At 73.9% G+C, this 115,343-nt stretch carries 93 protein-coding genes and 1 tRNA gene (2 of these 94 cut by a window edge); 47 read left to right on the top strand and 47 right to left on the bottom strand.

All coding sequences use genetic code 11. The annotated features are described in order from the left end of the window. A protein-coding gene (gene mgtE / locus ABFX46_RS21400; protein ID WP_346044529.1) for a magnesium transporter crosses the window boundary here: on the bottom strand, nt 1–1,070 show its 5' portion. 286 nt of this gene lie to the left of the window's left edge; 1,070 of the gene's 1,356 nt are visible here — the first part of the coding sequence; its start codon is at nt 1,068–1,070; its stop codon lies off the left edge, out of view. Between the two features lie 1,200 nt (nt 1,071–2,270). Here mgtE and ABFX46_RS21395 point away from each other — a divergent pair. Together ABFX46_RS21395 and ABFX46_RS21390 are read left to right on the top strand one after the other, a co-directional pair. Further along, complete coding sequence (locus tag ABFX46_RS21395; protein WP_346044528.1) at nt 2,271–2,852, top strand: TIGR04222 domain-containing membrane protein; 582 nt, start codon at nt 2,271–2,273, stop codon at nt 2,850–2,852. 861 nt (nt 2,853–3,713) lie between these two features. Continuing rightward, nucleotides 3,714–3,992, top strand: coding sequence for a helix-turn-helix transcriptional regulator (locus tag ABFX46_RS21390; RefSeq protein ID WP_346044650.1), 279 nt, complete (start codon nt 3,714–3,716; stop codon nt 3,990–3,992). A gap of 467 nt (nt 3,993–4,459) precedes the next feature. On the opposite strand, the gene ABFX46_RS21385 is transcribed toward ABFX46_RS21390, so the two are convergent. Both ABFX46_RS21385 and ABFX46_RS21380 read right to left on the bottom strand, forming a co-directional pair. After that, a complete protein-coding gene (locus tag ABFX46_RS21385; RefSeq protein ID WP_346044526.1) occupies nt 4,460–5,095 on the bottom strand; it encodes an exonuclease in 636 nt (211 codons plus the stop codon). A 550-nt stretch (nt 5,096–5,645) separates the two neighbouring features. Beyond that, nucleotides 5,646–7,385, bottom strand: coding sequence for a carbohydrate ABC transporter permease (locus ABFX46_RS21380; protein ID WP_346044524.1), 1,740 nt, complete (start codon nt 7,383–7,385; stop codon nt 5,646–5,648). A 510-nt stretch (nt 7,386–7,895) separates the two neighbouring features. Between ABFX46_RS21380 and ABFX46_RS21375 the strand changes: the two genes are divergently transcribed. Both ABFX46_RS21375 and ABFX46_RS21370 read left to right on the top strand, forming a co-directional pair. Next, nucleotides 7,896–8,036 (top strand): hypothetical protein, encoded by a 141-nt coding sequence (locus tag ABFX46_RS21375; protein ID WP_346044523.1) that lies wholly within the window; start codon nt 7,896–7,898, stop codon nt 8,034–8,036. 10 nt (nt 8,037–8,046) lie between these two features. Further along, nucleotides 8,047–11,628 (top strand): WD40 repeat domain-containing serine/threonine protein kinase, encoded by a 3,582-nt coding sequence (locus ABFX46_RS21370; protein WP_346044522.1) that lies wholly within the window; start codon nt 8,047–8,049, stop codon nt 11,626–11,628. A 46-nt stretch (nt 11,629–11,674) separates the two neighbouring features. On the opposite strand, the gene ABFX46_RS21365 is transcribed toward ABFX46_RS21370, so the two are convergent. After that, on the bottom strand, nt 11,675–11,977 hold the full coding sequence (locus ABFX46_RS21365) for a discoidin domain-containing protein (RefSeq protein ID WP_346044520.1): 303 nt from the start codon (nt 11,975–11,977) through the stop codon (nt 11,675–11,677). A gap of 85 nt (nt 11,978–12,062) precedes the next feature. Between ABFX46_RS21365 and ABFX46_RS21360 the strand changes: the two genes are divergently transcribed. Further along, a complete protein-coding gene (locus ABFX46_RS21360; RefSeq protein WP_346044519.1) occupies nt 12,063–12,479 on the top strand; it encodes an SRPBCC family protein in 417 nt (138 codons plus the stop codon). Nucleotides 12,480–12,578: 99 nt separating this feature from the next. Here the strand turns inward: ABFX46_RS21360 and ABFX46_RS21355 are convergent, their stop codons facing one another. After that, the gene (locus tag ABFX46_RS21355; protein WP_346044518.1) at nt 12,579–13,835 is read right to left on the bottom strand and encodes a salicylate synthase; all 1,257 of its coding nucleotides are present in this window, start codon (nt 13,833–13,835) and stop codon (nt 12,579–12,581) included. Nucleotides 13,836–13,969: 134 nt separating this feature from the next. Between ABFX46_RS21355 and ABFX46_RS21350 the strand changes: the two genes are divergently transcribed. The 4 genes from ABFX46_RS21350 (at nt 13,970) to ABFX46_RS21335 (ending at nt 28,616) form a co-directional block, all read left to right on the top strand. Continuing rightward, nucleotides 13,970–26,008: an amino acid adenylation domain-containing protein gene (locus ABFX46_RS21350; RefSeq protein WP_346044517.1), complete on the top strand. Its 12,039-nt coding sequence runs from the start codon at nt 13,970–13,972 to the stop codon at nt 26,006–26,008. A gap of 99 nt (nt 26,009–26,107) precedes the next feature. Next, on the top strand, nt 26,108–27,127 hold the full coding sequence (locus tag ABFX46_RS21345; protein WP_346044516.1) for an iron-siderophore ABC transporter substrate-binding protein: 1,020 nt from the start codon (nt 26,108–26,110) through the stop codon (nt 27,125–27,127). Then, nucleotides 27,127–28,422, top strand: coding sequence for a lysine N(6)-hydroxylase/L-ornithine N(5)-oxygenase family protein (locus ABFX46_RS21340; protein WP_346044515.1), 1,296 nt, complete (start codon nt 27,127–27,129; stop codon nt 28,420–28,422). The genes ABFX46_RS21345 and ABFX46_RS21340 overlap by 1 nt, the downstream gene beginning before the upstream one ends. Then, complete coding sequence (locus ABFX46_RS21335; protein ID WP_346044513.1) at nt 28,419–28,616, top strand: MbtH family protein; 198 nt, start codon at nt 28,419–28,421, stop codon at nt 28,614–28,616. Before ABFX46_RS21340 ends, ABFX46_RS21335 begins: the two co-directional genes overlap by 4 nt. Before the next feature lie 61 nt (nt 28,617–28,677). On the opposite strand, the gene ABFX46_RS21330 is transcribed toward ABFX46_RS21335, so the two are convergent. The 4 genes from ABFX46_RS21330 to ABFX46_RS21315 form a co-directional block, all read right to left on the bottom strand. After that, entirely contained in the window at nt 28,678–29,541 is an 864-nt protein-coding gene (locus ABFX46_RS21330; protein ID WP_346044511.1) for a CE1 family esterase, read from the bottom strand. A 98-nt stretch (nt 29,542–29,639) separates the two neighbouring features. Next, nucleotides 29,640–30,917 (bottom strand): MFS transporter, encoded by a 1,278-nt coding sequence (locus tag ABFX46_RS21325; protein WP_346044509.1) that lies wholly within the window; start codon nt 30,915–30,917, stop codon nt 29,640–29,642. Further along, a complete protein-coding gene (locus tag ABFX46_RS21320) occupies nt 30,914–31,381 on the bottom strand; it encodes a MarR family winged helix-turn-helix transcriptional regulator (protein ID WP_346044507.1) in 468 nt (155 codons plus the stop codon). The genes ABFX46_RS21325 and ABFX46_RS21320 overlap by 4 nt, the downstream gene beginning before the upstream one ends. Before the next feature lie 137 nt (nt 31,382–31,518). Further along, a complete protein-coding gene (locus ABFX46_RS21315; RefSeq protein ID WP_346044505.1) occupies nt 31,519–33,201 on the bottom strand; it encodes an MFS transporter in 1,683 nt (560 codons plus the stop codon). A 289-nt stretch (nt 33,202–33,490) separates the two neighbouring features. Between ABFX46_RS21315 and ABFX46_RS21310 the strand changes: the two genes are divergently transcribed. From ABFX46_RS21310 to ABFX46_RS21300, 3 genes are all read left to right on the top strand, one after another. Beyond that, nucleotides 33,491–34,528: a phosphotransferase family protein gene (locus ABFX46_RS21310; protein ID WP_428831290.1), complete on the top strand. Its 1,038-nt coding sequence runs from the start codon at nt 33,491–33,493 to the stop codon at nt 34,526–34,528. Between the two features lie 354 nt (nt 34,529–34,882). Next, nucleotides 34,883–35,335 carry a MaoC family dehydratase gene (locus tag ABFX46_RS21305; RefSeq protein ID WP_346044503.1) on the top strand — a complete coding sequence of 151 codons (453 nt, stop codon included), beginning with the start codon at nt 34,883–34,885 and terminating at the stop codon, nt 35,333–35,335. Between the two features lie 110 nt (nt 35,336–35,445). Continuing rightward, nucleotides 35,446–37,092, top strand: a complete 1,647-nt coding sequence (locus tag ABFX46_RS21300; RefSeq protein WP_346044501.1) for a long-chain fatty acid--CoA ligase — start codon at nt 35,446–35,448, stop codon at nt 37,090–37,092. 181 nt (nt 37,093–37,273) lie between these two features. Here the strand turns inward: ABFX46_RS21300 and ABFX46_RS21295 are convergent, their stop codons facing one another. Next, the gene (locus tag ABFX46_RS21295) at nt 37,274–37,894 is read right to left on the bottom strand and encodes a TetR/AcrR family transcriptional regulator (RefSeq protein ID WP_163063645.1); all 621 of its coding nucleotides are present in this window, start codon (nt 37,892–37,894) and stop codon (nt 37,274–37,276) included. Between the two features lie 236 nt (nt 37,895–38,130). On the opposite strand from ABFX46_RS21295, the gene ABFX46_RS21290 reads away from it, so the two are divergent. The 5 genes from ABFX46_RS21290 to ABFX46_RS21270 are packed head-to-tail and all read left to right on the top strand — an operon-like array spanning nt 38,131 to nt 42,923. Next, nucleotides 38,131–38,910 (top strand): ABC transporter ATP-binding protein, encoded by a 780-nt coding sequence (locus ABFX46_RS21290; RefSeq protein WP_346044499.1) that lies wholly within the window; start codon nt 38,131–38,133, stop codon nt 38,908–38,910. After that, nucleotides 38,903–39,622 carry an ABC transporter ATP-binding protein gene (locus tag ABFX46_RS21285; RefSeq protein ID WP_346044497.1) on the top strand — a complete coding sequence of 240 codons (720 nt, stop codon included), beginning with the start codon at nt 38,903–38,905 and terminating at the stop codon, nt 39,620–39,622. The genes ABFX46_RS21290 and ABFX46_RS21285 overlap by 8 nt, the downstream gene beginning before the upstream one ends. After that, nucleotides 39,622–40,500 (top strand): branched-chain amino acid ABC transporter permease, encoded by an 879-nt coding sequence (locus tag ABFX46_RS21280; RefSeq protein ID WP_131941567.1) that lies wholly within the window; start codon nt 39,622–39,624, stop codon nt 40,498–40,500. The genes ABFX46_RS21285 and ABFX46_RS21280 overlap by 1 nt, the downstream gene beginning before the upstream one ends. 4 nt (nt 40,501–40,504) lie before the next feature. Then, a complete protein-coding gene (locus tag ABFX46_RS21275) occupies nt 40,505–41,689 on the top strand; it encodes a branched-chain amino acid ABC transporter permease (RefSeq protein ID WP_346044495.1) in 1,185 nt (394 codons plus the stop codon). Next, a complete protein-coding gene (locus ABFX46_RS21270; protein WP_346044494.1) occupies nt 41,610–42,923 on the top strand; it encodes an ABC transporter substrate-binding protein in 1,314 nt (437 codons plus the stop codon). Before ABFX46_RS21275 ends, ABFX46_RS21270 begins: the two co-directional genes overlap by 80 nt. Nucleotides 42,924–43,001: 78 nt before the next feature. Here the strand turns inward: ABFX46_RS21270 and ABFX46_RS21265 are convergent, their stop codons facing one another. Genes ABFX46_RS21265 through pfkB form a run of 8 tightly spaced genes read right to left on the bottom strand, consistent with a single transcriptional unit; the run spans nt 43,002 to nt 49,800 of the window. Next, nucleotides 43,002–43,763 (bottom strand): DeoR/GlpR family DNA-binding transcription regulator, encoded by a 762-nt coding sequence (locus ABFX46_RS21265; protein ID WP_346044492.1) that lies wholly within the window; start codon nt 43,761–43,763, stop codon nt 43,002–43,004. A 21-nt stretch (nt 43,764–43,784) separates the two neighbouring features. Beyond that, nucleotides 43,785–45,452, bottom strand: coding sequence for a phosphoenolpyruvate--protein phosphotransferase (gene ptsP, locus ABFX46_RS21260; RefSeq protein WP_346044490.1), 1,668 nt, complete (start codon nt 45,450–45,452; stop codon nt 43,785–43,787). Continuing rightward, nucleotides 45,445–45,729 (bottom strand): HPr family phosphocarrier protein, encoded by a 285-nt coding sequence (locus ABFX46_RS21255; protein WP_131941577.1) that lies wholly within the window; start codon nt 45,727–45,729, stop codon nt 45,445–45,447. Before ABFX46_RS21255 ends, ptsP begins: the two co-directional genes overlap by 8 nt. A gap of 27 nt (nt 45,730–45,756) precedes the next feature. After that, nucleotides 45,757–46,797 carry an alcohol dehydrogenase catalytic domain-containing protein gene (locus tag ABFX46_RS21250; protein ID WP_346044488.1) on the bottom strand — a complete coding sequence of 347 codons (1,041 nt, stop codon included), beginning with the start codon at nt 46,795–46,797 and terminating at the stop codon, nt 45,757–45,759. After that, nucleotides 46,794–47,303 (bottom strand): PTS mannitol transporter subunit IIA, encoded by a 510-nt coding sequence (locus ABFX46_RS21245; protein WP_346044486.1) that lies wholly within the window; start codon nt 47,301–47,303, stop codon nt 46,794–46,796. Before ABFX46_RS21245 ends, ABFX46_RS21250 begins: the two co-directional genes overlap by 4 nt. Then, nucleotides 47,296–47,613, bottom strand: coding sequence for a PTS sugar transporter subunit IIBC family protein (locus ABFX46_RS21240; RefSeq protein WP_346044484.1), 318 nt, complete (start codon nt 47,611–47,613; stop codon nt 47,296–47,298). The genes ABFX46_RS21245 and ABFX46_RS21240 overlap by 8 nt, the downstream gene beginning before the upstream one ends. 16 nt (nt 47,614–47,629) lie before the next feature. Beyond that, nucleotides 47,630–48,808, bottom strand: coding sequence for a mannitol-specific PTS transporter subunit IIC (mtlA, locus tag ABFX46_RS21235; RefSeq protein WP_346044482.1), 1,179 nt, complete (start codon nt 48,806–48,808; stop codon nt 47,630–47,632). 53 nt (nt 48,809–48,861) lie between these two features. Continuing rightward, a complete protein-coding gene (gene pfkB, locus ABFX46_RS21230; protein ID WP_346044480.1) occupies nt 48,862–49,800 on the bottom strand; it encodes a 1-phosphofructokinase in 939 nt (312 codons plus the stop codon). A gap of 282 nt (nt 49,801–50,082) precedes the next feature. Here pfkB and ABFX46_RS21225 point away from each other — a divergent pair, with 282 nt between their 5' ends. The 3 genes from ABFX46_RS21225 to ABFX46_RS21215 are packed head-to-tail and all read left to right on the top strand — an operon-like array spanning nt 50,083 to nt 53,665. Continuing rightward, nucleotides 50,083–52,176, top strand: a complete 2,094-nt coding sequence (locus tag ABFX46_RS21225; RefSeq protein ID WP_346044478.1) for a bifunctional phosphatase PAP2/O-acyltransferase family protein — start codon at nt 50,083–50,085, stop codon at nt 52,174–52,176. Further along, the gene (locus ABFX46_RS21220) at nt 52,176–53,078 is read left to right on the top strand and encodes a DMT family transporter (RefSeq protein WP_346044476.1); all 903 of its coding nucleotides are present in this window, start codon (nt 52,176–52,178) and stop codon (nt 53,076–53,078) included. The genes ABFX46_RS21225 and ABFX46_RS21220 overlap by 1 nt, the downstream gene beginning before the upstream one ends. Beyond that, nucleotides 53,075–53,665: a hypothetical protein gene (locus ABFX46_RS21215; protein ID WP_346044474.1), complete on the top strand. Its 591-nt coding sequence runs from the start codon at nt 53,075–53,077 to the stop codon at nt 53,663–53,665. Before ABFX46_RS21220 ends, ABFX46_RS21215 begins: the two co-directional genes overlap by 4 nt. Here the strand turns inward: ABFX46_RS21215 and ABFX46_RS21210 are convergent. The 10 genes from ABFX46_RS21210 to ABFX46_RS21165 all read right to left on the bottom strand — a co-directional run bounded on the left by ABFX46_RS21210 (nt 53,662) and on the right by ABFX46_RS21165 (nt 63,004). Next, a complete protein-coding gene (locus ABFX46_RS21210) occupies nt 53,662–54,840 on the bottom strand; it encodes a PucR family transcriptional regulator (protein ID WP_346044472.1) in 1,179 nt (392 codons plus the stop codon). The genes ABFX46_RS21215 and ABFX46_RS21210 overlap by 4 nt on opposite strands. A gap of 102 nt (nt 54,841–54,942) precedes the next feature. Continuing rightward, entirely contained in the window at nt 54,943–56,259 is a 1,317-nt protein-coding gene (locus ABFX46_RS21205; RefSeq protein WP_346044470.1) for an acyltransferase family protein, read from the bottom strand. Nucleotides 56,260–56,458: 199 nt separating this feature from the next. Then, complete coding sequence (locus tag ABFX46_RS21200) at nt 56,459–57,232, bottom strand: SAM-dependent methyltransferase (RefSeq protein ID WP_346044646.1); 774 nt, start codon at nt 57,230–57,232, stop codon at nt 56,459–56,461. A gap of 316 nt (nt 57,233–57,548) precedes the next feature. Then, nucleotides 57,549–58,184 (bottom strand): GNAT family N-acetyltransferase, encoded by a 636-nt coding sequence (locus ABFX46_RS21195; RefSeq protein WP_346044468.1) that lies wholly within the window; start codon nt 58,182–58,184, stop codon nt 57,549–57,551. A 33-nt stretch (nt 58,185–58,217) separates the two neighbouring features. Continuing rightward, on the bottom strand, nt 58,218–58,664 hold the full coding sequence (locus tag ABFX46_RS21190; RefSeq protein ID WP_346044466.1) for a hypothetical protein: 447 nt from the start codon (nt 58,662–58,664) through the stop codon (nt 58,218–58,220). 86 nt (nt 58,665–58,750) lie between these two features. Then, nucleotides 58,751–59,695 carry an anti-sigma factor RsbA family regulatory protein gene (locus ABFX46_RS21185; RefSeq protein WP_346044464.1) on the bottom strand — a complete coding sequence of 315 codons (945 nt, stop codon included), beginning with the start codon at nt 59,693–59,695 and terminating at the stop codon, nt 58,751–58,753. A gap of 233 nt (nt 59,696–59,928) precedes the next feature. Beyond that, nucleotides 59,929–61,053 (bottom strand): carboxylate-amine ligase, encoded by a 1,125-nt coding sequence (locus tag ABFX46_RS21180; protein ID WP_346044462.1) that lies wholly within the window; start codon nt 61,051–61,053, stop codon nt 59,929–59,931. Between the two features lie 251 nt (nt 61,054–61,304). Further along, nucleotides 61,305–61,499, bottom strand: coding sequence for a hypothetical protein (locus ABFX46_RS21175; protein ID WP_131942649.1), 195 nt, complete (start codon nt 61,497–61,499; stop codon nt 61,305–61,307). 2 nt (nt 61,500–61,501) lie between these two features. Next, entirely contained in the window at nt 61,502–61,711 is a 210-nt protein-coding gene (locus ABFX46_RS21170; RefSeq protein ID WP_131942648.1) for an HGxxPAAW family protein, read from the bottom strand. A gap of 114 nt (nt 61,712–61,825) precedes the next feature. After that, nucleotides 61,826–63,004: an acyl-CoA dehydrogenase family protein gene (locus tag ABFX46_RS21165; protein ID WP_346044460.1), complete on the bottom strand. Its 1,179-nt coding sequence runs from the start codon at nt 63,002–63,004 to the stop codon at nt 61,826–61,828. 115 nt (nt 63,005–63,119) lie between these two features. On the opposite strand from ABFX46_RS21165, the gene ABFX46_RS21160 reads away from it, so the two are divergent. The 8 genes from ABFX46_RS21160 (at nt 63,120) to ABFX46_RS21125 (ending at nt 73,064) form a co-directional block, all read left to right on the top strand. Then, entirely contained in the window at nt 63,120–64,943 is a 1,824-nt protein-coding gene (locus ABFX46_RS21160) for a methylmalonyl-CoA mutase family protein (RefSeq protein WP_346044458.1), read from the top strand. Beyond that, nucleotides 64,940–67,138 carry a methylmalonyl-CoA mutase gene (gene scpA, locus ABFX46_RS21155; RefSeq protein WP_346044456.1) on the top strand — a complete coding sequence of 733 codons (2,199 nt, stop codon included), beginning with the start codon at nt 64,940–64,942 and terminating at the stop codon, nt 67,136–67,138. The genes ABFX46_RS21160 and scpA overlap by 4 nt, the downstream gene beginning before the upstream one ends. Next, nucleotides 67,135–68,118 (top strand): methylmalonyl Co-A mutase-associated GTPase MeaB, encoded by a 984-nt coding sequence (meaB, locus tag ABFX46_RS21150; RefSeq protein ID WP_346044454.1) that lies wholly within the window; start codon nt 67,135–67,137, stop codon nt 68,116–68,118. Before scpA ends, meaB begins: the two co-directional genes overlap by 4 nt. Nucleotides 68,119–68,185: 67 nt before the next feature. Beyond that, complete coding sequence (locus ABFX46_RS21145; RefSeq protein WP_346044453.1) at nt 68,186–69,160, top strand: GNAT family N-acetyltransferase; 975 nt, start codon at nt 68,186–68,188, stop codon at nt 69,158–69,160. Between the two features lie 331 nt (nt 69,161–69,491). Next, nucleotides 69,492–70,394 (top strand): hypothetical protein, encoded by a 903-nt coding sequence (locus ABFX46_RS21140; protein ID WP_346044451.1) that lies wholly within the window; start codon nt 69,492–69,494, stop codon nt 70,392–70,394. 947 nt (nt 70,395–71,341) lie between these two features. Next, nucleotides 71,342–71,412: transfer RNA gene (locus tag ABFX46_RS21135), tRNA-Asn, on the top strand. 28 nt (nt 71,413–71,440) lie between these two features. After that, nucleotides 71,441–71,881: an HNH endonuclease gene (locus ABFX46_RS21130; RefSeq protein ID WP_163059173.1), complete on the top strand. Its 441-nt coding sequence runs from the start codon at nt 71,441–71,443 to the stop codon at nt 71,879–71,881. Nucleotides 71,882–72,044: 163 nt separating this feature from the next. Continuing rightward, complete coding sequence (locus ABFX46_RS21125; protein WP_346044449.1) at nt 72,045–73,064, top strand: coiled-coil domain-containing protein; 1,020 nt, start codon at nt 72,045–72,047, stop codon at nt 73,062–73,064. Between the two features lie 263 nt (nt 73,065–73,327). On the opposite strand, the gene ABFX46_RS21120 is transcribed toward ABFX46_RS21125, so the two are convergent. Then, nucleotides 73,328–74,383: a Gfo/Idh/MocA family oxidoreductase gene (locus tag ABFX46_RS21120; protein ID WP_346044447.1), complete on the bottom strand. Its 1,056-nt coding sequence runs from the start codon at nt 74,381–74,383 to the stop codon at nt 73,328–73,330. Nucleotides 74,384–74,498: 115 nt separating this feature from the next. Here ABFX46_RS21120 and ABFX46_RS21115 point away from each other — a divergent pair, with 115 nt between their 5' ends. Both ABFX46_RS21115 and ABFX46_RS21110 read left to right on the top strand, forming a co-directional pair. Next, nucleotides 74,499–76,145 carry an FAD-dependent oxidoreductase gene (locus tag ABFX46_RS21115; protein ID WP_346044445.1) on the top strand — a complete coding sequence of 549 codons (1,647 nt, stop codon included), beginning with the start codon at nt 74,499–74,501 and terminating at the stop codon, nt 76,143–76,145. Between the two features lie 8 nt (nt 76,146–76,153). After that, complete coding sequence (locus tag ABFX46_RS21110; protein WP_346044443.1) at nt 76,154–77,578, top strand: ATP-binding protein; 1,425 nt, start codon at nt 76,154–76,156, stop codon at nt 77,576–77,578. A 15-nt stretch (nt 77,579–77,593) separates the two neighbouring features. On the opposite strand, the gene ABFX46_RS21105 is transcribed toward ABFX46_RS21110, so the two are convergent. Then, a complete protein-coding gene (locus ABFX46_RS21105) occupies nt 77,594–78,388 on the bottom strand; it encodes a class II aldolase/adducin family protein (RefSeq protein WP_346044441.1) in 795 nt (264 codons plus the stop codon). 129 nt (nt 78,389–78,517) lie between these two features. Here ABFX46_RS21105 and ABFX46_RS21100 point away from each other — a divergent pair, with 129 nt between their 5' ends. The 3 genes from ABFX46_RS21100 to ABFX46_RS21090 are packed head-to-tail and all read left to right on the top strand — an operon-like array spanning nt 78,518 to nt 80,910. After that, the gene (locus tag ABFX46_RS21100) at nt 78,518–79,663 is read left to right on the top strand and encodes a helix-turn-helix domain-containing protein (RefSeq protein WP_346044440.1); all 1,146 of its coding nucleotides are present in this window, start codon (nt 78,518–78,520) and stop codon (nt 79,661–79,663) included. Nucleotides 79,664–79,690: 27 nt separating this feature from the next. Next, nucleotides 79,691–80,581, top strand: a complete 891-nt coding sequence (locus ABFX46_RS21095; protein WP_346044438.1) for an LLM class flavin-dependent oxidoreductase — start codon at nt 79,691–79,693, stop codon at nt 80,579–80,581. Beyond that, the gene (locus ABFX46_RS21090) at nt 80,581–80,910 is read left to right on the top strand and encodes a DMT family transporter (RefSeq protein ID WP_131943769.1); all 330 of its coding nucleotides are present in this window, start codon (nt 80,581–80,583) and stop codon (nt 80,908–80,910) included. The genes ABFX46_RS21095 and ABFX46_RS21090 overlap by 1 nt, the downstream gene beginning before the upstream one ends. Nucleotides 80,911–80,921: 11 nt before the next feature. Here ABFX46_RS21090 and ABFX46_RS21085 read toward each other — a convergent pair whose 3' ends face one another. The 3 genes from ABFX46_RS21085 to ABFX46_RS21075 form a co-directional block, all read right to left on the bottom strand. After that, nucleotides 80,922–81,773 carry a helix-turn-helix domain-containing protein gene (locus tag ABFX46_RS21085; protein WP_346044436.1) on the bottom strand — a complete coding sequence of 284 codons (852 nt, stop codon included), beginning with the start codon at nt 81,771–81,773 and terminating at the stop codon, nt 80,922–80,924. 50 nt (nt 81,774–81,823) lie between these two features. Then, nucleotides 81,824–82,573, bottom strand: coding sequence for a hypothetical protein (locus tag ABFX46_RS21080; RefSeq protein WP_346044435.1), 750 nt, complete (start codon nt 82,571–82,573; stop codon nt 81,824–81,826). 146 nt (nt 82,574–82,719) lie between these two features. Next, complete coding sequence (locus ABFX46_RS21075) at nt 82,720–84,129, bottom strand: aldehyde dehydrogenase family protein (RefSeq protein WP_346044434.1); 1,410 nt, start codon at nt 84,127–84,129, stop codon at nt 82,720–82,722. A gap of 208 nt (nt 84,130–84,337) precedes the next feature. Here ABFX46_RS21075 and ABFX46_RS21070 point away from each other — a divergent pair, with 208 nt between their 5' ends. After that, on the top strand, nt 84,338–85,756 hold the full coding sequence (locus ABFX46_RS21070) for an alpha/beta fold hydrolase (protein ID WP_346044433.1): 1,419 nt from the start codon (nt 84,338–84,340) through the stop codon (nt 85,754–85,756). Nucleotides 85,757–85,822: 66 nt separating this feature from the next. On the opposite strand, the gene ABFX46_RS21065 is transcribed toward ABFX46_RS21070, so the two are convergent. Together ABFX46_RS21065 and ABFX46_RS21060 are read right to left on the bottom strand one after the other, a co-directional pair. Further along, complete coding sequence (locus ABFX46_RS21065; protein ID WP_346044432.1) at nt 85,823–86,293, bottom strand: hypothetical protein; 471 nt, start codon at nt 86,291–86,293, stop codon at nt 85,823–85,825. A gap of 5 nt (nt 86,294–86,298) precedes the next feature. Next, entirely contained in the window at nt 86,299–86,970 is a 672-nt protein-coding gene (locus ABFX46_RS21060) for a hypothetical protein (protein ID WP_346044430.1), read from the bottom strand. 246 nt (nt 86,971–87,216) lie between these two features. On the opposite strand from ABFX46_RS21060, the gene ABFX46_RS21055 reads away from it, so the two are divergent. Beyond that, on the top strand, nt 87,217–87,714 hold the full coding sequence (locus ABFX46_RS21055) for a hypothetical protein (RefSeq protein WP_346044428.1): 498 nt from the start codon (nt 87,217–87,219) through the stop codon (nt 87,712–87,714). A gap of 64 nt (nt 87,715–87,778) precedes the next feature. Here ABFX46_RS21055 and ABFX46_RS21050 read toward each other — a convergent pair whose 3' ends face one another. From ABFX46_RS21050 to ABFX46_RS21040, 3 genes are read right to left on the bottom strand one after another with little or no spacing between them, the layout of a single operon-like run. Then, on the bottom strand, nt 87,779–88,825 hold the full coding sequence (locus tag ABFX46_RS21050; protein ID WP_346044426.1) for an ABC transporter substrate-binding protein: 1,047 nt from the start codon (nt 88,823–88,825) through the stop codon (nt 87,779–87,781). A gap of 22 nt (nt 88,826–88,847) precedes the next feature. After that, on the bottom strand, nt 88,848–89,738 hold the full coding sequence (locus ABFX46_RS21045) for an ABC transporter permease (protein WP_346044425.1): 891 nt from the start codon (nt 89,736–89,738) through the stop codon (nt 88,848–88,850). Then, nucleotides 89,728–90,588 (bottom strand): ABC transporter ATP-binding protein, encoded by an 861-nt coding sequence (locus tag ABFX46_RS21040; RefSeq protein ID WP_346044424.1) that lies wholly within the window; start codon nt 90,586–90,588, stop codon nt 89,728–89,730. The genes ABFX46_RS21045 and ABFX46_RS21040 overlap by 11 nt, the downstream gene beginning before the upstream one ends. A 159-nt stretch (nt 90,589–90,747) precedes the next feature. On the opposite strand from ABFX46_RS21040, the gene ABFX46_RS21035 reads away from it, so the two are divergent. Together ABFX46_RS21035 and ABFX46_RS21030 are read left to right on the top strand one after the other, a co-directional pair. Continuing rightward, a complete protein-coding gene (locus ABFX46_RS21035; RefSeq protein ID WP_346044422.1) occupies nt 90,748–92,385 on the top strand; it encodes a sensor histidine kinase in 1,638 nt (545 codons plus the stop codon). Continuing rightward, nucleotides 92,382–93,047 (top strand): response regulator, encoded by a 666-nt coding sequence (locus ABFX46_RS21030; protein ID WP_346044420.1) that lies wholly within the window; start codon nt 92,382–92,384, stop codon nt 93,045–93,047. The genes ABFX46_RS21035 and ABFX46_RS21030 overlap by 4 nt, the downstream gene beginning before the upstream one ends. Here the strand turns inward: ABFX46_RS21030 and ABFX46_RS21025 are convergent. The 5 genes from ABFX46_RS21025 to aceA all read right to left on the bottom strand — a co-directional run bounded on the left by ABFX46_RS21025 (nt 92,996) and on the right by aceA (nt 98,736). After that, nucleotides 92,996–93,988 (bottom strand): ABC transporter ATP-binding protein, encoded by a 993-nt coding sequence (locus ABFX46_RS21025; protein WP_346044419.1) that lies wholly within the window; start codon nt 93,986–93,988, stop codon nt 92,996–92,998. The two genes, ABFX46_RS21030 and ABFX46_RS21025, sit on opposite strands and share 52 nt — an antisense overlap. Beyond that, the gene (locus ABFX46_RS21020; protein ID WP_346044418.1) at nt 93,988–94,818 is read right to left on the bottom strand and encodes an ABC transporter permease; all 831 of its coding nucleotides are present in this window, start codon (nt 94,816–94,818) and stop codon (nt 93,988–93,990) included. The genes ABFX46_RS21025 and ABFX46_RS21020 overlap by 1 nt, the downstream gene beginning before the upstream one ends. Then, nucleotides 94,811–95,599 carry an ABC-2 family transporter protein gene (locus tag ABFX46_RS21015; RefSeq protein WP_163054172.1) on the bottom strand — a complete coding sequence of 263 codons (789 nt, stop codon included), beginning with the start codon at nt 95,597–95,599 and terminating at the stop codon, nt 94,811–94,813. Before ABFX46_RS21015 ends, ABFX46_RS21020 begins: the two co-directional genes overlap by 8 nt. Nucleotides 95,600–95,703: 104 nt before the next feature. Beyond that, nucleotides 95,704–97,224 carry a M1 family metallopeptidase gene (locus ABFX46_RS21010; protein ID WP_346044416.1) on the bottom strand — a complete coding sequence of 507 codons (1,521 nt, stop codon included), beginning with the start codon at nt 97,222–97,224 and terminating at the stop codon, nt 95,704–95,706. Between the two features lie 228 nt (nt 97,225–97,452). After that, entirely contained in the window at nt 97,453–98,736 is a 1,284-nt protein-coding gene (gene aceA, locus ABFX46_RS21005; protein ID WP_346044415.1) for an isocitrate lyase, read from the bottom strand. A gap of 149 nt (nt 98,737–98,885) precedes the next feature. On the opposite strand from aceA, the gene ABFX46_RS21000 reads away from it, so the two are divergent. The 5 genes from ABFX46_RS21000 (at nt 98,886) to ABFX46_RS20980 (ending at nt 106,651) form a co-directional block, all read left to right on the top strand. After that, the gene (locus ABFX46_RS21000; protein ID WP_346044414.1) at nt 98,886–100,322 is read left to right on the top strand and encodes a helix-turn-helix domain-containing protein; all 1,437 of its coding nucleotides are present in this window, start codon (nt 98,886–98,888) and stop codon (nt 100,320–100,322) included. 139 nt (nt 100,323–100,461) lie between these two features. Beyond that, a complete protein-coding gene (locus ABFX46_RS20995; protein WP_346044412.1) occupies nt 100,462–101,445 on the top strand; it encodes a glucosyl-3-phosphoglycerate synthase in 984 nt (327 codons plus the stop codon). A gap of 101 nt (nt 101,446–101,546) precedes the next feature. Then, a complete protein-coding gene (locus ABFX46_RS20990) occupies nt 101,547–102,776 on the top strand; it encodes an acyl-CoA dehydrogenase family protein (RefSeq protein WP_346044411.1) in 1,230 nt (409 codons plus the stop codon). A 259-nt stretch (nt 102,777–103,035) separates the two neighbouring features. Beyond that, a complete protein-coding gene (locus ABFX46_RS20985; protein WP_346044409.1) occupies nt 103,036–105,933 on the top strand; it encodes a M36 family metallopeptidase in 2,898 nt (965 codons plus the stop codon). Between the two features lie 61 nt (nt 105,934–105,994). Next, the gene (locus ABFX46_RS20980; protein ID WP_346044407.1) at nt 105,995–106,651 is read left to right on the top strand and encodes a TetR family transcriptional regulator; all 657 of its coding nucleotides are present in this window, start codon (nt 105,995–105,997) and stop codon (nt 106,649–106,651) included. Between the two features lie 110 nt (nt 106,652–106,761). Here ABFX46_RS20980 and mctP read toward each other — a convergent pair whose 3' ends face one another. The 3 genes from mctP to ABFX46_RS20965 form a co-directional block, all read right to left on the bottom strand. After that, nucleotides 106,762–108,372: a monocarboxylate uptake permease MctP gene (mctP, locus tag ABFX46_RS20975; protein WP_346044406.1), complete on the bottom strand. Its 1,611-nt coding sequence runs from the start codon at nt 108,370–108,372 to the stop codon at nt 106,762–106,764. Nucleotides 108,373–108,375: 3 nt separating this feature from the next. Then, nucleotides 108,376–108,621, bottom strand: coding sequence for a DUF3311 domain-containing protein (locus ABFX46_RS20970; protein ID WP_346044404.1), 246 nt, complete (start codon nt 108,619–108,621; stop codon nt 108,376–108,378). Between the two features lie 248 nt (nt 108,622–108,869). Further along, entirely contained in the window at nt 108,870–109,427 is a 558-nt protein-coding gene (locus ABFX46_RS20965) for a VOC family protein (protein WP_346044402.1), read from the bottom strand. 205 nt (nt 109,428–109,632) lie between these two features. Here ABFX46_RS20965 and ABFX46_RS20960 point away from each other — a divergent pair, with 205 nt between their 5' ends. The 4 genes from ABFX46_RS20960 (at nt 109,633) to ABFX46_RS20945 (ending at nt 113,698) form a co-directional block, all read left to right on the top strand. Further along, nucleotides 109,633–111,828, top strand: coding sequence for an anthranilate synthase component I (locus tag ABFX46_RS20960; protein ID WP_346044400.1), 2,196 nt, complete (start codon nt 109,633–109,635; stop codon nt 111,826–111,828). A gap of 233 nt (nt 111,829–112,061) precedes the next feature. Further along, nucleotides 112,062–112,208 carry a GPGG-motif small membrane protein gene (locus ABFX46_RS20955; protein WP_165959128.1) on the top strand — a complete coding sequence of 49 codons (147 nt, stop codon included), beginning with the start codon at nt 112,062–112,064 and terminating at the stop codon, nt 112,206–112,208. 96 nt (nt 112,209–112,304) lie between these two features. Then, complete coding sequence (locus tag ABFX46_RS20950) at nt 112,305–113,222, top strand: SDR family oxidoreductase (protein ID WP_346044398.1); 918 nt, start codon at nt 112,305–112,307, stop codon at nt 113,220–113,222. Nucleotides 113,223–113,293: 71 nt separating this feature from the next. After that, the gene (locus ABFX46_RS20945) at nt 113,294–113,698 is read left to right on the top strand and encodes a ChaB family protein (protein ID WP_346044397.1); all 405 of its coding nucleotides are present in this window, start codon (nt 113,294–113,296) and stop codon (nt 113,696–113,698) included. A gap of 13 nt (nt 113,699–113,711) precedes the next feature. On the opposite strand, the gene ABFX46_RS20940 is transcribed toward ABFX46_RS20945, so the two are convergent. Next, nucleotides 113,712–114,677: a helix-turn-helix transcriptional regulator gene (locus ABFX46_RS20940; RefSeq protein WP_346044396.1), complete on the bottom strand. Its 966-nt coding sequence runs from the start codon at nt 114,675–114,677 to the stop codon at nt 113,712–113,714. Nucleotides 114,678–114,772: 95 nt separating this feature from the next. Here ABFX46_RS20940 and add point away from each other — a divergent pair, with 95 nt between their 5' ends. Then, nucleotides 114,773–115,343, top strand: the 5' portion of a protein-coding gene (add, locus tag ABFX46_RS20935; protein ID WP_346044395.1) for an adenosine deaminase. 455 nt of this gene lie beyond the right edge of the window; the window shows 571 of its 1,026 coding nt (coding positions 1–571); its start codon is at nt 114,773–114,775; the stop codon falls past the right edge of the window.

Genomic DNA, 115,343 nt, shown 5'->3' with positions numbered 1-115,343 from the left:
ACCCTCAGCAGGTCCGAGCTGCGGACCTCCCCGACCGCCAGCGCCCGCACGCACGCGGTCGCCGCTTGCGCCCCCGCGTTGCCGCCCGCCCCGATGAGCATGGGGATGAACAGGGCCAGCGCCGCCACCTGCTCCAGCGTGGCCTCGAACGCACGGGTCACGCCGACCGTGAGCGTCGCCGCGATCAGCAGCAGGCTCAGCCAGAGCGCCCGGTAGCGGGCCAGCTGCCAGACCGAGGCGGCCATGTAGTGGCCCGCCCAGGGCGCCGTGGCGGCCTGCCGCGCGAAGTCCTCGGTGTCGGCGGCCTCGATCACCTCGGCCGCGTCGTCGATCGTCAGCAGCCCGACCAGCCGGCCCTCGCTGTCGACGACCGGCAGGTTCATGTCGTTGGTCTCGACCATCAGCCGGGCGGCGTCCTCGGCCGGGTCGGTGGCGTACGCGGTGGCCGGCTCGGTGACCACGAGGTCCGCGACCATCCTGTCCGGCGGGTTGAGCACCAGCTCGCGCAGCTCCACGACACCGGTCAGCCGGCGCCCGGCGTCCACCACCGGCAGCGTGTAGACCGTCTCGGCGTCCGGGCCCTTCTCCCGGACGGTCCGCAACGCCCGCTCGACGGTCAGCTCCTGCGGCAGCGCCACCACCTCGGGGGTCATGTAGCGGCCGACCGAGCCCTCCGGGTACCCGAGCAGCGCGGACGTCACCCACCGCTCGTGCGGGCTCAGCCCCGCCAGCACCCGCTTCGCGACCTTGGCCGGCGCCTCCCGCAGCATCCGGACGCGGTCGTCCGGGTCCATGCCCTCGACCAGCTCCAGGAACGAGCGGTCGCGCAGCCCCGCGAGGATCTGCTGCTGGTCGACCGGCTCCAGCTCCTCGAACACCGCCAGCGCCCGGTCCTTGTCCAGCAGCCGGAACGCCACCCCGGCCCCGACGTCCCCCATCCGTGCGAGCTCATCGGCGACCACATGCGGCGGCCGGCTCTCCAGCCACTCCTGCGCCTCGTCCAGCCGCCGCGCCGCCACGACGTCCCGCAGCGAGGCGGCGGGATCGTGACGCGGGCCCGACTGCGACATGGCAAAATCCTCAACAACGACGAAGGTCCGCGGGGCACCGGAACGCGCCGGGAGAGCCGGGCAGCCCCCGGAAGGACATGATCGGACCGTGTGGAGCCGACGTCCTGCTCCGGCCCACCGGCCACCGTGTTCCAGCAGCATAGAGGGGCCACAGTCCCACTTGTCCGGCGGCCCGCCCGAGGGCGCACGACCGCCCCGACGCGAACCAGGACCGGCCGAGCACCGCACCGCGCTCGGCCGGGAGGCGGATCCGGCAATGGCGGCCACGGCGGCGCCGCAACGCAAGCGGCCCCAGCAGGCCAAAGCGCCGCCGCCTCCCAGCACACCGACCAGCCGTTCCGAGCAGACGCGCAAGGCGGTCAGTTGGGTCACCAGTGCGACGGAGACCATCGGTGCGCAGCCGGGCGGTGTCACCACCACTTACGGTTACGACAGCCGGGGACGCCTCGTCCGTATCACCGGGCCCGGTGTGAAGAACGAGATCACCAACGTCACCCACTCTCCAGCCGGGACGGCCGGCCGGGCTGCCCCGGCCGGTCGGGCGGCGGCCCCGGCGGACGCTCCGGGGGCGGCGGCTTGTCGGCGTCCTCAACCCGGCGGTCGGTCCGGCTGGGCCGGTCGATACCCACGCTTCGGTCCTTTCCGCCGGGGGAGCGGCGCCGTCGTCCGCCCCCCTTGACGGCGGACCTGTCGCCCTCTTCGGTACAGGTCGGAAATGCGCTCGGCGGACGTGCGGGGGCGGCCTCCGGAAATGTCGCCGTCCATGAAAGCGTGAACGCCCCGGATTGGCCCGTTCAGCTCCCGAACGTGCACGCTGCGGGCATCCGAGTTGACGACTCGGGCAGGGGACGGGACGAGGCGGAACCACGCAGCATTCGACGTGTGACGACACCGCGATCCAAGGAATTCGCAAAGTCTCCAGTGGCGGGTCTCGCACAGAAGCTTCGCAGGACGCGTCCGCGCTGGCCATCGCGACATCCGCGTTCGCCGCGGCCGAGGCCCGCCGCGCCGAGCGGCTCTCCGGTGAGATCACCGAGACCGAGCTGTGGGATGTGTCCCTCAGCGCCGTCACCCAGCTGATCGCCGAGACCGCCGTGGCCCTGGCTCGGCGCCGAGGTTGACGCCGGAACGTCCGCGGAGCACAGTGCGTCTGACCGGAAGGCGTCCGAACTGTCACGACCGCAGTTGGAAGTGGAATCGATGCGCGATCACACCGAACTCGGCCCTTACGAGATCGCCTACCTGTGCGGCGGCCCCGAGCGTGTCGCGATGACCGTGCTGGTCAGGTTGGCCGGAGACGGTCAGATCAGGGTCTCGCCGGATCGGCACCGGGTGTACGCGGAACGCCGAGAACCCCGCGACTCCGTCGAGACCGCCGCGCTGGAGGTCGTGCCGAAGGTCGGCAGGGTGCTCGGCCTGACCGTGCTGATGATCGCGGCCTCCCCAGCGGTCGAGGAGGTCGGCCGGCGGCTTCGGGCGCAGCGGCTGCTGCCGGGCTCCCGCGTCCGTGCGCTGTGGCAGTGGGGCCGAGTCCGGCGGGCCCGGCGGCTGCGCGGTGCGCTGGACCGGGCACTGTCGCTGGACGCCCTGTCCCGCGTCGCGGCCACCGGCGCCGCGGGCATCGCCGACCGCGAACTCCGGACGATCTTCAAAACCCACAAGTGGGAGCCACCGGTATCAGTCAAGATCAGTATCCCGAAGCCTCGGGTCAACGAACCGCTTCCCGAAGTGCCCTACCGGTCCGGCCTGTACAGCGCGTACTCCGACTTCGGGGGCTTCTGACCCGGACCCGCGGGGGGTGGGGCAGTCCGGCGGCGGGTCCCGAACCGCCGCCCGCCGGTCCTGGCGGAGGATCATGCGCATTTCTCCAGGGCGGTCTCGCGAGGATCGGACAGGTGGATCTCGTGGTGCGTAACGCCCCGCACCTTCATCAACGCGACCATGCGCGACCTCCTGGACCACATCGGCGTCCAGCCGTAACGGGTGGCGACGCGGGACGCCGTCGAAGAGCCCAGCACCCGGACGCCGTGACGAGCCAAGTGCTATGGCGCGGACACGCCGGCCACCTCAAACATCGGGTGGCCAGCGAGACGTCCGGGCAGGTCATGAGGTTGCGCAAGGTGCCGGCTCGCTTGTTCGGTAGGGTGGCCAGTCGGCGGGTGGGGGCCAGTCCATGCCGTGATCTGGCCAACATTGGAAGGACACCATGCCGGGGACCGGGCCGGTGACCGCACGCACCGACTTCGACTCCGGTGTCGCCTTCGACCCGTACGAACACCCGTCCCACCTGCTGAGCTGAAGCGAGACCGCCACCGTCACCCACCGCACCGCCGACCGCGACTGGTTGGTGCCGCCCCCACGCGCTATGGATGCCGGCGGGCGTCCCGCACGCCTTGGCGGTGGTGGGCGGCGGGCGCGGCTACGGCGTCGTCCTGAGCGCGCAGCACTGCTCCGTCACCTGGACCGAGCCGACCGGAGTACTCGTCACGCCCCTGGTCCGGGAACTGATCGTGCACCTCGACCCGTACCCGCGACGGGCGCGCATGCAGGCCGAGACGCTCCTGGCCGAACTCCTGGAACCCGTCCCCAGCACGACTTTCCAGCTCACGATGCCGACCGACCCGCGCCTGCGGGACGTCAGCCCTGCTCGCCCATCCCGCCGACGACCGCGACCTCGCCGCGTGGGCCGACCACGCCGCCACCAGCGTCCGCACGCTGACACGGCTCTTCCAGGCCGAGACGGGAATGACGTTCGCGCAATGGCGCACACACGCCCGCATCCGCGCCGCACTCATCCTCCTCGCAGAAGGCGTCCCCATCAGAGCGACGACACGCGCGGTGGGCTACCGCAAACCCGGCGCCTTCGCCGAAGCGTTCCGCCGCATCACCGGCGACCTCCCAAGCGTCTACAACCCGCCGTAACCGCCACGACCAGTCGATCAAACCGAGCTTCCGACGTGGAGTACCGGATTAGGCCCGTCCCCGACACCAACTCCGAACGTGCGCGCTGCGCTCATCCGAGTCGGCGGATTGGGTGGGGAACGCGGTGGTCATTCGCCGGGACGAGGAGGAACTGCACAGTATTCGGCGTGTGGCGGCACCACGACTCAAGGAATCCGCAAGTGCCCGGCGGCGGATCTCGCACGGAAGCAGGGACGTGGACCGCCGGGCCACGTCCCCAAACGGGCCTGGCGCGTGGTGATGGGCTCGGGAGCGGCCGACCGCGCCAGGGAAAGTCGCTCGGTCAGCAAGGACGAGTACCGGGCCGGTCTGCATCGTCAAGACCGGGGAAGGTCAGCGACGCATCAGGTGGACTGAACGAGAGGGCGTGACCGCGAGAACCTTCGCTGCTTTGGTGAGTGCGCATTGGTGCGCAGTTGAGTCCGTACTCACTCTTGCGGCAGGGGGCCCTGAGCCGGTGAGGCGTCCGCACGGCCGCCGGCGCCGGTCCAGCGGACGAGGTTGTGGAAGAGGTCCGCCTGCTCGATCGCGTCGTCCAGTGCGTTGTGGGTGTGCGGCCGGTCGGACAGCAGTTCGGCGGGCATCTGCCGTTTGGTCGAGCGTGTGACCATCGCGCCGGCCTTGGCAGCGTACAGGCTCTTGAGATCTAGGTGCCGCGAGTGGCCGAACGGGGACCCGTCATCGGTGAACCGCGTCCAGTACCAGTACAGGAACATCCAGTCGAAGCCGAGCGGGTAGGCCACCAGGACCGGCGAGGCGCCCGCCGCCGTGCTCACCTCGGCAATCCAGGCGGCGGCCGCGTTCATCGCCTCGCCCGGATCACGGCCCTCGGCGGCGAGGCGGTCACGGTCCAGGCCGCTGACGGCGAGCGCCTCGGGGACGTAGGCGTCGCTGATCGGCCTCAGCTCCGCATAGAACGTGGACTCGGCCGGGTCGTCCGGCACGAACGCCCGACCGTCGAACGTGCCGCATGCCGCCATGCCGAAGCTCAGCATGGAATAGGGCCCCGGTATCGGCCCATCGGCCTCCACATCAACCGAGACATAGAGTTCACGCTTGGGCACGGCCGCCTCCCGCGACGATCCGCCGGGCGTTCGCGCCGGCCTCGGCGTCCTCAGCCGGTAGATCCCGCATCCTCGTCTCCTCGGACACGACCTCTCGGCGGCTGCCCGGACTGGACCTGTCTTCCACTCGATCAAGTGTCACGCATCCGGAAGAGACTCGCCCCGGGTTTTCTCAGCCGCGCGGCGTGCCGTGGAGCGCCACTCGCTGAAGATCACGTCGACCTCGGGTCCGGGTTCGGCCTGCTCCGGATCGACGGGTCCGTCGCGATCGCGGGCCTCCTCTTCGCTGCGCTCGATCCGCCGGTACTGGCCATGATCAGGTCGGGATCGAGGGGCGGCCAGGTGGACGGATTGCCCGTGTCCTAGTCGACGACAAGGTACGCTCCACCGACGGTCCCGGTGGACGAGTGGGATCCTCGCGTGGCGGGGGCCTCCAGACCAGCTCCCCGACGTCGAACTCCGCGAATGCTCTCGATCAACTCGGTCGTTGCCACCCAGAGGCGGCCCGGTCGCGAACGGTTCGTCTAGCGTTCCGCCGCATGTCCGGTCGTCAGTCCGGCGGGCGATCCGCTTGGGCTCGGGGCCCCGGGGCAGGCGGTGGTGCCGGAGCGGGCGGTGGCACGGGGCCGGTCCACGGTGCGGAGGGTGCTCCGGGATGGGGCGCGCCCGCGGTAGGGCCAGGGGCCGGGGCCCCGGCCGGCCGGTCGACGGTGATCGCGAGGCGGTCCAGGTAGGCGACCTGCAGCGCGGCCAACACGAGTAGCGCGAGGACGATCACGGCGAGCGGGGTCACGAACCCGAGCGAAGCGCCGGGGCCGGAGTACTGGCCCAGTTGGCCGACAAGTGCGACGGGTGCCGTCATGTTGTCGCGGCTCGTGCCGACCAGTAGTGGCCAGAGCAGTTCCTGGGCGTTGATCAGGACCGTCGCGCCGCCGAGGAGGACGGCCGGCGGAAGCGCCGGCACCGCGACGACGCGCAGGAAACCAGCGGCGGCAGGGGCGCCGGCCGACACCTGCGCCTGCCACACGGCCGCCCGGCCGCGGCAGAACAGCGTCAGCAGGACCAGCGCGGGGACGCTGATCAGCATGGGCGGGATCAGAGCGCCGAACGAGTTGATCAGGTCGAGGTCGGCGACGTTCTCGAAACCCGCGATGCTCAGCGGCCCGATGCCGACGAACAGCCACGGCGCGAACGGCAGCAGCAGCCATTCGCTCCTGCGGCCCAGCGGGCGCAACCCGCCGATGCCCAGTGCGCCGAGGAACGCGGTGCCGACCGAGACGAGCGCGCCCAGCAGCGGCGGCACCCACGTGTTGACATACGTCCTCGCGTCGGCGGGGGACGCGGCCCCGCGCGGGCCCTGCGAGGAGAACAGCGCCGACAGCCAGGGCCACGCACCGATCAGCACGACCGCCAGGACGGCGAGCAGCGCCGCTGCGGCGACCAGGGTGCGGCCCGGGCCGGCCGACCGCCCGGCGGGATCCGCCGGAACGACGTCGATGCGCAGCGCGGTGGTGATCGCGACGAGCGTGGCCGCGATGCCCAGGACGCCGAGGATCAGCCCCGTCACCGTGGCCACGACCGCGCCGTGGCCGAAGGCGAGAGAGGTGAACGACAGGCTGAACTGAAAGAGCGACAGCGTCTGCGTGGACCTGCCCGGTCCACCGCGGGTGATGATGTAGACGGAGGAGAACGTCTGCAGGCTCACCGCGAACGTGGCCAGGGCGGCGATCGTCCCGACCGCGAGCGCCGGCCGCACCCGCCGCGCGGGCCCGCGGTCGCGCAGCACCGCCAGATAGCCGAGCAGAGCGAGCCCGCACACCGCGCCGAACGTCGTCAGGCCGCTGATGGCCACCACGGCGACCCGCGCCGAGCCGGGCTCGGACAACTCCCCGAACGCCGTCTCCAGCCCCCCGTCCGGCATGCCCACCAGCCACGCGGCGGAGAAGGCGACGGGAGAGAACACCACCAGCGGCACCGACATCAGCACCCGGCCGACGCGACGCGGCCACGTCCCGGCACGGTCGAGGGCGGCCGCGAGGAGCGGGGCGACGACGACCGCCACCACCAGGGGAATGACGGCCAGCGAGACGGTGAACGCCAGCGCCTTCCAGAACTCGGCCTCGCCGAACAGGTCGGCATAGTTGTCGACGCCGACGAATCTGCCGCCGGGCAGCTGGTCCCCGCCGTTCACCTTCGGCAGCCCGCCCCGCTGAAAGCTGCGCAGGATCGTCTGGACGGTGGGGACGACCAAGGACGTGAGCGTGAAGAACGCGGCCGGGAGCAGGAGCACCAGCCCGAGGACGACCTGTGCCGTACCGCCCGCCTTCCGCGGCGGGCCGGGTAAAGGCGCAGGAGTCATGGGGCCGGAGGGCGGAGGGACCATCTCGACTCCCGGAAGGGGTTCGCGGTGCGGATCGGTCGAAGATCAGTGAGAGCCGAGTGTACGGCGAAATGCTCCCGACCGGCAGCCGCACGCCACGTGAACGTTCAGGTGGCGGGCATTCGGGTCCGGGGTCCGGGCAGCCGGTTCACGCTCGCGGGGAGAACGTGCGAATCAGCGGGCTGACGTGGGGTTTTCCGTGTGATCACCGATTCGTGGTGTGACACGGACACGCACGATGACGAACCGGCCGCAAACGCGGGAGCCTTTGACGCCTCGTCCGCGGCGGGCCGGAATTAACGTCTCCGAAGGCTGATCACGTGCAAATCTTCCGTCCTGTCGCGAATGACTGGACGTCGGTGAAACGGGGCGTGAGTAACCTTGAGCCGCAGGGTTCGTGACGGCGGGTGAGGGGGCCGAGTGTCGCTGCGCTACTACCTTCACAACAGCGATGCCGAGATCAACATGCGGTTTCGGCAGACCGATGCGGGTTTCGGGTGCGCGCGCACTTTCGGAATCGGGATGAATGGTGGCCCCCTGTCCGTTGCGCTGGGCGGCTGAGGTCGTGGTGGTGGCTCAGGAGTGGACGCCCGGTGACGTCGTGCTCGGCCTCTACGAGGTGCTCGACGTGGTGCACAGCGGTGGGATGGGCGTGGTGCACCGGGTGCGGCACTGCGGCTGGCAGGTCGACATGGCCGTGAAGACGCCGCGTCCGAAGTACGTCCGGAATCCGGAGGACCGGCGCCGGTTCGAGGACGAGGCCGGCACCTGGGTGAACCTCGGGCTGCACCCGCACACGGTCGGATGCGCCTATGTCCGCACGATCGATGACCTGCCCCGGGTGTTCGCCGAGTGGGTCGACGGGGGCAGCCTGGCCCAGGCGGTTGACGGCGGGCAGCTCTACGAGGGCGGGGACGAGGCGGCGCTGGCCCGCATCCTCGACATCGCCGTGCAGACGGCGTGGGGCCTCGCGCACGCGCACGAGGCCGGGCTCGTCCACCAGGACGTCAAGTCCGCGAACGTGATGCTCGAACCGGACGGCACCGCCAAGGTGACCGATTTCGGGCTGGCCAAGGCGCGAGCCGCGAGCGAGAGCGGCGAGAGCGGCGCGGCGCCGCCGCCCGGCCTTCCGGTGTCGGTCAGCTTCGGCGGGATGACGCGTGCCTACTGCTCCCCGGAGCAGGCCGCGGCGGCCGCGGGGGACCGGGGCGTCCGGATCACGGCGGCGACCGACGTGTGGTCGTGGGCGGTGACCGTGCTGGAGATGTTCGCCGGACGGCCGCCGACGCGCCGCGGCCAGGCCGCCGGGGAGGCGCTGGAGGCGATCCTGGGCGACGGCGGCGCGCGGGTGCCGGTTCCGCCGGCGGTGGCGGCCCTGCTGCGGCAGTGCTTCGCCCTGGACCCGGCGGCCCGGCCGGACGGTTTCGGCGGACTCGCCGCCACGCTCGCCGGGCTGTACCGCGAGATCCTCGGCGTCCCCTACGAGCGGCCCGTGCCCAAGGCGGCGCGGCTGCTGTCGGACGGCCTGTCGAACCACGCGCTGTCGCTCCTGGACCTCGGCCGGACCGAGGAGGCCGAGGCGCTGTGGCGGCGGGCGCTCGGCACCGACCCCTACCACCTGCCGTCGGTCTACAACTCCGGCCTGCACCGGTGGCGGACGGCGCAGGAGACCGGCGAGGAACTCGTCGCGCACATCGAGGCCGCGATCGCCGCGAGTGGCGGCCCGGCCGGATACGGTGCCTTCCTCCTCGGCGCCGTCCAGTTGGAGCGGCACGAGGACGAGCGCGCCGGGGACCTGCTGCGCGAGGCGGTCGCCGCCGACCCCGAATCGGCGGACGCCGCCGCTGCGCTGGCCGAGTGGGAGCGCCGCCCGCCGCGGATCCACGCGGATTTCGACGGCCACGCCCGCGGAGGCGGCGGCCGCGTCCGCGACGACGTCGAGGCGGTCGCGGTCAGCGCGGACGGCGGGCTCGTCCTGTCCGGTGACCGCGCGGGCAGGCTGCTGCTGTGGAAGCCGGGGCGGAACCGGCCGCTGCGCGTCCTGACCAGGCGCGGGGAGGAGGTCACCGCCCTGGCGATGGACCGGGCCGGCGGGTTCGGGGCCGCGATCCGGGGCGGCGGCGTCGAACTGTGGGATCTGGAGCGGGGCCGCCGGCTGCCGGGTCCGCCGCGGCGGCCCGGGGCCGTCGCCGTGGCCGTGAGCGGCGACGGCCGCCGCGTCGCGGTGGGACATGCGCGCGGCATGATCCAGGTGTGGGAGGCCGGCGGGCCGCTCGTCGCCACCCTCGACGGCCACACCGGGCCGGTCACCTCGCTGGCGCTCGGCGAGGACGGCCGGACGGCCCTGTCCGCCTCGCTCGGCTTCCACCACGACGGCACCGTCCGCGCCTGGGACGTGGCGGGCGGCGTGTGGGTCCGCGCGCTGATCGGGCCCGTCCGGGGAACGCTGCACGGCAGGCCCGTGCACACCAGCCCGATGGACGTCGGGGCCGTGTCGCCCGACGCGCGGTACGCCGTGGTCGCCTGGTCGCCGGGGCCGCTCGCGGTGTGGGACGCGTGGCGGGGCGCCGTGGTCAGCGAGGCGCCGCACTCGTGGCGGCACGTGGAGTCCGTGGCGCCCGCGGCGGCGGCGCCGACCGTGGTGACCGTGGCGGACGGCGGCGGCGAGGTGCAGGCGTGGGACGCCTCGACCGGCCGCTGCCTGCGTACGCTCGACCGGGACCTGCCGCGCGATGCCGCCTGGGCGAACGCCCTCGCCGTCAGCGCCGACGGCCGCGTCGCGGTGCTCGGCCTGCCCGGCGGACGCGTCGCGGTCCGGCCGCTGCCGGACGGCGGGTACCGGGCGCCCTGGTGCTACGCGCGCCCGCGGCCCGCACCCGAGCTGACCCGGGCGGAGGAGGCGTTCCAGGAGCTGATGGGCCGCGCCGACGAGCTGGCGGCCCGGGAGTGGTTCCCGGCCGCGGCGGAGGTGCTGCGGTCCGCGCAGCGGATGCCCGGGTTCGACCGCCATCCGGCGCTGCGGGCGGCGTGGGCGCGGCTGGGCGGGCACGGCCGCAGGTCCACCCTGCTGAGCGCGTCGCCGCTCTACTCCTACGACGCGGACGAGGTGTTCACCCAGCCGCCGACCGTGGCCGTGCGGGAGGACGGCGCCGTCGCGGCGACCGGCCGGTGGACCGGCGAAGTGGACATCTGGGACCTCGCCGCGGGCGAGCGGCTGCACACCTTCGACCACGGCGAGGGCGGCAGCGCCGGGGACACCCGGTTCGCGGCGGGCGGCATGCTGGTCGTGGTGCTGACGTCCGCGGGCACGATCCGGCGCCTGAGCCTCGAAACGGGGAGCAAGTACCTGTTCACCGACGAGTTCGGCGCCATCAGCGCGTTCGCGCTGAACCCGGCGGGCGACCGGATCCTCATCGGCGACGCGACCGGCACCCTGCGCCTGCGGGACCTGCCCGCGGGCGACATCCTGCGGGCGTGGCCGGCGCACGGCGGCAAGGTCCACGCGGCGGCGCTCAGCGCCGACGGCCGGTACGCGGCCACCCTCGGAAGCGGGCACCCGGATGCGAACCGCTTCGGCGGACCGTCCAACGAGAACGAGATCCACCTGTGGCGGCTGGGGGAGGACCGCCCCGCGTGGACGCTGCCGTCGCGGACGTCCGGCGAACGACTCGACTTCAGCGCCGACGGCCGGACCCTCTTCGTCTCCCAGAGCCTGCACGTCGGCGCGTGGGACGCGGGCACCGGGGAACTGCGGTACTCCGTCCTCGGCCGGGCAGCGGGCGGCCTGTCGGACGTCCACGTCGTCTTCGGCGCGGACGGACGGCTGGCGGCGACCCCGGATCGGGACGCGCTGCGCGTCTGGGAGACCGCCACCGGGGAGGTCGTCCGGACCCTGCCGATGCCGGAGACCCCGACCGCGTTCGCCCTCAGCGCCGACGGGGCGTTCGCGGTCGCCGGCGCGGACCGCGCGGTCCGCGTGTGGGACGTCCGATCCGGCCGCTGCCTGCGCACGCTGGAAGGCCATCAGGGGTCGCTCTACCAGGCGTCGCTCAGCCGCGACGGCACGATGCTGGCCACCGTCGACCTGCGTCCGGCCATGTGGGTGTGGGAGTTGGCGTGGGACTTCGACTTCGCGCCCGGCGCCGCCGACTGAACGAGACGCGTGCGGGCCTTTGCGTAGGCGGTCTCCCAGTTGAGCGTCACCCCGCGGTGCCGCCGAGGTCGACCTGCAGCCACTGCGGGTCGCTGAACGCCGACGACCAGCGGGTGCCGCTGTCCCCGTCGACCGCACTGGACGCCGGGAAGGCATTCGATTCCTGTGACGATGCCGTGGCGGTCCGTCCTTGGGCGAGGTCGGCGGCCGAGCAGGTGTCACCGCCGCCGCCCGACGGCGGGCTCCATTGCTGCTGCGGCGATCCGGTGCAGGGCTCGATGTCGAGCGCCGCGCTGTCGCCGCGAGGCGTGGTGGTGGTCGGAGTGCGGGCCCCGGGTAATTTGGTCACGGTTCTTGACCGTCACGAATCCTTACTATAGTGTCGTTCCCAGTTGATCCCGCGACCGGCGGGGATCGGACGAAGGAGACACGTCATGGGCACCACCGGCTTCGACTACGCCATCACCCGCACCCTGGACGCCCCGGTCGGCAGGGTCTGGGACGCCTGGACCGACGCCGGCCAGTACGCCGAGTGGGCGAGCGCCGAGGACGTCGTCCTGGACGTCCGCCCCGGCGGCGCGTGGAGCTCGGTCATGGTCATCCCCGGCGGCGCCCGCGTCCCGCTGACCGGCTCCTACACCGAGGTCGTGCCGAACGAGCGCCTGGTCATGGGCATGGACGTCCCCGGCGCCGACGAGCCCGTCCTGATGACGCTCGCCCTGGCCGCCGACGGCGACCGCACCGAGATCACCCTCTCCCAGACCTTCGACTCCGCCGAGGAGCGCGACCAGGCCGAGCAGGGCAGCACCATGCTCCTCGACGGCCTCACCGCCTTCCTCGCCGCAGCCTGAGCACACCTCCCGGACGCGAAACCCGTGCGCACGCGGGGCGCCGAGCATCTCGGCGCCCCGCGTGCGCACGGGTGTGAACGGCCCGCCGGGGCGGAGGCGTCAGGGCAGGGGGACGACGTAGGGGGCGATGCTGGAGAGCTTCTCGCAGGTCTCCTCGTACTCGCGGGCGGGGGTGGAGGCGCTGACGATGCCGGCGCCGGCGCGGAGCCAGGCGCGGCCGTTCTCGCTGTAGAGGGCGCGCAGGACGAGCGCGGAGTCGAGGGAGCCGTCGTGGGAGGCGGCCACGACGGCGCCGGAGTACATGCCGCGGCGGTCCTCGAGGCGGGTGATGGCCTCGATCGCGTCCGGCTTCGGGATGCCGGACGCGGTCACGCCGGGGAAGAGGGCGTCCAGGGCGTCCCAGGGGGAGCGGTCCAGGGCGAGGACGCCGACGGCGCGGGAGCCGAGGTGCTGGACGCTGCCCCGCTCCTTCACGGTCATGAAGTCGGTGACCTGGACGGTGCCCGGGTCGCAGACGCGGTGCAGCTCCTCCAGGGACGTGCGCACCGAGACGGCGTGCTCGAAGACCTCCTTCGGGTCGTTCTCCAGCTCGCGGCGGCTGCGCGCGTCGGTCTCGGCGCCGGCGCCGAACGCGCGGGTGCCGGCGAGGGGCTGGGTCATGACGCGGCCGTCCGCGTCCACCGTCGCGAGGACTTCGGGGCTGAACCCGGTGGCCTGGAAGCCGCCGAGGTCGAGCAGGAACGAGCGGGCGGGGGTGTTGGCCTCGCGGCCGCGCGCGTAGGTCGCGATGACGTCGACCGGATGCTGGATGTCCAGCCGGCGGGACACGATGACCTTCTGGTAGCGGCCCTCGCGGATCTCGGCGACGGCCGCGGCGACCGTGGCGCGGTAGGCGTCGCCGTCCACCCGGACATCGACGGGGGAGGGGGTCCCCGCGACCGGGCCGGCCTCGGCGAGGAGTTCGGCCACCCGGTCGGCGTCAGGGCCGCTGATGTGCGCGCGGCCGCCGGCGACGCTGACCTCGGTGCGCGGGACGATCAGGTGCGCGAGCCGGCCGGTGGGGCGGGCCGCGGCGAACTCGAAGGCGATCCAGCCGTAGGCGTTCCAGGCGGGCAGCGGGGCCGCGGCGAACGCGTCGCGGAGCGCATCGGCCGGGCGCCCCGACCAGGGCCGGGTGGACGGGGGGCCGTCCGGCCAGCGGGTCCGGACGGCGCCGGCGTCCAGGACGACCTCGCCGAGCACGCCGCCCGCGAACGTCCACGCGCCGGGCCGCTCGTAGACCACGTAGTCGGCGAACAGGCCGGATCCGGCCAGCCGGGCCATCGCGGCGAGGGGCTCCGAGGGGCATTCCAGCACGAGCTCCGTGGGATTCGCATCAGCGCGCAGACCGATGGACAAGGCAGCCAACTCCCTTTCGCGGCCGGAAGATCAAGTTAGGTAAGGCTAACCTTGTGTGAGCGTCATAGGCAAGGCTAACCTAACTCGCGATCATGACGGTGGACGAGAGGGCGGGCGTGCAGACGACGGCGGCGCGGCGGCGCGAACTGGTGCGGCGGATGATGGCCGAGGCCGGGCTGGGGTCCGGCGATGCCGGGATCACCCCCCGCGGATCGGACGGGCCGGCACCGCTGTCCCACGCGCAGCAGAGCATGTGGCTGCACCACCGCACCTTCCCGGACAGCCCCGCCTACAACGTCTGCCTGCTCGTCCGCATGGAGGGGCCGCTCGACCCCGGTGCCCTGCGCGAGGCGCTGCGCGGCCTGATCCGCCGCCACGCCGTCCTCCGCACGACGTACACGGAGGACGGCGCGGAGGACGGCGCCGAGGGCGCTGCGGAGGCCCGGCCGGTGCAGGTCGTCACGGACGACGACACCCTGGAACTCGCCCCGGTTCCCTGCGCGGACGCCGAGGCGCGGGCGGCGGAGCTGGCGGCGATCCCGTTCGATCTGCGGAACGAGCGGCCGATCCGGCTGGAACTGCTCGGGCTCGGTGAAGGCGAGCACGCGCTGGTCCTGGTCGTCCACCACATCGCGTGGGACGGGATGACCTGGGGGTCGCTGTCGCGCGACCTTTCCGCCCTCTACCGCGCGGCCGTCACCGGTGAGCCGGACGGCCTGCCCGCGCTGGACGTCCAGTACGCCGACTACGCGGAGTGGGAGCAGCGGCGTCCCGCCGACGAGGCCGACCTCGCGTACTGGCGCGAGCGCCTCGACCCGCCGCCCGCGCCGCTCGACCTGCCGGCCGACCGTCCGCGCGGCGCCGTCCCGGACGAGCGGGGCGGACGCCGCGCGCGGCGGTTCGACGACGCCGTGACCGAGGGGATGCGGAAGCTCGCCGCCGAGGAGAACCTCACCCCCTACATGGTGATGACGACGGCCTACGCCGTCCTGCTGCACCGCTACACCGGCGCGGACGACATCGCGATCGGGTCGGCGGTGATGAACCGGGAGCACGCCGGGATCGAGCGGCTCGTCGGCAACTTCGGCAACACGCTCGTGCTGCGGACCGACCTGTCCGGCGCGCCGACGTTCCGGGAGGCGCTGCGGCGCACCGGCCGGACGGTCGCCGAGGGCTTCGCGCACCAGGCGCCGCCCTACGACCGGGTCGTCCGGGAGCTCCGCCCCGCGCGGGGACGGGGCAGGTCGGCGTTCTTCGACACGATGCTGCTCTTCCTCGCCCAGGAGATCGGCGAGCTCGACCTGCCCGGCATCGCCTCGAGCTGGACGCACGTCCACAACGGCACGACGCATTTCGACCTGTCGCTGGAGGCGTTCGTCCGGCCGCAGGGCATGACCGTCGAGGCCACGTTCCGGCGCGGGCTGTTCGACGACGAGCGCATCGACGCGCTGCTCGTCCACCTGGAGACGCTCCTCGGGGACGCGGCCGCCGACCCGGACCGCCCCATCGGCGCCCTCGACATCATGGACGCCGGCGAGCGCGCTCTCATCGAGGCCGCCAACGCCACCGAGCGGCCGGTCCCCGAAACGGACGTCGTCGCGCTGTTCGCGGAGCAGGCCGCCCGCACGCCCGGCGCTGCGGCCGTCGAAGCCGGGGCGGAGTCCCTCACCTACGCCGAACTGGACGAGCGGTCGTCGGCGCTCGCGGCGGAACTCCGCGCCAGGGGCGCCGGAGCCGAGAGCGTCGTCGCGCTGGCGCTGCCCCGCACGCCGGATCTCGTCGTCGCGCTGCTGGGCGTCCTGAAGGCGGGCGCCGCGTACCTGCCGCTCGACCTCGACCACCCCGCCGACCGGCTCGCCTACATGCTGGACGACGCCCGGCCCCTCTGCGCGGTCGCCGCACCGGAGACCGCGCGCCTCCTCCCGGACACGGCGGACCTCCTCGTCCTCGACGGCCCCCTGCCGCCGAAGCCCGCGCCCGCCGGCGGCATCGGCGCCGACCAGCTCGCCTACGTCATCTACACGTCCGGTTCGACCGGACGGCCCAAGGGCGTGGCGATCCCGCACGGCGCGCTGGCGAACTTCCTGCTCGCGACCCGCGCGCAGCTGGGCCTGGCCGCGGGGGACCGGCTCGTCGCGGTGACGACCATCGCCTTCGACATCGCCGCCCTGGAGCTGTTCGTGCCCCTGATCAGCGGCGCGACCGCCGTCCTCGCCGACCGGACGGCCGTCCGCGACCCGGCCGAACTGGCCGGGCTGCTGAAGGACGCCACGGTCGTGCAGGGCACCCCCTCGCTGCTCGGCACGCTCGACCCCGCCGCGCTGACGGGGCTCCGGGTGCTCGTCGGCGGCGAGGCGCTGCCGGCGGCGCTCGCCGAGTCGCTGCGGGCCGAGGCGGCGCTCGCGACCAACATGTACGGGCCGACGGAGGCGACGATCTGGGCGACGTCCGCGGACCTGCCCGCGTCCGGCATCGGCGGCCCGCTCTGGAACACCCGCGCGCACATCCTCGACGCGCGGCTCCGCCCCGTGCCGCCGGGCGTGCCCGGCGAGCTGTACCTGGCGGGCGCGCAGCTGGCCCGCGGCTACACCGGCCGCCCCGACCTCACGGCGGAGCGCTTCGTCGCCGACCCGTACGGGCCGCCCGGCTCCCGCATGTACCGGACGGGCGACCTGGCGCGCCGCGCCCGCGACGGGTCGATCGAGTACCTCGGCCGCACCGACGACCAGGTGAAGATCCGCGGGTTCCGGATCGAGCCCGCCGAGACGCAGGCGGTCCTCGCCGCGCAGCCGGGCGTCGACCAGGCGGCCGTCGTGGTCCGCGAGGACCGCCCCGGCGAGCCGAGGCTCGTCGGCTACTACGTCCCGGCGGAAGGCGCCGCCGACGCGGACCTCCGGGGCGCGCTCGCCGCCGCGCTGCCCGAGTACATGGTGCCGTCCGCCCTCATCGCCCTCGACGCGCTGCCCCGCACGGTCAACGGCAAGCTCGACCGGGCCGCGCTGCCCGCGCCCGAGGCCGGCGTCTCCGGCCGCGCCCCGCGCGACGCCCGCGAGGCGGCCCTCTGCGCGATCTTCGCCGAGCTGCTCGGCGCCGAGGGGATCGGCATCGACGACGACTTCTTCGCGCTCGGCGGGCATTCGCTGCTCGCGACCCGCGTCGCGGCGAAGGCGCGCGCCCTTTTGGGCGCGGAACTGTCCATCGCGGATGTGTTCGAGGCCCCGACCGTCGCCGCCCTCGCGCCCCGGCTCGTGAAGACCGACGTGGTGCGGGTGCGCGATGTCGAACGCCCCGAGGTCGTCCCGGCGTCGGCGGCGCAGCGCGGGCTCTGGCTGGAGGAACGGCTGCGCGGCCCGTCCGCGTCCTACGCGCTGCCGCTCGGCCTCCGCCTCCGCGGCCCGGTGGACGAGGAGGCGCTCGGCGCCGCGTTCGCCGATGTCGTCGCCCGCCACGAGGCGCTGCGCACGCTCCTCGTCGAAGGACCGGACGGCCTGCCCGTCCAGCACGTCCGGGAACCGCACGCCCGCCTCACCGTTGTTGACGCACGAGGCGAGACCCCGGAGCGCGTCGCGGCCATCGAGCGGGACGCCGCCGCGCACGCCTTCGACATCGGCCGCGACCTGCCCGTCCGCGGCACTCTCGTCCGGACCGGGGACGACGAGCGCTCGCTGATCCTGCTCCTGCACCACGCCGCCGCCGACGAGTGGTCGTTCACGCCGCTGCTCGCCGACCTGGCGCGCGCCTACGAGGCCCGGCGCGGCGGACGCGAACCCGACTGGGAGCCGCTGCCCGTCCAGTACGCCGACTACGCGGCCTGGCAGCGCGACGCCGCGCCCGACCCGGCCCCCCAGCTCGACTTCTGGGCGGAGGCGCTCGCCGGACTGCCCGAGGAGACGGTCCTGCCGCTCGACCGGCCGCGCCCGGCGGAGGCGAGCCACCGGGGCGGGCTCGTGCCGTTCCGGCTCCCGGCCGCCGCGGTCCGGCGGCTGGCCCGCGACACCGGGACCAGCGTGTTCATGGTGCTGCACGCCGCCGTCGCCGCGCTGCTCCAGCGGTCCGGCGCCGGCGACGACATCGCGTTCGGCTCGCCCATCGCCGGACGCGCCGACGAGGACCTCGCCGGCCTGGTCGGGGTGTTCGTCAACCCGCTCGTCCTGCGCACCGACCTGTCCGGCGACCCGGCGTTCGCCGAGCTGCTCGACCGGGTGCGGGCCGCCGACCTCGCCGCGTTCTCGCACGCCGACGTCCCGTTCGAGCGGGTCGTGGACCGGCTCGCCCCCGAACGCTCGCTGGCCCGCGGCCCGCTGTTCCAGGTGATGATCGTCCACCAGCGGCTGGACGACGTGCGCCTCGCGCTGCCGGGCGTCCGCGCCGAGCCGTTCCTGCCCGAGACCGGCGGCGTGAAGTTCGACCTCGACCTCTACTTCGCCGAAGGCGACGACGAGATCGAGGGGTTCGCCGCGTTCGCCGCCGACCTCTTCGACGCCGCCACCGTCGAAGGACTCCTGGACGGCCTCGGCGACCTGGTCGCCCAGGTCACCGCCGACCCCTCACGGCGGCTCTCCTCCCTCGGCGCGCCCGTTGAGCACCCCGACACGGCCCGCGCCTTCCCGGACGAGACGGTCGCCGCCCTCATCGAGAAGCAGGCCGCACGGACCCCGGACAAGGCCGCCGTCGTCTTCGGCGACACCGTCCTCACCTACGCGGGCCTCGACCGGCGCGCCGAGGCGCTCGCCGACCGGCTCGCCGCCGCCGGAGCCGGCCCGGAGAGCGTCGTCGGGCTCGCCCTGCCGCGCTCGGACGAGTTCGCCGTCGCGCTGCTCGCCGTCCTCAAGACGGGCGCGGCCTACCTGCCGATCGACCTGTCGCACCCGCCCGCGCGCGTCGAGGCGATGCTGGACGCCGTCCGGCCGCTGCTCGTCCTCGGCCGCGACGCGCCGCCCCCGGACGCGCCCCGCCGCGTCCGCCCGGACCTCCGCCCCGACCACCTCTCCTACGTGATCTTCACGTCCGGGTCGACCGGGACGCCGAAGGCCGTCGCCGGCACCCAGCGCGCCCTCGCCAACCGCCTCGCCTGGGGCGCGGACCTCGCGGCGCCCGGCGTCCGCGTCGCCAAGTCGTCGCCCGCGTTCATCGACGGCACGACCGAACTGCTCGGCGGCCTCGCCGCCGGCGACACGGTCGTCATCGCCGACGAGGCGACCGCGGCCGACGCCGTCGCGCTCGCCGACTTCATCGAACGGCACCGCGCCGGGCTCGTCACGCTCGTCCCGAGCCTGCTCGCCGCGTTCGCCGAGAACGGGCTGCCGCCGTCCGTCACCACCTGGATCAGCAGCGGGGAGGCGCTCCCCGCCGCGCTCGCCGAGCAGGTCCCCGGCCGGCTGGTCGACCTGTACGGGTGCTCGGAGGCCGCCGGCGACAGCCTCATCGCGGAAGCGGGGGGACTGACGCCGATCGCCAACACCCGCGCCCACGTCCTCGACGCCGCGCTCCGCGAGGTCCCCGTCGGAGAGCTGTACCTGGCGGGCGACGGGCTCGCGCGCGGCTACCTCGGCGACCCCGCCCGCACCGCCGAGCGGTTCGTCGCGAACCCGTTCGGCCCGCCCGGCTCCCGCCTCTACCGGACCGGCGACCGCGTCCGGCGCCGCCCGGACGGCGGGCTCGACTTCCTCGGCCGCACCGACGACCAGATCACGATCCGCGGCTTCCGGATCGAGCCGGGCGAGGTCGAGGCCGTGCTCGGCGCCCAGCCGGGCGTCCGGCGGGCCGCCGTGGCCGCGCACGGCTCCCGCCTCGTCGGGTACGTCGTCGGCGACGCCGGCACCGGGGCGCTGCACGAGGCGCTGCGGAGTCTGCTGCCCGGCCATCTCGTTCCCGACGACCTGGTCGTCCTGGACGCGCTGCCGCTGAACCCGAACGGGAAGGTCGACCGGCGCTCGCTCCCCGAACCGGGGCGGCCCGCCGGCGGGCGGCCGCCGTCGACCGAGCCGGAACGCGTCCTCGCCGCCCTCGCCGCGAGCGTCCTCGGCCGCGGCACGGTGGGCGCCGACGACGACTTCTTCCGCACCGGCGGCGACAGCATCGGCGCGGCGCTCCTCGTCGCCCGCGCCCGCCGCGCCGGACTGTCCTTCACCGTCCGCGACGTCTTCCGCCTCCGCACGGTCGAGCGGCTCGCCCGGACGGCCGCGCCCGCCGCCGGCGCCGTCGCGGCGCGGCCCGCCGGACCGCTCGGCGAGCTTCCGCTCTCGCCGCTGCAGGAGGGCCTGCTCTTCCACCTGATGCTCGCCGGCGAAGGCCGCGACATCTACGTCCAGCAGGCCGTGGTGGAGCTGTCCGGACCGGTCGACCCCGGCCGGATGGCGGACGCGGCGCGCGCCGTCCTGACCAAGTTCCCGAACCTCCGCGCCGGGTTCCGGACGGACGGCGACCGCGCCGTCCAATTCGTCCCCGGCGAATTCGACGCGCCCTGGACGCACGCCACCGTCGCCCCCGAGGACCTCGAAGCCTTCATCGACGCCCAGCGGGCGGAACCGTTCGACCCGGGCGAGCCGCCGCTGATCCGGTTCGCGCTGGCCACCCTCGCCCCCGATGACCACCGGCTGATCCTGACCTCCGAGCTGATCCTGCTGGACGGCTGGTCGGGCGGCCTCCTCGTCACCTCGCTGCTCGACTCCTACACCGACGCCGCCGCGGAGGCGGCGCGTCCCGTCCCGCAGTTCGGCGCGTTCCTCGACTGGGTCGGCACCCGCGACAAGGCCGCCGCCGTGGACGCCTGGCGCCGCGCCCTCGACGGCTTCGACGAGCCCGCCCTCGTCCGCCCCGGCCTGGTCGACCGGCCCGCCGACCTCGCGGACGCCGGGGAGGTGCGCCGGCCGCTCCCACCCGCCCTCGCCGAACGGCTCGACGCCGTCGCCCGCGACCGCGGCGTCACCCCCGGCACCCTCTTCGAGACCGCGTGGGGCCTGGTCCTGATGGGCCTGACCGGACGGGACGACGTCGTCTTCGGCGCCTCCGTCTCCGGACGCCACCCCGACGTGGACGGCGTCGAATCCATGGTCGGCCTGCTGTTCAACACCGTCCCCGTCCGAGTCCAGGCGGGCCCGGCGGACCCGCTGGCGGACGTGCTCGACCGCGTCCAGCAGGCGCGGTCCGAGCTGTTCGACCACTCCTACGTCGCGCTCGCCGACGTCCAGCGCGCCACGGGTCTCGGGACGCTCTTCGACACGCTGTTCGTGTTCCAGAACTTCCCCGGCATGCCGACCGGCCGCGGCTTCGGGCCGGACGGCGACCTCCGCGTCCTCGGGCGCGAGGTCCGGGACGCCACCCACTACCCGATCACGATGGTCGTCGAACCCGGCACGGGGCTGCGCGTCATGTACCGGCAGGACGCCTTCACCGGCGCCGAAGCCGAACGCGTCACCGACCGCTACCTCAGCGTCCTCCGCCGGCTCGCCGACGACCCCGGCGCGACCTTCCACCGCCTCGACCTCCTCGTCCCCGAAGAACACGAGGCGCTCCGCCGCGACTGGGACGGGGCGCGGCATCCCGTCCCCGAGGTGACGGTCGCGGAGCTGCTCGCCGAACGCGCGGCGGAGCGGCCCGGAGACCTCGCGCTCGTCTCGCTTCCCGACGTGCGCCTCACCTACGGGGAGCTGAACGCCGAGGTCAACCGCCTCGCCCGCCTCCTCATCGCGAACGGCGCGGGCCCGGAGCGGGTCGTCGCGCTCGCACTGCCCCGCTCCGCGCAGATGGTCGTCGCGCTGTTCGCCGTCCTGCGCACCGGCGCCGCGTACCTGCCGCTCGAACTCGACTACCCGGCCGACCGGCTCGACTACATGCTCCGGGACGCGGCCCCCGCCTGCCTGGTCTCGCACCGCGACATCGCCGCCGGCCTCGCCTTCGCCGGCCCGACCCTCGCGCTGGACGACCCGGAGACCGCCCGCGCCCTCGCCGGCCTCCCCGGCACCGACCCGACGCCCGGCGAACTGCGGGACTTCGCGCCCGGCACCCCGGGCCGGCTCGACCACCCCGCCTACGTCATCTACACGTCCGGCTCGACGGGACGGCCCAAGGGCGTGGTGACGCCCTACCGCGGCCTCACCAACATGCAGTTCAACCACCGCGCCAACATCTTCGACCCGGTGGTCGCCTCGGCGGGCCGCCGCCTCCGCATCGCGCACACCGTCTCGTTCTCCTTCGACATGTCGTGGGAGGAACTCCTCTGGCTCATCGAGGGCCACGAGGTGCACGTCTGCGACGAGGACCTGCGCCGCGACGCCGAGGCGCTGACCGCCTACCTCCGCCGGCACCGCATCGACGTCATCAACGTGACCCCCACCTACGCCCAGCAGCTCCTCGACGAAGGGCTCCTGGACGGCGGGCACCGGCCGCCGCTCGTCCTCCTCGGCGGCGAGGCCGTCCCCGCCTCCGTGTGGGACCGGCTCTCCCGGGCCGACGGCGTCCTCGGCTACAACCTGTACGGGCCGACCGAGTACACGATCAACACGCTCGGCGGCGGGACCGAGGACAGCGCCACCCCGACCGTGGGCAAGCCGATCTGGAACACCCGCGGCTACGTCCTCGACGGCCGGCTGCGGCCCGTCCCGCCGGGCGCGCCCGGCGAGCTCTACATCGCGGGCGCCGGCCTGGCGCGCGGCTACCTCGGCCGCGCCGACCTGACCGCCGAGCGCTTCGTCGCCGACCCCTTCCGCACCGATCCCTCCGGTGGCCGCATGTACCGGACGGGCGACCTCGTCCGGGTCCGCGCGGACGGCAACATCGACTTCCTCGGACGCACCGACGACCAGGTGAAGATCCGCGGCTACCGGGTCGAGCTGGAGGAGGTCGAGACCGCGCTCGCCGCCGAACCCGGTGTCGGGCAGGCCGCGGTGGTCGCCGCCGGCACCGGTGTCCCCGGCGTGAAGCGCCTCGTCGGGTACATCGTCCCGGACGGCACCCGCGAGGGCGCCGCCGAGGAGCAGCTCGCCGAGTGGCGGCAGATCTACGACGCCGAGTACACCGAGGTCGGCACGGTCGTCCACTCCGAGGAGTTCGCCGGCTGGGACAGCAGCTACGACGGCGCCCCCATCCCGCTGGACGACATGCGCGAGTGGCGCGGGACGACCGTCGACCGCATCCGCGCGCTCCGCCCCCGCCGCGTCCTGGAGATCGGCGTCGGCGCCGGCCTCCTGCTCACCCGCCTCGCCCCCGAGAGCGAGGAGTACTGGGGCACCGACTTCTCCGAACCCGTCATCAAGAAGCTCCAGCACGACCTCGGCCCGGACTCGGGCGTCCGGCTGAGCTGCCGGCCCGCCCACGACACCAGCGGCCTGCCCGAGGCGCACTTCGACACGATCGTGATCAATTCGGTCGTCCAGTACTTCCCGGGGGCCGCCTACCTCCAGGACGTCATCGCCAAGGCGATGCGCCTCCTCGCCCCAGGCGGGCGGCTCTTCATCGGCGATGTCCGCGACCTGCGGACCGTCCGCCACCTGCACGCCGCGATCCAGCTCGGACGCGGCGCCGCCGCCGACCTGGAGGCCGTCGAGCGCGCCGTCCGCCTGGAGAAGGAACTCCTCCTCGACCCGGCGTTCTTCACCGCGCTGGACGGCCCGACCCGCGTGGACATCCTCACCAAACGCGGCACCCGCCACAACGAACTGACCCGCCACCGCTACGACGCCGTCCTCCACAAGGACGCCCCGCCCGCCCCGGAGACCCGGCACATCCCCTGGACCACCCTCGACGGATTCGTTGACCTGCGGCGTGTTGTTGTTTTGGAGGCGCGCATAACAACAACACGCCGCAGGTCAACGGGGGAGACCGGGGCGGTGCGGGTGTGGGGGATTCCCGACGCCCGGGTGTCGGGGGAGGTCGCCGCGCTGCGGGTGCTGCGGGACGGCGGCTCGGCGGACGACGCGCGGCGGGCGCTGGCCGCGCCTCCGGAGGGGATCGAGCCGGAGACGCTCCGCGCGCTGTTCCCGGACGTCGTCCTCACGCCGTCCGAGCAGGCCGGATGCTTCGACGCCGTGTTCGGCGGGGGAGCGGCGTGCCTTCCGGCGGAGCCGGGGCGCGCGCCCGCCTCGTACGCGAACGACCCCGTCGCCGCGCGCGACCGCGGGGTGCTCGCCGCGCGCGTCCGGGAGAGCCTGAAGACCCGGCTGCCCGGCTACATGGTGCCGAGCGCGATCATGACCCTGGACGCGCTGCCGCTCACGGTCAACGGCAAGCTCGACCGGCGCGCCCTCCCCGACCCCGGGCAGGGCGGCCCGCGCCGCGCCGGCCGCCCGCCGCGCACGCCCGTCGAACGGCTGCTGTGCACCCTGTTCGCCGAGGTGCTGGACGCGCCGGGCGCCGGCATCGACGACGACTTCTTCGACCTCGGCGGCCATTCGCTGCTCGCGACGCGGCTCGTCGGCCGCGCCCGCGCCGTGCTCGGCGCCGAGCTGGCGATCCGCGACCTGTTCGAGGCGCCGACCGTCGCCGAGCTGGCGGAGCGGGTCCACCGCGGCGCGGGCGCGGAGCCCCGGCCGGCCCTGGAGCCGAGGGAGCGGCCCGCGCGCATCCCGCTGTCGTCCGCGCAGCGCCGCCTGTGGCTGCTCGACCAGCTGCTCCGCGAGGACGACGGGCCGCGCGGCGCCTACCACCTGCCGCTCGCGGTCCGGCTGCGCGGCGACCTCGACCTCGCGGCGCTCGAAGCGGCGATCGGCGACGTCACCGCGCGGCACGAGAGCCTCCGGACGGTCTTCCCCGAGCATGACGGCACGCCTTACCAGCTGATCCTCGACCCGGAGGAGGCGCGTCCCGCGCTGGAGGTCGCGGCCTGCCCGCCCGAGGAGGTCATCGCGCGGCCGTTCGACCTGGCCGCGGACGTCCCCTTGCGCGTCGCGGTGTTCCCCGAGGGGGAGCGCGAGCACCTGCTGCTGGCCGTCTTCCACCACATCGCGTTCGACGAATGGTCGTTCGGCCCGTTCGCCCGCGACGTCGCCGAGGCGTACGCGGCCCGCCTGGACGGGAAGGCGCCGGCCTGGGAGCCGCCGCCCGTCCAGTACGCCGACCACGCCCTGTGGCAGCGGGAGCTGCTCGGCGACCCGCTCGACCCCGGGAGCGTCCACGCCCGGCAGCTCGACCACTGGGCGCGGACGCTCGCCGGCCTCCCGGAGGAGATCCCGCTGCCGGTGGACCGGCCCCGCCCCGGCACCGCCGGGCAGCGCGGCGGGACCCACACCGCCGACCTGCCGCCCGGCCTCACGCGCAGGCTGCGGCAGATCGCGCGCGACGCGAACGCCAGCATGTTCATGGTGTGCCAGGCCGCCGTCGCGGCGCTGCTGCACCGGACGGGCGCCGGCGACGACATCCCGCTCGGCAGCCCCGTCGCGGGCCGCACCGAGGAGGCCGCGCGCGACCTCGTCGGCTTCTTCGTCAACACGCTCGTGCTCCGCGCCGACGTGTCCGGCGACCCCGCGTTCACCGAGCTGCTCGCCCGCGTCCGGGACGCCGGCCTCGCCGGGCTCGCCAACCAGGACCTCCCGTTCGAGGCGGTCGTCGAGGCGCTGCGGCCGCGCCGCGTCCCCGGCCGCAACCCGCTGTTCCAGGTGATGGTCGGCTACGAGAACCAGGGCGCCGGCGACGTCCGGTTCCCCGGCCTGGAGCAGCGGGAGGCGCTGTTCGGGCCGGGCGCGGCGAAGTTCGACCTGGACTTCATCTTCCGCGAGGCGGCGGACGGCCTGCGGCTGATCGTCGACTACTCCGCCGACCTGTTCGACCGGGACACCGCCGAGGCGCTGGCCGGCGGCCTCATCCGGCTGCTGGAGGCCGTCGCGGACGATCCCGGCGTCAGGGTCGGTGCGCTCCCCGCCGTGCTCACCGCCCGCGCCGTGACCGCGGCGGAGGCGGCCCCGGCGGCGGCGCGGAGGGACGGCGAGCGGGAGGCGGTGCTGTGCCGCATCTTCGCCGAGGAGCTCGGCGTCCCGCACGTCGGGCCGGACGACGACTTCTTCGACCTCGGCGGCCACTCGCTGCTCGCGATGCGGCTCGTCCGGCGGATCAGGCGGGAGCCCGGTTGCGCCGCGCTGAAGATCGCGACGCTGATGGCCGCGCCGACCGTCGCCGGCGTGCTGGCGGAGCTGGGGTGAGGTGCCTCATACCGCCGCACCCATTGCAAGGTTAGGTGAGGCTAACCTAAGATCCTTGATCAGTCACCCCCGAAGAACCCGGAAGGACACCGGTCCTCTATGCGCACCATGATGCGGCGCCTCGCCGCGACCGCCGCGCTCGTCCTGAGCGTCGGCACGGTCGCGGCGTGCGGCGGCGACGACGAGCCCGCCGGCGGCTCATCCGGCGGCACGGCCGCCGGGGCGTTCCCGGTCACGATCACCCACAAGCTCGGCACCGCGAAGATCGAGTCCGCGCCCGAGCGCGTCGTCGCGCTCGGCGAGGTCGACCAGGACACGCTCCTCGCGCTCGGCGTCACGCCCGTCGGCATGGCCGAGCTCACCGGCGTCCAGCCCGACGGCCTGGCGCCCTGGACCGCGCCGAAGCTCACCGGCGGGAAGCCCAAGCTGCTGAAGGCCGGCGAGGCCGGGTTCAACCTGGAGGAGATCGCGGCGCTGCGCCCCGACCTGATCCTCGCGGGCGGCGACTTCTACATCGACAAGGAGTACGACAAGCTCTCCAAGCTGGCGCCGACCGTCGCCTACCAGACCGGCCCGGCCGAGGACTCCTGGCAGCAGATCGCGCTGCAGGCCGCCAAGGCCGTCGGCAAGGAGGCCGAGGGGCGCACGCTCGTCGGCGAGGTCGACACGAAGATCGCCGGCGTGAAGGCCCAGTACCCGCAGCTGCAGGGCAAGAGCTTCGCGTTCACCAGCGTCTTCCCCAACGGCAACATCGGCGTGATGAAGTCCAAGGACGACACCAGCGTGAAGATGCTGGAGCAGTTCGGCATGGTGCTGCCCGAGCAGATCGCGAAGCTGCCCGGCGACGGGTTCGCCGCCGAGCTGAGCATGGAGAAGATCGGCGTCCTGGACGTGGACGTCCTGCTGAGCCACTACAACGACGACCCGGCCACGCAGAAGAAGATCGAGGGCAACAAGCTGTTCGCCGACCTCGCCGTCGTCAAGCGCGGCTCCTACGTGCCGCTCGACCTGAAGGCGTTCTGGCCGCTGCGCACCCCGACCCCGCTCGCCGTCCCCTACGTCGTCGGCGACGTCGTCCCGAAGATCGCCGAAGCCGCGGGCAAGGCGAAGTCCGCCTGATGCCGGAGGAGCGCATGGAGCCCCGCGTCCACGACGTCATCGGGATCGGCTTCGGCCCGTCCAACCTCGCGCTCGCCGTCGCGCTCGACGAGGCGCGCGAGCGGGACGGCGGCGGCGTGGACGCGGTGTTCTTCGAGAAGCAGCCGGAGTTCGGGTGGCACCGGGGCATGCTGATCGACGGCGCCACCATGCAGGTCCACTTCCTCAAGGACCTGGTGTCGCTGCGCAACCCCGCCAGCCGGTTCTCCTTCCTCGCCTACCTGCACGCCCGCGGACGGCTGGTCGACTTCGTCAACCACAAGACGATGTTCCCGACCCGGGTGGAGTTCCACGACTACCTCGAATGGACGGCGGCCGCGTTCGCCGACCGCGTCCGCTACGGGACGGAGGTCGTCGCGCTCCGCCCCCGCGACGACGAGGTCCTGGAGGTCGTGGTGCGCCGGGACGACCGGCTGGAGACGCACCTCGCCCGCAACGTCGTCATCGGCGTGGGCCTCGAACCGTCGCTGCCCGAGGGCGTCCAGGCGGGCGAGCGCATCTGGCACACCGAGGACCTGCTCACCCGGCTGGGCGAGCGCGGGGACTGGAACCCGCGCCGGCTCGTCGTCGTCGGCGCGGGGCAGAGCGCCGCCGAGGCCGTCGAGTACCTGCACCGCGCGTTCCCGGAGACCGAGGTCTGCGCGGTCTTCGCCCGGTACGGGTACTCGCCCGCCGACGACAGCTCGTTCGCCAACCGCATCTTCGACCCGGCGGCCGTCGACCACTACTACGCGGCCCCCGACGACGTGAAGCGGATGCTGTTCGAGTACTCGCGCAACACCAACTACTCCGTGGTGGACCTCGACCTCATCGACGAGCTGTACCGGCGCGCCTACGCCGAGAAGGTCGCGGGCGCCGAACGGCTGCGCATCCTCAACGCCTCGCGGCTGCTGGACGTCCGCGACGGCCCCGGGGGAGTGCGGGTCACCGTGGGCTTCCTGCCCACCGGCGAGACCGCCGACCTGGAGGCCGACGCCCTCGTCTACGCCACCGGCTACCGCGAGCGCGACCCGTTCGACCTGCTCGGCGAGGCGGGCGGCGACTGCCTCGCCGGGCCGGACGGGCGCCCCGTCGTCGAGCGCGACTACCGCATCGCCACCCGCCCCGGCCGCGCCTGGAGCGTCTACCTGCAGGGCGCGACCGAGCACAGCCACGGGATCGCCTCGTCGCTGCTGTCCATGACCGCCGTCCGCACCGGGGAGATCGTCCGGTCCATCGCCGGACGCTCCGCCCGCATCGTCCAGGAGGCCCGATGACCAACCCGTTCGACGACGCCGACGCGCAGTTCCGGGTCCTCGCCAACGCCGAGGGGCAGCACTCGCTGTGGCCGGCGTTCGCCGACGTCCCCGCCGGGTGGACGACGGTCTTCGGGCCCGAGTCCCGGTCCGACTGCATCGGCTACGTCACGGCCAACTGGAAGGACATCCGGCCGCGCAGCCTCGCCGGCTGACCCGGCCGGCCGCCGGACCCGGGGCGGGCGGCGTCCCCCGCGCCGCCCGACCTCCGGTTCGTCAGCCCGCCGGCAGGGACGGCCGCGCCGCGAAGAACCGGCCGATCATCGCGCTGGCGTAGGACGGCCACTCGTGCCCGCCGCCCTGCTCGGTGCACAGCGCGACGAGCAGCGCCCCCGGCCCGGTGCCGACGCAGCCGTCCGGGCCGCCCGGGACCGGCCACGACAGCGCGCCGAGGCCGTCCACCCAGCGCCAGAACTCCATGACGACCTGGACGGCGAAGAACGGGAAATGGACGTCGGCGTCCATGTTCCCGCCGCCCGTGTACGGGACGGACGGGTCGAGCGTCCCGTGGAACGCCAGCACCGACACCGGCCCGGACGGCGTGCAGCCGATGGCGAGCGCGCCCGACACCACGGCGATCCCGGCGAGCCGCTCCGCGCGCTGGCACGCGTACCGGTAGGCCATGCCGCCGCCGTTGGAGAAGCCGGTCATGAACACCCGGCGCGGGTCGGCGACGCCCTGCCGCACCAGCGTGCCGATCAGCGCGTCGAGGAAGGCCATGTCGTCGATGCCGGCCCAGCGGGCGAACGAGCAGCAGGCCCCGGCGTTCCACGTCCCGAGGAACCCCTCGGGATAGGCGACGGCGTAGCCCTGCCGATCGGCGACCTCGTCGAGCCCGCTCTGCTCGCGGACGTACTCGGGGTCGTTCAGGCCGCCGTGCAGGGCCACGATCAGCGGCAGCGGCCTCCCGGCTCCGGTGCCGGGCGGGACGTGCAGGAGGTAGGGGCGGTCCCAGCCGCCCATGGCGATGGTGTGCCTCGTCGTTCCAGGGGCGTCCTCGGACGCCCCGGCGGGCAGGGGGTGGGCGGTGAGCGCGGCGAGCAGGGCCACGATCATCGCCGCCCGCGCGGCGATCTTCATAGCGCCGATCTAACGCCCGCCGCGCCCGCACGGCTACGCACCCGCGAGCGGAAAGGACCGGTGCTTTTTCGCGCTCCGGTGCGTAATAACGGGATCTCCTACGAGCCGGATCCGGAGCCGGTCTCCGCCGCCTCGGTGACCTCCGCGTCCGCGTCGCCCCGGCCCGCGCGCGCGTCCACCTCGGCCTGGCCGCGCTCCGCGGTCGCGAGGTCGCGGTGCGCCAGGGTCAGGACCGCGATGCCGGCGACGATCACGCCGGCGCCGATCGCGAACGGGACGTGGATGTTGGTGTGCTCGACGAGCCGTCCCGCCGCGTAGGGGGCGAGGCCGCCGCCGATGAACCGGACGAACCCGTACGCGGCCGACGCCACCGGCCGCTCCACCGGGGAGACCATCATCACGGCCTGCGTGGTCAGCGTGTTGTTCACGCCGATGAAGACCCCCGCGACGATCACCGCGGTGATCAGCACCGCCTGCGACTCCACGAAGATCGCGATCACCAGCACGTTCACCGCGAACAGGGCCAGGTTGCCGTACAGGGTCCGGGCCAGCCCGAACCGGCGCTGCAGCCAGGGCGCGCCGAACACGGCGAACACCGCGACGAGCAGCCCCCACCCGGTGAACACCAGGCCCAGCTTCATGGCGCTCAGCCGCATCGGGAACGGCGCGTACCCGAGGACGGTGAAGAAGCCCCAGTTGTAGCAGAGCGCGGTCAGGCTCATGACCAGCAGGCCGCGGTGCCGCAGCGCCCGGATCGGGTCGAGGACGGAGGTCTTGCGCGCCGGTTTCGGCTGCGGCCGCACGAGCACCGCGGTGGCGAGCAGCGCGATCGCCATCAGCGCGGCGACGCCGTAGAAGGGGCCGCGCCAGCTGATGTCGCCGAGCAGGCCGCCGAGCAGCGGCCCGACCGCGATGCCGAGCCCGAGCGCGGACTCGTAGGCGATGATCGCGCCGCCGAGCCCGCCGCTCGCCGACGCCACGATGACGGCGAGGGACGTGGCGATGAACAGCGCGTTGCCGAGGCCCCAGCCGGCCCGGAAGCCGATGATCCCGCCGATGCTGCCGGACGTCCCGGCGAGCGCGCTGAACACCACGATCAGCGCCAGGCCCGCGATCAGCGTGCGCTTGGCGCCGATGCGGCTGGACACGAAGCCCGTGACCAGCATCGCCACGGCCGTCACCACGAGGTAGCTGGTGAACAGCAGCGTGACCTGGCTGGGGGAGGCGTTCAGGTCCGAGGAGATCGCGGGCAGGATCGGGTCGACGAGCCCGATGCCCATGAACGAGATGACGCAGGCGAACGCGACGGCCCAGACGGCCTTCGGCTGGCGGAAGAGGCTCTGCGAGGCCGCCCGTTCGTCGGTGACTGGTTTCATTCCTGCTCTCTGCCGGTCGTCGTGTCGGGGACGCCGAGGGCGGCGCCGGCCAGCCGGTCCAGGGCCGGCAGCGCGGCGGCGATCGCCTCCCGGTCGGCGGCGGGCAGCCCGGCGAGCAGCTCGGCCAGCCGCTTCGCCTGTGCCGCGCGCCGCCGCGCCAGCTCGGCGCGTCCCGTTTCGGTGAGGTGCACCGCGACGACCCGGCGGTCACCGGGCAGCGCGCGGCGCTCCGCCATCCCCTCCCGTTCGAGCCGCGACACCAGCTGGGTCATCGCGGGCTGGGTGACGCCCTCGAACGCGGCCAGCTCGGTCACCCGGCGGGGGCCGAACCGCTCCAGGGTGGCCAGCGTCGACACGGTCGTCATCGACAGGTCGCGGGGCAGGGAGAGCGAGCGCATCAGCGAGTAGACGCGCCCGAGCCCGGCGGCCAGCTCCAGCTCGCCGGCAGGGGACGGCGAATCCATGCGTTCCGGTGTATCACAGACTTATATGTTTGCCAAGCTAAGTATCTGGCGCCGGCCGGGGACGCGGCGAGCCCCCGGCCGAGGGGAGGGCCCGGCCGGGGGCTCGTGATCCGCGATGGTCCGTGCGGGTGCGGCGGTCAGTCCTCGCCGAGGGCCGCCAGCTCCTTCTCGATCGCGCGCTGGTGCGCCTCGGCGTCCTCGCGGGCCCGCTTCGGGCTCCAGCGCCCCGTCATGACGAAGATGAACGGCAGGAAGACGAGCTGGCCGCCCAGGCAGACGTACCACCACGTCCGCCACTGGCCGGGGCCGTCCTCCGACGCCTTCTGCACCTCGGCTCCGTGCTCCTTCAGCACCGCCAGCTGCGGCTGCGCCTTCTGCACGGTCGCGAGGCCGGGCAGGCCCACCTCCTTGGCGGCGCGGGCCTGCAGCTCCGCCGGGGCCTGGCCCGCCGGGTACTTGCCCAGCTCGGCGAACAGCTGCGGGTGCCGGTTCACGATCGCGAGCGCGGGCGCCGCCTCCTCGGAGGCGGCCTGCACCTCGTGCCCGTGCTCCACCAGCGGCGTCACCGACGTCACCACCACCGGGACGAAGGCCGCCGAACCCGCCACGACGAGCCGCAGGATCCAGCCCCACACCGCGAGGCCGGTCGCCGTGGCCGCGGGGTTGTGCTTCTCGACGGTCTCGGTGAAGCCCGCCATCCAGGGCGCGTAGGCCAGCCCGCCGAACACGCCGATCGCGATGAACAGCCACGCGAAGGTGTAGTAGCCGGTGTCGGGGCGGACGGCGAGCTGCGCGAAGTACGCAGTGGCCGCGACCGAGCCGATGCCGCCGACCAGCATCAGCGGCTTGCGGACGCGGAGCCGGTCCGACAGCAGCCCCGCCACGACCAGCGCGATCGCGTTGGCCGCCCAGTACCAGTTGGCGAGCCCGTTGGTGCGCTGCTCGCTGTAGCCGAACGTGGCGGAGAAGTAGATGACGAAGTTGCCGACGGCCGCGTAGTACAGCAGCAGGTAGACGCTGATCGCGAAGGCCGAGCCGACGACGTCCACCCGCATCATCTGCCGCCAGTGGCCGGACGGCTGCCGCTCGGTGTCCAGGCCCTTGGCGCGCGCCTCGATCAGCGCGCGGTCGCGCATGCTGACCATGAGCTGGTCGCGCAGGGCCGGCGACAGCTCGCGCAGCCCGAACAGCGCGATGACGAACACCGCGAGCGCGGTGTAGCCGGAGTAGCGCAGCTCGTCCTGCCAGCTGGAGGTGTCGAGGGTCGCGCTGGTCACGGTGGTGACGACGAGGCTGCCGAGGACCGGGCCCATCGTCCAGAAGCCCATCGCGGTGGCGCGGCCGAGCTGCGGGGAGAAGTCGCGGATCAGCGCCGGGGTCGCGACGAGGACGATGCCCTCGATGAAGCTGAGCACCGCGAACAGCACCAGGAAGGTGTGCTTGTCCGGCGAGTGCGGCAGCGCCAGCACCAGCAGGCCCGCGATCAGCAGCCCGTACACGACGAGGTTCGCGCGGCCCCACCGGTCGGCCAGGCCGGCGAGCAGCGACGCGAACGCGCCGATCGCGTTGCCGATCACCGACAGCAGGATGAAGTAGCCGAACGACATCGAGAAGTGCGTCATGATCGACGTCGCGACGGCGTACTGGATGTAGAGCAGGTAGTACAGGACGATCGTGGTGACGACCACGATCGCGAGGTAGCCGTAGCGGCGCCCCGTCTCGGGGTAGTGCGGAAGGTCGCGGCGCCACAGCCGGGCGGCGGGGCCCGGTGCGGCGGCGCCCTCGGCGGCGCCCGCGTCAGTGGGCGGGGAAACGGACATGCAGGGACTCCTCCGGGCGCTGTTCTCCCCCGAGAACCGGTCCTGACCAGTGCGGCGAAGCATGCCTTCGCCTCAGCCGTGCGGTCACGTTAAACCCGTCCAGCAGTAATGGCAATAACTTCCGCCATTGAAAACCGACCAGTCGGTATGGTCTCCTCTACGTGCGGATACCTGCCCGGGGGGCGGCGTGAGCCGGAGCCCCGTCCTGCGCGCCGACCGGTGCGCTTCCCCGGCATCCTGCGCCATACCGACCGGACGGTACAAGGCTTTGGACGGCGGAGGAGGCACAGTGCGGGCATTCGAGGAGAACGATGTCCCCGGCCTGGCGCTGGACCGCTTCGGCGCGTATTTCGCGCGGGCCGTGCCGGGCGCCACCGGGCCGGGCGCGGCGCGACCCCTGCGCGCCCGGCTCGTCGACGGCGGGCGCTCCAACCTCACCTACGAGGTGACCGACGGGCGCGGCTCCTGGATCGTCCGGCGGCCCCCGCTCGGCCACGTGCTCGCGACCGCCCACGACATGTCCCGCGAGTACCGGGTGATGACGGCGCTGGCCGGAACCGCCGTGCCCGTCCCGAGGACCTACGCCCTCTGCGAGGACCCGGACGTGATCGGCGCGCCGTTCTACGTCATGGAGAGGGTCGAGGGAACCCCGTACCGCAGCGCCGCCGAGCTGGCGCCGCTCGGCCCCGAGCGCGTGGCGCGGATCGCCGACCGGATGATCGGCACCCTCGTCGACCTGCACGGCGTCGACCCCGCGTCGGTCGGCCTGGCCGGATTCGGCCGCCCCGAGGGGTTCCTCGCCCGCCAGGTCCGGCGCTGGAAGAAGCAGCTCGACGCGTCCCGCAGCCGCGACCTGCCGGACGCCGACCGGCTGCACGCGCTCCTGGAGGCGAACCTGCCGGCGGAGTCGGCGCACGCGATCGTGCACGGCGACTACCGGCTCGACAACCTCCTCGTCGACTCCCGCGACCGGATCGCCGCCGTCCTCGACTGGGAGATGGCGACGCTCGGCGACCCGCTGACCGACCTGGCGCTGCTGCTGGTCTACATGGGGCGCGGCGCCCCGGTGCCCGGCGCGCGCGACGCCGCGGCCGCGCCCGGGTTCCCCACGCCGGACGAGGTCGCGGCCCGCTACGCCGAGCGCAGCGGCCGGGACCTGTCCTCGATCGGCTTCTACGTCGCGCTGGCCTGCTTCAAGCTCGCCGTGATCTCCGAGGGCATCCACTACCGCTACCTCCACGGCCAGACGGTGGGGGAGGGCTTCGGCGCGGTCGGCGCAGCCGTCGGGCCGCTGCTCCGCTCGGGCCTCGCCGCCCTGGCCCGCTGAGCCACTGGTCCATGGAAAGCAGTGCCGCGCATCGCCGCTGGTAGACCACCGTACCGCCATCGTGTGTGACACATCACGGGCTGTGCGCGCTGTGCAGGATGGAACCGGATCGCGGCGGCGCCGGCGGGCGCGGAGGGGAGCCCGCACGTCGCGCCCGCACCCGGTGACACTGCCGGCGGGCTGGACGGTTCCGCGGTGCCGGGGCGGACGCCGCGGAACCGTCCAGCCCGCCGGCCTCCCCGGGCCGCGGACGGCCCGCCGCGCCCGGCATTGCATACCAACCGGTCGGTATGTTGTGATCGAGGTGCGCGCCCCGGGCAGGCGGGCGCCCCCCTCGGACGGAGGTCACCCCCGATGCGGACGTTCAGCGGCGTGGACGACTACGCGAAGGCCGTCGGAACCCACCTCGGCCACAGCGCGTGGCACACGATCACGCAGGAGCAGGTGAACCGGTTCGCGGACGCGACCGGCGACCACCAGTGGATCCACACCGACCCCGGACGGGCGGCCGGAGGGCCGTTCGGCACGACGATCGCGCACGGCTACCTCACGCTCTCGCTGATCCCGATGCTCGCCGCCGAGATCTACCGGGTCGAGGGCCTGCGGATGGGCGTGAACTACGGGACCGGGAAGGTGCGCTTCCCGGCGCCCGTACCGGTCGGCTCGCGGGTCCGCGCGGGCGCCGAGCTGCTGGCGCTGGAGCGCGGGCCCGCCGGCGCCCGCGCCACGGTCCGCGTGACGATCGAGCGCGAGGGCGGCGGCAAGCCCGTCTGCGTCGCCGAGACGCTCTCCGTTCTCGTCGAGTGATTGACGGCGGCGGGCCGCTGAAATTATTGTGAACCGACCGGTCGGTATGTGCTGAATTCAGTGCCGTCCCGGCCCTTCCCACCGCCGTCGCGCGCCTTCGGAGAATTGCCATGATCCCCAGCACGATGCAGGACTTCCCGCTGTCGGTCGCCGCGATCCTGCGGCACGGCGCGCGCGTCTACGGCGGCAGCGAGTGCGTCACCTGGACGGGCGGCGGCCCGCCCCGGCGGGCGACCTTCGCCGAGATCGCCCGCAACGCCGAGCGGCTGGCGTCCGCGCTGGCCGGGCTGGGCGTCCGCCGCGGCGACCGGGTCGCGACCTTCTGCTGGAACAACCAGGAGCATTTGGAGGCGTACTTCGCGGTCCCGGCCATGGGGGCGGTGCTGCACACGCTGAACATCCGGCTGTTCCCCGAGCAGCTCACCCACATCGTCAACCACGCCGACGACCAGATCGTCATCGTGGACGACAGCCTCGTCCCGCTGCTGGCGCGGGTCGTCCGCGAACTCCCCGCCGTCGAGGCGTACGTCGTCGTGGGCGACGGCGACGCCGCGGCCCTGGAGGACAACGGCAACGGCGCCCCCGTCCTGCGCTACCACGACCTGCTCGCCGCCGAGGAGCCCGGCTTCGCGTGGCCCGACGTGGACGAGCGCTCCGCCGCGTCCATGTGCTACACGAGCGGCACCACCGGCGACCCCAAGGGCGTCGTGTACTCGCACCGCTCGACGTTCCTGCACGCGATGGCCGTGCAGTCGGCGTCGATGGTCGGCATCACCGAGGCCGACCGCGTCCTCACCATCGTGCCGATGTTCCACGTCAACGCCTGGGGCCTGCCCTACGGCGCCTTCCTGTCCGGCGCCACGCTGCACATGCCGGGCCCGTTCATGCAGCCCGAGCACCTGGTGGCGTTCATCGAGGCGGAGAAGAGCACGCTCGCGTCCGCCGTCCCCACCATCTGGAACGGGATCCTCGCCCACGGCGAGCAGCACGAGATCGACCTGTCGTCGCTGCGCTCCGGCACGTCCGGCGGCGCCGCCGCGCCCCGCGTCCTGCTGGAGCGCTTCGAGCAGCGCTACGGCCTGCGCATCATCCAGGGCTGGGGCATGACCGAGACCAGCCCGCTCGGCGGCATGGCGTTCCCGCCGCCCGGCGTGGAGCCCGGCACCGGCGAGGACATGGAGTGGCGGCTGAAGTCCGGCCGCGTCGCCGCCGGCGTCGAGATGCGCATCGTGGACGACGCGGGCGCCGAGCTGCCGTGGGACGGCGAGTCCGTCGGCGAGATCGAGGTCCGCGGCCCCTGGATCACCGGCTCCTACCACCGCGACACGGCGCCGCATAAGTTCGACGGCGGCTGGCTCCGCACCGGCGACATCGGCACCATCGACGACCGCGGCTTCTTCCAGATCACCGACCGCGCCAAGGACGTCATCAAGTCGGGCGGCGAATGGATCTCCTCCGTCGAGCTGGAGAACCACCTGATGGCCCACCCCGCCGTCGCCGAGGCCGCCGTCATCGGCATCCCCGACCCGCGCTGGGACGAGCGCCCGCTCGCCTGCGTCGTCCTGCGCCCGGACGCCACCGCGACGGCGGAGGACCTGGCGTCCTTCCTGGCCGGCAAGGTCGCCCGCTGGCAGGTCCCCGAGTACTGGACGTTCCTCGACGAGATCCCCAAGACCACGGTCGGCAAATTCGACAAGAAGCCCCTCCGCGCGAACCACAAGAACGCGGAACTGAAGATCGAGCACATTGAGCACTGACTAGGGCGGTGGGCCTGGTGCCGGCGCCTGGCGGCGCCGGCACTAGGCCCACCGCGTAGTCCCCACCCCGCCCGGCGTGGCTCCTCACCCCAGCGCGTGATTCACGCCCGGCCGCGTGGATTCTCGTCCACCCGCGTGGTTCTCGCCTGGGCCGCGTAGGTTCCCGGCTTGCCCGCGCGGGTCAGGGGGAGGGGGGAGCGGGGTCCTTCAGGCCGTTGAGGAACAGGTCTACGTAGTGTTCGCTGATGGCCTCGGTCTTCAGGGTGCCGCCGTGGCGGTACCAGACGCCGATCTGGTGGACGGTGCCGAAGAAGAAGTGGACGGCGATGTCGGCGGGGACGGCGGTGCGGAAGCCGCCCTCCCGCTGGCCCTCCTCGACCAGGGCGCGGAAGCGCTCGTGGTAGCGGCGGCGCTCGGCGCGGACGGCCTCGCGGCGGTCGCGGGGGAGCAGGTGCGTGGAGCGGAAGAACACCGTGAAGTCGTCCAGGTAGCGGAACGAGGTGTTGAGGACGTCGACGGCGGCGGCGCGCAGCCGCTCCTCGGCGGTGCCGGTGCCGTCCGCGATCTGCCGCAGGCGCGACATCTGCAGGTCGAGGAGCCGGTGGTAGATCTCGTAGAGGAGGTCGTCCTTGGAGCCGAAGTAGTGGTACATGGCTCCCTTGGTGACGCCGGCGGCGTTCACGATCTCCTGGACGGAGGTGTTCTCGAAGCCCTTCTCGGCGAACATGCGGGTCGCCACGGCCAGCAGCCGGTCGGGCAGCGGCAGGTTGCCGGGCAGCCGGCCTACGGGCGCCTGCGTCATCACTCCTCCTCGTGCCGGGATCCCCCGGGGTCGCGCCGCCCCGGCACGGCCGCCCGCAGTCCGCCGATCAGCCTACCGGCCGGGAGATGCTTCGGCGCACTAGGTGATCGGGGCCCGCGGATCGGCTGTTGACCGGAGCCGCCCGATGATTCTATCTTCATGGAATCCGACCAGTCGGTATGTGCATTTCGGTCTCGGGGGATTTTCGCGCTGATTCATCGGCGAGGTGAGGCGTAATGTCCGGCTCCTCCGCGAACTTGGAACTACGAGAGGTGACCGTCCGCTTCGCCGGGCTGGTCGCACTGGACGGCGTGTCCCTCTCCGCGCCGCAGGGCCGGGTCACCGGCGTGATCGGCCCGAACGGAGCCGGCAAGACCACCCTGTTCAACGCCGTGTGCGGGTTCGTCCGGCCGGAGTCGGGCGAGGTGCGGTGGCGGGGCCGCGTGCTCGGCCGGCACCGGCCGCACGATCTGACCCGGCTCGGCATCGCCCGCACCCTGCAGGGGCTCGGGCTCTTCCCCGGGCTGACGGTCCTGGAGAACGTGATGGTCGGCGCCGACCGGCGGGCGAAAGCCGGGTTCTGGTCAGGGCTGCTCGCCCTGCCGCGCGCCGACCGCGACGAGGCCGCGCTGCGCGAGCGCGCGATGGCGCGGCTGGCGGAACTGGGCGTGGCGGGGGAGGCGGGGCGGCTGCCCGGCCAGCTGCCCTACGGGGTGCAGAAGCGGGTCGCGCTCGCGCGGGCGCTGGTCGCCGAGCCCGAGCTGCTGCTGCTGGACGAGCCCGCGGCCGGGCTGTCGGCCGCCGAGATGGACGAGCTGGCCGAGCTGATCCGCGGCATGCGCGGCGGGCCCGCGGTCGTCCTCGTCGAGCACCACATGGACCTCGTGATGAACGTCTGCGACCAGGTCGTCGTGCTCGACTTCGGCAGGGTCATCGCCGCCGGCGCGCCCGCGGACGTCCGCGACGACCCCGCCGTCCTCGACGCCTATCTGGGCGAGGAGGTCGCCGGTGCTTGAGGTGAAGGACCTCACGGTCCACTACGGGGCCGTCCGGGCGCTCGGCGGCGTCGAGCTGTCGGTGGACGAGGGCTCCGTGACCGCCGTCCTCGGCGCGAACGGGGCGGGGAAGACCACACTGCTGCGGACGATCTCCGGGCTGCTGCGCCCCCGAAGCGGGCGTGTCGAGCTGGACGGCAAGGACCTCACGCGGCTGCCCGTCGAGGACATCGTCCGGCTCGGCGTCGCGCACGTCCCGCAGAGCGGCGGCGTCATCACCGAGCTGACCGTTGAGGAGAACCTGCGGCTCGGCGGGCTCTGGAGAGGGGCAGGGCGCCGCGACCGGGCCGCGCTGGCCCGGCGGGTCGCCGAGATGTACGAGCTGTTCCCGCCGCTCGCCGAGCGGCGGGCGCGCACCGCCGCCACCCTGTCCGGCGGTGAGCGGCAGATGCTCGCGCTCGCGCGGGCGCTCACCGGCGCGCCGCGGCTGCTGCTGGTGGACGAGCCGTCCCTCGGCCTCGCGCCGCGCGTGGTCGCCCAGCTCATGGCCGTGCTGCGGCGCCTGTGCGACGAGGACGGCCGCACCGTGCTGCTCGTCGAGCAGAACGCCCGCAGCGCCCTGTCGGTCGCCGACCGCGCGGTCGTGCTCGACCTCGGCGCGGTCGTGGCGGCGGAGGCCGCCGCGGCCATCGCCGCCGACGACCGCCTCCGCCACGCCTACCTGGGGTTCTGATGGTGCGCTTCATCAATCTCACGCTCGCCGGCATCACCTCCGGCGTCGTCTTCGCGGCGGTGGCGCTCGCGCTGGTGCTGATCTGGCGGGCCACCCGGGTCGTGAACTTCGCGCAGGGCGCGATGCTGATGTTCACGACGTTCCTCGCCTGGAGCGTCATCGACGCCGGCGGGTCCTACTGGCTCGCGCTCGGCGTCGCGCTGGCGTCCGGGCTCGTGCTGGGCGCGGTCATCGAGCGGGTGGTGGTCCGGCCGGTGGAGAACAAGCCGCCGCTGAACGCCGTCATCGTCACGCTCGGCCTGTACGTGCTGCTCCAGGCGGCCGCGGGCATGATCTGGGGCGACACGCCGCACTCCTACCCGCCCGCGTTCACGATCAAGGGGCTGTCGGTGGCCGGGACGCGGCTGCTGCTGTCCCCGTTCGACCTGTTCGTCATCGGCGCGGTCGCGGCGGTCATGGTGCTGCTGACGCTGCTGTTCGTGCGCACCGACCTCGGGCTGCGGCTGCGGGCGTCCGCGTTCGCCCCCGAGATCGCCCGGCTGCAGGGCGTCCGCGTGGGCCGGATGCTGACGCTCGGGTGGGCGCTCGCCGCGCTCGTCGGGTCGCTCGCCGGGGTGCTGATCGCCCCGTCGGTGTTCGTCGGGCCCGCCCAGTTCGACGCGATGCTGGTGTTCGGGTTCACCGCGGCGGTGATCGGCGGGCTGGACAGCCCCGCCGGCGCCGTCACCGGCGGGCTCCTGCTCGGCTGCGCGCTCAGCTACGTGTCCGGCTACGTCAGCTCGGACCTCGTCACGTTCGGGGCGCTCGCCGCGCTCATCACCGTCCTGATGATCAGACCCAACGGCCTGTTCACGGCGACCACGGGACGGAGGGTCTGACGCGGTGGACACCGTCCTGAACGTGCTGCGCCGCTCCACGCTGACGCGGCACACCGCCGGCGCCCTCGCGGCGCTCGCCGCGCTGTACTTCCTCACCACGGCGGTCGGCCCCTACCGGGACCTGCAGATCGCCCAGGTCGCCTACCTGACCTGCGCCGCCGCCGGGCTGACCGTGCTGACGGGGCTCGGCGGGCAGATCTCCCTCGGGCACGGCGCGTTCATGGCGGTCGGCGCCTACACCGCCGCGCTCGTCATCGGGCACTGGGGCTGGCCGCTCGCGGCCGTCCTCGCGGCGGCCGCCGGCGTCACCGCCCTCGCGGGCGTGCTGGTCGGCGCGGTCGCCGCCCGGCTGCACGGCCCCTACCTGGCCGGCGCCACGCTCGCGTTCGCGGTCGGGCTGCCCGGACTCGCCAACTACGCGCCGCTCACCGACCTGCTCGGCGGGCAGAACGGGCTGACGCTCGTCCCGCCGATCCCGCCCGAGTCGCTCGGCGCGACGTTCCCGCTGGAGCGCTGGCAGGCGTGGATCTCCTGCCTCGGCGCCGTGATCACGCTGTTCCTGCTCGCCAACCTCACCCGCGGCCGGTTCGGCCGGACGCTGCGGGCCAGCCGCGACGACGAGATCGCCGCCGCGCTCGCCGGGGTCCGCGTCGCCCGGCTGCGGATCGCCGCGACCGTCGTGTCGGCGGCCTGCGCCGGCCTCGGCGGCGGGCTGCTCGCCGTGGTCGCCACGCTCGCCGCGCCGGGCGCGTTCCCGCTCACCCTGTCCCTCCAGCTGATCGCCGCGATCATCATCGGCGGGCTCGGCAGCCTGTCCGGCGCCGTCTGGGGGTCGCTGATCCTGGTCTACGTGCCGACCTGGGCGTCGGACCTGTCGTCCTCGTCCGGCCTGTCGCACAACGTCGCCTCGAACCTGCCCCTCGCCGTCTACGGCCTCGTCCTCATCGTGGTGACGCTGGCCTTCCCGCGCGGCCTCCACGGAGGCCTGCGCGACATCGGCGGCGCCGTCCGGCGCCGCGTCCTCACGAGGCGCGACCGGGCTCCCGGGTCGCGCGGTTCCGCAACGACCAGCACATCGGGGCCCACCACAACGCACCCAGGAGGAGCAGATGAAGCGATTGCGGACCAGGGCCCTCGCCCTGATGACCGCGGCGACGCTGGCGGTCGCGGCGAGCGGCTGCGGCGGTGACGGCGGGGACGACGGCGGCTCGGCCGCGCCCGGCGTGACCGCGACCACCGTCACCATCGGCAGCCACCAGCCGCTCACCGGTCCGGCCGCGCCCGGCTACAGCGCGAACTCGGCCGCGTCGAAGGCGTTCTTCGACTACGTCAACGCCAACGGCGGCATCAACGGGCGCAAGATCGTCTACAAGTACGTGGACGACGCCTACAACCCGACCCAGACCGTCAGCGTGACGCAGAAGCTCGTCCTGCAGGACAAGGTCTTCGCGATCTTCAACGGGCTGGGCACCCCCACCCACTCCAAGGTCGTCGACTACCTCAACGCCCAGCGCGTCCCCGACCTGTTCGTCGCGTCCGGCTGCGGCTGCTGGGACGAGCCGCAGAAGCACCCGCAGACGTTCGGCTGGCAGGTCGACTACATCCGCGAGGGCAAGATCCTCGGCGACCACGTCAAGAAGACGTTCGCCGGCAAGAAGGTCGCCTACTTCTTCCAGAACGACGACTTCGGCCAGGACGGCGTCAAGGGCCTCGACAAGTACATCCCGAAGGCCGACGTGGTGTCCCGGCAGTCCTACCAGCCGGGCAGCACCGACATCGGCGCGCAGGCCCAGGCGATCGCGCAGTCCAAGGCCGACGTGGTCGTGCTGTTCAGCATCCCCACCTACACGGCGCTGTTCCGGCTCGCCGCGCTGAAGCTGAACTACAAGCCGACGTTCGTGGTCAGCAACGTCGGGTCCGACCCGATCACCCTCACCGGGCTGCTGGAGAGCTTCGCCAAGAAGGGCGGCGCCGAGGTCAAGGGCAGCCCGCTCATCCAAGGCATGATCACTGACGGGTACCTGGCGGCGCCCGGTGACGCCTCCAACAGCTGGACGCAGCTGTTCAAGAAGATCCACGCCCAGTACATCCCGAAGCTGCCGTTCAACGGCAACATCGTCTACGGCATGTCGGTCGCCTACACCTTCGTGCAGGCGCTGCAGGCGGCCGGGAAGAACCCGACCCGCAAGGGCCTGGTCGAGGCGCTGGAGAAGTCGCACTTCACCGGGCCGGGCGTCGTCCCGTTCGCCTACAGCAAGGAGTCGCACGCCGGGTACACCGGCGCGGTGATCGGCACGATCAAGGGCGAGAACGTCGTGCCCGAGGGGCAGCCGCTGACCACCGACGACGGCGACGGGCCGATCCAGCCCTACACGGCCCCGCAGCCGCAGGCGCCCGCCAACGGCATCCCCCCGGCCGGCTGACGGGCGCGCCGCCGCCGTCCCGCGCGACGACCGCCCCGGAGGGCGCGGGACGGCGGCCCGCCCGCCGGGCCCGCGCGCTCAGGCGCGGACGATCTCCGGGCCGGCGGCGGCGAGGTCGGCGGCGAGGTCGGTGTCCAGCCCGGTGTCGGTGATCAGCACGTCGATCTCGGACAGGCCCGCGAACCGCACCAGGTGGTCGTGCCCGATCTTGGTGCGGTCGGCGAGCAGCACCCGCCGCCGCGACGAGGCGATCATCGCCTTCTTCACCGCCGCCTCCGCCTGGTCGGACGTGGTCAGCCCGCGCTCGACCGAGCAGCCGTTGGTCGCCATGAACGCCACGTCCACCCACAGGTCGGCGAGCGGGCGCAGCACCCAGTCGTCGACCGTGGCGAGCGTCCGGCCGCGCACCCGCCCGCCCAGGATGATCACGGTCAGGTTGGGGCGGGTGGCGAGCACCGCGGCGTGCGGCGGCGAGTTCACGATCACGGTCAGCTCGCGGTCGGTCGGCAGCAGCTGGACGAACCGGGCGGTGGTCGTGCCCGCGTCCACGATGATCGACCCGTCGGCGGGCAGCTCCTCCAGCGCCGCCTTGGCGATGCGCTGCTTCTCCTCGGTCATCACCGCGTCCCGCGCCGCCAGCTCCGGCTCGAAGCCGAGCCGCTCGACCGGCATCGCGCCGCCGTGCACCCGCCGGACCGTCCCGGCCCGCTCCAGGACGGTCAGGTCCCGGCGGATCGTCTCCGTCGTGACCGAGAACTCCTCGGCCAGCGCGACCACGTCCACCCGGCCCTTCGAGCGCGCCAGCGCAAGGATCGCCTGCTGTCGTTCCTCGGCGTACATGGCCGTCCCACCCGTCCCGTGTCAGCTCCGTCCGCGTTCATTGTGGCGGGTCCGGGCGATCTCGCGCGCCTCGCCCGGATCATCGGCGGCGAGGACGCGCGCGGCCAGCTCCGCGCACTCGGCGAAGGTGAACCGCAGCAGCGCGGCCCGGACGGCGGGCAGCGCACGCGGCGACATCGACAGCCGGGTCACGCCGAGCCCGGCCAGCACCGGGGCCAGCAGCGGGTCGGCGGCGGCCTCACCGCACACCCCGACCGATTTCCCGGCCGCGCCGCCCGCCTCCGCGCACCGGGCGACCAGGTCGAGCACCGCGGGCTGCCAGGGGTCCAGCAGCTCGGGGAACCCGCTGTGCTGCCGGTCGGCGGCGAGCGTGTACTGGCTCAGGTCGTTCGTGCCGATGCTCAGGAACTGCGCCTCGCGCAGGATGCGGGCCGCCCGCAGCGCGGCGGACGGCACCTCGACCATCACGCCGGCGAGGGGCAGCCCGTGCGCGCGGGCGCGCCCGACGAACGCGTCGGCCTCGGCCGGCGTCGCCACCATCGGCGCCATCACCGCCACCCGCGCGGGCGTGCCGGCGGCGGCGCGCGCGATCGCCGCGAGCTGCGTCTCCAGGACGTCCGGGCGCTCCCGCGCGACGCGCAGGCCGCGCACGCCGAGCGCCGGGTTCGGCTCGTCCGGCAGGCGCAGGAACGGCAGCGGCTTGTCGGCGCCGGCGTCCAGCGTCCGGACGACGACCGTGCGGTCGCCGGCGGCCGCGAAGACCTCCGCGTAGGCGGCGGCCTGCTCGTCCGGGCCAGGCTCCTCGCGCCGGCCGAGGAAGAGGAACTCGGTGCGGAACAGCCCGACGCCGGCGACGCCGGTCAGGTCGGCGCCGTCCAGGTCGGCGGCGGAGCCGATGTTGACCATCAGGTCGACGGCGCGCCCGTCGGCGGTGCGGCCGGGACCGGCGGGCACACCCTCTTCCTCCGCCCGCGTCGCGGCCGCGTTGATCCCGGCGGCCTCGCGTTCGGTGACGGACGTCCGGACGGTGCCGGCGGTGCCGTCCACCGCGACCAGTCCGCCGGCGGGCGCCGCGTCCAGGATCCCGGCGCAGCCGACGACGGCGGGCAGCCCCAGCGACCGGGCGAGGATCGCGGTGTGCCCGGTCGGGCCGCCGCGCTCGGTCACCAGCGCGAGGACGGCGGCGGTGTCGAGCGCGGCGGTGTCCGCGGGCGACAGGTCGTCCGCGACCAGGACGAACGGGTGGCCGGGGGCGGGCACGCCCGGCATCGGCAGGCCCAGCGCGGCGGCGACGGCGCGGCCGGACAGGTCCGCGAGGTCGGCGACCCGCTCGGCGAACACGCCGCCCGCCGCCAGCAGCGCCCGCGCCTGCTCGTCGAACGCGCCGTGCAGCGCGTGCGCCGCGTCCGCGCCGTCCGCGACGCGGCTGCGGACGCCGGCGAGCAGCATCGGGTCGCCGGTGATCGCCGCCTGCGCCGCGAGGATCCCGCGCGCCTCCGGCGTCGGCGCGGTCGCGGCCCGCTTCTCCAGCTCGGCCCCGACCGTCGCCAGGGCCCGGACGGCCAGCCGCTCCTCCTCGGCGGCGTCGGCGCCGGCGCGCGGCGGCGGGAGGGCGGGCGGCGGCCCCATCACCTCCACCGGGCCGGCCGCCGCCCCGGGGCTCACCCCGAGACCCGCCAGCTCAGGCATGGTCGGGCTCCTCGGCGTCCAGGTCGCGGGCGAGCAGGCCGGCCAGCTCGTCCAGGACCTCGGCGGCGCCGTCCCCGTCGGCGGACAGCGTCACCTCCGTCCCCTGCGCGGCGCCGAGCGACAGCACGCCGAGGATGCTGCTCGCCGGGACGGGCGCGCGGTCCCCGACCCGGATGGACACCGGGACGGGCTGCTGCGCGGCGATGTGCACGAAGATCTTCGCGGGGCGGGCGTGCAGGCCCTGCGCGGAGCCGATGATGACGCTGCGTTCGGGCACGGCTGCCTCCTTGGGGTGGGACGGGGGTCAGGGTTCGATCGTGACCTTGATGGCCGCGCCCCGGGTGACGAGGTCCAGGGCGTCGTGCAGGGCGTCCAGCGGGAGCCGGTGGGTGATGAGGTCCTCGACCGGGACCTGCCCGGAGCCGATCAGCTCCAGCGCGCGGGCGTTGTGCGCGGGGCTGGACCCGTTCGCGCCGACCAGCGACAGCTCCCGGTAGTGGACGCGGTTGGCGTCGACGGAGATCACCGGGTCGTCCTTCGGCAGGCCGCCGAACAGGCTGACCCGGCCGCCCGGGGCCATCAGCCGCTGCGCCTGCTCCTGCGCGGCGGCCGACGCGGCGGCGGTGATCGCGACGTCGGCGCCCCGGCCCTCCGTGCGCGCGAGGACCTCCTCGACGGCGTCGGTGACGCTCGCGTCGACCGCGGCGTCCGGCTTGACGAGCGCGGCCGCCTGGTGCAGCCGCTCGGCGTTGACCTCGACGAGGAACACGCGGGCGGCGCCGCGGGCCCGCGCGACCCGCACGTGCAGGCAGCCGACCGGGCCGGAGCCGAACACCACGACATCGTCGCCCTCGCCGACCCGCGCGAGCTCCTGGCCGTTCAGGACGCAGGCGAGCGGCTCGGCCACCGACGCCTCGGCGAACGACACGCCGTCCGGGACGCGGTTCACCCCGCCCACGGCGAGCACCTTCGCCGGGACGATCATGTACTCGGCGAACGCGCCGTCGTAGTGGTACCCCATCGACTCCTGCGCGGTGCAGACCGTCATGCGGCCGCGGCGGCACTCCGAGCACGTCCCGTCCGGGATCGCGGCGATGACCTGGACGCGGTCGCCCGCCGCCCAGCCCTCCGCGCCGTCGCCGGCCGCGACGACCTCGCCGGCGATCTCGTGCCCCATCACCCGCGGCGGGACGATGTGGTGGTGCCCGAAGCGGGAGATCTTCACGTCGGTCCCGCAGGTGGAGCAGTTCCGGACGCGGATCTTCAGCTCGCCGGGGCCGGGCTCGGGCTCCGGCGCCTCCTCCAGCCGGATGTCGCCGGGTGCGTAGAAACGGGCGACCTTCATACGGTGTGTCCCTGTCCTGTCGGTTGCTGATCTGTCGGTTGCGGTTCTCCGGGCCGCGGTTCTTCGGGCTGGGGGGCGAGCAGCGCGAGGACCTGCTCGGGCTCGGTGGCCTCGCGCAGCGCGCGGGCCCGGTCGGGGTCCATGAGGATCTCCGCGAGCTCGGCGAGGATCTCCATGTGGCCGCCGCCCCGCGCGGCGATCGCGATGCACACGGTGACCGGGTGGCCGTTCCAGTCCGTCCCTTCGGGGAACCGGACGACGGCGAGGGCGTCCCGGTGGATGAGGTCGCGCCCCTCGTTCGTGCCGTGCGGGATCGCCACGCCCTCGCCGAGGTAGGTGGAGATCGAGCGCTCCCGCTCCAGCATCGCGTCGATGTAGCCGGGCTCGACGGCGCCGGCGTCCACCAGGACCTGCCCGCAGACCCGGACGGCGTGGTCGCGCCCGGCGGCGCGGGCGTCCAGCCGGATCGCCTCCCGCGCGAGCAGCCCGGCGGCCCGGTCAGCCACCGACCTCACCCCCGTCCTTGATCGCCTTGACGAGGCGGTCCACGGCGGGGTCGCCGATGTAGACCTCGAAGGTGATCACCGGGGTGTCCCCGGCGCCGCGCCGGGCGCGCTCGGCGAGGCCGGCGTGGGTGACGACCACGTCGGCGTCGCCGGGGATCGCGTCGACGGGCGTGTGCTCGACCGTCACGTCGCTCTTCTTCAGCTTCTTGCGCAGCTGGCCCGCGAGCATGACGCTGCTGCCCATGCCGGCGTCGCAGGCGATCACGAGCTTGCGGATGTCCTTGCCGTTCATCGTTGCCGTGCCTTCCATTGGACGGGGTGGTGGTTCAGGAGGCGGCCGTCTCCTTGGCGGTGCCGCCCGCCGCCTTCTTCGCGGCGGCCTTGTTCTCGGCCGTCCTCTCCTTGGCCTCCTCCAACTCGTCCTCGGCGGCGGACTCCTCGTCCTTGGGCTCGGCGAGCCGGCCGAAGCCGAGCAGCGCGGCGCCGACCCCGAAGGACACGGCGGCGGAGGCGAACAGCCCGGTGTAGACGCCGATCCAGTTGCCGACGCCGCGCGGCGTCTGCGCGAGGTAGGCGAAGATGCTGCCGGGGGACGGGGTGGCCACGAGCCCGACGCCGGTCGCGACGAAGATCGCCACGCCGGTCATGCCGCCGGCGATCGCGGCGAGGATCATCCGCGGCTTCATCAGGATGTAGGGGAAGTAGATCTCGTGGATGCCGCCGAAGAAGTGGATGATGGTGGCCGCCGGGACGCTCGGGCGCAGCCGGCGCGGCCCGAAGAACCAGTAGGCGAGCAGGACGCCGAGGCCGGGCCCGGGGTTGGACTCCAGCATGAACAGCACCGACTTGCCGTGCTCGGCGGCCTGCTGCACGCCGAGCGGGCCGAGGACACCGTGGTTGACGGCGTTGTTCAGGAAGAGCACCTTCGCGGGCTCGATGAGCAGCGACGTGAGCGGCAGCACGTCGTGGTCGACGAGCCAGCTCACCCCGTCCCCGGCCCAGTCGGAGAAGGTGTTCATGATCGGGCCGATCACCAGGTGGCCGGCGACCGCCATGGCGCCGCCGATGATCCCGGCGGAGAAGTTGTCCACCAGCATCTCGAACCCGGTCCGGACGCGCTCCTGGACGAGGCCGTCGAACAGCTTGATCAGGTACGCCGCCAGCGGCCCCATGATCATCGCGCCGAGGAACATCGGCACGTCCGCGCCGACGACGATGCCGACGGTCGCGACGGCGCCGACCACCGCGCCGCGCTGGCCGTGCACGAGCCGGCCGCCGGTGTAGCCGATCAGCAGCGGCAGCAGGAACTTGATCATCGGGTCGACCAGCTCGGCCAGGTCCTTGTTCGGCAGCCAGCCGGTGGGGATGAACAGCGCGGTGATCAGACCCCAGGCGATGAACGCGCCGATGTTCGGCATCACCATCCCGGCCATCTTGCCGCCGATGCGCTGGACGGTCGCTCGGAGCCCGCTTCCCGTGGGCTCCGGTGTGTAGGTGTCGGCCATCTCCGGCCTCCTGTCGATCAGGGGTGGGTACTGCGGAATCGTCAGGCGGGACGTCAGGTGAGGAGGGGCCGGGCGAGGTCCGGCCGCGGGTGGATGCGGACGATGTCGCGCCGGACGTCGGCCGCGCCCGGCATCCGGCTCGCGGGCATCCGCACGGCCGCGGCGCCCCAGGCCAGCGCCTCGGCGAGCGCGCGGGCCCCGCGGGCGCCCGCGGCGAGGAACCCGGCGAGCAGGGCGTCGCCCGCGCCGACCGTGCTGCGCGGGCCCGCGACGGGCGCCTCGCCGGTGAGGACGCCGTCGTCGTCGACGAGCACCGCGCCCTCGGCGCCGAGGCTGACCAGGACGGCGCGGGCGCCCCGCGCCCGCAGCTCCCCGGCGGCCTCGACGACGTCGGCGACGGTGTCGACCGCCCCGCCGACGGCCTCGGCGAGCTCCTCCCGGTTCGGCTTGATCAGGTCGGGCCCGGCGGCGACGGCGGCGCGCAGCGCCGGGCCGCTGGAGTCGACCGCGACGCGGATGCCGTCCGGCGCGAACCGGCGGCACAGCGCGGCGTAGGTGTCGTCGGGGACGCCGGGCGGGAGGCTGCCGCAGCCGACCACCCAGCTCGCCGCGCCGGCCTCGGCCACCACGACGGAGCCGATCTCCTCCAGCTCGGCGGCCGTCAGCGCGCCGCCCGGCTCGTTGAGCTTGGTGTCGACGCCGCCGGGCTCGACGATCGTCACGTTGGACCGGGTGCGTCCCTCGACGCGGACGGCGCGGACGCGCATGCCCTCGGCGGCCAGCAGCCGGTGCAGCTGGTCGCCGTCGGCGCCGCCCACCGCGACCACGGCGGTGGAGGCGACCCCGTTGGCGAGCAGCGCCCGGGACACGTTGACCCCCTTGCCGCCCGGGTCGAGCCGCGCCGACCGGGCCCGGATGACGGAGCCGCGGGTCAGCACGTCCACCTCGATCGTGCGGTCGAGGCTCGGGTTGAGCGTCACCGTCACGATCATGCGCGGGCCGTTCCCCGGTACATGTGGCTTCCCTTCCGTTTGATTTTGTTTCCCTTGTATTTAGGCCCGTTTGATGCCGCCGTCAAGAGGTACCGACGGGTTTTCGCAGGAAAATGCGCGACCGGCGCGCAGAGTCCGGTCCGGACGCGTGGGAACCGGGCATGACCGGGAGCGCGGGCGGCCGGGCCGGGAAGTCCGGGGGGCGGTTCGTGGTCGTCCCGTCCGATCGTGGGGAGGATGATCGGGAGGGGGTGGAGCGATGCGCGCGGCGGGAGGGGCGTCGTGACCCGGGCCGGGCCGGCCGCGGCCGGGGCGGAGGACGGGGACGGGGGACGGGCGGGGTCGGCGGCGCGCGAGATCGTCACCGCGCTGGCCGTCCTGGTCGTGTACCTGGTGTTCACCCACGCGTTCAGCGGCGACCGCGCGGCCAGCGACGCGCACGGCCGCGCGCTCCTGGAGTTCGAGCGCTGGGCGCACCTGGACGCCGAGCGCCCGCTGAACGACCTGCTCGCCCGGCACGGGCGGCTCGGCGCCGCCGCCGCGTGGGAGTACGCGACGACGTACGTGATCGGCACCTTCGGGTTCCTGATCTGGCTGTGGTGGCGGCGGAACCCGGCCTACGAGTGGGCGCGCAACACGCTGATCCTGGTGACGCTCATCGCGATCTGCTGCTTCGCGGTCTGGCCCACCACGCCGCCCAGGCTGCTGCCGGGCGAGGGGTTCACCGACGTCATCGCGATGCACCATCCGCCCGCCACCTGGGGCAGCGAGGTCGTGTCCGCGGGCGCCAACCCGTACGCGGCGATGCCGAGCCTGCACATCGGCTGGGTCGCGTGGATCGGTGTCGCGGCCGTGCGGGCCCGCTGCCGCCCCTGGTTCGCCTGGCTCTGCGCCCTGCACCTGGCGGTGACCGGCCTGGTGATCGTCGCGACCTCGGCCCACTACGTCGTGGACATCCCGGGCGGGCTGCTGCTCCTCCCGGCGGCCGCGGCCGCCGAGCGCGCGCGGGTCCGGCTGGTGGGAGGACGCCGGGCGCCGGGCGCGGCGGGCCCGCGCCGGGAGCAGCGGGTCGCCGCCGCCGACGCGTTCTTCCTGCACGTGGAGAGCCGGGCCGTCCCGCAGGTGGTGGGCGGTGTCGCCGAGTTCGCCGGGCCCGCGCCGCCGGCGGAGAAGGTCCGCGCCCTGTTCGCCGAGCGGCTGCCCCGGCTGCCGCGGCTCACCCAGCGGGTCCGCCCGGGCGGCGCGCTGCGGCGGCCGCGCTGGGTGGAGGCCGGCGCCGTCGACCTGCGCCGGCACGTCCAGGAGCTGGAGCTGCCCGCGTCCGGCGGCCGGCGCGCGCTGGACGGACTCGTCGCCCGCCTCGTCGCCGAGCCGCTGGACCCCGCGCGCCCGCTCTGGCGGTTCTGCCTCGTCCGCCGCGGGCCGGCCGGACCGGACGCCGTCGTGGTGCTGTTCCACCACGCGATCGCCGACGGCATCGGCGTCGTCGACATCCTGCGCGGGATCCTCGACCCGGCGCTGCCGGCGGCGGCCCCGGCGCGCGGCCCGGGCGGGCTCGCGCGCGCCGCCGCCGTCCTGCCCGGCCTGGTCCAGCTCGGCCTGGACGGCGCCGCCCGCACCGTGTCCGTCGCCGGCGCGCTCGGCCCCGAACGCGTCTTCGGCACCGCCACGCTGCCGCTCGACCGGGTCCGCGCCGTCGCCCGCGCGGCCGGCGCGCGGGTCACCGACGTGCTCCTCGCGCTGGTCGGCGAGGCCGTCGCCGGCGTGCTGGAGGAGCGCGGCGAGCCGGCGGGCGGCCGGCCGCTGCGCACCGCCGTCCCGATGACGCTGCGCGCCCCCGAGCCGCCCGGCACGGGCCGCACCGCCGTGCCGGGCAACCTGACCGCCGCGCTGCGGCTGGACGTGCCGGTCGGCGCGATGCCGGTCCGCGACCGGCTGGCGGCCGTGCACGCGGCCGCCGAGCGGCGCCGCAGGTCCGGCCGGGCGCTCGCGAGCACCGCCGCGATGCGGCTGATGGGCGCGCTGCCGCCGCCGCTGCACGCCCGCGCCGCCCGCCGCACCTACCGGGCGGGCTTCTTCGGTGGGATCGTGTCCAACATGCCGGGACCGCCGCTGCCGATGTCGCTCGCCGGGGCGGGGCTCGGCGACGTCCACCCGATCCTGCCGCTCGCCGACGGGGTGCCGTTCGCCGTGGGCGCGCTCAGCTGGAACGGGGCCCTGCACATCTCGGTGACCGCCGAGCCGAACGTGCTGCCGGAGGGGGCCGCGTTCCCGGACGCCCTGCTGCGGGCGTTCGAGCGGCTGGCCGCCGCCGTCGCCGCGGGCAGCGGCGCCGGGACCGGCGCGGGCAGCGAGGCACCGAGCGGGACGGCCTGATGGCGTGGTCGGTGGGCTTCGCCGTGCTCGCGGCGTTCCTGTTCGCCGCCGCGGCCGCGCTGCAGTACCGGGCCGCCCGGCGGGCGGTGCGCGGCGGCTCGGACGCCGGCGCCGCGCACGGGCTGATCCGGCGGCTGGTCCGGGACCCGGTGTGGCTGACCGGGTGGGGGGTGAACCTCGCCGGCTTCTGCGCGCAGGCGATCGCCCTGCACTTCGGCTCGACCGCGATCGTCCAGCCGCTGCTGGTGACCCAGCTCGTCTTCACGATCGCGCTCGGCACGGTCGGCACGGGGCGCCGCCCCGCGCGGATGGACCTGCTCGGCGGGGCCTTCGTGTCGGCGGGGCTCGCCGTGCTGTTCACCGTGCCGGGCGCGATCCCGCCGGAGGGCGAGCCGTCCCGGCCCCGGATCTTCGTCGCGGGCCTGATCGCGGCGCCGGTCGTCGTCCTGCTGTCGCGGGCGGCGTGGATGCGCGCGGGCCCGACGCGGGCGGCGCTGCTCGGCGTGTGCGCCGGGCTGTTCTTCGCCGCCACCGCCGTGCTGATCAAGCTGACCACCGCCGACCTCGTCGACCGCGGGGTGGCCGCCACCGCCGCGGACTGGCCGGGCTACGCGCTCGCCGGCAGCACGCTGCTCGGGCTGGTCCTGGAGCAGCGCGCGTTCGCCGCCGGGTCGCTGCCCGCCGCGATGACCGCGATGACGATGACCAACCCGATCGCGTCCTACCTGGTGGCCGCCTTCGCCTTCGAGACGCTGCCGCCCCGCACCGCCGCGGCGTTCGTCGCCGTCTCGTTCACCGTCGTGCTGCTCACCACCGGGGTCGCGCTGCTCTCCCGCTCGGCCCACGCCGCCCGCGGCCACGACGATCCCCCGTACAGTCCCGCCGTGGGGGACGCGTCGTGATCGGCCGCCGCGCGCTGCTGCTCGGAGGGCTCGGCGGGCTCGGCACCGCCGCGGCCATGTCCGGCACCGGATACGCGCTCGTGGAGAACGAGGTGCTGCCCGGCGAGGTCCGGCTCGACCGCGCGCTCGGCCGGTGCGGGGAGGTGCCCGCGCCGCCCGCGGCGTCCGCCGCCGTCCAGCGGCTGACCTGGCGGTCCGCGCACCGGCGCACCACCGTCACCGCCACGATCGTCCCGCCGGCCGCGGGCCGCTCCCTGCGCGGCCTACCGGTCGCGGTCGCGTCGCACGGCAGCGGCTCCGCCCGCAGGCTGGGTGGCGAGCGGACGGCGGCCGTGGTCGCCTCGTCCCCGGCCCTGTTCGGGTCCTCGCGGCACGAGCGATCCGTTCGCCCCGATGGCGCGCCGCTTCCGGGACCGCGTCCACCCGGAGGGCGCGATGGACGGCGGCTGCCACGACGGCGCCTTCTGGCGCCCGCGCCTGCCCGCCCAGCTCGCCTTCCCCGGCCACCGCCCCGCCGGCCGACCGGCCGAGCCGGAGCCGCGACCCGCGCCGGGCGACGCGCCGGCGCGTGCGACCGCCGCCGCTAGGCGGTGCGGGCGGCGCGGCCGGTGCGGACCAGCCAGCTCAGCATCAGCATGACGTCGAGGCGGCCGTCCAGCTCGGTGAACCGGCCGCCGGTCAGCTCGGCGATGCGGCGCAGCCGGTACCGGACGGTCTGCTCGTGGATGTGCAGCCGCTCCGCCGCGATCACCGCGTTGTCGCCGCACTCCAGATAGGTCAGCAGCGTCTCGGCGAGCGGCTGGCGGCGCGCCGGGGCCAGCTCCAGCAGCGGCCCGAGGACGGCCTCGGCGGTCGCGCCGATCAGCTCGTCGGCGGCGAGCGCGGCCAGCGAGGCGATGTGGTCCACGCACCGGACGGGCGCGTCGCGCGGCAGCAGGCCGCGCTCGGCCAGCGTCAGCGCGTGCCGGGCCCAGCGCAGCGACACCGCGCCCTGCCCGAGCGGCACCGTCGGCCCGATCGCGGCCGTGCCGAGCCCGCGCAGGACCGGCCACAGGCGCTCCTGGCCGGGGCCCTCCGGATCGGGCACCACCAGGAACGGGACGGGCGCGTCCCAGTCGGCGAGCACGCCGGGCGGCAGGATCCGCGCGCCGGCGGGCGCCGCGGCCGGCAGCGCGACGAGGGCGATGCTCTTCGGCGGCTCCCAGCGGGCCGCGACCGCCAGTTCCGCGATCGCCTCCGGGGCGGGCGGCGGCTCGGCGACCAGCAGGTCCCGCAGCCGCTCGCGGCGCCGCTCCCGCTCGGTCGCGAGCTGGCCCTGCTGGCGGGCGTACCCCTGCGCGGCGGCGTCGGCGACCCGCGCCAGCAGCATGAACAGCGAGTCGGTCAGCCGGCTCAGCGTCTCGCGCGACCAGCCGAGCCGGTAGGCGTCCTTGATGAACCGCCGGCAGGCGACCTGGCTGCTCACCCGCATCGCGTTCTGCAGGGCGCCGAGGCTGCGGCCCTGCCGGGCCTCCTCCTCGCCGAGCCGCATGTACAACTCGGTCAGCTGCCGCGCGTCGGCGTTCGGGTGGTCGACGGAGTCGACGAAGAACGCGACGGTGTCGGCGACCGTCCGCTCCACCCGCTTGGCGTACTCGCCGCCGTCGTCGCCCGCGTACTCGGGGACCTGGTCGCGGATCTCGCGTTCCATCTCGTCGACGGCGGCCTGGAGGTGCTGCCGCAGGAGTTCCGGCAGCTCGGCGGGCATGGGCCCTGATGTCATCCGGTGTCCGTTCCGACGGCTCGGGGCTGGGCGGATCGGCCTCACCCTAAGCAAGAACCGGGAGACTGTCATCACTCGCCCCCCGGCCAGGCCGGACGGCGGTCAGGGGCGGGCCGGCTGCGGGGCCGTCCCCGCGGCGGCCGGCGAGGCGGCGCCCGAGGCGGCGCGGTGCCGGGCCGTGAGGCGGCGCCCGAGGCGCTGCGCGGGCCGTTCGACGTACCGGTGGGTGAGCGCCGCGGACACCAGCACGCCCGCGACCAGCACCACGCCCCAGCCCACCCGGACGGGGACGGGCAGGCCCCAGGTGTCCCGGCCGGCCGCGTACCAGACCACCTGGACGACCAGCGGGTGCAGCAGGTAGAGCGAGTAGCTGACCAGCCCCGACCACACCAGGAACCGGGGCATGCGGCGGCCGCGGAGGGCGAGGCCGGCCAGGAAGGTCAGCCACGCGGCGGCCACGGCGATCGTCCAGTCCCGCCCGAGCGGGTTCGGGTTGGCGTACAGCGCCCAGGACGTCGGTGTGCGCAGGCCCGCGACGAGCGACAGCGCGGGCACGACCGCGACCATCGCGACGGCGGGCCACCGGCGGAGCCGCCCCTCCTGGATGGCGCGGACCGCCGTCCCGGCGAACATCGTGGCGATGATGCAGAGGCTCTCGATGGCGCCGATGCGGCTGTTGAGCACGAGCAGCGTCAGGGCCAGCGCCGCGACGACCGCGACCCCGGCCCGCCGCGTCGCGCGCCGGCCGCTGAGCATGGCGGCGAGACCGCCGGCCAGCAGCAGCGCGGCCCCGACGATCGTCCCGCCGGGCCAGTGGGAGGCCAGCAGCCCGGACGGCAGCGCCACGCCGAGGATCGCCGCGCCCACCCCGAACCCCAGCGCGACGCGGGCGCTGGAGCGGTGCACCCCGGCGACGAACATCGCCGTGATGAGCAGGTAGAAGACCATCTCGTAGGACAGCGTCCAGAGCACGTTGACCGCGTTCGGCACGCCCAGCAGGTCCTGCAGCATCGTGAGGTGGGCGAGGGAGGCCTCCCACGGCCGGTCGCCGAGCGCGGCGGGCAGCCCGTAGGTGACGCCGGCCGCGGCGAGGGCCAGTGCGAGCACCAGCGACACGCACCAGGCCGGGTACAGCCGGAAGAACCGACCGGCCCAGAACTCCCGGACGTTGCCGCGCCGCTGCAGGGAGAACGGCACCACGTAGCCGCTGACGAGGAAGAACACGAACACCCCGTACCGGCCGAAGTCGAACCAGGGGCTCGCCGTCCTGCGCACCTCGGGCAGCAGCACGTCCAGGGAGTGCTCGAACACCACCACCAGGGCGGCGAGGCCGCGCAGGGCGTCGAGCCACCCCATCCGCGAGGCGTGCCCCGAGGCAGTACCGGTCGTCTGGGCTGAAGGCAGGGTGTTCGTCGGCATCGGGGGCCACCATAGGGGCCGAACCGTTACCGTCTCTAACGGGTGAATGAGATTTCTGTGGGATAGCGGACTCTCGGCTGACTCAGCGTGACGGGACGGGAACAGCCGCACGACCGGCCGGAGCAGGGCCGCCGCGACCGGAGCCGGAGCCCGCGCCGGCGGCCTCCGGTGTGATCAATGACACACCGTTCCGGACGGCTCAGCGGACGCCCACGACGCCGTACAGGAGCGGGTCGCCGAGGGCCGGGCCGGCGAGCGGCGCCACCCCGGGCGGGAGCGGGCGGAACGGTCCGAGCAGGCGCGCCACGTCCGCGCCGCGGCGCGGGTACAGCGGGACGCCGCTCGCCTCGCGGTAGCGCCGCGCGGCGTCGGCGGTCGCGCCCGGGGCGAAGTCGGCGGTGAGGTGCGAGACGACCAGCGCGCTGCCCGGCGCGGCGGACGCGGCCAGCCCGGCGACGACGCCGGCGGCGCCGGGCAGGAAGTGCAGGACGGACGACAGCACCAGCGCGACCGGCTCGGACGGGTCGATCAGCCGGCGCACCTCGGGGCTGCCCAGCACCGCGTCCGGGTCCCGGACGTCGGCCCGCAGCGCCGCGATGTTGCCGTCGTCGATCAGCAGCGCGCGGGCGTGGGCGATGACGAGCGGGTCGCGGTCGACGTAGACGACGCGGGTGCCGGCGATGTGCCGGGCGGCCATCTGGTGCAGGTTGTCGTCCCGGGGCAGGCCGCAGCCGAGGTCGACGAACTGCCGGACGCCGCGCTCGGCCAGCAGCCGGACCGAGCCGGCGAGGAACGCCCGGGCGGCGCGGGCGGCCTCCGCCGCCTGCGGGAGGACCTCCAGGATCCGGTGGGCGAGGCGGCGGTCGCAGGAGTAGTTGTCCTTGCCGCCGAGGAGGTAGTCCTGGACGCGTGCCGGACCCGGCCTGTGCAGGGCGAGCGGGGCCTCCGGCGCCCGCGTCCCGGCCGTGGTCATCTCGTTCACCTATCGCCTTCCCTGAGGGGGAGGAGTGCAATGGCTCCCTCCCGACGGTAGGCGGCCGGGCCGGTCGACGCGCAGCCGGGTCCCGTGCGCGGGGGACCGGCCGGGCATGCGGTGGCCGCATCAGGCCAACCGTGTTTGGCGGGCGTTCCGCCGGGGCCGGTCCCCGGATGGCGGGCATCAGGAACGCGGCGAAGGGACGGACGGTCGCCGCGCGCTCACGCCCGCGTGCGGGCGTCCGCGGCGCGTGGCCGCATCCGGCCATGACAAGAACCTGACCCCGGCGGTCGGCTCCCTGTGGAGACCGGGTTCAGCGCTGCTGCGCGGGGTCCCGCCACATGAGCCAGACCGGCGGGCAGCCCCGCCCCGGCAGCGCCAGCTCCCGGGTCACCCGGAACCCGAATCGCTCGTAATAGGGGACGTTCTGCTCCTTCGAGCTCTCCAGGTAGGCGGGGATCCCGGCGGCGTCGCAGCGGTCCAGGCGGGAGCGCAGCAGCGCCCCGCCGAGGCCGCGGCCCTGCGCCGGGGGATCGGTGCCGAGCACCGACAGGTACCAGTGCGGCTCCCGGGGATGGTGGCGCTCGATCGCGCCGAGCGTGCGCAGCGTGACCGGCACCCGCGCGCCGAGGATCCGCAGCAGCGGCACCGTCTGCGCCGCCTGCAGCCGGACCGGCACCCGCCAGTGGCCGGGCGGGTCCCACAGCGCGGCGGCCTCGACCGCGCCGTCCCGGCCGGCGGTCTCGGTGGCGCCGTACCGCAGGTGCACCCGCCGCAGCAGGACGTCGAACAGCCCGGTCAGCCGCCGCACCCGGGACGCGTCGTCGGGCAGCAGCCAGCACCAGACCGGGTCGTCATCGAAGGCGCGCGCGAGGACCGGCGCGATGGCCGCCGCGTCCGCGCCGGCGGCCGTCCGGACGAGCGGGGACGGCTGGGAGGGAGAGGTCATGGCGCATCCTCCTGGAGGGACGCGCCGATCCTCTCACGCGCAGCGGCGGCGCCGGTCGCCGCGCGGGCGGGTCAGCTCGTCCAGGACGAGGGACAGGCCCGCTCCCACGAGCCACGTGTCCTTGGCGAGCGCGATGCCCTCCTGGGTCGGCCGGATGCCGCCCTCCTGGCGCATGCCGGGCAGCCGCAGGTAGAGGCCGGCCAGCCCGGCGGAGAACGCGGTGAGCGCCGCGCCCGCGACCAGCGACGGCACGAACGGCGCCAGCAGCCCGCCGCCGAGCGCGACCTCGGCCCGGCCGAGGTTGCGGGTGAAGGTCCGCGCGTCCTGCGATTCCAGGAACGGGTAGGCGGTCTTCGCCATGCCGTGGGTCGCGTCGGCCGCCTCGTCCACGGCCTGGAGCTTCGACAGGCCCGAGTTCAGGATGAAGGCCCCCACGGCCAGCCGGACCGGGACCTGGTGGGCGCGAACTAGAAAACGCATCGTTCCCCATAACGATCGGTGGATCGGGCGCAGGCATCATTCCCGCCGTTCGCCCGTTGCACCTGAAACCGGGGTCAAGTCTCGCCCTACCGGGGCGCCGGGCTGCCCGCGGTCCGTTTGCGCAGGTAGACGCGGGTCGCGGTGCCGTCCGGGCCGGTGTGGACGCGGACGAGGTCGGCGACGTGGTGGACCAGCAGGATGCCCCGGCCGCCGTGCGGGCTCATGTCCGCGGGCCGCCGGCCGGCGAGCGGGTCGGTGATCGTCCCGGCGTCGCGGACCTCGCAGACGACCTGGCCGTCCTCGGCCCAGAACCGGGCCGTGCCGGCCCCGCCGCCGTGCAGGCAGGAGTTGGCGGCGAGCTCGCTGACGGCGAGCTCCATGTCGCCCACGGCGTCGGCGCCGAGGCCGAGCGCGGCCGTCCAGCGGCAGGCGAACTCGCGGAGGCGGGGGAGGGAGTCCAGGTCGAAGCGCATCGCCACCGCGCCGCGCGGTTCCGGCAGCGGCCGGTTGTAGGCGCGGATCACGCGGTGCGGCGCGTAGTCGGCGCTCACGCGCTCGCCGCGCCGGTCGATCAGGACCGGGTGGGTGGCGCGGGCGTCGGCGAGCGCGACGGGGTCCAGCCCGGATGCGTCGTAGGGGCACAGGATCGACACGCCGCGGCCCGCGAACGCCAGGTTGATCAGCGCCTCGTGCTGGGCGCAGGCCGGGTACTCGGCGGCGGTGCGGCCCGGCCAGATCGGCTCGCCGATGATCCGGACCCGCCCGGGGTGCCGGTCGGCGAAGTCGCGCAGGACGCCGGGGATGATGCGGCCGGGGTTGCGCCCGGCCTCGGCCATGTCCAGCCAGGTGACCTCGCGGGCGGTCGCGCCGAGCGCGTCGCGCAGCAGCCCGAGCCGGCGGCCCGGCACGGCCACCGCGACCGGTTCGCCCGCCGCCCGCCCCTCGCGCACGAACGGGACGGTGCCGGCGAGGTACTCCTCGTCGTCCCCGTAGAAGAGCGCGGGATGGAGGAACGGGCCCCGTGGCGTCACGCCCGGTGCTCCGGGCCTGAGGCTCATCTCGCGGTCGCTCCGTCCGGTCTCGCTGCTGTCACCTGCATCGGATCGAGGGTACGCGGCCGGGCGCGGCGTGCGAGACGGGTCCGTCGATGCGTCCCCCGACGCCGGCGGGCGACCGGTCCAGACCAGAGGTACCCCCGACTGACCGGGGAAAACGGGCGAAATGTGCAAAGTTGCCTTTCCGGACCGCGGGGCCGCCCGGCGGGTCAGCGGTCCCGCAGCAGCGCGGCGTCGACGACGTCGGCCAGCCGGCCGCGCCGGCGGTAGGCGGCGCGCTGCCGCTCGGCGCCCGTCCCGCCCGCGAGAAGCCGCCGGACGCCGCGGGTGACGAACGTCACCTCGCCGGCGTCGCCGAGCGCGGGCAGCACGTGCGCCAGCAGGTCGCCGGCCTGCTCCCGGAAACCGGACGGGCGGCCCGTGCACACGTCCACGCCCCGGCCCGCGAGACCGTCCCGCGCGGCCAGCCAGTACGCCGCGCGCAGCATCTCCTGCGGCGGGTCGGGCGCCGGCTCCCCGGCGTCCACCGCCTGCGACGACACCCGCACCAGCGCCCGGACCAGCGCGGCGAAGACGGCCGCGTCGGCGGTGGTCGGGGCGACGTCCGCGAGCCGGACCTCCAGCGTGGGCAGCCGCGCCGACGGGCGGACGTCCCAGAAGACCGTCCCGGTGTCCAGCAGGGCGCCGCAGCCGAGCAGCGTCCCGACGAGGTCGTCGTAGTGGGCGGCCGAGGCGAAGAACGGCGGCGGCCCCGCCACCGGCCAGCGCGCCCACGCCATCGCCCGCCAGCAGGCGTGGCCGGTGTCGCGCCCGGCCCAGTACGGCGAGTTCGCCGTCAGCGCCAGCAGCGTCGGCAGCCACGGCCGCAGGTGGTTGCTGACCTGGACGGCCCGCTCCCGGTCGGGCATCTCGACGTGGACGTGGCACGAGCAGATGCTCTGCTCGTCGTCCAGCCCCCGGTAGACGGCCAGGCTCTCGGCGTAGCGGGCGCCGGCCGCGATCGGCGCGGGGACCACCTCGCCCAGCACGGGCGTGCCGGTGGCGGCGAGCCGGACGCCCTCCGCCGCCGCGGCGGCCGCCATCGCGGCCCGCATCGCGCGGATCTGCTCGCGGAGCTTGCCGAGGTCGTGGCACGGCGAGGTCTTGGCCTCGGCGAGGAACGCGACGAGTTCGGTGGAGGCGCGCTCGCCCAGAGCCGCGCCGGCCCGCCGCACCACGGCGGCGGCGCGGGGGACGACCTCCCGGGAGAACGGATCGACGACGAAGTACTCTTCCTCGACTCCGAATCGCAGGGTGGTCCACCACCTCGGTCTCGGGGCGACGCAGCCGGCCACGTTTCCCTCCGACCGTACGTCGCCGCCGCCGTGCCCGCACGTGCCGGTCCGTCCGTAAACGGTGGTAATGGATCTTCTTGGCCTTCTTTTGACCCGCCGTCCAGCGCTCCTGCGCGCCGCCGCCGTCTTCCTGCTGGCCGGGCTGTTCTCCCTGAGCGGCAAGCCGAAGGGCCCGCCCAGCGGCTCGGACGGCGGCCGCTGAGGCGGGCCCTCGGTGCGCTTCGGTGCGCCGGCGGCCGCCGTGCCCGGGGTCAGGGGGCGGTGCTCGGACCCGGGTCGAAGAAGTACATCGACAGCGCGATGACGTGGGTGATGACGACCACGGCGATGCCGAAGAAGAACAGCATCTTGGCGGGCGCGTGCGGGAAGACCTTCCCGGGCTTGAGCGGCCCGCGCTCGCGCTGCCGGGCGGCGATCCGCTCTTCCAGCGGGGGGCGGCCGAACATCGCTAGTGCCCGGGCTCGTCCGCGACGACGTCGCTCATGATGTCGACGGCCAGCGCGAAGATCCCGCCGATCACGATCACCGCGGCGCCCACGCCGGTCACGACCCAGTCGGGGCCGAGGGTGATGCCGACGCCGCCGACGACGAAACCGACGAAGATGATGGCCACGGCGACCCAGGACTTCGGGCGCCCGGCGTGGCTGCCAGTCGACATGTGCTGCTCTACCTCTGCAAGGTCCGGTGGGGCGGTACGGCGCCGACTCTAGCAACGCCCCTGGCCGGTGGGGCTTCCGGGGTGCCTCCTCGATCGTCCCGGTGGCGGGCGGAATCACACGAACGCGCCCATTCCGGTCGCGGCCCGGCCGACGATCAGCGTGTTGATCTCCCGGGTGCCCTCGTAGGAGTACAGCGCCTCCGCGTCGGCGACGAACCGCCCGATGCCGTAGTCGAGGACGATCCCGTTGCCCGCCATCAGCTCGCGCGCCCAGCCGACGGCCTCCCGCATCCGGGTGGTGCAGTACGCCTTGGCGAGCGCCGAGTGCTCGTCGCGGTAGAGGCCGTCGTCCTGGAGCTGGGCGAGCCGCACCACCATGCCCAGGCAGGACGTCGCGTTGCCCAGCATCCTGACCAGCAGGTCCTGGACGAGCTGGAACTTCGCGATCGGCCGGCCGAACTGCTCGCGCTCCACCGCGTAGTCGCGGGCGACCTCGTACGCGGCGAGCATCACCCCGACGGCCTGCCACGCCACGCCGCTGCGGGTGCGGCGCAGGATCGCCGCCGTGTCCTTGAAGCCGTTCGCGCCCGCGAGCCGGTGGGACTCGGGGACCCGGCAGTCGGTGAGCGTGATGTCGGCGTTCTGGACGGTCCGCAGCGCGATCTTGTTCTCGATCGGCGCGGCGGTGAACCCCGGCGTCCCCTTGTCCACGACGAAGCCCTTCACCTGGTCGTCGGCCTCGTCCCGGGCCCAGACGACGGTGTGGTCGGCGAACGTGGCGTTGCCGATCCAGCGCTTCGCGCCGTTCAGCACCCAGTGGCCGCCGTCGCGCCGCGCCGTGGTGCGCAGCCCGAGCGCGACGTCCGAGCCGCCCTCGGGCTCGGTGAGCGCGAACGCGCCGATCTTCTCCATCCGCCCCATGGCCGGCAGCCACCGCTCGCGCTGCTCGGGGGAGCCGCACCGGCCGATGCTGCCCATCGCGAGGCCGGTGTGCACGCCGAAGAACGTGGCCATGGACGGGTCGACGCGCGCCATGTCCATCGCGAGGAAGCCGGTGAGCAGGCTGCTCGGCTTCTCCCCGGGGCACTCGTCGTAGGCGAGGCCGGCGATGCCGAGCTCCCCGTAGTGCGGGATCAGGTCGAAGGGGAACCGGGCCCGCGCCCAGCAGTCGTCCGCGATCGGCGCGACCTTCGACTCCAGGAAGGCGCGCACCCGCCCGGCGACCTCCTTCTCGCGCTCGTCGAGGAGCTCCTGCATGTGGTAGAGGTCGCCGGGGAGCGCATCCAAGGTCATGGGCGTGCTCTTCCCGGACGCCGCGCCGCTAACCGGCGGGCCCGGGCCGTCCCGGATTCTGGTCAGCGGGACCCGCTTCAGAGCGGCGTTCGGTCGCTCGCCTACGATCCAGGGCATGACGGTGCCGCCTGAGGAACTCGAACTGGCCGCCGCCTTCCCCCCGGCCGAGCGGGACCGGTGGCGGGAGATGGTGAAGGGGGTGCTGCGCAAGTCCGGCGCGGCGACCGACGACACCCCCCTTGAGGAGATCGAGGGTCTGCTGACCCGCGCGTCGTACGACGGGGTGCCGATCGCGGCGCTCTACACGCGGAGCGACGCCCCGGCCGGACGGCCCGGCCTGGCCCCCTACGTCCGGGAGGTCCGGCCGGACGGGGAGGGCATCGCCGGATGGGACGTCCGCCAGCGGCACGCCGACCCCGACCCCGCCGCCGCCCGCGAGGCGATCCTCGCCGACCTGGAGAACGGCGCCACCTCGGTCTGGCTGCGGCTCGGCGAGGGCGGACTGCCGGTCGCCGGCCTCGCGGACGCGCTGCGCGGCGTCCTGCTCGACCTCGCGCCCGTCGTGCTGGACGCGGGCGCGGCGGCGGCCGAGGCCGCGGACGCCTTCCTCGCCCTGGTCGCCGAGCGCGGGAACGCCGCCGACGCGGCCGGGAGCCTCGGCGCCGACCCGCTCGGAGTGCAGGCCCGCACCGGCGCGGCCGGGCCGCTGGACGAGGCCGCCGCGCTGGCCGTCCGGTGCGTCCGCGAGTTCCCGAAGCTGCGCGCGATCACCGTCGACGGCACGCCCTACCACGACGCGGGCGGGAGCGACGCCGAGGAACTGGGCGCGGCCGTCGCCGCCGGCGTCGCCTACCTGCGCGCCCTGACCGGCGCCGGGCTGGGCGTGGACGAGGCGTTCGGGCAGATCGAGTTCCGCCTCGCCGTCAACGCCGACCAGTTCTCCTCGATCGCCAAGCTGCGCGCCCTGCGCCGCCTGTGGGCGCGGGTCGCCGAGGTCAGCGGTGCCGCCGACGGGGCGGCCGCGCGGATCCACGCCGTCACCTCGTCGGCGATGATGACGCGCCGCGACCCGTGGGTGAACATGCTCCGCACCACCATCGCGGCGTTCGCCGCCGGGGTGGGCGGCGCGGACGCGGTCACCGTCCAGCCGTTCGACGCCCGCCTCGGGCTGCCGGACGGCTTCGCCCGCCGCATCGCCCGCAACACCCAGACCCTCCTGCTGGAGGAGTCGAGCCTCGCCCGCGTCGTCGACCCGGCCGGCGGCTCCTGGTACGCCGAGAGCCTCACCGAGGAGCTCGCGCGGGCCGCGTGGGCGTGGTTCACCGAGATCGAGAAGGCCGGCGGGCTCGGTGCCGCCCTCGGCTCCGGGCTCGTCGCCGACCGGCTCGCCGCGACCTGGGCGCGGCGCCGCGAGGACATCGCCCGGCGCAAGGCCCCGCTCACCGGCGTCAGCGAGTTCCCCAACCTCGCCGAGACGCTGCCCGAGCGCGCCCCGGCACCGGCCCAGCCCGCCGGCGGCCTCCCCGTGGTGACGTACGCGCAGGACTTCGAGGCCCTGCGGGACCGCTCCGACGCCCACGCGGACGCGACCGGCGGACGCCCGAAGGTGTTCCTCGCGACGCTCGGGCCCATCGCCGTCCACACCGCGCGGGCGTCCTTCGCCGCCAACCTCTTCCAGGCGGGCGGCATCGAGACGGCCACCGGGGCGCCCGAGGAGTTCGGGACGTCCGGCACCGCCGTCGCCTGCCTCTGCTCCAGCGACACGCTGTACGCGGAGCAGGCCGCCGCCGCCGCGCGGATCCTGCGCGAGGCGGGCGCGGTGAAGGTCTGGCTCGCGGGTAAGGGAACGTACGAGGGGGTCGACGCCAACGTGTACGCCGGATGCGACGCGATCGGGGTCCTGGAGACCACCCTCCACGATCTGGGAGTGAACGAATGATCCCCGACTTCACCGAGATCGAGCTCGGGGCGGCGCCCTCCGCCGACGAGGCCGCCAAGCGGTGGCGCGCCGCCGTCCCCGACGGCGACGCCGAGACCTGGGACACGCCCGAGGGCATCGGCGTCAAGGCGCTCTACACCGGCGACGACCTCGCCGGGCTCGACTTCCTCGACACCCTGCCGGGCATCGCGCCGTACCTGCGCGGCCCCTACCCGGCGATGTACGCGACCCAGCCGTGGACGATCCGCCAGTACGCCGGGTTCTCCACCGCCGAGGAGTCCAACGCCTTCTACCGCCGCAACCTCGCGGCCGGGCAGAAGGGCCTGTCGGTCGCGTTCGACCTCGCCACCCACCGCGGCTACGACTCCGACCACCCGCGCGTGTCCGGCGACGTCGGCATGGCCGGGGTGGCGATCGACTCGATCTACGACATGCGCCAGCTGTTCGACGGCATCCCGCTGGACAGGATGAGCGTGTCGATGACCATGAACGGCGCCGTCCTGCCCGTCCTGGCGCTCTACATCGCCGCGGCCGAGGAGCAGGGGGTGAAGCCGGAGGCGCTCGCGGGGACCATCCAGAACGACATCCTCAAGGAGTTCATGGTCCGCAACACCTACATCTACCCGCCGCAGCCGTCGATGCGGATCATCTCCGACATCTTCGCGTTCACCTCGCAGCGGATGCCGAAGTACAACTCCATCTCGATCTCCGGCTACCACATCCAGGAGGCCGGGGCCACCGCCGACCTGGAGCTGGCGTACACCCTCGCCGACGGCGTCGAGTACATCCGCGCGGGGCGCGAGGCGGGCCTGGACATCGACGCGTTCGCGCCGCGCCTGTCGTTCTTCTGGGCGATCGGCATGAACTTCTTCATGGAGGTCGCCAAGCTCCGCGCCGCCCGGCTGCTGTGGGCCAGGCTCGTGAAGCAGTTCGACCCGGAGAACGCCAAGTCGCTGTCGCTGCGGACGCACTCGCAGACGTCCGGCTGGTCCCTGACCGCGCAGGACGTCTTCAACAACGTCGCCCGCACCTGCATCGAGGCCATGGCCGCCACGCAGGGCCACACCCAGTCGCTGCACACCAACGCGCTGGACGAGGCCCTCGCGCTGCCGACCGACTTCTCGGCCCGCATCGCCCGCAACACCCAGCTGCTCCTGCAGCAGGAGTCCGGGACGACCCGCACCATCGACCCGTGGGGCGGCAGCGCCTACGTCGAGCGGCTCACCTACGACCTCGCCCGCCGCGCCTGGGGCCACATCACCGAAGTCGAGCAGGCCGGCGGCATGGCGAAGGCGATCGACGAGGGGCTGCCCAAGCTGCGCATCGAGGAGGCGGCGGCGCGCACGCAGGCCCGCATCGACTCGGGGCGGCAGCCCGTCATCGGCGTCAACAAGTACCGTCCGGACGCCGAGCAGGAGATCGAGGTCCTGAAGGTCGACAACGCGTCCGTCCGGGCGCAGCAGATCGACAAGCTGCGCCGGCTGCGCGAGGAGCGCGACGAGGACGCGGCCCGGTCCGCGCTGGAGGCGCTGACCCGCGCCGCCGAGGCCGCCGAGAACGGCACCCGCGCGTCCGGGCTGGACCAGAACCTCCTCGCGCTCGCCATCGGCGCCGCCCGCGCCAAGGCGACCGTGGGGGAGATCTCCGACGCGCTGGAGAAGGCGTACGGCCGGCACGCGGCGCAGATCCGCACGATCTCCGGCGTGTACCGGGAGGAGGCCGGACAGGTGACCGCCATCGAGAAGGCGCGCGCGGCGACCGCCGCGTTCGAGGACGCCGAGGGCCGCCGCCCCCGCATCCTCGTCGCCAAGATGGGCCAGGACGGGCACGACCGCGGCCAGAAGGTGATCGCGACCGGGTTCGCCGACCTCGGCTTCGACGTCGACGTGGGCCCGCTGTTCCAGACCCCGGCGGAGGTCGCCCGGCAGGCCGTCGAGGCCGACGTGCACATCGTCGGCGTCAACTCCCTCGCCGCCGGCCACCTCACGCTCGTGCCGGCGCTCCGCGAGGAGCTCGCCGCGCTCGGCCGCGCCGACATCATGATCGTCGTGGGCGGGGTCGTCCCGCCGCAGGACTTCGACGAACTGCGCGCCGCCGGCGCCGCCGCGATCTTCCCGCCCGGCACGGTGCTCGCGGACGCGGCGCTCGGGCTGCTCGACGAGCTGACCGCGCAGCTGGGGCACGTCTCGTCGTGAGGCCGGGGCTCGACGACTACGTGACCGGCGTGCGGGACGGCTCGCGCGCGTGGATCGCGCGGGCGGTCACGCTCGTGGAGTCGACCCGTCCCGACCACCGGGAGCTGGCGCAGAAGCTGCTGGTCGAGCTGACCCCGCACGCCGGGGGCGCCCGCCGCGTCGGGATCACCGGCGTGCCGGGGGTCGGCAAGTCCACGTTCATCGACGCGCTCGGCACGAAGCTGACCGGGGAGGGGCACCGGGTCGCGGTGCTCGCCGTGGACCCGTCCTCGACCCGGACCGGCGGCAGCATCCTCGGCGACAAGACCCGCATGCAGCGCCTCGCCGCCGACCCGGGCGCCTTCATCCGGCCGTCGCCGACCGCGGGCACGCTCGGCGGCGTCGCCAAGGCCACCCGCGAGGCGATGGTCGTCATGGAGGCCGCCGGGTACGACATCGTCCTCGTGGAGACGGTCGGCGTCGGGCAGTCGGAGACGACCGTCGCCGAGATGGTCGACTCCTTCCTGTTCCTCACCCTCGCCCGCACCGGCGACCAGCTCCAGGGCATCAAGAAGGGCGTCCTGGAGCTGGCCGACGTCATCGCGGTGAACAAGGCCGACGGCGACCACAAGATGGAGGCCAAGCGGGCGGCCCGCGAGCTGTCGGGGGCGCTGCGGATGCTGCGCAGCGACGAGCGCGTCCGCGACACCCCCGTCCTCACGTGCAGCGCCCGCGAGGGCACCGGGCTGGACGAGGTGTGGGAGGAGATCGTCGAGCACCAGGACCGGCTGCGCGACACCGGCGAGCTGGAGGCCCGGCGGCGCCGCCAGCAGGTCGGCTGGACGTGGGCGATGGTGCACGACCGGCTGCTCACCGAACTGCACGCGCACCCCGGCGTCCGGAGCCTGGCGCCGGAACTGGAGCGGCAGGTCGCGGACGGGACGCTCACCCCGGCCCTCGCCGCCGACCGCATCCTGGCCGCGTTCTCGCGGGACGCCTGACCCCGGTTCCGGCACCGGATGTCCGGGGTCCCGGTCGCGGCGGGCCGGGATCCGGTACAAAAGTCGGATGGACGTCATCGCGCTCGACGCTCCGACGGACGCGCAGATCCGCGCGTGGCACGAGGTGCTCGCGGCCGTCCACGCCGCCGACCCGGCCGGGGACCCCGCCCCGGACCCGGCCGGCACGGCGCGGCGGCTGCTGTCCGCCGAACCCGGCTCCCGGCAGCGGCTCTGGGCGGCGGCCGACGGCGGCCGGCTGGTCGCGGTCGCCGCGCTGCGGCTCCCCGGCGAGCCCGGCGCCGGCCGTCCCGGCGAGATCGACGTCCGGGTCCATCCCGGCCACCGCCGCCGCGGCCTCGGCCGCCGCCTCCTCGCCGCCGCCGCCGAGGGACTGCGCGCCGACGGGCGCTCCAGCGTGATCGCGCAGGTCCTCGCCGGGACCCCGGCCGTGCCGTTCCTGGAGTCGCAGGGCTTCGAGTGCGTGCTCACCCTGCGCGGCATGCTGCTGCGCCTGGCGGACGTCCCGCCGGAGCGCATCACCCGGCTGCTGGCCGAGGCGCCCGCCGGATACGGCCTCGTCCGCTGGCAGGGCACGGTGCCGGACGAGCACGCGACCGCGCTGGCCCGCGCCAAGCACGCCATGGCCGACCTGGCCGAGTACGAGGGCGCCCTCTGGGACGCCGACCGCGTCCGCGAGATGGCCGAGGTCGTCGCCAAGCGCGGCGACGACCTCTACACGGTCGCCGCCCTGGACGGCCCCGCGATCGCGGGCTTCACCGAGATCGTCGTCCCGCACGACTCGGCCGGCCGCGCCGCCCAGTACGACACGGCCGTCGTCCCCGAGCACCGGGGCCGCCGCATCGGCATCTGGGTGAAGGCCGCGATGCTCGCCTGGCTGACCCGCGAACGCCCCGACGTCCACGAAATAGAAACGGACAATTCAGGCGATAACGCGCACATGATCGCCGTCAACGAGGAACTGGGCTTCCGCACCGAACGAGAGTCCCTGGAATACCAGGCCGCGGTGACCGCCCTCCCCTGACCGGTCGCCCCCGCGCCACCCGGCGAAGCCGCCATTCCCCATCGACTCCCAAGGCCACCCTTGACGCGCGGACGGCCCAATTTGGGGCGAGCACCTTGGAGGTCAGGGCCCTGCGGTCGGCTGGAACGACCGGGGGAGCGGCGGATCATTGAGCGGCGCCGTTGCCAGATGCTCTCGGGCGCTCCTCAGCGGCTGACGGCGTCGTGTGCTTCGGGGACGCCCTGATCTGAGTTATCCACAGGTTCACGTTCCGGGGCGGCCGTGGCGGTGCGGGAGGGAGGGTGGGGGCGTCGGCAGGCCGGAGCGGGCGTGCCTCGACGGGAGGCGGGAGATGGGGGAACGGTTGGTGCTGACGGTGCCCGGCGTGGTCACCGCGCGGTTCCTGGTCGCGACGGACGCGCGCGTCGTCCCCGGGCCGGACTACCTGAGAGACGCCGTCGGCGACCGGGGTCTGGGCCGAGTCGCGGCGGGGCTGCTGGGATCGGGGCGGCTGACCGCCGAGCCGGTGACCGAGGTCACGCCGGAGCTGAAGGAGCGGATGCACCGGCTGGGCGGTCAGCCCGAGCGGCTGCGGGACGTGTTCGGGGCGGCACGGCACATCACGGTCACCGCGGCCACGGCCCCCGGCGGCCGGCCGCTCGGCGCGCAGGCGGCCCGGCTCACCGCGCGGGTCCTCGCCGCCGCCGTGCGCGGGACGGTCGCCGACCTGGACGCCGGCCGCATCCCGCCGCCCGAGAACGGCCCGCCCGCCGAGCCCGAGCCCTTCGTCCTCGGCCGCGACTGGGCGCCGGTCTACATCACCCTGGAACCGGACGACGCGACGCGCGCCAGGGCGGAGACGGCGGGACTGCACCGGTTCGGCCTGCCAGAGGTGGCGGTACGACGCGTCCCCTACGGAAGCATGCTCACCGCCGCAAACCTGGCCCGCGCCCTGGCCTGGCAGTTGTTCGCCGAGCAAACAGCCTGGCTCAAGAGAGGCGGCACCAAGGGCCCACGCGAGACCCCAGCCGAACGACTCGTCACAGAGACCGACGTGATGAACTTCTGGGGCGCCCGAACACCCGCGAACACCACCGCCGCCGCCCGCGTCCGACTCACCTGGACGGACACCAACTGCCCCGGCTGCCCGGCCGCGATCGAGGCACACCCCGCATCCGAAGACCACGACACCTGGTGGAGCGAGTCCGCCGCCAGGGCAATGCCAAGACTCATCCGACCAACCCCACCCGACTGACACCCCCACATCACCCTCCACCCCACCGGGCGACCGCCGCCCTGAGGCATCACACCCACCTCGCCACCCCGTGGACGCCCGCGTCGCCATCCGCCGCCTTCCCACGCCTCAGCGGGTCGCCGGCCATGCCGACTTCGCCCGCCGGGACTAAACGGTTTTCGGGTCAGACCGCGCCCGAGGCGGCACCCCAAGATCCTCACAGTTCGGTTTTCGGCACCTCTCTGTGTCAAGCGGTGGTGAGCAGAGAGGTATCCGTTAACTGGGCACTCCCCGCCCGCCCTGCGAAGCCGGGTTCGCCGTGCCCCGGCCGCCTGGGCAGTGCCACGGGGCGGCGCTGGCCGTGCGGGCGGTGGCTGCGCCGACCCTCCGTCCTGAGACGCCAGATCGTCGTTTTCGCGCCGGCGTTCGCGTCAGTGGTCGGCTGTCTGGTTCGGAGGGGCGACGCTGGGGTTCGCGTTCACCTGGCCCGTCCCGCGGTGCTTGGTTGTGAGTGCTCTGCTTGGCCGCTGCTTGGGGGCGGCCCGTGCGGGCGGTGGCTGCGTCGGCCTCTCTCGTCTTTGGGACGCCGGGTTCGTTGTGCTTCGTGTGGTCTCTGCCTTGCGTGGTGACCGCCTGGTTCGGGGGTCGTCGTACCCCTTGCCCATCGTGCGGCGCCTGGTTCCCGGTTCTCCGCCTGGGTGTTGCCGCAGCGGGTTGGTGGTTCGGGGCGGTGGTCGCGGCGGCCTCTCCCGGCTTGGGCGCCGGTTCGTTGTTCTTCGGGCGGGCTCTGCTTGGGTGGGTTGGCGGTTCGAGGTGGTGGTCGTCCTGTTTGTTCTGGTCGGTGGGTGGGGGTGGGGCGTCGGGGCTTCTGGGGGTGGGGGAAAATGCGTTGGTGTTTTTGGGGGTTGGGCGGCATTCTTAGGGGGCTTCCGGGGGGATCTCGGGAGGGTGGAGAATTGCCGGAGTATTTCCTCGTGGTTCAACGGCGGAACGCCGCGGTGTTAATGCGGATATCCAGGTTCGAATCCTGGCGGGGGAGCGGCACAGACGGGTAGGGAGGTGGCCCGGTGAACGTGCTCGTGCTGAACGCGTCGTACGAGCCCTTACAAAGGGTGGACCTGCGGCACGCCATCCGCATGCTGGTGCGCGAGGTGGCGGTCGTCGAGGAGGCGGAGGAGGGGCGGACCTTCGGCCGCTTCCCGGTGCCGCGGGTCCTGCGGCTCGTCCGGTACGTCGCGATGCGCTGGCGGCACGGCAGGCGCCCGCCGTGGAGCAAGCGCGGCGTCTACCTGCGCGACCGGGGGCGCTGCTGCTACTGCGGCAGGCGCGGGAACACGATCGACCACGTCCACCCGCAGTCGCGCGGCGGCGGCGACACCTGGGAGAACACCGTCCTGGCGTGCGGGAAGTGCAACAACCGCAAGGGGGACCGGACGGTCGCCGAGGCCGGGCTGCGGCTGCTGTCGGAGCCGCGGGTTCCCCGCTGGGAGGAGCTCGTGGGCGCGTGACCGGGCCGGGCCGCCGGAGGGCGGCCCGGCCTCGGGCGTCTTGTACCGTGTAGTCCGCGCGTGACCCTGTGTGCTTATGTGAGATTTCCGGAGCGTCTGAGGCTGAATGGGCGATTGTGGTAGCGTGCCGCCAATCTTGAGCTTTGTTATCTAGGAGAGATCTGTGGCGGCCCTCGATCCAGGCGGCAGGACGGCCCGTACGTCGCGCAAGCGCACGGTGGCGCGGCGCCTGACCGCGCTCGTCCTCGCGGTGGGCCTGTCGGCGGCGCTGCCGCCGGTGTCCGGGAGCGCGGCACGGCTCCCGCAGGAGCCGAAGGATCTGAAGAAGGAGTACGCGAAGCTCAAGGCGCGCTCGGAGAAGCTGTCCAAGGAGTACCGGGGCGAGCTCGTCTCCCTGGAGGAGGCGAAGAAGTCCGCCGAGCGCGCGGGCGCGGACGCGGTGAAGGCCGACCGCGAGTACGACGCCGCCCGCGAGGGCGTCGCCCGGCTCGCCTCCACGACGTACATGACCGGCCGGCTCGACATGATCCCGATCATCTCCGCGGCCGAGCCGGGCGCCGCCGTCCACGACGCCGCCGTCATCGAGCACATCAGCCGCAACAACGGCCGCCGCATCAAGAACCTCCAGGCGCTCACCACCAAGGCCGCGCAGTCGCACGCGACGGCGAAGAAGAAGCTGGAGGCCGTCGAGAAGGAGATCGACGACCTGGAGAGCCAGCGCACCCGCGTGAAGAAGCTGCTCGCCAAGTACAAGCCCGAGGTGACGAAGGCGCCCGTCAGCGGCGGCGGGCGGCCCGACGGTGTCAGCGGTGCCAAGTCTCCGATCGTCGGCAACTCGATGACCGCGCGGATGCGCACGGTCCTGCTGGAGGTCGACGGCAGGTTCGGCCCGTTCCCGACGATCGGCTGCGCCCGCCCCGGCGACCCGCAGGACCACGGCTCCGGCACCGCCTGCGACTTCATGGAGAGCACCGGCGGCAAGATGCCGAGCGCCTCCGCGCAGGCGCACGGCGACCAGGTCGCCCAGTACGTCATCGACAACGCCTCACGCCTCGGCATCAAGTACGTCATCTGGAAGCAGCGCATCTACGACATGCGCGGCAGCGGCGGCTGGCGCCAGATGGAGGACCGCGGCAGCGTCACCCAGAACCACTACGACCACGTCCACGTCTCCGTGCTCTGACCCCGCCCGGGTGAGAGGCTCGGGGCATGGCGTACGACATCGTCCGGTGCCGCCGTCCTGGCCCGGTGGCCTCTCGGCCGGACGAGCGGCCGGCGCCTCGGCGACCTGCCCGGCGCGGACGGCGGCCTCGCCGTGCACGCGGGGCGGACGGGCCGCGCGGCCCCCTGCACGTGTTCGGCCTGGCCGCGGGCGGGCGGTGCCGGGCATCCCGTCCACTGCGAGCTGCTCGGCGAGCGGCCGGCCGGCGTGGCCGCCGGTCTGCGCTACTGATCGCCGAGGCCGACGACGGCGCCCTCGGCGGCGGAGCGGGCGGCGGCCTCGATGACCTCCAGGCCCGTGATCGCGTCGGCGAGGGTCGTGGGGGGCGGGGCGCCGTCGCGGAGGGTGCGCAGGACGCCCGCGTAGAAGTCCTGGTAGGCGCCCGGAGCGGTCGGCTCGGGGGAGGTCTCGCCGGGCGTGCCGAGGAGGCCGTGCGAGTCCGGGCCGGCGACGCCGTAGCCGGGGTCCTTCGGGGTGAGGCCCGCGTGCAGCTGCGCCTCCTGCGGGTCCATGCCGGAGACGGTGTAGGACGCGCGGCCGCCGAGCACCCGGAGGCGCGGGCCCAGCTGGGCCGCGGTCGCGCTCATCCACAGGTGCGAGCGGACGCCGCCGCGGTGGGTGAGGGCGAGGAACGCGTCGTCGGGCGCCGCGGCGCCGCGGCGGCGCGTGTCGATCTCGGCGTAGACGCGGGCGGGCCGGCCGAACAGGGTGACCGCCTGGTCGATGAGGTGGGAGCCGAGGTCGAACAGGATGCCGCCCGCGTCGCGGGGGTCGGTGCTCTCCTTCCAGCTCTCCTTCACCTCGGGCCGCCAGCGTTCGAAGCGGGACTCGAACCGCTGGACGTCGCCGAGGGCGCCGGAGGCGATCAGCCGGGTCGCGGTGACGTAGTCGCCGTCCCAGCGGCGGTTGTGGTAGGGGAACACCGGCAGCCCCCGGACGGCGCTGAGCGCGGCGAGCGAGCGGGCGTCCGCGGCGGAGGCCGCGACCGGCTTGTCCACGACGACGGGGACGCCCGCGGTCAGCGCCGACCGGGCCAGCGGGACGTGCTGCCGGTTCGGCGCGGCGACGACGACGAGGTCGTAGCCGCCCGGCGCCCCCCACAGCCGGTCGGCCCGGTCGACGATGTCCGCCTCCGGGTACCGCTCCCGCGCCGCCCGCTGCCGCTCCGGCGCGCGGGTGACGATCGCGGCCAGCCGCAGCCCGGGCACGGACGCGATCAGCGGGGCGTGGAACACCGAGCCCCCGGTGCCGTATCCGATCAGCGCAACACGCAGGTCCATGCCCCGATCATGACCGATGGCGGGTCCGCGGCCGGGACGCGGGGGTGCCGGGGCGTGCCGGAGTGGCCTGGGCCACGTAGGATTTCAGGCGGGTTCTGGCGATAGAGGGGGACGCGTGCCCAAACCAGTGCTGCTGACCGTCGACGATGATCCGGGGGTGTCCCGGGCCGTCGCGCGGGACCTGCGCCGCAGGTACGCCGAGTCGTACCGGATCGTCCGGGCCGAGTCGGGCCGGCAGGCCCTGGACGCGCTGAGCGAGCTGCGGCTGCGCGGCGAGGACACCGCCGTGCTGCTCGCCGACCACCGGATGCCCGGGATGGACGGCGTGGAGTTCCTGGAGCACGCGATGGACCTGTTCCCGTTCGCGCGCCGCGTCCTGCTCACCGCCTACGCCGAGACCGACGCGGCGATCCGCGCGATCAACGACGTCGACCTCGACCACTACCTGCTGAAGCCGTGGGATCCGCCGGAGGAGAAGTTCTACCCGGTGATCGACGAGCTGCTGGACGCGTGGGCGCGCGCCGACCGGCGCCCGCCCGGCGAGCTGCGCGTGGTGGGGCACCGCTGGTCGTCCCGCTGCTACGAGGTCCGCGACCTGCTCGCCCGCAACCAGGTGCCTTACACGTGGCTGATGGACACCGACGAGGAGGGCGCCGAGCTGATCGCCGCGGCCGGGGCGCCGGAGCTGCCGCTGGTGGTGAAGGCGGACGGCGGCACGCTGTCGGCGCCGTCCGACACCGAGCTGGCCGCCGCGATCGGGCTGTCCAGCACCCCGTCCACCGGGTTCTACGACCTGATCGTCGTGGGCGGCGGGCCGTCGGGGCTCGGCGCGGCCGTGTACGGGGCGTCGGAGGGGCTGAGGACGGTCGTCGTCGAGCGGCACGCCCTCGGCGGGCAGGCCGGGCAGAGCTCCCGCATCGAGAACTACCTCGGCTTCCCCGACGGGGTGACCGGGGCGCAGCTCGCCGACCGGGCCCGCCGGCAGGCCGGCCGGTTCGGCGCCGAGCTGCTGCAGGCCGGGGAGGTCACCGCGCTGGAGGCGCGCGGCACCGCGCGGGTGGCGCGGCTGTCGGACGGCACGGAGATCGCCGCCCACGCGGTCATCCTCGCGACCGGCGTCTCCTACCGGCGCCTCCAGGCCGAGGGCGTGGAGGACTACGTCGGCCGCGGCGTCTACTACGGCGCCGCGCTCACCGAGGCCCCCGAGTGCAAGGACGAGGAGGTCGCCGTCGTCGGCGGCGCCAACTCCGCCGGGCAGGCCGCGGTGTACCTCGCCCGCTACGCGCGGAAGGTGCACGTCATCGTCCGGGCGGACGGCCTGGAGCGGTCGATGTCGCACTACCTGATCGAGCAGATCGAGGCGACGCCCAACATCGAGGTCCACACCGGGAAGACCGTGTGCGCGGCGGAGGGCGCCGACCGGCTGGAGCGGCTCACGTTCGCCTCCCCGGCGGGCAAGGTGACGATCGACGCGCACTGGCTGTTCGTGTTCATCGGCGCCGAGCCGGGCACCGCGTGGCTGGACGGCTTCGTCGAGCGCGACCCGCGCGGCTACGTGCTGACCGGCCCCGACCTCGTCGCCGGAGGACGCCGCCCGGCGCGCTGGCCGCTGTCGCGCCAGCCCTACCACCTGGAGACGAGCGTCCCCGGCGTGTTCGCCGCGGGCGACGTCCGCGCCGAGTCGATGAAGCGGGTCGCCTCGGCGGTCGGCGACGGCGCGATGGCCGTCGCCCTCGTCCACCGCTATCTGGAGCAGGCATAGGAGCGGGCATGGACACGGCATCGCCGGAGGAGCTGCGGGGGCTGTTCCTCTTCGAGTCCCTCGACGAGGAGAAGCTCGGCTGGCTGTCGGAGTGCGGGACGGTCGAGGCGTTCCCCGAGAACGGCGTGATCTGCGCGCAGGGCGACCCCGCGGAGTTCCTGTACGTGCTGCTCGACGGCGAGATGGTGATGACCCAGACGGTGCGGGGGCACGCGGTCGAGGTCAGCCGGACGTCCCGTCCCGGCACCTACGGCGGCGCCGTGCAGGCCTACCTGGGCGACAAGATCGAGCAGAAGTACCAGCACACGCTGCGGGCGACCGGCCCGGCGCGGGTCTTCCGGCTGCCGGCCCGCAAGTTCTCCAAGGCCGTCCGCAAGTGGTTCCCGATGGGCGCGCACCTGCTGGAGGGCATCTTCTTCGGGATGTCCAACGCGCGGCGGATCGTGGACCAGCGGGAGCGGCTCACCGCGCTCGGCACGCTCACCGCCGGGCTCACCCACGAGCTGAACAACCCGGCCGCGGCGGCGGCGCGGGCCAGCGCCGAGCTCGGCGACCGCCTGCTGGCCTCGCAGCGGACGCTCGCCGACCTCGCCGCGCAGGGGGTCGACTGCACGCACCTCAGCGCGCTCGTGTCGCTGCGCCCGGCGCTGCCCGCCCCGCCGGGCGGCCGCCGCAGCCCGCTGGAGGTCAGCGACGCCGAGGACGAGCTCGGCGACTGGCTGGAGGACCACGGCGTCGGCGAGGCGTGGGACCTCGCGCCCGGCCTGGTCTCCGCCGGCATCGGGATCGAGCAGGCCGAGGAGGTCGCGGGCGCGGCCGGCGAGCACCTCCCGGCGGCGATGCGCTGGCTCGCCGAGGTGCTGGAGGTCGCGCAGCTGCAGGCGGAGATCTCCGACGCGATGGGCCGCATCACCGCGCTGCTGGACTCGGCCCGCCAGTACTCCCAGCTCGACCGGGCCGCCTACCAGCGCGCCGACCTGCGCGAGCTGCTGGACAGCACGCTCACCATGCTCAAGCGCAAGTTCGGGCCGGACGTGACGGTGAAGGTCGACTACGACGAGTCGCTGCCGCCCGTCCCGGTCTACGCGGCGGAGCTGAACCAGGTGTGGACGAACCTGATCGTCAACGCGCTGCAGGCGATGCAGGGGTCGGGCACCCTCACCGTCCGGACCGCGCGGGAGAACGACCACGCGCTGGTGGAGATCGGCGACACCGGGGTCGGCATCCCCGAGGAGAACCTCGACCGCATCTACACGCCGTTCTTCACCACCAAGCCGGTGGGGGAGGGCACCGGCCTCGGCCTCGACATCTCCTGGCGCATCGTGGTCGGGCGCCACGGCGGCGACATCCGGGTGCGGTCCCTGCCGGGCGACACCCGCTTCCAGGTGCTGCTCCCGCTCACCGAACCCGACACCGCCGACTCCGCCTCCTAGGCCGGGGAGTCCGGACTACTCGAACAGGTCCGGCTGCTCGCGGGTGATCTGGTCGTAGAGGGGCTGGTAGTTGATCCAGCCGACCAGGTCGTTGCCGATCTGCTCGTGGGTCAGGACGGCGTTGTCGTGCTCGATGGGCACGACCTCGCCGGCGGCCTTGGCGAGGAGCTGCACCTGGCAGGAGCGCTCCATCGTGATGAACCACCAGGCGGCGGCGTCCACGGTGTCGCCGACGGTCAGCAGGCCGTGGTTGCGCAGGATGACGGCCTTGTGGCCGCCGAGGGCGGCGGCGATGCGCTTGCCCTCCTCCAGGTCGGTGACGACGCCCGTGTAGTCGTCGAACAGGCCGTGGTCCTGGTAGAACGCGCACACGTCCTGGGTGATCGGCTCCAGCTTCCGGCCGAGCGCGGAGACCGCCCGCCCGTAGGTGGAGTGGCTGTGCGCGGCGGCGACCACGTCCGGGCGCGCCTGGTGCACCTGGGAGTGGATCGCGAACGCGGCCTCGTTGACCGGGTAGCGGCCCTCGACGACCTTGCCCTCGTGGTTCACCAGGATCAGGTCGCTGACCTTGATGTGCTTGAACGACATGCCGAACGGGTTGACCCAGAAGTGGTCGGTGCGCTCGGGGTCGCGCGCGGTGATGTGCCCCGCCACGCCCTCCTCGAAGCCGAACTTCCCGAAGATGCGCAGCGCGGCGGCCAGCCGCTCCTTGCGGTGCCGGCGCTCGTCCGCGACGTCGTCGAACGAGGGCGGCAGCCGGAAGATCAGGTCGGTCGGCAGCTTCTCCAGGAACTCGTCCTCATCGGACATCGGTGCGACTCCTCAGGCTCGTCTTCCCCCAACCGAACACCATGGCGGCGTCGCGCCGCTAGACCGGAGCGGCCCAACCGCCCCGCGCCCGGTTGTCCGGACGGGACAACGGCGCGGCAGAATGCAGGGATGGAGGTGGGCACGGGCGACCGGTTCCTGCGGCTGCTGATCGAGCACAGCGGCGACCCGGTGGTGCTGGAGGCGACGGTCCGCGCCGCGCGCGGGCGGTCCGAGCTCGTGGCGGCGCTGCCGGAGGAGGAGACCCGCAGGCACGTCCGCGCCCTCGTGCGGGGGGTGCTCGCCGCGCTGGAGGACGGCGGGCCCGGAGCGGACGTCCTCGCGGCGGCGGAGCGGCTCGGCTCGGACCGGGCGCGGCAGGGCGTGCCCGTCGCGGCGTTCCTGGACGGCTTCCAGGCGGGCCGCGCCCACCTCGTCCGGATGCTCGTCGCGGAGGGCCGCCGCCTGGAGGTGCCGGACGCCGTGCTGCTGGACGGCGTGACCCGCATCGACGAGATCACCACCGCGCTCGTCCACCGGATGGTCCACGCGCACCGGGTCACCGAGCTGGAGATGGCCCGGACCGCGCGGGAGGCCCGCGTCCAGCTGCTGCGGCAGCTGCTGCACGGCGAGGCCGTCCCGGTCGGCGCGCCGCTCGACGCGGACGGCGCGTACCACTGCGTGGTGTCCGACGTCAGCGACCCGGTGGTCGCGGCGCGGCTGGAGACGGAGCTGACCGCCGCCGGGCCCGGCCTGTGCGGGCTGGTGGACGGCCGGTTCGCCGCTCTCGTCGCCCGGCTGCCGGAGCCGGCGGCCGGTCCCGCGCGGTCCGGTCCGCTGCTGGTGGCCGCGCCGCCGGTGCGCCCCGCCGAGGTCGCGCCGGTGTACGGGCTGGGGCGCCGGGCGCTGCGGGCGGGCGCCGGCGCCGGGCTCACCGGCATGCGGGAGCTGGCCGACCTCGCGCTGCTCACCGCCACCGAGGCCGAGCCGGAGCTGGGCGGCCTGCTCGCCGCCGCGCTGCTGTCCGGCCTCGACCGGGACGACCCCTTCCACCTGGAGCTGGCCGAGACGGCGCTGGCCTACCTCGACCACGGCGGCCGGATCGAGTCGGCGGCGGCGGCGCTGCACGTCCACGGCAACACCGTCAAGTACCGGATCCGGCGGCTGCGGGAGCTGACCGGCCGCCCGCTGTCCGACCCGGCGGGCGGCGCCGCCGTGGCGCGCACCGCGCACTGGTGGTGGGCCCTGCGCCGGTGGATCGCCGAGACCAGGGCATGATCGGTTCCGGGCATGATCGGTCCGGGCATGACGAGAGCGGAGGAACGGGTGGCGGCACCGAAGATCGGCACGGTGATGTGGCCGATGCAGTCCTGGCCCGAGGCGGGGGAGCTGTGGCGGCGCGCCGAGGACCTCGGGTTCCGGCACGCCTGGGTCTACGACCACCTCGCCTGGCGGGGCACGACCCCCTGGTACGACGCGTACACGACGCTGGCCGCCGCCGCGGCGGTGACCTCGCGGATCCGGATCGGCACCATGGTGACCTCGCCGAACTTCCGGCATCCCGTCCCCACCGCGCACGCGATCAGGACGATCGACCACGTGAGCGGCGGGCGCGCCACCATCGGGATCGGGTCGGGCGGCACGCACCGCGCCTCCGACGCGGGCGTCCTCGGCGGGGACGCGTGGACGCCGGGCGAGCGCGCCTCCCGCTTCGCCGAGTGGACGGAGCTGCTCGACCGGCTGCTGACCGGGCCGAAGACGACCTTCGAGGGCGACTACTACACCGCGCGGGACGTGATCGCGGAGCCCGGCTGCGTCCAGCGCCCGCGGGTGCCGTTCGTCATCGCCGGGGACGGGCCGCGCGGCATGCGGGTCGCGGCCCGGCACGGCACCGGCTGGGTCACCGGCGGCGGCGCCGAGGGCGTGGAGCCGTACGACGCCGTGCGCTCCCGGCTCGCCGCGCTCGGGGCCGCGTGCGAGGAGGAGGGCCGCGAACTCGACGACCTGATCTTCATGACGGGGTTCACCGACGAGCCGTGGCTGGAGTCGCCGGAGGCGTTCGCCGACCTCGCGGGACGCTACGCCGAGCTCGGCATCACCGAGATCGTGCTGCACTGGCCGCGCCCCGGCACGCCGTGGGAGGCCGACATGAAGGTGTTCGAGGCGATCGCGGCCGAGTACGGAGAGGCGCGCTGATGCCGTTCGTGCTGCTCGGGTTCGCGATCGCGTTCGAGGTGACGGCGACGCTGGCGATGCGGGCCTCCGAGGGGTTCACGAGGCTGTGGCCGTCCCTGATCGTGGTCGCCGGGTACCTGGTCTCGTTCGTGTTCATGGCGAAGGCGCTGACGTCGCTGAACGTCGGCCCGGTCTACGCGATCTGGTCGGCGCTCGGCACGATCGGCGCGTTCGCCGGCGGCGTCCTGCTGTTCGGCGAGCAGCTCAAGCCCCTCACGATCGCCGGCGCGGTGATCATCGTGATCGGGGTCGTCGTGATGAACCTCGGCGGCGGCGTCCACCAGGGCTGACCGCCTCCGCGTCAGGCGGGTTCGGAGAGGGTGCTGATGCGCTGCTGCTCGAGCTGCCCGCCGATCAGCTCGGTCGGCGTGCAGCCCGACAGCGCGCGGAACTCGCGGTTGAGGTGGGCCTGGTCGTAGTAGCCGCAGGCGAACGCGGCCTCGGCGAAGCCGGCGCCGCCGGTCAGCAGCCCGACCGCGCGCCGGAAGCGGAGCACCCGCGCCATCACCTTGGGCGGCAGCCCCGCCTGCTCGCGGAACCGGTTCGTCAGGTGCTTGCGGCTCCAGCCGACGTCGGCGGCGAGGTCGGCGACCGAGACGGCGGGGTCGCCGTCGAGCAGCCGCCACGCCCGCGCCACCTCCCGGTCGGGGACGGGGCCGGCGTCGAGGCGGCGCAGCAGGAAGCCGTCCAGGATGTCGAAGCGCGCGCCCCAGGAGGGGGCGGCGGCGAGCCGCTCGACCAGCGCGTCCGCGTCCCGGCCGAGCAGGTCGGGCAGGTCGGCCGCCGCGTTGGTGAGGTGGGCCATCGGGACGCCGAGCAGCGTGTAGGCGCCGAGCGGCGTCACGTCGAGCTGGATGCCGCGCTGCCCGCCGGGGCTCACGTACATGCCGTGGCCGTCGTGCATCCCGGCGACGAACGACCCGTACTCGCGGTCGCGGACGCCGGGGTCGGGGACCTCCAGGTACAGCGGCGTGCCCAGGTTGATGATCACGACGGTGGTGCGGGTGGGCAGCGTGCGCATCCGGGTGGGGACGGCGGCCGTCTCCCAGTAGCCGTCGTAGGAGCGCAGGAACGGGCGCAGGGCGGGGTGCGGGCGGCCCTGCGCCAGCCACCAGCCGCCCCGGTCGGTCAGCTCGACCGGCCTGTCGCTCATGCTCCCAGTCCTACCACGCGGGTCCGACAGGACCCGGGGGCGGAACGGGACTACTCGTACACCTGCCCGCACACCGCGATGCGGGCCAGGTCGTCCCAGGTCATGGTGGTGATCGTGCGGACGTAGGAGCGCGCGGGCGGCTCCCCGGGCCGGGGCGGCAGCGGCACGCGGGCGCCGTCGGCGGCGTCCCAGCCGCCGAGGCTGCCGGCGACCGCGCACTCCAGGTACGTCGCCGGGTCGAAGTTGTACCAGCGGGCCGGGGTGGCGCGGGCGCCCGAGCCGGGCGGGCGGGGCGCGTCCACGCCGAACCGCGCCTGCGGGCCCGGCGGGTGGACGAGGAAGTCCTCCAGGTCGGCGATCTGGGACAGCAGGACCCGCTCCCAGTCGGCGTACCCGTCCGGCTCGGCGCCGGGCAGCGACAGGTCCTTGACGCTCCACGCCGGGTCGACGTCGGCGGGCGGGGTCGTGGACGCCGCCGCGAACATCGCCGCCACGTCGTCGGGTTCCAGCCGGGCCTGGTCACTCAGCGGAGCGCTGACCTTCCACAGGGACCGCAGGAACGCCGACAGCGACCAGGACGCGGCCCGCGCCTCCTGGCCGAGGTGCAGGAACACCAGGTACAGGTCGCGGTTGGTGCGGACGGCGGGACCCGGCGGCCCCTCGACCCAGTAGGTCTGCTTGTGCCGGACGCCGCTCTCCATCACCAGGACCTGCGCCAACGCCGATATGCGCGAGTCGTGGGAGGCCACGTGGAAGGTGTTTCCGAGATCGTCCCGACGCATGACGTCCCACGTTTGCATGCGGCTCCTTCACAGGTCGCGGTGCGGTCTCCACGGCCCCCGCTCAGAAAGTGTCCCATTCCAGGAGCCGACCGCCAGTAGTGGCCGTGTCACTTTCCGGACTCGAAGTCGTGACTTTCCGCTCATGTAGTACGCGCCCGGTCCGTTCAGAGCCTGGAGCGGTGGATCACCTGGAGCTCGGTGAAGCCGTAGAGGCCCCACGGCCCGTTCTCGACGCCGACGCCGCTCCACTTGAACCCGCCGAACGGCTGGTGCGGGGCGAGCGCCAGGTGGGTGTTGACCCAGGCGGTGCCGCACTCCAGCCGCCCGGCGACCTCGGCGGCCCGGTCGGCGTCGGTGCCCCACACCGAGCCGGACAGCCCGAAGTGGGTGCCGTTGGCGCGGGCGAGCGCCTCCTCGACGTCGGTGTACTTCACGATCGGCAGCGCGGGGCCGAACTGCTCCTCGTCCACGATCCGGGCGCCGTCCTCGATGTCGGCGAGGATCGTGGGCTCGAAGAAGTAGCCGGGGCCGTCGACGGGCCCGCCGCCCGCCGCGGCGCGGGCGCCGCCCGCGAGCGCGTCGGCGACCAGCTCCGAGACCCGCTCGTACTGCGGCCTGTTGTTGATCGGCCCGTACTGGACGCCCTCCCGCATGCCGTCGCCGACCCTGGCGGCCTTCGCCCGCTCGGCGAGGGCGTCGACCACGTCCCCGTAGAGCGCCTCCGGCACGTACACGCGCTTGATCGCCGAGCAGACCTGGCCGTTGTTCTGGAACGCGGCGCCGAACAGCCGGTCGGCGACCGCGGCGGGGTCGGCGTCGTCCAGCAGGATCGCGGGGTCGTTGCCGCCGAGCTCCAGCGTGACGCGCTTGAGGTCGGGGGCCGCCGCGGCGGCGACCCGCTTGCCGGTCGCGACACTGCCGGTGAAGCTGATCTTGCGGGGGACGTCGTGCGCGGTCATCCAGGCGCCGAGCTCGTCGCCGCCGGTGACGACGTTCAGCACGCCGGGCGGCAGCACGTCGCGCAGCACCTCGCCGAGCTTCAGGCTGGACAGCGGGGTGAACGGGGACGGCTTGAGGACCATCGTGTTGCCCGCGAGCAGCGCCGGCGCGATCTTCCACACGCCGAGCAGCAGCGGGAAGTTCCACGGGGTGATCGCGGCGACCACGCCCATCGGGCGGCGGACGACCTCGACCAGCGCGCTCGCGTCGTCCTGGATCACCTCGCGGGGCAGTTCCAGCTCGGCGAAGTACTTCAGCCAGACGCCGGCGCCGACGACCTCCATGGTCGCGTCGGCGAGCGGCTTGCCCTGCTCCAGGGTCAGGATGCGGCCGATCTCCTCCGACCGCGCGAACATGACGTCGGCCGCCGCGAGCAGCGCCTTGCGGCGCACGGACTCGTCGCGGCGCCACTCGGCGCCGGCGGCCAGCGCCGCGGCCATCGCCGCGTCGAGCTGCTCCCTGGAGGCGTCGGGCGCCTGCTCGGCCACCTCGCCGGTCGCCGGGTTGATCACCCCGAAGGTGCCGGGCGCGTCCACGGCCGCGCCGTCGATGGTCATCGAGAAGGTCTCGGACACCGTTGATCCTCCGCTCAGGGGGTTACCGAACGAGATTCAGTATTCACCTTCGCCGCCCGCCTGACGAGGTCCCGCGCCCCGGAACCCGCCCGGAACCCGCCCGGAGCACGCACCGGAGGCGGCTGGGGACGGCCCGGCGGGCGGCGCGCGGATGGCCGGATCCGGCGAGATCCCCGCCCGCGCCGCGGAACCGAGTGGTGATCATCACATGCGATCACGTCTCACCGCGGTGTTCGCCCTCACCCTCGCCCTCGCCGCATCCGGCGGGGCGACGGCGGCCGCAGCACCCACAGCGCCCCCGCCCGCACCGTCCCCGCCGCGCTTGGCCGACCCGCACCCGTGCGCGGGCAAGACCGGGTTCACCTGCGCGTTCCTGACCGTCCCGCTCGACCACCGGAATCCCGGCAAGGGCACCCTGAGGCTCCAGGTCGCGATGGCGGACGACGCGGGCGCGCCCAAGGGGGTCCTGCTCTTCCTCACCGGCGGGCCGGGCCAGCCCGGCGTCCCGTTCATCGACGGGATCTCCGCGCGGATGCCGGAGCTCGCGGAGAACTACCGGTTCGTCATGATCGACCAGCGCGGCACGGGCGAGTTCGGCGCGATCGACTGCCCGACGCTGCAGGCGGAGGTCGGCAGCAGCGACATCGAGCCGCCCGCGCCCGCGGCGGTCGATGAATGCGCCGGCGTCCTCGGGGACCGGCGGCACTACTTCACCACCGAGCAGACCGTCGGCGACCTCGAGGTGCTGCGGCAGGCGCTCGGCGTGCGGAAGATGACCGTGGACGGCGTCTCCTACGGCACCATGACCGGCGCGAGCTACGCCGTCCGGTACCCGCGGCACGTGAGCAGGCTCGTCCTGGACTCGGTGCTGCCGCACGTCGACCCGCAGCGCGACGACATGCTCTACCTCACGGGCCTGCGGGCCACCGCGCGCGTCCTGCGGGACGCCTGCGAGACCGCGCCCGCGTGCGGGTTCGACCCGGCGGAGGACCTGGCCTGGCTCGCCCGCCACCGCGACGACGCCGTCCTCATCTGGGACATGCTGGTGTCCTACGAGTTCCTCGACCCGACCTACCGGGACGAGAACTCCCTGCCGAACGGCTGGGGCGACGCGGTGGCCGCCATCCACGAGGCCCGCCGCGGCGACCCGGCGCGGCTCGACCGGCTGCTGCAGATCATGGACTCCGGCGGCGACGACGTCACCCGGTACAGCTCCGGCCTGCACATCGCGACGATCTGCGGCGACGGCCACTTCCCCTGGGGGACGTCGGAGACCCCGCCCGCCCTGCGCCGGGCCGCGCTGGAGCGGACGCGCCGGCACCTCCCGGCCCGCGCCACCTGGCCGTTCACCGCCGACACCGCGGTCGGCAACGGGTTCGTCCAGGAATGCCTGCACTGGCCCTGGTCGCGGCACACCGCCGAACCGCACCGGGCGAAGATCACCGTCCCCGTCCTGCTGCTGAACGGCGACCGCGACCTGTCGACACCGCTCGAATGGGCGCGCGAGGAACTCGGCCGCGCCCCGCGCGGCACGCTCGTCGTGGTGAAGGGCGCCTCGCACTCCATCCAGAACCGCGAACGCGGAACCCAGGGCCGCGAGGCCGTCTACCGGTTCCTCAACGGCTGATCACCGGGATCCGCACGGAAGGCGGAGGGCGCCCCGCGGTGCCGCGGGGCGCCCTCGTCCCGGCCGTCACGAGGCGTAGATGCGGTCCAGGAGGTCCCGGTAGCCGCGCAGCGCCAGCCGGAGCCGCTCGGTGTCGGCGGGGCCGTCGCCCTCCAGCGCGCCGGACAGCGTCCGCCGGTGCGCGGCGATCGCGCGACCGAGGGCGTCGACCGCCTCGCCGGCCAGCTCGTCCGCCTTGCGCACCGACGCGCCCGGATCGTCGATGAACGCGGACTGGACGTCGCGCCAGCGCTCCCGGAACCGCTCGGTCTCGGCCGGGTCGAACAGCGCGTCCGGCACCGCGGCCGGTGCCGGGCCCCGGGCCGGCCTCGGGACGGGCGCCGGCGCCGGGCCGGGGGCGGGCATCGGGTCGGGGGCGGTGTCCGGGACGGGGCCGGGCCCGTCCATCGCGGGGGGCTCGGGCGCGCGGCCGGCGACGCGGGTGTCGCCGGGCACGCCGGGCCCCGGGACCCGCTCATCGTGCCGCCTGTGCTCCATGGGGGTCAGCTCCTCCGGGTCTCGGCGGACGGCGTCCGCGCGGGCGGCGCCTCGGCGGCCGGACCGGTGGCGGGCTCGGTAGCGGCCTCGGCGGCGGGCTCGGCGGCCGGGCCGTCCGCGGCGTGCCGGCCGTGCCGCTCCCGGCCGGGCGCCGCCAGCAGCTCCTCGAACAGGGCGCGGTAGTGCACCATGGCCTGCCGCAGGTCCTCCGTGGACGCCTCCTGGGACGCGGCCCGGCCGCTGATCGCGTGGGCGCGCCGGTAGTGCTCCATCGTCCGTCCGTGCTCCACCGACAGGTGGGCGACCTTGTCCTCGAACCCGTGCGTCGGGTAGCCGCGCTCGCCCATCACCACCGTGACGAGGCCGTCGGCCTGCTCGACCGCCGCCTCCGGGGTGTCGACGAAGCGCTCCTGGACCCGGACCCACTGGTCGTGGTATTCCTCGCGCCGCCGCGGGTCGAGCTCCCGCAGCTCCAGCTCCTCGTGGCGCTGCTCGCGGGAGCGCAGCTCCCGCTCGGCGGCGGCGCGGCCGCCCTCGTCGCGCAGGACCCGGTCGTACTCCGGGCCGAACCGCCGCTTGAGCCGCCGCGTCCGCGACCTGGTCCGTGCCAGGTGCACGGCCGCGACGGCCGCGGCGACGACCACTACGGCGATGACGACCCATATCGCGGTCGACATTGTCTCCTCCAACGTGCGTCGGATCGAATGAGACGCCGATGCCCGGTCAATGGCGTTCAAAACGAACCACCATGAAACGGTCAGCCGCCGGGAGGGCGCGGAACGCCCGGCAGAACCCCGCCGAGGCCGGAGTCGGCGGCCATTGGGACGGATTTACTGCGCTATAGCCGATTGGCGTGTTGTCATTGGGGCGCCACGGAACCAGTCGCGCCCGGCGGCGGGCGCGCGCGAAGGGTGTGATGCGCGGTGCGCCATGCGTTCGGCTTCGTCCTCGGCGTCCTGCTGACACCCGCGCTGCTCTACGGCGCCGCCTGGGGCTACGTCCAGGCCGGGCAGTCCTTCGACGGCACCGGGCAGGAGATCACCGACCGCACCCGCATCTACGGCGCGTTCGCCCTGCTCGCGGCCGTGGGCCTGGTGATGGGCGTGGTCATCGTCGCGCGCTGGGCGTCGCCGCTGGTCTCGCTGGTGCCCGCGCTCGCGCTGCTCGGCCTCACCGCCTGGTTCCTGGTCGAGCCCGGCCGCGTCCTCGACCTGCCCGGCAAGGTGCCGCCCGCCGGCGACATGGACGCCGGGCTGCGGATGCTGCTCGGCTCCGGCCTGTACGCGATGATGGGGCTCGCGCTGCTGATGCCGAGCTGGGCGCCGCGCCGCTGGAGCTCCGACCGCGACGACGACGCCGACATGGACTTCTACTCCGCCATGGACCGCGACGACAGGCGCGCCGACCGGCGGATGCGCTGACGGTCCCGCGCGGGGCCGGTGGGCCGGGCCCCCGCGCGGGCCCGGCCCTGACTCCGGCGCCCGCTCAGGACTGCTTCGCCTTGGTCGCGAACCGGGTCGTGTAGGTCTTCGACAGGTCGATCTGGTCCTTCTTCTCGCCCACCTCGGGGGAGAACTGCGCCAGCACCTTCAGGACGTTCTCCGCCGCGTCCGGCTTCATGACCCCGTCCCCGTTGAACATGCTGATCGAGTCGCCGATCGCCTTCTCGTACAGCGCGGGGTCGCCGCCCGCGTAGTCCTCCGGCATCTTCGCGGCGATCTCGGCGGGCTTGTGCGCCTTGATCCAGCCGAGCGTCTTCACGAACGCGTTGGCGAGCTTCTGCACGGTCTCGGGGTGCGAGGCCACGTACGCGCAGTCCATGTAGAGGGAGCTGGACGGGTACAGCCCGCCGAGCGCCTTCCGGGTGCCCTCCTCGGTGCGCATCTCGACCATGACCTCGGCCTTTCCGGTGCTGACGAGCTTGGCGATGGTCGGGTCGGTCGTCATGCCCGCGTCGATGCCGCCGTTGTCCATCGTGGAGATGAACGTCTGCCCGGCGCCCGCCTTCACCGTCGTGTAGTCGGACGTCTTCACTCCGTTCCGCACGGCGAGCGCGCGGGTGATGAAGTCGGTGGACGAGCCCGGGCTGGTGACGCCGAGCTTCCTGCCCTTGAACGCGGCCGGCGACGGCAACTCCCGGGCCTTCGAGGCCGCCACCATCTCGGCCTCGCCGGGCACGTCGGCCATCTGCACGACGCTCTCCACGCACTTGCCCTTGGTCTGCAGGTGGATGGAGTGGTCGTAGAAGCCGACGACGGCCTGCACGTCGCCGGAGATCAGCACGTTCTCGGCCTGCGCGCCCGCCGGCTCGGTGAGCAACCGGACGTCCAGCCCCTGCTCCTTGAAGTAGCCGAGCTGCTCGGTCAGCTTGGCGGGCAGGTAGATGACCTTGTCGATCCCGCCGACCATGATCTTGACGGTGCCGCCGGACGCGTCGGCGCCGCCGCGCGAGTCGCGGCAGGCCGACAGGGACGACAGGGCGGTGAGGGCGGCGAGCGCGGCGGCGCTCACCCGCACGGGCGTACTGGGCATGGGGTTCTCTCCCGTCGGGGGGTCAGATCTGGACGTCGTGGCCGGAGACGGAGGGGCGCCAGCGCAGCAGCCGGCCCTCCAGCAGCGTGAGCAGCCACTCGGCGAGCAGGGCCAGCACGGTGATGATGATCATCCCGGCGTAGATCCCGGCGGCGTCGAAGGTGCCCTGGGCGTGGTTGATGAGCAGGCCGAGGCCCTTGTCGGCACCGGTGTACTCGCCGACGATCGCGCCGATGATGGCGAACCCGAACGCCGAGTGCAGCGAGGCGAGGATCCAGGACGTGGCGCTCGGCACCACGATCGTCCACAGCACCTGGAGCCGGCCGGCGCCGAGGATCCGCGCGTTGTTGACGAGGTTCCGGTCGACCTCGCGGGCGCCCTGGAAGGCGTTGAAGAACACCGCGAAGAACACCAGCACGAACGCCGTCGCGATCTTGGACTGCATGCCGAGCCCGAACCAGATGATGAACAGCGACGCCAGGATGATCCGCGGGATCGCGTTGACGGCCTTGATGAACGGCGCGCACACGTCCGACAGGAACCGGCTGCGGCCGAGCACGATGCCGAGGACGACGCCGCCCGCCGCGCCGAGCGCGAAGCCGATGACGGCCTCCTCCAGGGTGACGGTGATCTGCTCCCAGATCGACCCCTGCGAGGTGCCCTCGGTGAACCAGCCGGCGAGCCGCTCCCAGATCTTGGACGGCATCGAGTAGTAGAACGGGTCGATCCAGTGCCGGGCGGCCAGCTCCCACGACCCGAGCCACGCCGCGACGAGCGCGACCCGGACGGCGTTGATGCCGAGGGCGCGGCGCAGCCCGGCGGTCCGCGCCCGCGCGATCGCGGCCAGCTCGCCGCGGTCGCCGTCCGCCGCGGCGGACGGCGCCTTCTCGATGGTCTCCGCGTCACGCGGCATGGCCGGCGCCCCTCTCCCGGGTGATCTGGACCTCTTCGCGCAGCGAGTCCCACACCTCGCGGTAGATGTCGAGGAAGGCGCCGGTGAGGCGGACCTCCTCGGCGTCCCGCGGCCGGTCGAGCGGCACGTCGAACACCGCCTTGACGGTCGCGGGACCCGCGGTCATCACCACGACCCGGTCGGACAGGACGAGCGCCTCCTCCAGGTCGTGCGTGACGAACACGACGGCGGCGCCGGACCCCGACCACAGCCGCAGCAGCTCGTCCTGCATCAGCCCCCGGGTCTGCACGTCCAGCGCGGAGAACGGCTCGTCCATCAGCAGCACGGACGGCTCGTTCACCAGGGTCTGCGCGAGCGCGGCGCGCTTGCGCATGCCGCCGGACAGCTGGTGCGGGTAGTAGCCCTCGAAGCCGGCGAGGCCGACCCGCGCGACCCAGTCGCGGGCGCGGTCGCGGGCCGCGCGGCGGGACGCGCCCCGGTAGCGGGGGCCGGCGGCGACGTTGTCCAGGACGGACCGCCACGGCAGGACGGCGTCGTTCTGGAACATGTAGCCGACGCCGTCCGGGATGCCGTCGACCGGGCGGCCCTGGACGAGGACGCGCCCCTCGGACGCCGGCTCCAGGCCGGAGACGAGGGACAGGGTGGTCGACTTGCCGCAGCCGGTCGGGCCGACCACGGCGACGAACTCGCCGGGACCCACGCACATGTGCAGGTCCCGGACGGCGGTGTGCACGCCGCCGGCCGACCGGAAGCGCTTGGTGGCGCCGGCCAGCTCGATCACCGGACCGGCGGGCCGCTCGCCGCTCTGCTCTCGGGACTTCGCTCGTTCGGACTTCGCTCGTTCGGACACGGCGGCACCGTACGAATGTGGCGCGGGTCACCGGAACCCTTGCCCGCGATGTGCTCGCAAGCCGCGAATCCCCACGTTGCGTGCGTTACCGGGACTTCTGCTCGTTCTGCTCACCGGGGGGCTGGGCGGCCGGGGCGGCATCGATTACCGTGACACGTCATGTCCGTCCGGCCCCGCATCTCCTTCGCCCGGCAGGTGCTGATCCTCCAGGTCGGCGTGGTCGTCGTGGTGGCCGTCCTCGGGTACGGGCTGGTCGCCTGGATGCTGGACGGCCGGCTGCGCGACCAGTACGGCCAGCGGGCCCTCACGGTCGCGCGGGCCGTCGCCGTCGATCCGGAGATCCGCGACGCGGTCGCGGCCGGGGACCCCGGGCGCACCGTCCAGGACCGGGCCGAGCGGGTCCGCGTCCGGACCGGGGCGCTGTTCGTCGTGGTGACCGACGGGCGCGGCATGCGGCTGTCGCACCCCAACCCGGACCGCCTCGGGGAGCGGGTGAGCACCGACCCGTCCGACGCGCTCGCCGGCCGGGAGGTCGTCCGGGTCGAGCGCGGCACGCTCGGCCTGTCCGCGCGCGGCAAGGTGCCCCTGTACGGGCGCGACGGCCGGGTCCTCGGCGAGGTCAGCGTCGGGTTCGACGCCCGCGCGATCGACCGGGAGCTCGCCCGCGTGCTGCGCGAGATGTCGCTGTTCGTCGCGGGCGCCGTCCTGCTCGGCGTGGCCGCCTCGGCGGCGATCGGGCGCCGGCTGAAGCGGCAGACGCTCGGCCTGGAGCCGTACGAGCTGGTCGAGCTGGTCCACGAGCGGGAGGCGGTGCTGCACGGCGTCGGCGAGGGCGTCGTGGCCGTCGACACCGCCGGGCGGATCGCGGTGTGCAACGACGAGGCGTCCCGGCTCCTCGGCGCCACCCCCGAGCGGGGCGCGCCCGCCGGGGACCTCGCCGCCGAGGGGGCCTTGCGGGACGTCCTGACCGGCGAGCACGAGGCCGCGAACCTGTTCGTCACGGCGGGGGACCGGGTCCTCGTCGTCAACCGGCGCGAGGTGCGCCGCGACCGCCGCGACCTCGGCGCCGTCATCACGCTGCGCGACCGCACCGACCTGGAGACCCTCGCCCGCGAGCTGGACTCGGTCAGCACCCTGTTCGACGCCCTGCGCGCGCAGCGCCACGAGTACTCCAACCGGCTGCACACCCTGGCCGGCCTGCTCCATCTCGGGCACACCGAGGAGGCCGCCGAGTACGTCGGGACGCTGATGGAGGACGCGGCCCGCCGCGCCCCCGCGCCGGACAACCTGCCCGACCCGCTGTCGGACCCCTACCTGCGCGCGTTCCTGTCGGCGAAGTCCGCCGTCGCCGCCGAGAAGGGCGTCCGGCTCGACATCGGCGCGGGCAGCTACGTGCCCGGCCGCGTCGCCGACCCCCTCGACGTGACGACCGTCGTCGGGAACCTCGTCGACAACGCGGTGGAGGCGGCCCGGCTCGGCCGCCGGCGGCCCGCCCGCGTCGAGGTCGAGCTGCTCGGCGACGGCCGCGACCTGCACGTCACCGTCGCCGACTCCGGCGACGGCCTCCCCGAGGGGCTCCGCGACGCCGTGTTCGACGACGGCGTCTCCACCCGCGCCGCCGCGGCCGGGCGGCCGCGCGGGCTCGGCCTCGGCCTGGCGCGCCGCACCGCCCGCGCCCGCGGCGGCGACGTGGCGTTCGTGGACGCCGGGCCGGACGGGCCGGGCGGGACGGGGCGCAGCGGGGCCGTGGCGGTCGCCAGGATCCCCGGAGTACTGGGCGCGGAGGCGGTGCGGTGATCAGCGTGCTGGTGGTGGACGACGACTTCCGGGTCGCGCAGGTCCATGCGAAGTTCGTGGCGGCGCTGCGCGGGTTCACCGTCGCCGGGGTCGCGCACACCGCCGCGCGGGCCCGGTCCATGGCCGCCGAGCTGGCGCCCGACCTCGTCCTGCTCGACGTCTACCTGCCGGACGCCTCGGGCCTGACCCTGCTGCCCGAGCTGGACGCCGACGTCATCATGGCGACCGCGGCGGCCGAGCCCGGCGCCGTCCGGGAGGCGCTGCGCCGCGGCGCCCTGCACTACCTGGTCAAGCCGTTCACCGCCGCCGCGCTGAACGCGCGGCTCACCGCCTACGCCCGCTACCGGGAGGCGCTGTCCGGCGAGCACGAGCTGTCGCAGGCCGCGCTGGACGGCGCGGTCCGGGCCCTGTACGCGCCGCTGCACGGCCAGCCGCCCCCGCCGAAGGGGCAGTCGCCGGTGACGGCGCGGCTGGTCGGCGACGCGCTGCGGCGCGCGGACGCGCCCCGCTCCGCCGCCGAGATCGCCGGCCAGGTCGGCATCTCCCGCGCCACCGCGCAGCGCTATCTGGCCGCGCTCGCCCAGGCGGGGCGGGTGGTGGTGACGCTGCGCTACGGCGCGACCGGCCGCCCCGAGCACCAGTACGCGTGGTCGCCCCGGTAGAGCCCGGCGAGGACGTCCTCGATCCCCGACTCCCGCAGCGCGATGTCGCGGACGTCGTGGACCCGCGCCAGCTCGGCGATGACCGCCGCCGCGTTCGCCGAGCGCGGCAGCCGCAGCCACTGCCGGGGCCCCTCCACCCGCTCGGCCTCGATCCCGTCCAGCGCGATCGGCGGGCCCGGCCTGGCCAGCTCCACGACGAGCAGCCGGTCGGCGTCCACGGTGCGGCGCAGCTCGTCCAGCCCGCCGTCGAAGGCGAGCCGCCCGTGGTCGATGATCATGACGCGGCGGCAGAGCCGCTCGATGTCGCCGAGGTCGTGCGTCGTGAGCAGCACGGTCGTGCCGCGCTCGACGTTGATGCGCGCGAGGAAGTCGCGGACCGTCGCCTTGCTGACCACGTCCAGGCCGATCGTCGGCTCGTCCAGCACGAGCAGCTCCGGGTCGTGCAGCAGCGCGGCGGCGAGGTCGCCGCGCATCCGCTGGCCGAGGCTGAGCTGCCGGACCGGGGTGTCGAGGAACGGCTCCAGCTCCAGCAGCGCGGTCAGCTCGGCGAGCCGCGTCCGGTGCGCCGCCGCCTCCACCCGGTACAGCCGCCGGACGAGGGCCAGGCTGTCGCGCAGCGGCAGGTCCCACCAGAGCGTCGTCCGCTGCCCGAACACGACGCCGAGCCGGCGCGCGAGCACGGTCCGCCGCCGCGACGGGTCCAGCCCGCAGACCCGCAGCGTGCCGGACGACGCGGTGAGGATCCCCGTCAGCATCTTGATCGTCGTGGACTTCCCGGCCCCGTTCGGGCCGAGGTAGCCGACGAACTCGCCCGGCTCGACGGTGAACGACACGCCGTCCACCGCGCGCACGGCCGTGCGGGTCCGCCGCAGGCCGCCCGAGCGCGACCGGACGGTGAACGACTTGGCGACGTCCTCGGCCTCGATCACCGGCACCGGCATCAGCTCCCTGTCGAACGGTAGTGCCGCAGCCCCGCCCGCCACGCCACCGCGCCCAGCCCGCACACCAGCACCGCGACGGCCGGCGAGGCGAACCGGGCGGCGTCCGGCAGCCCGAGCGGGTCGGGGCGGTCCAGGACGTACAGCGCCGGCATCCAGTTGACGAACGCCAGCGGCACGACGAACGTCACGCCGCGCACGAAGTCGCGGGCGAACATGGTCATCGGGTACTGCGTGAGGAACGCGCCCCCGTAGGTCACCGACTTGCTCGCGCCGTGGCTGTCGATCAGCACGAACTGCACGGCGCCGGTCAGCACCCACAGCCCGCCGAAGATCGCCGTCCCGGACAGCACCATGGCGGGGACCGCGGCCACCCGGCCCGGCGTCCAGGCGACGTCGGCCTCCGCGAGCGCGTACGCCAGGACGAGCACGGCCGGGACGAGCTTGCCGAAGCGCCGCGGCGAGAACTCCTCCGCCGCGATCTGCACGAGCGGGCTCACCGGCCGGACCAGCATCGCGTCCAGCGTCCCCTGCCGCACGTGGTGCCCGAGCCGCTCCGTCGTGCCGAGCAGGATGTCGGAGACGCCGAACGCCAGCGCCGACGTCCCGTACAGGAACAGGACCTCCGGCGCCGCGAACCCGGCGATGCGGGGGGCGTGCGCGAACAGCAGCAGGATCGCGGCCGCGTCCAGCCCGGTGACGACGGCGGTCGTCAGCGCCAGCAGCACCATCGACACCGGGTACTGCGCCGCCGCGCGGATCCACGTCCAGGTGAGCAGCCCGTACATCCGGACCGTGCCGGTCACCGGAGAGCCGGCCCCGGGGTCAGCCACCGTGCACCACCAGCTTCCGGCGCGCGGCCCGCGTCAGCAGCGCCCCGGCCGCGAGCAGCGCGGCGGCCCACGCGGCCTGGAAGGCCAGCGCGCCGAGGATCCCGGCGCCGGTGTGCCGGCCGAGGAACACGTCCGCCGGCACCTGGATCTGCGCCGCCCAGGGCAGCGCCAGCGCGGCGTCGCCGAGCCGGCCCGGGAAGACCACCAGCGGCAGGATCATCCCGGAGAAGAACAGCGACATCACGAGCGTGACGGCCTGCAGGCCGCGGTCGTCGTGCAGCCAGAACATCCCGAGGGCCACCAGGTAGCGCAGCCCGAAGCCGACCGTCACCGCGAGCACGACCGCGACCGCGAACGCGGCGAGGTTCGCGGGGGCGGGCGCGCGGAACGGGAAGACCAGCGCGCCCGCCAGCAGCGGCGGGGCGGCGCGCAGCAGCAGCGAGCCGGCCGCGCGCCCGAGGTCGTCGGCGAGCCACCAGCCCTGCAGCCCGACCGGCCGGTGCAGGTCGATCGCGACGTCGCCGTTGCGGATGCGCTCGGTGAGGTCCATCCCGCCGAAGATCTGCACCGGCCCGATCAGCGCCTGGGTGATGAAGCAGAACGTGACGGCGTCGGCCGCGTCGTACCCGCCGAGGGACGGCCGGACCTCCCACAGGGCCAGCAGGACGTAGGCGCGCATGAAGCCGAAGACGGTGTTGGTCAGCGACTCGGTCAGCGAGCCGAGCGGATACGCGGTGTGCCGCCGGAAGCCGTACCACCACACCCACGGAAGGACCCCCACTTACCGGAAGCCTAGAGAGCCGGGCGGCCTCCCACCACGTAATCCGACACAGAACCGGGCCCCGGCGGATCTCGCCGGGGCCCTGTTTCCGCGTGCGCGGGACGCTAGGGGAGCGGGGGCTTGATGGGGGAGTAGAGCCAGTCCTTGAAGAACCCGCTCAGGTCCTGGCCGGAGATCTGCTGCGCCAGCGACGTGAACTGCGCGGTGTTGCCGTTGCGGTACTTGTGGCGGGCGAACCAGGTCCGCAGCAGGGTGAAGAACGTCTCGTCGCCGACCTTCTCCCGGAGGAACTGCAGCATCATGCCGCCGCCGTTGTAGACGCGGTCGTTGAACATGGTGTCGCGCTGCGGGTCGGCGGTCAGCACCGACCAGAACGGGCGCCCCTCGCGGTCGGGGAACGGGCGGGCGGCGTAGGTGGCGCGGGCCGCGTCGTGGACGGTCCGGCCGCCGTTCACCTCGGTGTAGTACCAGGCGGCCCAGGTCGCGAAGCTCTCGTTCAGCCAGACGTCCTTCCATTGCTCCGGCGAGACCGCGTCGCCGAACCACTGGTGCGCCAGCTCGTGCGCGATGGTGCCCGTGCTGCGGACCGCCGAGTAGACCGGCTTGCTCTGCGTCTCCAGCGAGAACCCGAGCGGCTGCCCGTTGTAGCGGGCGTCGTCGGCGATCGCGCCGGTGCTGCCGAACGGGTACCGCCCGAACGTCCTGGACCAGAGGTCGGTGACCTCGCTGGTGGTGCCGTAGAAGAAGTCCACCGCGTCCGGCTGCGTCTGGAGCAGGACGGGGTCGACCGCCGTGTAGTTGGGGACCCCGCCGGGCGTGCGGCCCTGCTTCACGTCCCACTTGCCGATGTCGATCGTGGTGAGGTAGCTCGCCATCGGGCTGTCCTCGCGCCAGCGGTACACCTCGGCGCGGGCGCGCCCGTCGCGGCGGCTGAACGAGGCGACGGCGGAGCGGTGCCCCGTGGGCCGCCCGTTGGCGACGGCGGTCAGGCCCTCCGGGACGGTGATCGTGTAGTCGTAGGTCGCCTTGTCGCTCGGGTGGTCGTTGACCGGGAACCAGGTGCGGGCGCCGTTCGGCTCGCCGCCGACGAAGGCGCCGTCCGGCGTGTGCAGGAACCCGTAGGGGGAGCCGAACACGATCGGGGAGCCCACGATGGTCTGCGGCACGCCGCCGTACTCGACGACCGTCCGGAACACCGAGCCCTTCCGCAGGCCCCGCGCCGGCGTGATGATCAGCTCCTGGCCCTGCCGGGTGTAGCGGGCGGTGCGCCGGTCGACCCAGATCCGCTCCACGTCCATGCCGGACAGGTCCAGGTCGAACCGCGACAGGTTCTGCGTGGCCCGCGCGGTGATGGTCACGGTGCCGTCGAGCTGGTCGTAGTCCGGGTCGTAGCTCAGGTCGAGCGAGTAGTGCCGGACGTCGTAGCCGCCGTTGCCCTCCAGGGGGAAGTAGGGGTCGCCCACTCCGGAGGCGCCGGGGGTGAAGCGCCCGTGGCCGGGTCCGTGGCCGTGCCCGTCCGCGCTCGCGGCGGGCGCGAACGCGACGACGCTCACGGCGGCGACGGCGATCGGGAGCATCCGGCCGGGGATCGCCCGGGACCGGATGGACCGGGGGTGACGCGCCATCAGAGATCCTCTCTCCGAGATGATCAACTAGCGCGCTCACGATGCGCCCTTTCGGAGCCCCTGTCGAGATTTCTAGCCGCATGTGGCCGCGGCGGGGGCGGCCGGGCGCGCGCGGCCGGGGGCATGCGCGGCCCGGGCATGTCCGGGCATACCAGAAGGCCCCCGCGGGTGTAGGGACGCGGGGGCCTTCGGGGTCCGAGGGGGGTCAGACCGGAAGAACGGCGGGGATCAGTGGAACTGGCCCTCTTCCGTGGAGCCCTTCAGGGCCGTGGTGGACGAGTCCGGGTTGATCGCGGTGCTGACCATGTCGAAGTAGCCGGTGCCGGCCTCGCGCTGGTGCTTGACCGCGGTGAAGCCCTTCTCGGCCGCCGCGAACTCGCGCTCCTGCAGCTCGACGTAGGCCGTCATGCCGTCGCTGGCGTAGCCGTGTGCCAGGTCGAACATGCTGTAGTTCAGCGCGTGGAACCCGGCCAGCGTGATGAACTGGAACTTGAAGCCCATGTGGCCGAGCTCGCGCTGGAACTTGGCGATGGTCGCGTCGTCCAGGTGCGCCTTCCAGTTGAAGGACGGCGAGCAGTTGTAGGCCAGCATCTGGTCGGGGTACTCGGCCTTGACCGCCTCGGCGAACTTGCGGGCCTGCTCCAGGTCCGGGGTGCCGGTCTCCATCCAGATCAGGTCGGAGTACGGCGCGTAGGCCTTGGCGCGGGCGATGCAGGGCTCGATGCCGTTGCGGACCCGGTAGAAGCCCTCCGCGGTGCGCTCGCCGGTGGTGAACTCGCGGTCGCGCTCGTCCACGTCCGTCGTGATCAGGGTCGCGGCCTCGGCGTCGGTCCGCGCGATGATCAGGGACGGCACGCCCGAGATGTCCGCCGCGAGACGGGCGGTGTTGAGGGTCTTGATGTGCTGCGAGGTCGGGATGAGGACCTTGCCGCCGAGGTGGCCGCACTTCTTCTCGGAGGCCAGCTGGTCCTCCCAGTGCACGCCCGCGGCGCCCGCGGCGATCATGCCCTTCATCAGCTCGAAGGCGTTCAGCACGCCGCCGAAGCCGGCCTCGGCGTCGGCCACGATCGGGGCGAGGAAGTGCGTGTCGCCCTCACCCTCGGCCCACTGGACCTGGTCGGCGCGCAGCAGCGCGTTGTTGATGCGGCGCACGACGGCCGGGACCGAGTTCGCCGGGTAGATGCTCTGGTCCGGGTAGGTCTGGCCCGCCAGGTTGGCGTCCGCCGCGACCTGCCAGCCGGACAGGTAGATGGCCTTGAGGCCGGCCTTGACCTGCTGGACGGCCTGCAGCCCGGTCAGCGCGCCGAGGCTGTGGACGTAGTCCTCCTCGTGCAGGAGCTTCCACAGGCGCTCGGCGCCGAGGCGCGCGAGGGTGTGCTCCTCCTGGACCGAACCGCGGATCCGCACGACCTCCTCGGCCGTGTACGTCCGCTCGACGCCCTTCCACCGGGCGTCGGTCTCCCACTGTCGCTGCAGCTCCTCGGCTGCGCCCTTGAGGCGACTGTCGCTCATGATCTCGCCCTTCCGTGTCGTCCCCTGGGTGCTTGCAACGACTATGCCCCGGATGCAAGCCCCAAATGAACTCGTGAGTAACGAAAGAACTGCGAAATTTCCGCTACCATGAAGCCGTGACGACCTTGCGCCAAGAAGAACCCCTCAACTTGACGAGTGACGTAGACCTCGTCACCTTCGGCCAGCGGCTCCGGCACCTCCGGCGTGGCCGCGGCCTGACGCTGTCGGAGCTCGGCGAGCGCGTCGGCCGCGCCCCCTCCCAGCTCTCCCTGCTGGAGAACGGCCGGCGCGAGCCGAAGCTGTCGCTGCTCCAGGCGCTCGCCGCGGCGCTGGAGTGCCCGGTGGAGGAGCTGCTCCGCCGCCAGCCGCCGAGCCGCCGCGCCCAGCTGGAGATCCAGCTGGAGGAGGCCCAGCGCGACCCGCTGTACCGGACGCTCGGGCTGTCGCACCTCAAGGTCGGCAAGCGGATGCCCAACGAGGTCATCGAGCACATCCTCGCCCTGTACGGCGAGCTGAAACGCAGCCGCACCAAGCCGACCGCGAGCCCGGAGGAGGCGCGCAAGGCCAACGCCGAGCTGCGCCGCCAGATGCACGAGCGCGGCAACCACTTCGCCGACATCGAGCGGGTCGCCTCGCAGACCCTCGACGCGGTCGGGTACCGGCGCGGCGCGGTGTCGCAGGGGCTGCTGATGACGCTGGTCGGCCACTTCGGCTTCAGCCTGCAGTACGTCCAGGACCTGCCGCGCTCGGTCCGGTCCGTCACCGACCTGCGCAACCGGCGGATCTACCTGGAGCGCGAGCAGCTCGGCATGCACACGCCGCGGACGATCCTGCTGCAGACGCTCGGGCACATCGCGCTCGACCACGACCAGCCGCGCGACTTCGCCGACTTCCTGCGCCAGCGCGTGGAGGCCAACTACTTCGGCGCGGCGATCCTGATGCCCGAGCGCAGCGTCGTCCCGTTCCTGCAGGAGGCCAAGGCCGCGCGGGAGCTGTCCGTGGAGGACCTCGCGGACGTCTTCTCCGTCTCCTACGAGATGGCCGCGCACCGCTTCACCAACGTCGCGACCCACCACCTCGACCTGCAGCTGCACTTCACGAAGAACGACGAGAACGGCACCATCTACAAGGCGTACGCCAACGACGGCCTGGCCTTCCCCCAGGACGAGGACGGCGCGATCGAGGGCCAGCGGATGTGCCGGGAGTGGGCCGGGCGGCACGTGTTCGGCGCCGCGGACCGCTTCTCCGTCTACTACCAGTACACCGACACCCCCAAGGGGACGTACTGGTGCCTGTCGCACATAGACCCCAGCCACGAGCGCGACTTCGCGATCACGCTCGGCGTGCGGTTCGAGGACTCGCGCTGGTTCCGCGGGCGGGAGACGACCCGGCGGGTCAAGTCCGCCTGCCCCGACGGCGACTGCTGCCAGCGCCCCCCGAAGGAGCTGTCGGACCGCTGGGAGGGCATGGCGTGGCCGTCGGCGCGCGCGCACTCGCACGTGCTGTCGGTCCTGCCGCCCGGCGCGTTCCCCGGCGTGGACGACGCCGACGTGTACGAGTTCCTCGACAAGCACGCCGCCGAATGACCGGTGTGTTGCGCCCGCGTCAACTCTTCGGGTCGTTTCCCCGCCGCCCGTTCCGGCGGTGAATGATCTGGGAGGATCTGGCGTTCCCTGTAGGTGAGGGGGCGTCCCGTCGGGACGGCCCAGAGGGGAGGGAGAGCGCGTGCTGCCCGAGGTCGCGTCGTGGTCGAGCCGCCGCACGAGCAGGGCGGAGGACTGGCCGCCGCGCCTCCTGCTCGACGCCAAGGGCGACACCCGGATCAGCGTCGTGCTGCCCGCGCGCGACGAGGAGGCCACGGTCGGCGCGATCGTCGCGGCCGTCCGGACCGACCTGGTCGAGCGGATCCCGCTGGTGGACGAGATCCTCGTGGTCGACTCCCGCTCCGCCGACCGGACCGCCGCCGTCGCCGCCGCCGCGGGCGCCGCCGTGGTCGCCCAGGACGCCGTCCTGCCCGGCCAGGGCCGCATGTCCGGCAAGGGCGAGGCGCTGTGGAAGTCGCTGTACGCGACGTCCGGCGACCTGATCGTGTTCGTGGACGCCGACCTGCGCGAGTTCACCTCCTCCTACGTCACCGGGCTGCTCGGCCCGCTGCTGACCGACCCCTCCGTCGGCTACGTCAAGGGCTGCTACGACCGCCCTCTGGAGGACGGCGGCCGCCGGGTCGAGGGCGGCGGCGGCCGGGTCACCGAGCTGGTCGCGCGCCCGCTGATCAACATGCACTGGCCGCTGCTCGCCGGCGTCGTCCAGCCGCTCGGCGGCGAGTACGCGGGGCGGCGCGCGCTGCTGGAGCGGCTCCCGTTCGTCACCGGCTACGGCGTGGAGCTCGGCCTGCTGCTGGACGTCTACCAGGACGCGGGGCTCGACGCGATCGCGCAGGTCGACCTCGGCCGCCGGGTGCACGCGCACCAGTCCACCGAGGCGCTCGGGGCGATGTCGGGGCAGATCATGCTGACCGCCTGGTCGCGGCTGGAGCGGCACGGCCGGATGGTCCCGCTCGAGGCGCCGTCCACGGCGCTCACCCAGTTCCACCGCGCCGCGGGCGGCCACGACGCCCGCACCACCGACGTCGCCGTGGGGGAGCGGCCGCCGATGATCGAGGTGCCCGGGTACGCCGCCGCCCGCTCCTTCTCGCCGGGGCACCGGTAGGGCCCGGGCGGGCTGTGACTCCGCGCACGGTGTTACCCGCGGTAACTCCGAATGGTGCTACCGTTGGTAACAGCGATATTGGACGAGAGGGTCAATTAATCATGACGAGCGCGGAGCAGACGCCGTTCTCCCTGGAGCCCAGCGAGGACGTCCGTGAGGTCAGGGACTGGGTGCACGAGTTCGCCAGGGACGTGATCCGTCCCGCGGCCGAGGAGTGGGACGAGCGCGAGGAGACGCCCTGGCCGCTGATCCAGGAGGCGTCCAAGGTCGGCATCTACTCGCTCGACTTCTTCGCCACCCAGTGGCTGGAGCCGACCGGCCTCGGCATCCCGGTGGCGTTCGAGGAGCTGTTCTGGGGCGACGCGGGCATCGCGCTGTCCATCGTCGGCACCGGCCTCGCCGCCGCGTCCGTCGCCGCCGTCGGCACCCCCGAGCAGACCGCCGAGTGGGTGCCGCAGATGTTCGGCTCCGCCGACGACATCAAGCTCGGCGCCTTCTGCGCCTCCGAGCCGGACGCCGGCAGCGACGTCGGCTCGATCCGCACCCGCGCCGTCTTCGACGAGGCCAAGGACGAGTGGGTGCTGAACGGCACCAAGACCTGGGCGACCAACGGCGGCATCGCCGACGTCCACGTGGTGGTGGCCTCGGTGTACCCCGAGCTGGGCAGCCGCGGCCAGGCGAGCTTCATCGTCCCGCCGAACACCCCCGGCCTGAAGCAGGGCCAGAAGTTCAAGAAGCACGGCATCCGCGCCTCCCACACCGCCGAGGTGGTCCTCGACGACGTGCGCGTCCCGTCGCACCTGATCGTCGGCGGCAAGGAGAAGTTCGACGAGCGCATCGCGCGCACCCGCGAGGGCAAGAGCTCCAAGGGCCAGGCCGCGCTGAAGACGTTCGAGACGACCCGCCCGTCCGTCGGCGCGATGGCGCTCGGCGTCGGCCGCGCCGCCTACGACTACGCCCTGGAGTACGCGCGCGAGCGCGAGCAGTTCGGCAAGAAGATCGGCGACTTCCAGGCCATCGCCTTCAAGCTCGCCGACATGAAGACCCGCCTGGACGCCGCGCGCCTCATGGTGTGGCGGGCCGCGTGGATGGCCCGCACCGGCAAGGACTTCGCCAACGCCGAGGGCTCGATGGCCAAGCTCATGGCGAGCGAGATGTCGGTGTACGTCACCGAGGAGGCCATCCAGATCCTCGGCGGCAACGGCTACACCCGCGAGTACCCGGTCGAGCGCATGCACCGCGACTCCAAGATCTTCACGATCTTCGAGGGGACGTCGGAGATCCAGCGCCTCGTCATCGGCCGCACCATCACCGGCCTGCCCGTCCGCTGACGTCCCGGCGCGGGCGGTGGCCGACGGCGGCCGCCGCCCGCGCGGGCCCGGAGTCGCGGACGCGGGGCCGATTCCGGGCCGCGGGGCACGCGGTCCATGGATGCCGGGCGCTGTCAAGACGAAGACCGCCCGGCATCTGCATGTCCGAAACGTTGTAACTCGCCCTAGTTGTACTTCTGGTGCGCTGCTTGTCTCAGGTTCGGCCGTTTGATCATCCGGCCGAACCGAGACCGGGCCATCCGCCCGCCTCCAGGAGGCAATGGTGCCCAGGACACGCTGGATCACCGTGACCGCGCTGGCGGCCACGGGAACGCTCCTCACAGCCGGCCTCGCGGTCCCCGGACGGGCCGCACCCCCGCCCCCGCGCTCCCAGCCCCCCGGCGATCGTCCCGAGCTGCCCGACAAGGACGCCCGGACCGGCCGGCTGGCCCCCACCGGCCGGCAGGAGGGCGCCGCCCGCGGGATGACCGTGCGGTGGAACAAGCTCGGCACGCCCGCGGCGGTGACCGACGCGGAACCCCTCGCCGCCGGACTGCCCGGCGATCCGGAGAAGGCCGCGCGCGCGTACCTCGCCGGCCACCGGGACCTGTTCGGCCTCGACGCCGCCGCCGTCGGCGCCCTGGAGAAGGTCGCGGTCAACCCCATCGGGAAGGGCGCCGCGGTGCTGCTGCGCCAGCGCTTCGGCGACCTCCCCGCCGGCTACGACGGCCTCGTCGCGGTCGGCGTCGGCGAGGGCGAGGTCGTCTCGGTCACCTCCACCCTCGCCCGTGACGACGCGGCGCCCGCACCGGCCACGCTCTCCCAGAACGACGCGGTGGCCGCGGCCGGGCGGGACGCGGGCATCACCGTCTCGGACGGCACGACGCGCAAGGCGCGGCTCGTGGCCGTCCCCACCGCGCAGGGCGTCCGCAGCGCCTACCAGGTCACGCTGATCGACGGAGCCGGGGGCGAGCCGAAGGCCGTCACGTCCTACGTGGACGCGCGCACCGGGTCGGTGCTGGTGCGGGAGAACCTCGTCGACCACGACAGCGACAATCCGCGCTGGGTGGTGTTCCCGGCGACCCCGTCCGGTGACTACTCGTCCCGCGACACCCGGCGGACGTGGTGCTTCGCCCCCGCGCGGGGCTGCGAGAACGTCGTCGGCGGTGACCCGTCCTCCGGGCGGCCGTGGGACGCCGACCCGGCGACCGGCGACTCCACGACGACCAGCCTGGGCAATTCGGCGCACACCTATGAGAACCGTGCGAACGGCGACCCGTTCTCCGTCGGCACCCGCACCAGCGCGCCCAAGGCGGACCGGAACTACGCCTACCGCTGGGCGAACCAGTGGTACGAGAGCAAGTGCGACCCGGCGTCGATGGACAGCCCGCAGGAGGCCGACGTCGAGGCGGCCATCTCGAACCTGTTCGTCCAGCACAACCGCATGCACGACTGGTCCTACCGGCTCGGCTTCAGCGAGTCGGCGTGGAACATGCAGGCCGACAACGGCGGCCGCGGCGGGCTCGGCGGCGACCCCGAGCAGGGCAACGCGCAGGCCGGGGCGCGGATCGCGAGCGTCCGCGACAACGCCAACCAGATCACCCCGCCCGACGGCACGCCCGCCATCAGCAACATGTACCTGTGGCAGCCGATCGCGGGCGCGTTCTACCCGCCGTGCGTCGACGGCGACTTCGACATGAGCGTCATCGGGCACGAGTACTCGCACGCCATCTCCGGCCGCATGATCGCCGGGCCGGACGCCGGGTGGAGCGGGCCGCAGGCCGGGGCCATGAACGAGAGCACCTCCGACCTGTTCGCGATGGAGTACCTCAACGAGTACGGGTTCCGCGCGCCCGGCCGGACGCCGTACGTCACCGGCGCCTACGTCACCGGTGAGCCGAAGTCGGGGATCCGCAACTACGACATGAGCCGGAGCCCGCTGAACTACAGCGACCTCGGGTACGACCTGGTCGGCACGCAGGTCCACGCCGACGGCGAGATCTGGACCGCCACCCAGTTCGACATGCGGCAGGCGTTCGTGGAGCGGTACGGCGCGGGGAGCGCGTCCCTCCAGCGCAAGTGCGCGGACGGGGAGGTGCCGGTCGACAAGTGCCCCGGCAACCGGCGCTGGGCGCAGCTGTCGTTCGACGCGCTGCTGCTCATGGCGTCCGGGGCGGTCAGCTACGTCGACCACCGCAACGCCCTGCTCGCCGCCGACACCATCCGCTTCGGCGGCCGGGACCACGCCATGATGTGGAAGGTCTTCGCCCAGCACGGCCTGGGGGAGGACGCGGCCAGCAGCGGGCCCGCCGACGCCGACGCGCGGCCGAGCTTCGCGTCCCCGATGTCGCGCGACGCCCGCGTGACGCTGAAGCCGGCCGGTGACGCGAAGGGCGGCGCGGTGCGGCTCTACGTCGGCGACTACGAGGCCCGCGCCGTCCCGGTGGCCGACACCGACCCGGCGACCCCGCTCGGCGACACGGTCGCGATGACGCCCGGCCGCTACTCCTTCGTCGCGGTCGGCGAGGGCTTCGGGCACAAGCGGTTCACCGCGGCGATCGGCTCGCACCCGCGGACGCTGGCGGTCGCGATGTCCCGCAACGAGGCGGCGGCCGCCAACGGCGCGACCGCGACGGGCGACGGAGCGTCCCAGCCGGCGCTGCTGGACGAGACCGAGGCGACCAACTGGCAGTCGGTGCAGGCCCCGGTCGAGGGCCGGCAGGTCACCGTCGACCTCGCGGGCGACCGCCCGGTCAGGGTCGGCCGGGTGCAGGTGAGCGCGATGCTGCGGCCGTCGGCGGCCGGCGACCCGGAGGGCGCCGGCTCGGCGCAGAACCGGTTCACGGCGCTGCGCGCGTTCCGGCTGCTGGCCTGCGACGCCACCCGGGCCGACTGCGCGCAGGACGCCGGGTACCGCACCGTCTACACGAGCCGGCCCGACGCCTTCCCGGCGGACCGGCCGCGCCCGACGGCGCCCGACCTGATCCTGCGGTCGTTCGGCCTGCGGGGCGTCACGGCGACGCACCTGCGGCTGCAGGTGGTCTCCAGCCAGTGCACCGGCGCGCCGGAGTACGCGGGCGAGCAGGACTTGGACCCGCGCTCGGCCACCGACTGCGGCGCCGCGAGCCCGCTGGCCGGCGTCGTCCGGGCGGCCGAGCTCCAGGCGTTCGCCCGGTAGCCGTGCCCCGCCGGGGCAGGGCGGTGTTGTCGCGGGGTAACACCCCCGATACCGTTCTGTCATGACGAACACGGCGGGCAGGCCGGGGTCCGGACCGCGCCGCGACCCCGGCCGTCGCCGTGCCCTGCTGGAGGCCGCCGACCGGGTCATCCAGCGGGAGGGCCCGGAGGCGTCCATGGCCGCGATCGCCGCCGAGGCCGGGATCAGCAAGCCGATCCTGTACCGCCACTTCGGCGACAAGAGCGGCCTCTACCAGGCCCTCGCCGAGCGGCACACGCGCAAGCTGATCGAGGGCATCCGGGAGGAGTTCTCCCGCGGCGACGAGCCGGTCCGCGACCGCACCCGCTCCACCATCGACACCTACCTGGCGACGATCTCCAAGAACCTCAACCTGTACCGGTTCCTGATGCACCGGGCGAGCGCCGAGGACACGGCCACGCACAGCGCGATGAGCACGATGATCCGCGACGTGAGCCGGGAGCTGGCCGAGGTGATGATCGCCGAGGGCGAGATGACCGACCGCACCCGCGCCTACGTGTGGGGCCACGCGATCGTCGGCATGGTGCAGACCGCCGGCGACTGGTGGCTCGACCACGCGGCGGAGGTGCCGCGCGAGGCCGTCGTGGACGGGCTCGTCGACCTGGTCCTCGGGGGGCTGCCGGCCGCCGCGTCCGGCCTGCGCGGACCGCGGCCGCCCGGCGGCCCGGCCGCCGGCTGAGCGGGCGGCCGGGCCGGGAGGTCAGCGCAGGCCGGACTCCTTGAGGATGCGCCGGGCGGTGGTGGTCACGTGCACCCCGTCCGGGCCGCCGGGGTGGGACCGGAGCGGGATCAGGTGGTGCCGGTGAGGTCCAGCTCCTTGACCTTCGGGTCGCCCTTGTCGGCGAAGTAGTCGACGGCGCGGGTCGCGTCGCCGCCGTCCGCCAGTTTGGCCGCCCGGCAGACGACGGTGCCGATCACCGCGACCGCGACGTTGACGGCGAGCGCCAGGATGCCGGCGTAGATCGTCGTCTTGGTGTCGAGGCCGAGGTCGCTCAGCGGGTAGGCCGAGCCGCCGAAGTGCTCCTTGCCCTTCGCCGGGTTCGGGATCTGGTACAGCATCCACAGGCCGGCGATCATGCCGCCGGCCCAGCCGGCGATGAGCGCGCCCCGGTGGAACCAGCGCGTCATCAGGCCGAGCCCGACGGACGGGAGCGTCTGCAGGATGATGACGCCGCCGATGAGCTGCAGGTCGATGGAGAACTGCGGGTCCAGCGCGAGGATGCACGCCACCGCGCCCGCCTTGACGACCAGCGAGACCAGCTTGCTGACCGTGGCCTCCTGCTTCTCGGTCGCGTCCCGCTTGATGTACTCCTTGTAGATGTTGCGGGTGAACAGGTTCGCCGCCGCGATCGACATGATCGCCGCCGGGACGAGCGCGCCGATGCCGACGGCGGCGAACGCGACGCCCGCGAACCAGTCCGGGAACATGTGGTCGAACAGCACCGGGACGGCGGTGTTGCCGTCCGGCTTGCCGTCGGTGGTGATCGGCTTCACGCCCGCCGCGATCGCCATGTAGCCGAGCAGCGCGATCAGGCCGAGTACGAAGCTGTAGGCCGGCAGCGCCGCCATGTTCCGCTTGATCACGTTGCGGTTCTTGCTCGCCAGCACGCCGGTGATGCTGTGCGGGTAGAGGAACAGCGCCATCGCCGAGCCGAGCGCGAGCATCGCGTAGTTGAGCTGGCCGCTGCCGGCGATCGTGATGCCGTCGCCGGGCGCCGGCGTCGCGTCGAACTTGGCCTTCGCCGAGTCGAAGATGTCGCCCCACCCGCCGAGCTTGGACGGGATGTACAGCACCGCGACGATGATGACCAGGTAGATCAGCAGGTCCTTGACGAACGCGATCAGCGCCGGCGCCCGCAGCCCGGACTGGTAGGTGTAGGCCGCCAGCACCACGAACGCGATGATGAGCGGCCAGTGGCCGTTCACGCCCATCGCCTTCAGCACGGCCTCGATGCCGACGAGCTGCAGCGCGATGTAGGGCATCGTGGCGACGATGCCGGTGATCGCCACCAGCAGCGCCAGCGTCGGCGAGCCGAACCGGGCCCGGACGAAGTCGGCCGGCGTGACGAAGCCGTGCACGTGCGACACCGACCAGAGCCGGATGAGGAACAGGAACACCAGCGGGTACACGATGATCGTGTACGGGACGGCGAAGAAGCCCGCCGCGCCCGCGCCGAACACCAGGGCCGGGACGGCCACGAAGGTGTAGGCGGTGTAGAGGTCGCCGCCGATCAGGAACCAGGTGACCCAGCTGCCGAAGCTGCGGCCGCCGAGCCCCCACTCGTCCAGGTTGTGCATGGTCTCGGGGCGCCGCCACCGCGCGGCGACGAAGCCCATCCCGCTGACCAGCAGGAAGAGCGCGGTGAAGATGACGATCTCGGTGATGTGGTCGCTCGCCACGGCTCAGCCCCTCTTCTTCGTCATCTGGTAGACGACGACCGTGCAGAGGACGCCGAGCGGGATGAACGCGAGCTGGATCCAGTAGAAGGCGGGCCAGCCGGCGAGGCGCGGGCCGTCGCTGTTGAACAGGAACGTCAGCAGCGGGACCACGATGGGGACGACCAGCAGCCAGTTCCACACGCTGCGGTCGGAGCGGGCGGCGGGCGGCGGTTCCGTCGAAGCCGGTTCCTTCGGAGTGTCAGGAGTCAAGGGGAGTCCTCCTCGTCGTGCGCCCCCCGGCTTGTGCCGGGGGTTCTGGGGGCCGACCCGCAGGAGCCGCGCGCGCACGGGTGCCCGCGTCCGGATCGCGAGGCGGGACCGTGCCCGGTGGGCAGCCGGGCGAGAGTACACGTGCGTTGATCACAGCGTGATCTCGGTCACGGCACGACTCGGGTGGATCGTTCCAGAAGGAGGAGGAGCAGGTCAGGGCCCATCCGACGGGGGCGTCAGGGAGGCGGTCAGACGGTCCGGTCGGCGGCGGTCCGCGGCTCGTGCCGGACGTCCGACGGCAGGTTCAGCTCCCGCGTCCACGCCGCGAACTCCACCAGGATGCCGTCGGGGTCCTTGAAGTAGATGGACCGGACGAACACGCCCTCGTGGTTCTCCGGGGCGACGCCGAACTCGCTGTCGTCGTGGTTGAGCAGCACGCCGACGTCGATGCCCTTGGCGATGAGGCGGTCGCGGTACTCCTCGATGCGCTCGGGCGGGACGTCGAAGGCGATGTGGTTCATCGACCCGACGGCCGACAGCAGCTCGCCCCGGTCGGGCAGGTTCCTCGGCGCGGACACGCCGGGGACGGGCTCGGGCGCGTCCGGGAACCAGAAGAAGGCGAGGGCGTTGCCGCCGCCGCAGTCGAAGAAGAAGTGCTGGCCCCAGCCCATCGGCAGCTCGATGGTCTTGATCAGCGGCATGCCGAGCACGCCCTCGTAGAAGTCCACCGTCTGCTTCATGTCGCTGCAGACGAGCGCGAGGTGGTTGACCCCGCGCAGCTCGAACTCGGTGTTCTTCCTGGTCATGGCCGCCGCCTCGGTCGTGTAAGCAATCCCTTGCGCCGGGGTCCATGGTAACCTCGCCGCATGCGAACCGCAGCCTCCCGGTGGTGGTGGCGCCGCTGAGGCGGTGCCGGTTCGTGCGTGCTCAAGACCAGGCGACCGCCCTCACCGGCGGTCGTTTTCTCGTGGGGCGGCGTCCGGTGGGGGCCCGACACGAGGGGCCACCGCGGTGGAGACCGTCTCACAGCAGCCGCTGACCAGCGAGTTCGTCACGGCCGGGGGCGTACGGGTGACCCGTACCGCCGTCCCGGTCGACTCCGAGCGCAAGTCCGACGTACTGAACGCGCTCGTCGCCGCCGTGGGGGAGCGGCGCGGCGGCGTGCTCAGCTCCGGCATGGAGTATCCCGGCCGCTACAGCCGCTGGCACATGGCCTACGTCGACCCGTGCCTGGAGTTCGTCGCGCGCGGGCGGGCGGTCGCGGTGCGCGCCCTCAACGGCCGCGGCCGGGTCGTCCTGCCCGCCGTCGCCGCCGTGCTGCGGGAGACCGGCGAGGTCCGGGCGGACGAGCCGGACCGGTTCGAGGTCTTCGTCCCGCCGGGCGAGGAGTTCTTCCCCGAGGAGGAGCGCAGCCGGCAGCCGACCGTCTTCACCGCCCTGCGCGCCGTCACCGGCCTGTTCGGCTGCGACGACCCGCACCTCGGCCTGTACGGCGCGTTCGGCTACGACCTGTCGCTGCAGTTCGAGCCGCTGCGGACCCGGCTGGAGCGGCCCGCCGACCAGCGCGACCTCGTCCTGCACCTGGCCGACGAGATGGTCGTCGTCGACCGCAAGCGCGAGACCTCGCACCGCATCTCCTACGACTTCGAGATCGAGGGGAGGGGCACGGCCGGGCTGGCGCGCGAGACCGAGCCGACGCCCGTCCCGGCGCGGGCGGCCGAGCTGCCGGCGCAGCCCGTCCCCGGCGTGTACGCGCGGATGGTGCGGGACGCCAAGGAGAAGTTCGTCCGCGGCGACCTGTTCGAGGTCACGCCCGGCCACGCGATGTACGGGCGCTGCGACTCGCCCGCCGCGTTCTTCGAGCGGCTGCGGGAGACCAACCCGGCCCCGTACGAGTTCCTGTTCAACCTCGGCGACGGCGAGTACCTGGTCGGCGCGTCGCCCGAGATGTTTGTCCGCGTCACCGGCGACCGGGTCGAGACCTGCCCGATCGCCGGGACGATCAAGCGCGGCGCCGACGCGCTGGAGGACGCCGAGCAGATCCGCGCGATCCTGTCGTCGGCCAAGGACGAGTCCGAGCTGACGATGTGCACCGACGTCGACCGCAACGACAAGTCGCGGATCTGCGTGCCCGGCAGCGTGCGCGTCCTCGGCCGCCGGCAGATCGAGATCTACTCCCGGCTGATCCACACCGTCGACCACATCGAGGGCCGGCTGCGGCCCGGCTTCGACGCGCTCGACGCGTTCCTCACGCACATGTGGGCGGTCACCGTCACCGGCGCGCCGAAGACGTGGGCGATGCAGTTCATCGAGGACCACGAGGACTCGCCGCGCCGCTGGTACGGCGGCGCGGTGGGCTGCGTCGGCTTCGACGGGTCGATGAACACCGGCCTGACGCTGCGGACCGCGCAGATCCGCGACGGCGTCGCGACCGTCCGGGCGGGGGCGACGCTGCTGTACGACTCCGACCCCGACGAGGAGGAGCGCGAGACCCACCTCAAGGCCAGCGCGCTGCTCGGCGCGCTCGCCGCGTCCCAGCCGGGCCCGGCGGCGGGCGCGCCCGCGGAGGCGCCGCTTCCCGCGCTGCCGGGGGACGGCATGACGGTGCTGCTCGTCGACCACGAGGACTCGTTCGTCAACACCCTCGCCGACTACTTCCGCCAGCAGGGCGCGAGCGTGGTCACGCTGCGGCACGGGTTCCCGGCGCGGATGCTGGACGAGCACGCCCCCGACCTGGTGGTGCTGTCGCCCGGCCCCGGCCGCCCGGAGGACTTCGACACGCGGGCGCTGCTGGACGCCCTCGACGAGCGGGGCCTGCCCGTCTTCGGCGTCTGCCTCGGGCTGCAGGCGATGGTCGAGCACGCGGGCGGCGAGCTGGCGCTGCTGCCCGAGCCGTCGCACGGCAAGCCCGGCCGGGTGAAGGTGGCCGGCGGCGGGCTGTTCGACGGGCTCCCGGACGAGTTCACCGCGGCCCGCTACCACTCGCTGCACGCCACGCCGGACCGGGTGAAGGGCTTCCAGGTGACGGCGCTGACCGGGGACGTCGTGATGGCGATCGAGGACCCGCAGCGGCGGCGGTGGGCCGTCCAGTTCCACCCGGAGTCGATCCTCACGGCGGCCGGCGGCGCCGGGCACCGGATCGTCGCCAACGCGCTCCGCCTGAGCCGCTCAGAGGAACGAACCGTTCCGGATGACGAGCGGCTCTAGTACCGGAGCAGGAGGAACGGGCGCGCGGAACCGGCCCTGAGGCCGATGCCGCGGGCCGCGCGCGGCGGAAGACTTGGTTCCGGCCGTACCGCGCCGTGGCGTTCGCGACGCGGTGACCGCCGTTATCCCGGCGGAGGAGGAGAGTCCTCTCCTTCTCCGCCCATAACGGAGATTTCGGTCACCCGAAACCGGATTGCGGTTTCTTGGTGTCCCGCTGGGGGACGCCGGGGTCCATGATGACAATCCTGTGGCTCATCGCCGTGATTCTCGTGATCGCCGGGATCTACGTGATCCTCGCCCGGCGCGACCTCCTCTGGGGGATCGTCCTGATCGTCGTGGGGCTGCTCGTCGGCCCCGGCGGCGTGAGCATCTTCACCTGACCGCCGTCCGTCCGACCCGAGAGAACCGCGCGGCGGGACGGAAAGGCACGGAAACCCTGACGTGAACTGTCAGGTTTCGGTGCCAGCATCGTCCTCATGAACCGTGCACTGACAGGAAAGACTGCACTGGTCGCGGGGGGCACGCGCGGCGCGGGCCGCGGCATCGCCGTCGAGCTCGGCGCCGCGGGCGCGACCGTCTACGTGACGGGGCGGTCCACCCGGTCGCAGCGATCGGAGCTGGACCGTCCCGAGACCATCGAGGAGACCGCCGAGCGGGTGACGGCGGCGGGCGGCGAGGGCATCGCCGTCCGGGTCGACCACCTCGACCCCGTCCAGGTCGCCGCGCTCGTGCGCCGCATCCGCGCGGAGCGCGGCCGGCTGGACGTCCTCGTCAACGACGTCTGGGGGTCGGACCACCTCTTCCAGTTCGGAAAACCGCTCTGGGAGCAGTCCCTGGAGGACGGCCTCCGCATGTTCCGGCTGGCCCTCGACACCCACGCCATCACCAGCCACCACGCGCTGCCGCTGCTGATCGGCGAGCCGGGCGGGCTCGTCGTCGAGATGACCGACGGGACCGCCGAGTACAACGCGAAGTACCGCAAGGAGTGCGGCTACTTCTACGACATCGTGAAGAACGCCGTGATCCGGATGGCGCTCGCCCAGTCCGAGGAGATCGCCCCGTTCGGCGCGACCGCCGTCGCGCTCACCCCCGGCTGGCTGCGCTCGGAGGCGATGCTGGAGCACTTCGGCGTCACCGAGGAGACCTGGCGGGACGGGGCCGCCAGGGACCCGCACTTCGCCATGGCCGAGTCGCCCGCCTTCGTCGGCCGCGCCGTCGCGGCCCTCGCCGCCGACCCGGACCGGGCCCGCTGGAACGGGCGGGCGCTCTCCAGCGGCGGGCTGGCCCAGGTCTACGGCTTCACCGACACCGACGGAAGCCGCCCCGACATGTGGCGCTACCTGGTCGAGGTCGCCGATCCGGGCCGTCCCGCCGACACCACCGGGTACCGGTAGGGCCCGCCCCGGCGGTTTGGGGGCGCGCCGTCCGGTTATCGCGACTCCAGAGGCGAAAGGAGGAAACGGCCATGCCGATGACGACCAAGAGCGGCAAGCCGATCAAGGACGAGCTTCCCGGCACGATCCAGCGCTCGCCGAAGGAGGCGCAGGAGACCTTCGCCAAGGCCCACGACTCCGCGGTCGAGACCTACGGTGAGGGCCGGCGCGCCCACCGCACCGCCTACTCCGCGCTCAAGCACAAGTTCGAGAAGCGCGGCGACCACTGGGAGCCGAAGGGGCGCAAGGGGCCGTCCGACCCCCGCGCCAAGAACCCGGAGGCGCGCCGCGGCAAGGGCAAGAGCTTCGGCGGCGTGGACGTCGAGGGCAACAGCAAGAAGGAGCTCTACGACCGCGCCGCCGGCCTCGACGTCCAGGGCCGCTCGAAGATGAGCAAGGAGGAGCTGGCCGCCGCGATCGCGCGCAAGCAGGACTAGCGGGGCCGCCCGGTCAGCCGTACAGCCGCGCCAGCCGGGCGGCGTGCTCCGCCATCCGCGCCCGCAGCTCCGGCGGGGCGAGGACCTCGGCCTCCGCGCCGAGCCGCAGCAGCTGGCCGGCCGCGACGTCCGCCGACTCGACCGGCAGCACCGTCACCACCCAGCCGCGCGCGTCGGGCTCCCCGGCCTCCTCCGCCGCCCGCCGGGCGGCGTGCGGCTCGACCGCGAACCGCAGCAGCCGCATCCCGGCGGGGGAGAGCCGCACCGTGACCTCCTCGCGCAGCATGGAGCGCACGAACGAGGCCGCCTCCGCCCGCCAGTGCGCGGCGAGGTCGAACCGCTCGTCGCGGTCGAACACCTCGCCGTCCGGCCGGACGGCGGTGACGCGGTCCACCCGGTAGGTCCGGAAGGCCGCACCGACCCGCGCGACCAGGTACCAGGTGCCGTTCTTCAGGACGAGCGCGTACGGCTCCGCCGTGCGCACGACCTCGCGGTCGCGGCGGCGGTAGCGCAGCTCGACGGTCTCGTCCTGCCACACCGCGCGGGCCAGCTCGCGCAGCAGCGGCGGCGGCCCGGACTCGCCGAACCAGCCCGGCGCGTCCAGCAGGAACCGCTGGCTCGCCCGCGCGGGCGCGTCCCGCAGCGCGGCCGGCAGCGCCGCGAGGACCTTCAGCTCGGCGGCGGCGAGCGCGCCCGCGCGGCCCATGTCCCCGGCCGGGCCGGGCAGCCCGGACAGGAACAGCGCCTCCGCCTCCTCGCGGGTGAGCCCGGTCAGCCGCGTCCGGTACCCGCCGACGAGCCGGTACCCGCCGCCGCGCCCCTGGTCGGCGTAGACCGGGACGCCGGCCGCCGACAGCGCCTCCATGTCCCGGTACACGGTGCGCTCGGAGACCTCCAGCTCGCGGGCCAGCTCGCCCGCCGTCATCGCCTCCCGCGACTGGAGGAGCAGGACCATGGAGATCAGCCGGGCAGCGCGCATGGGCACCATCCTGCCGTCCGGTTCCTGACGTTTTCACGTTAGATTCGCCGTCTTTGCCTGTCATGCCGGGCGCGACGGCTGTTAGCTTCGCGGACGTGCCTACCGAAACCACATCGATCGGGGCGTTCATCGACGCCCTCCCGAAGGTCGAGCTGCACGTCCACCTCGTCGGCTCCGCCTCGGTCCCCACCGTCCTGGAACTCGCCCGCCGCCACCCGGACGGGCCCGTCCCCGTGGACGAGCGCGAGCTGCGCGCCTTCTACGGGTTCCGCGACTTCCCGCACTTCGCCGAGGTGTACGAGTCGGTGTCCAGCCTCGTCCGGACGCCGGAGGACGTCGGCACGCTCGTGTTCGGCGTCGCCCGCGACCTCGCCGCGCAGAACGTCCGCTACGTCGAGCTGACCGTCACCCCCTACACCCACCAGCGGGCCGGGATGCCGATGCCCGCGGTCACCGAGGCCCTCGACCACGCGGTGCGCGAGGCCCGCGACCGGCTCGGCGTCCGCGTCGCCTACATCTTCGACATCCCCGGCGAGTTCGGCGCCGACGGCGCGCGCGGCACCCTCGAGCACGCGCTGCGCCACCCGCCCGAGGCGCTCGTCGGGTTCGGGATCGGCGGGATCGAGCAGATGCGCCCGCCGCACCGGGACGCGTTCCGCGACGCGT

The organism is Actinomadura chokoriensis (assembly GCF_039529475.1).
GTDB lineage: Bacteria > Actinomycetota > Actinomycetes > Streptosporangiales > Streptosporangiaceae > Spirillospora > Spirillospora bangladeshensis.
Note: the sequence above shows the minus strand (reverse complement) of the source record. Positions and strands in the feature narration are given on the sequence as shown.

Bases quoted from the DNA above. Each gene is read 5' to 3' on its own strand.
- ABFX46_RS21395 (WP_346044528.1), top strand. From the start codon at position 2,271: ATGCGCGATCACACCGAACTCGGCCCTTACGAGATCGCCTACCTGTGC.
- ABFX46_RS21360 (WP_346044519.1), top strand. From the start codon at position 12,063: ATGGGCACCACCGGCTTCGACTACGCCATCACCCGCACCCTGGACGCC.
- ABFX46_RS21350 (WP_346044517.1), top strand. From the start codon at position 13,970: ATGACGGTGGACGAGAGGGCGGGCGTGCAGACGACGGCGGCGCGGCGG.
- ABFX46_RS21345 (WP_346044516.1), top strand. From the start codon at position 26,108: ATGCGCACCATGATGCGGCGCCTCGCCGCGACCGCCGCGCTCGTCCTG.
- ABFX46_RS21340 (WP_346044515.1), top strand. From the start codon at position 27,127: ATGCCGGAGGAGCGCATGGAGCCCCGCGTCCACGACGTCATCGGGATC.
- ABFX46_RS21335 (WP_346044513.1), top strand. From the start codon at position 28,419: ATGACCAACCCGTTCGACGACGCCGACGCGCAGTTCCGGGTCCTCGCC.
- ABFX46_RS21330 (WP_346044511.1), bottom strand. From the start codon at position 29,541: ATGAAGATCGCCGCGCGGGCGGCGATGATCGTGGCCCTGCTCGCCGCG.
- ABFX46_RS21325 (WP_346044509.1), bottom strand. From the start codon at position 30,917: ATGAAACCAGTCACCGACGAACGGGCGGCCTCGCAGAGCCTCTTCCGC.
- ABFX46_RS21320 (WP_346044507.1), bottom strand. From the start codon at position 31,381: ATGGATTCGCCGTCCCCTGCCGGCGAGCTGGAGCTGGCCGCCGGGCTC.
- ABFX46_RS21315 (WP_346044505.1), bottom strand. From the start codon at position 33,201: ATGTCCGTTTCCCCGCCCACTGACGCGGGCGCCGCCGAGGGCGCCGCC.
- ABFX46_RS21305 (WP_346044503.1), top strand. From the start codon at position 34,883: ATGCGGACGTTCAGCGGCGTGGACGACTACGCGAAGGCCGTCGGAACC.
- ABFX46_RS21300 (WP_346044501.1), top strand. From the start codon at position 35,446: ATGATCCCCAGCACGATGCAGGACTTCCCGCTGTCGGTCGCCGCGATC.
- ABFX46_RS21295 (WP_163063645.1), bottom strand. From the start codon at position 37,894: ATGACGCAGGCGCCCGTAGGCCGGCTGCCCGGCAACCTGCCGCTGCCC.
- ABFX46_RS21290 (WP_346044499.1), top strand. From the start codon at position 38,131: ATGTCCGGCTCCTCCGCGAACTTGGAACTACGAGAGGTGACCGTCCGC.
- ABFX46_RS21280 (WP_131941567.1), top strand. From the start codon at position 39,622: ATGGTGCGCTTCATCAATCTCACGCTCGCCGGCATCACCTCCGGCGTC.
- ABFX46_RS21270 (WP_346044494.1), top strand. From the start codon at position 41,610: ATGAAGCGATTGCGGACCAGGGCCCTCGCCCTGATGACCGCGGCGACG.
- ABFX46_RS21265 (WP_346044492.1), bottom strand. From the start codon at position 43,763: ATGTACGCCGAGGAACGACAGCAGGCGATCCTTGCGCTGGCGCGCTCG.
- ptsP (WP_346044490.1), bottom strand. From the start codon at position 45,452: ATGCCTGAGCTGGCGGGTCTCGGGGTGAGCCCCGGGGCGGCGGCCGGC.
- ABFX46_RS21250 (WP_346044488.1), bottom strand. From the start codon at position 46,797: ATGAAGGTCGCCCGTTTCTACGCACCCGGCGACATCCGGCTGGAGGAG.
- ABFX46_RS21240 (WP_346044484.1), bottom strand. From the start codon at position 47,613: ATGGAAGGCACGGCAACGATGAACGGCAAGGACATCCGCAAGCTCGTG.
- mtlA (WP_346044482.1), bottom strand. From the start codon at position 48,808: ATGGCCGACACCTACACACCGGAGCCCACGGGAAGCGGGCTCCGAGCG.
- pfkB (WP_346044480.1), bottom strand. From the start codon at position 49,800: ATGATCGTGACGGTGACGCTCAACCCGAGCCTCGACCGCACGATCGAG.
- ABFX46_RS21220 (WP_346044476.1), top strand. From the start codon at position 52,176: ATGGCGTGGTCGGTGGGCTTCGCCGTGCTCGCGGCGTTCCTGTTCGCC.
- ABFX46_RS21210 (WP_346044472.1), bottom strand. From the start codon at position 54,840: ATGACATCAGGGCCCATGCCCGCCGAGCTGCCGGAACTCCTGCGGCAG.
- ABFX46_RS21205 (WP_346044470.1), bottom strand. From the start codon at position 56,259: ATGCCGACGAACACCCTGCCTTCAGCCCAGACGACCGGTACTGCCTCG.
- ABFX46_RS21200 (WP_346044646.1), bottom strand. From the start codon at position 57,232: ATGACCACGGCCGGGACGCGGGCGCCGGAGGCCCCGCTCGCCCTGCAC.
- ABFX46_RS21195 (WP_346044468.1), bottom strand. From the start codon at position 58,184: ATGACCTCTCCCTCCCAGCCGTCCCCGCTCGTCCGGACGGCCGCCGGC.
- ABFX46_RS21190 (WP_346044466.1), bottom strand. From the start codon at position 58,664: ATGCGTTTTCTAGTTCGCGCCCACCAGGTCCCGGTCCGGCTGGCCGTG.
- ABFX46_RS21175 (WP_131942649.1), bottom strand. From the start codon at position 61,499: ATGTTCGGCCGCCCCCCGCTGGAAGAGCGGATCGCCGCCCGGCAGCGC.
- ABFX46_RS21170 (WP_131942648.1), bottom strand. From the start codon at position 61,711: ATGTCGACTGGCAGCCACGCCGGGCGCCCGAAGTCCTGGGTCGCCGTG.
- ABFX46_RS21165 (WP_346044460.1), bottom strand. From the start codon at position 63,004: ATGACCTTGGATGCGCTCCCCGGCGACCTCTACCACATGCAGGAGCTC.
- ABFX46_RS21160 (WP_346044458.1), top strand. From the start codon at position 63,120: ATGACGGTGCCGCCTGAGGAACTCGAACTGGCCGCCGCCTTCCCCCCG.
- scpA (WP_346044456.1), top strand. From the start codon at position 64,940: ATGATCCCCGACTTCACCGAGATCGAGCTCGGGGCGGCGCCCTCCGCC.
- ABFX46_RS21145 (WP_346044453.1), top strand. From the start codon at position 68,186: ATGGACGTCATCGCGCTCGACGCTCCGACGGACGCGCAGATCCGCGCG.
- ABFX46_RS21140 (WP_346044451.1), top strand. From the start codon at position 69,492: ATGGGGGAACGGTTGGTGCTGACGGTGCCCGGCGTGGTCACCGCGCGG.
- ABFX46_RS21120 (WP_346044447.1), bottom strand. From the start codon at position 74,383: ATGGACCTGCGTGTTGCGCTGATCGGATACGGCACCGGGGGCTCGGTG.
- ABFX46_RS21110 (WP_346044443.1), top strand. From the start codon at position 76,154: ATGGACACGGCATCGCCGGAGGAGCTGCGGGGGCTGTTCCTCTTCGAG.
- ABFX46_RS21105 (WP_346044441.1), bottom strand. From the start codon at position 78,388: ATGTCCGATGAGGACGAGTTCCTGGAGAAGCTGCCGACCGACCTGATC.
- ABFX46_RS21100 (WP_346044440.1), top strand. From the start codon at position 78,518: ATGGAGGTGGGCACGGGCGACCGGTTCCTGCGGCTGCTGATCGAGCAC.
- ABFX46_RS21095 (WP_346044438.1), top strand. From the start codon at position 79,691: ATGACGAGAGCGGAGGAACGGGTGGCGGCACCGAAGATCGGCACGGTG.
- ABFX46_RS21090 (WP_131943769.1), top strand. From the start codon at position 80,581: ATGCCGTTCGTGCTGCTCGGGTTCGCGATCGCGTTCGAGGTGACGGCG.
- ABFX46_RS21085 (WP_346044436.1), bottom strand. From the start codon at position 81,773: ATGAGCGACAGGCCGGTCGAGCTGACCGACCGGGGCGGCTGGTGGCTG.
- ABFX46_RS21080 (WP_346044435.1), bottom strand. From the start codon at position 82,573: ATGCAAACGTGGGACGTCATGCGTCGGGACGATCTCGGAAACACCTTC.
- ABFX46_RS21070 (WP_346044433.1), top strand. From the start codon at position 84,338: ATGCGATCACGTCTCACCGCGGTGTTCGCCCTCACCCTCGCCCTCGCC.
- ABFX46_RS21065 (WP_346044432.1), bottom strand. From the start codon at position 86,293: ATGGAGCACAGGCGGCACGATGAGCGGGTCCCGGGGCCCGGCGTGCCC.
- ABFX46_RS21060 (WP_346044430.1), bottom strand. From the start codon at position 86,970: ATGTCGACCGCGATATGGGTCGTCATCGCCGTAGTGGTCGTCGCCGCG.
- ABFX46_RS21050 (WP_346044426.1), bottom strand. From the start codon at position 88,825: ATGCCCAGTACGCCCGTGCGGGTGAGCGCCGCCGCGCTCGCCGCCCTC.
- ABFX46_RS21045 (WP_346044425.1), bottom strand. From the start codon at position 89,738: ATGCCGCGTGACGCGGAGACCATCGAGAAGGCGCCGTCCGCCGCGGCG.
- ABFX46_RS21035 (WP_346044422.1), top strand. From the start codon at position 90,748: ATGTCCGTCCGGCCCCGCATCTCCTTCGCCCGGCAGGTGCTGATCCTC.
- ABFX46_RS21025 (WP_346044419.1), bottom strand. From the start codon at position 93,988: ATGCCGGTGCCGGTGATCGAGGCCGAGGACGTCGCCAAGTCGTTCACC.
- ABFX46_RS21010 (WP_346044416.1), bottom strand. From the start codon at position 97,224: ATGGCGCGTCACCCCCGGTCCATCCGGTCCCGGGCGATCCCCGGCCGG.
- aceA (WP_346044415.1), bottom strand. From the start codon at position 98,736: ATGAGCGACAGTCGCCTCAAGGGCGCAGCCGAGGAGCTGCAGCGACAG.
- ABFX46_RS20990 (WP_346044411.1), top strand. From the start codon at position 101,547: ATGACGAGCGCGGAGCAGACGCCGTTCTCCCTGGAGCCCAGCGAGGAC.
- ABFX46_RS20985 (WP_346044409.1), top strand. From the start codon at position 103,036: ATGGTGCCCAGGACACGCTGGATCACCGTGACCGCGCTGGCGGCCACG.
- ABFX46_RS20980 (WP_346044407.1), top strand. From the start codon at position 105,995: ATGACGAACACGGCGGGCAGGCCGGGGTCCGGACCGCGCCGCGACCCC.
- ABFX46_RS20965 (WP_346044402.1), bottom strand. From the start codon at position 109,427: ATGACCAGGAAGAACACCGAGTTCGAGCTGCGCGGGGTCAACCACCTC.
- ABFX46_RS20955 (WP_165959128.1), top strand. From the start codon at position 112,062: ATGATGACAATCCTGTGGCTCATCGCCGTGATTCTCGTGATCGCCGGG.
- ABFX46_RS20950 (WP_346044398.1), top strand. From the start codon at position 112,305: ATGAACCGTGCACTGACAGGAAAGACTGCACTGGTCGCGGGGGGCACG.
- ABFX46_RS20945 (WP_346044397.1), top strand. From the start codon at position 113,294: ATGCCGATGACGACCAAGAGCGGCAAGCCGATCAAGGACGAGCTTCCC.
- ABFX46_RS20940 (WP_346044396.1), bottom strand. From the start codon at position 114,677: ATGCGCGCTGCCCGGCTGATCTCCATGGTCCTGCTCCTCCAGTCGCGG.